This is a genomic window from Streptomyces sp. CB00316 (assembly GCF_001905595.1).
Taxonomy (GTDB): domain Bacteria; phylum Actinomycetota; class Actinomycetes; order Streptomycetales; family Streptomycetaceae; genus Streptomyces.
On record NZ_LIXI01000008.1, the window covers coordinates 54,789 to 170,131 of the forward strand.

General features: G+C 71.7%; 87 protein-coding genes and 4 pseudogenes (1 of these 91 only partly in view). 33 read left to right on the forward strand and 58 right to left on the reverse strand.

What is annotated here, in order from left to right; translation table 11 throughout:
• Window positions 1-131 precede the first annotated feature (131 nt).
• The 4 genes and pseudogenes from AMK21_RS33810 to AMK21_RS22475 form a co-directional block, all read right to left on the reverse strand.
• Window positions 132-286: pseudogene (locus AMK21_RS33810) on the reverse strand (lytic polysaccharide monooxygenase); the annotation flags it as partial.
• Window positions 287-573: 287 nt separating this feature from the next.
• Entirely contained in the window at window positions 574-1,278 is a 705-nt protein-coding gene (locus AMK21_RS22465) for a DUF4230 domain-containing protein (RefSeq protein WP_073881138.1), read from the reverse strand.
• Window positions 1,279-1,365: 87 nt separating this feature from the next.
• On the reverse strand, window positions 1,366-2,154 hold the full coding sequence (locus AMK21_RS22470; protein WP_073880724.1) for a DUF4389 domain-containing protein: 789 nt from the start codon (window positions 2,152-2,154) through the stop codon (window positions 1,366-1,368).
• Between the two features lie 182 nt (window positions 2,155-2,336).
• On the reverse strand, window positions 2,337-3,056 hold the full coding sequence (locus tag AMK21_RS22475) for a VanZ family protein (RefSeq protein ID WP_079181227.1): 720 nt from the start codon (window positions 3,054-3,056) through the stop codon (window positions 2,337-2,339).
• Window positions 3,057-3,202: 146 nt separating this feature from the next.
• On the opposite strand from AMK21_RS22475, the gene AMK21_RS22480 reads away from it, so the two are divergent.
• The 3 genes from AMK21_RS22480 to AMK21_RS22495 all read left to right on the forward strand — a co-directional run bounded on the left by AMK21_RS22480 (window position 3,203) and on the right by AMK21_RS22495 (window position 6,950).
• Complete coding sequence (locus AMK21_RS22480; RefSeq protein ID WP_073880728.1) at window positions 3,203-3,703, forward strand: tetratricopeptide repeat protein; 501 nt, start codon at window positions 3,203-3,205, stop codon at window positions 3,701-3,703.
• Window positions 3,704-3,900: 197 nt separating this feature from the next.
• Window positions 3,901-4,536 (forward strand): DUF1275 family protein, encoded by a 636-nt coding sequence (locus tag AMK21_RS22485; RefSeq protein ID WP_073881140.1) that lies wholly within the window; start codon window positions 3,901-3,903, stop codon window positions 4,534-4,536.
• A gap of 1,010 nt (window positions 4,537-5,546) precedes the next feature.
• Complete coding sequence (locus AMK21_RS22495; RefSeq protein WP_073880730.1) at window positions 5,547-6,950, forward strand: PP2C family protein-serine/threonine phosphatase; 1,404 nt, start codon at window positions 5,547-5,549, stop codon at window positions 6,948-6,950.
• 93 nt (window positions 6,951-7,043) lie between these two features.
• On the opposite strand, the gene AMK21_RS22500 is transcribed toward AMK21_RS22495, so the two are convergent.
• Window positions 7,044-8,540, reverse strand: a complete 1,497-nt coding sequence (locus AMK21_RS22500; RefSeq protein ID WP_073880732.1) for a hypothetical protein — start codon at window positions 8,538-8,540, stop codon at window positions 7,044-7,046.
• 231 nt (window positions 8,541-8,771) lie between these two features.
• Between AMK21_RS22500 and AMK21_RS22505 the strand changes: the two genes are divergently transcribed.
• Window positions 8,772-9,908: an aminoglycoside phosphotransferase family protein gene (locus tag AMK21_RS22505; protein WP_073880734.1), complete on the forward strand. Its 1,137-nt coding sequence runs from the start codon at window positions 8,772-8,774 to the stop codon at window positions 9,906-9,908.
• A gap of 212 nt (window positions 9,909-10,120) precedes the next feature.
• Here the strand turns inward: AMK21_RS22505 and AMK21_RS22510 are convergent, their stop codons facing one another.
• Window positions 10,121-10,366 (reverse strand): hypothetical protein, encoded by a 246-nt coding sequence (locus AMK21_RS22510; RefSeq protein WP_073880736.1) that lies wholly within the window; start codon window positions 10,364-10,366, stop codon window positions 10,121-10,123.
• 348 nt (window positions 10,367-10,714) lie between these two features.
• Between AMK21_RS22510 and AMK21_RS22515 the strand changes: the two genes are divergently transcribed.
• Window positions 10,715-11,425: a transglycosylase SLT domain-containing protein gene (locus tag AMK21_RS22515; RefSeq protein WP_073880738.1), complete on the forward strand. Its 711-nt coding sequence runs from the start codon at window positions 10,715-10,717 to the stop codon at window positions 11,423-11,425.
• A gap of 240 nt (window positions 11,426-11,665) precedes the next feature.
• Window positions 11,666-13,879 carry a terpene synthase family protein gene (locus tag AMK21_RS22520; protein WP_073880740.1) on the forward strand — a complete coding sequence of 738 codons (2,214 nt, stop codon included), beginning with the start codon at window positions 11,666-11,668 and terminating at the stop codon, window positions 13,877-13,879.
• A 151-nt stretch (window positions 13,880-14,030) separates the two neighbouring features.
• Here the strand turns inward: AMK21_RS22520 and AMK21_RS22525 are convergent, their stop codons facing one another.
• Window positions 14,031-14,531, reverse strand: a complete 501-nt coding sequence (locus tag AMK21_RS22525; RefSeq protein WP_073880742.1) for a hypothetical protein — start codon at window positions 14,529-14,531, stop codon at window positions 14,031-14,033.
• A gap of 276 nt (window positions 14,532-14,807) precedes the next feature.
• Between AMK21_RS22525 and AMK21_RS22530 the strand changes: the two genes are divergently transcribed.
• Complete coding sequence (locus tag AMK21_RS22530) at window positions 14,808-16,352, forward strand: hypothetical protein (protein ID WP_073880744.1); 1,545 nt, start codon at window positions 14,808-14,810, stop codon at window positions 16,350-16,352.
• Window positions 16,353-16,404: 52 nt separating this feature from the next.
• Here AMK21_RS22530 and AMK21_RS22535 read toward each other — a convergent pair whose 3' ends face one another.
• The 4 genes from AMK21_RS22535 to AMK21_RS22550 are packed head-to-tail and all read right to left on the reverse strand — an operon-like array spanning window position 16,405 to window position 20,412.
• A complete protein-coding gene (locus tag AMK21_RS22535) occupies window positions 16,405-17,571 on the reverse strand; it encodes a thiolase domain-containing protein (RefSeq protein WP_073880746.1) in 1,167 nt (388 codons plus the stop codon).
• Complete coding sequence (locus AMK21_RS22540; protein ID WP_073880748.1) at window positions 17,564-18,616, reverse strand: thiolase domain-containing protein; 1,053 nt, start codon at window positions 18,614-18,616, stop codon at window positions 17,564-17,566. Before AMK21_RS22540 ends, AMK21_RS22535 begins: the two co-directional genes overlap by 8 nt.
• Window positions 18,617-19,573 (reverse strand): Zn-ribbon domain-containing OB-fold protein, encoded by a 957-nt coding sequence (locus AMK21_RS22545; protein ID WP_073880750.1) that lies wholly within the window; start codon window positions 19,571-19,573, stop codon window positions 18,617-18,619.
• A gap of 23 nt (window positions 19,574-19,596) precedes the next feature.
• Window positions 19,597-20,412, reverse strand: a complete 816-nt coding sequence (locus tag AMK21_RS22550; protein WP_073881142.1) for a crotonase/enoyl-CoA hydratase family protein — start codon at window positions 20,410-20,412, stop codon at window positions 19,597-19,599.
• Window positions 20,413-20,578: 166 nt separating this feature from the next.
• Here AMK21_RS22550 and AMK21_RS22555 point away from each other — a divergent pair, with 166 nt between their 5' ends.
• Window positions 20,579-22,192 carry an acyl-CoA synthetase gene (locus AMK21_RS22555; protein ID WP_073880752.1) on the forward strand — a complete coding sequence of 538 codons (1,614 nt, stop codon included), beginning with the start codon at window positions 20,579-20,581 and terminating at the stop codon, window positions 22,190-22,192.
• A gap of 9 nt (window positions 22,193-22,201) precedes the next feature.
• Here AMK21_RS22555 and AMK21_RS22560 read toward each other — a convergent pair whose 3' ends face one another.
• Entirely contained in the window at window positions 22,202-23,722 is a 1,521-nt protein-coding gene (locus AMK21_RS22560) for an alpha/beta fold hydrolase (protein WP_073881144.1), read from the reverse strand.
• Between the two features lie 170 nt (window positions 23,723-23,892).
• Between AMK21_RS22560 and paaK the strand changes: the two genes are divergently transcribed.
• From paaK to AMK21_RS22580, 3 genes are all read left to right on the forward strand, one after another.
• Complete coding sequence (paaK, locus tag AMK21_RS22565) at window positions 23,893-25,188, forward strand: phenylacetate--CoA ligase PaaK (protein WP_073880754.1); 1,296 nt, start codon at window positions 23,893-23,895, stop codon at window positions 25,186-25,188.
• 257 nt (window positions 25,189-25,445) lie between these two features.
• A complete protein-coding gene (locus AMK21_RS22570; RefSeq protein ID WP_234422010.1) occupies window positions 25,446-25,766 on the forward strand; it encodes an STAS domain-containing protein in 321 nt (106 codons plus the stop codon).
• Between the two features lie 541 nt (window positions 25,767-26,307).
• Entirely contained in the window at window positions 26,308-28,170 is a 1,863-nt protein-coding gene (locus AMK21_RS22580; RefSeq protein WP_073880760.1) for a glycoside hydrolase family 18 chitinase, read from the forward strand.
• Window positions 28,171-28,459: 289 nt separating this feature from the next.
• Here AMK21_RS22580 and AMK21_RS22585 read toward each other — a convergent pair whose 3' ends face one another.
• Window positions 28,460-29,959, reverse strand: a complete 1,500-nt coding sequence (locus AMK21_RS22585) for an acyl-CoA synthetase (protein WP_073880762.1) — start codon at window positions 29,957-29,959, stop codon at window positions 28,460-28,462.
• Here AMK21_RS22585 and AMK21_RS37150 point away from each other — a divergent pair.
• A pseudogene (locus tag AMK21_RS37150) lies at window positions 29,935-30,201 on the forward strand (penicillin acylase family protein); the annotation flags it as partial. The gene AMK21_RS22585 and the pseudogene AMK21_RS37150 sit on opposite strands and share 25 nt — an antisense overlap.
• Window positions 30,202-30,393: 192 nt before the next feature.
• Here the strand turns inward: AMK21_RS37150 and AMK21_RS22595 are convergent.
• The 3 genes from AMK21_RS22595 to AMK21_RS22610 form a co-directional block, all read right to left on the reverse strand.
• Window positions 30,394-33,162 carry a ribosome-inactivating family protein gene (locus AMK21_RS22595; protein ID WP_079181228.1) on the reverse strand — a complete coding sequence of 923 codons (2,769 nt, stop codon included), beginning with the start codon at window positions 33,160-33,162 and terminating at the stop codon, window positions 30,394-30,396.
• 47 nt (window positions 33,163-33,209) lie between these two features.
• Complete coding sequence (locus AMK21_RS22605) at window positions 33,210-33,752, reverse strand: hypothetical protein (RefSeq protein WP_073880766.1); 543 nt, start codon at window positions 33,750-33,752, stop codon at window positions 33,210-33,212.
• 69 nt (window positions 33,753-33,821) lie between these two features.
• Entirely contained in the window at window positions 33,822-34,367 is a 546-nt protein-coding gene (locus AMK21_RS22610; protein WP_143194877.1) for a hypothetical protein, read from the reverse strand.
• Between the two features lie 356 nt (window positions 34,368-34,723).
• On the opposite strand from AMK21_RS22610, the gene AMK21_RS22615 reads away from it, so the two are divergent.
• Window positions 34,724-37,105: a helix-turn-helix domain-containing protein gene (locus tag AMK21_RS22615; protein ID WP_079181229.1), complete on the forward strand. Its 2,382-nt coding sequence runs from the start codon at window positions 34,724-34,726 to the stop codon at window positions 37,103-37,105.
• Here AMK21_RS22615 and AMK21_RS22620 read toward each other — a convergent pair.
• A complete protein-coding gene (locus AMK21_RS22620) occupies window positions 37,017-38,567 on the reverse strand; it encodes an acyl-CoA synthetase (protein ID WP_073880772.1) in 1,551 nt (516 codons plus the stop codon). The genes AMK21_RS22615 and AMK21_RS22620 overlap by 89 nt on opposite strands.
• A complete protein-coding gene (locus tag AMK21_RS22625; protein WP_073880774.1) occupies window positions 38,564-39,673 on the reverse strand; it encodes an NAD(P)H-dependent flavin oxidoreductase in 1,110 nt (369 codons plus the stop codon). Before AMK21_RS22625 ends, AMK21_RS22620 begins: the two co-directional genes overlap by 4 nt.
• A gap of 221 nt (window positions 39,674-39,894) precedes the next feature.
• Here AMK21_RS22625 and AMK21_RS22630 point away from each other — a divergent pair, with 221 nt between their 5' ends.
• The gene (locus AMK21_RS22630) at window positions 39,895-41,796 is read left to right on the forward strand and encodes a serine hydrolase domain-containing protein (RefSeq protein ID WP_199863263.1); all 1,902 of its coding nucleotides are present in this window, start codon (window positions 39,895-39,897) and stop codon (window positions 41,794-41,796) included.
• 219 nt (window positions 41,797-42,015) lie between these two features.
• Entirely contained in the window at window positions 42,016-43,173 is a 1,158-nt protein-coding gene (locus AMK21_RS22635) for an SGNH/GDSL hydrolase family protein (RefSeq protein WP_073880776.1), read from the forward strand.
• Window positions 43,174-43,176: 3 nt separating this feature from the next.
• On the opposite strand, the gene AMK21_RS22640 is transcribed toward AMK21_RS22635, so the two are convergent.
• Window positions 43,177-44,772 (reverse strand): phytoene desaturase family protein, encoded by a 1,596-nt coding sequence (locus AMK21_RS22640; RefSeq protein WP_073880778.1) that lies wholly within the window; start codon window positions 44,770-44,772, stop codon window positions 43,177-43,179.
• A gap of 100 nt (window positions 44,773-44,872) precedes the next feature.
• Entirely contained in the window at window positions 44,873-47,149 is a 2,277-nt protein-coding gene (locus AMK21_RS36680; protein WP_073880780.1) for a serine/threonine-protein kinase, read from the reverse strand.
• A gap of 238 nt (window positions 47,150-47,387) precedes the next feature.
• Here AMK21_RS36680 and AMK21_RS22650 point away from each other — a divergent pair, with 238 nt between their 5' ends.
• Entirely contained in the window at window positions 47,388-47,837 is a 450-nt protein-coding gene (locus AMK21_RS22650) for a hypothetical protein (protein WP_073880782.1), read from the forward strand.
• A 225-nt stretch (window positions 47,838-48,062) separates the two neighbouring features.
• Here AMK21_RS22650 and AMK21_RS36185 read toward each other — a convergent pair whose 3' ends face one another.
• From AMK21_RS36185 to AMK21_RS22685, 8 genes are all read right to left on the reverse strand, one after another.
• Window positions 48,063-48,251, reverse strand: a complete 189-nt coding sequence (locus tag AMK21_RS36185; RefSeq protein ID WP_234422011.1) for a hypothetical protein — start codon at window positions 48,249-48,251, stop codon at window positions 48,063-48,065.
• 289 nt (window positions 48,252-48,540) lie between these two features.
• Entirely contained in the window at window positions 48,541-50,934 is a 2,394-nt protein-coding gene (locus tag AMK21_RS22660) for an ATP-binding cassette domain-containing protein (protein WP_073880784.1), read from the reverse strand.
• Between the two features lie 138 nt (window positions 50,935-51,072).
• A complete protein-coding gene (locus AMK21_RS22665) occupies window positions 51,073-51,489 on the reverse strand; it encodes a VOC family protein (protein ID WP_073881150.1) in 417 nt (138 codons plus the stop codon).
• A gap of 10 nt (window positions 51,490-51,499) precedes the next feature.
• Window positions 51,500-51,919, reverse strand: a complete 420-nt coding sequence (locus tag AMK21_RS22670) for a helix-turn-helix transcriptional regulator (RefSeq protein ID WP_073880786.1) — start codon at window positions 51,917-51,919, stop codon at window positions 51,500-51,502.
• Window positions 51,920-51,976: 57 nt separating this feature from the next.
• Window positions 51,977-52,102: a hypothetical protein gene (locus tag AMK21_RS36685; RefSeq protein ID WP_267893929.1), complete on the reverse strand. Its 126-nt coding sequence runs from the start codon at window positions 52,100-52,102 to the stop codon at window positions 51,977-51,979.
• 51 nt (window positions 52,103-52,153) lie between these two features.
• Window positions 52,154-53,332: an acyl-CoA dehydrogenase family protein gene (locus AMK21_RS22675; protein WP_073880788.1), complete on the reverse strand. Its 1,179-nt coding sequence runs from the start codon at window positions 53,330-53,332 to the stop codon at window positions 52,154-52,156.
• A gap of 102 nt (window positions 53,333-53,434) precedes the next feature.
• On the reverse strand, window positions 53,435-54,589 hold the full coding sequence (locus AMK21_RS22680; protein WP_073880790.1) for a methyltransferase: 1,155 nt from the start codon (window positions 54,587-54,589) through the stop codon (window positions 53,435-53,437).
• Between the two features lie 127 nt (window positions 54,590-54,716).
• On the reverse strand, window positions 54,717-54,929 hold the full coding sequence (locus AMK21_RS22685; RefSeq protein ID WP_073880792.1) for a hypothetical protein: 213 nt from the start codon (window positions 54,927-54,929) through the stop codon (window positions 54,717-54,719).
• Between the two features lie 470 nt (window positions 54,930-55,399).
• On the opposite strand from AMK21_RS22685, the gene AMK21_RS22690 reads away from it, so the two are divergent.
• Window positions 55,400-56,221, forward strand: coding sequence for an endonuclease I family protein (locus tag AMK21_RS22690; RefSeq protein WP_073880794.1), 822 nt, complete (start codon window positions 55,400-55,402; stop codon window positions 56,219-56,221).
• A 13-nt stretch (window positions 56,222-56,234) separates the two neighbouring features.
• Here AMK21_RS22690 and glsA read toward each other — a convergent pair whose 3' ends face one another.
• Both glsA and AMK21_RS22700 read right to left on the reverse strand, forming a co-directional pair.
• The gene (gene glsA / locus AMK21_RS22695; RefSeq protein WP_073880796.1) at window positions 56,235-57,587 is read right to left on the reverse strand and encodes a glutaminase A; all 1,353 of its coding nucleotides are present in this window, start codon (window positions 57,585-57,587) and stop codon (window positions 56,235-56,237) included.
• Window positions 57,588-57,598: 11 nt separating this feature from the next.
• Window positions 57,599-58,189, reverse strand: coding sequence for a hypothetical protein (locus AMK21_RS22700; protein ID WP_073880798.1), 591 nt, complete (start codon window positions 58,187-58,189; stop codon window positions 57,599-57,601).
• A 135-nt stretch (window positions 58,190-58,324) separates the two neighbouring features.
• Between AMK21_RS22700 and AMK21_RS22705 the strand changes: the two genes are divergently transcribed.
• Window positions 58,325-59,440, forward strand: a complete 1,116-nt coding sequence (locus AMK21_RS22705) for a chemotaxis protein (protein ID WP_073880800.1) — start codon at window positions 58,325-58,327, stop codon at window positions 59,438-59,440.
• Window positions 59,441-59,684: 244 nt separating this feature from the next.
• Here AMK21_RS22705 and AMK21_RS22710 read toward each other — a convergent pair whose 3' ends face one another.
• The 8 genes from AMK21_RS22710 to AMK21_RS22745 form a co-directional block, all read right to left on the reverse strand.
• Window positions 59,685-62,063 carry a phosphoketolase gene (locus AMK21_RS22710; RefSeq protein ID WP_073880802.1) on the reverse strand — a complete coding sequence of 793 codons (2,379 nt, stop codon included), beginning with the start codon at window positions 62,061-62,063 and terminating at the stop codon, window positions 59,685-59,687.
• A gap of 47 nt (window positions 62,064-62,110) precedes the next feature.
• Entirely contained in the window at window positions 62,111-63,523 is a 1,413-nt protein-coding gene (locus AMK21_RS22715) for an NADP-dependent succinic semialdehyde dehydrogenase (RefSeq protein WP_073880803.1), read from the reverse strand.
• A gap of 152 nt (window positions 63,524-63,675) precedes the next feature.
• Entirely contained in the window at window positions 63,676-64,134 is a 459-nt protein-coding gene (locus AMK21_RS22720; RefSeq protein ID WP_073880805.1) for an ATP-binding protein, read from the reverse strand.
• A 179-nt stretch (window positions 64,135-64,313) separates the two neighbouring features.
• Window positions 64,314-66,410 (reverse strand): xanthine dehydrogenase family protein molybdopterin-binding subunit, encoded by a 2,097-nt coding sequence (locus tag AMK21_RS22725; protein ID WP_073880807.1) that lies wholly within the window; start codon window positions 66,408-66,410, stop codon window positions 64,314-64,316.
• 38 nt (window positions 66,411-66,448) lie between these two features.
• Complete coding sequence (locus tag AMK21_RS22730; RefSeq protein WP_073880809.1) at window positions 66,449-67,459, reverse strand: FAD binding domain-containing protein; 1,011 nt, start codon at window positions 67,457-67,459, stop codon at window positions 66,449-66,451.
• Complete coding sequence (locus AMK21_RS22735; RefSeq protein ID WP_073880812.1) at window positions 67,456-68,019, reverse strand: 2Fe-2S iron-sulfur cluster-binding protein; 564 nt, start codon at window positions 68,017-68,019, stop codon at window positions 67,456-67,458. Before AMK21_RS22735 ends, AMK21_RS22730 begins: the two co-directional genes overlap by 4 nt.
• An 86-nt stretch (window positions 68,020-68,105) precedes the next feature.
• Window positions 68,106-68,495, reverse strand: a complete 390-nt coding sequence (locus tag AMK21_RS22740) for a hypothetical protein (protein ID WP_073880814.1) — start codon at window positions 68,493-68,495, stop codon at window positions 68,106-68,108.
• 89 nt (window positions 68,496-68,584) lie between these two features.
• Window positions 68,585-69,550 carry an LLM class F420-dependent oxidoreductase gene (locus AMK21_RS22745; protein WP_073880816.1) on the reverse strand — a complete coding sequence of 322 codons (966 nt, stop codon included), beginning with the start codon at window positions 69,548-69,550 and terminating at the stop codon, window positions 68,585-68,587.
• Between the two features lie 88 nt (window positions 69,551-69,638).
• Between AMK21_RS22745 and AMK21_RS22750 the strand changes: the two genes are divergently transcribed.
• Window positions 69,639-69,995: a DUF6479 family protein gene (locus AMK21_RS22750; protein WP_073880818.1), complete on the forward strand. Its 357-nt coding sequence runs from the start codon at window positions 69,639-69,641 to the stop codon at window positions 69,993-69,995.
• A gap of 298 nt (window positions 69,996-70,293) precedes the next feature.
• On the forward strand, window positions 70,294-71,118 hold the full coding sequence (locus AMK21_RS22755) for a VOC family protein (protein WP_073880820.1): 825 nt from the start codon (window positions 70,294-70,296) through the stop codon (window positions 71,116-71,118).
• A 5-nt stretch (window positions 71,119-71,123) separates the two neighbouring features.
• Here AMK21_RS22755 and AMK21_RS22760 read toward each other — a convergent pair whose 3' ends face one another.
• Window positions 71,124-71,672, reverse strand: coding sequence for a DUF6328 family protein (locus tag AMK21_RS22760; RefSeq protein ID WP_073880822.1), 549 nt, complete (start codon window positions 71,670-71,672; stop codon window positions 71,124-71,126).
• 227 nt (window positions 71,673-71,899) lie between these two features.
• Between AMK21_RS22760 and AMK21_RS22765 the strand changes: the two genes are divergently transcribed.
• Window positions 71,900-72,280, forward strand: a complete 381-nt coding sequence (locus AMK21_RS22765; RefSeq protein ID WP_073880824.1) for a VOC family protein — start codon at window positions 71,900-71,902, stop codon at window positions 72,278-72,280.
• Window positions 72,281-72,290: 10 nt separating this feature from the next.
• Here AMK21_RS22765 and AMK21_RS22770 read toward each other — a convergent pair whose 3' ends face one another.
• Window positions 72,291-72,785 (reverse strand): GNAT family N-acetyltransferase, encoded by a 495-nt coding sequence (locus tag AMK21_RS22770; protein WP_073880826.1) that lies wholly within the window; start codon window positions 72,783-72,785, stop codon window positions 72,291-72,293.
• Window positions 72,786-72,986: 201 nt separating this feature from the next.
• On the opposite strand from AMK21_RS22770, the gene AMK21_RS22775 reads away from it, so the two are divergent.
• Together AMK21_RS22775 and AMK21_RS22780 are read left to right on the forward strand one after the other, a co-directional pair.
• Window positions 72,987-73,571 (forward strand): hypothetical protein, encoded by a 585-nt coding sequence (locus AMK21_RS22775; RefSeq protein ID WP_073880828.1) that lies wholly within the window; start codon window positions 72,987-72,989, stop codon window positions 73,569-73,571.
• Window positions 73,568-74,149, forward strand: a complete 582-nt coding sequence (locus AMK21_RS22780; RefSeq protein WP_073880830.1) for a hypothetical protein — start codon at window positions 73,568-73,570, stop codon at window positions 74,147-74,149. The genes AMK21_RS22775 and AMK21_RS22780 overlap by 4 nt, the downstream gene beginning before the upstream one ends.
• Before the next feature lie 88 nt (window positions 74,150-74,237).
• Here the strand turns inward: AMK21_RS22780 and AMK21_RS34895 are convergent, their stop codons facing one another.
• From AMK21_RS34895 to AMK21_RS22790, 3 genes are all read right to left on the reverse strand, one after another.
• Window positions 74,238-74,444, reverse strand: a complete 207-nt coding sequence (locus AMK21_RS34895) for a hypothetical protein (protein ID WP_143194878.1) — start codon at window positions 74,442-74,444, stop codon at window positions 74,238-74,240.
• 60 nt (window positions 74,445-74,504) lie between these two features.
• Entirely contained in the window at window positions 74,505-75,302 is a 798-nt protein-coding gene (locus AMK21_RS22785; protein ID WP_073880832.1) for a tyrosine-protein phosphatase, read from the reverse strand.
• Between the two features lie 69 nt (window positions 75,303-75,371).
• Window positions 75,372-75,893: a DUF6325 family protein gene (locus AMK21_RS22790; protein WP_073880834.1), complete on the reverse strand. Its 522-nt coding sequence runs from the start codon at window positions 75,891-75,893 to the stop codon at window positions 75,372-75,374.
• 292 nt (window positions 75,894-76,185) lie between these two features.
• Here AMK21_RS22790 and AMK21_RS22795 point away from each other — a divergent pair, with 292 nt between their 5' ends.
• From AMK21_RS22795 to meaB, 3 genes are read left to right on the forward strand one after another with little or no spacing between them, the layout of a single operon-like run.
• Complete coding sequence (locus AMK21_RS22795) at window positions 76,186-78,048, forward strand: methylmalonyl-CoA mutase family protein (RefSeq protein ID WP_073880836.1); 1,863 nt, start codon at window positions 76,186-76,188, stop codon at window positions 78,046-78,048.
• Window positions 78,048-80,273: a methylmalonyl-CoA mutase gene (gene scpA, locus AMK21_RS22800; protein ID WP_073880838.1), complete on the forward strand. Its 2,226-nt coding sequence runs from the start codon at window positions 78,048-78,050 to the stop codon at window positions 80,271-80,273. Before AMK21_RS22795 ends, scpA begins: the two co-directional genes overlap by 1 nt.
• An 11-nt stretch (window positions 80,274-80,284) precedes the next feature.
• Entirely contained in the window at window positions 80,285-81,280 is a 996-nt protein-coding gene (meaB, locus tag AMK21_RS22805) for a methylmalonyl Co-A mutase-associated GTPase MeaB (protein ID WP_073880840.1), read from the forward strand.
• A gap of 367 nt (window positions 81,281-81,647) precedes the next feature.
• Here meaB and pgm read toward each other — a convergent pair whose 3' ends face one another.
• Together pgm and AMK21_RS22815 are read right to left on the reverse strand one after the other, a co-directional pair.
• Window positions 81,648-83,291, reverse strand: a complete 1,644-nt coding sequence (gene pgm, locus AMK21_RS22810) for a phosphoglucomutase (alpha-D-glucose-1,6-bisphosphate-dependent) (RefSeq protein ID WP_073880842.1) — start codon at window positions 83,289-83,291, stop codon at window positions 81,648-81,650.
• Between the two features lie 209 nt (window positions 83,292-83,500).
• Window positions 83,501-83,866: pseudogene (locus tag AMK21_RS22815) on the reverse strand (chitinase); the annotation flags it as partial.
• A 94-nt stretch (window positions 83,867-83,960) separates the two neighbouring features.
• Here AMK21_RS22815 and AMK21_RS22820 point away from each other — a divergent pair.
• Window positions 83,961-84,531: pseudogene (locus AMK21_RS22820) on the forward strand (ECF transporter S component); the annotation flags it as partial.
• 188 nt (window positions 84,532-84,719) lie between these two features.
• Here AMK21_RS22820 and AMK21_RS22825 read toward each other — a convergent pair.
• Window positions 84,720-85,802, reverse strand: a complete 1,083-nt coding sequence (locus AMK21_RS22825) for a M23 family metallopeptidase (RefSeq protein ID WP_073880844.1) — start codon at window positions 85,800-85,802, stop codon at window positions 84,720-84,722.
• A 281-nt stretch (window positions 85,803-86,083) separates the two neighbouring features.
• Window positions 86,084-86,206: a hypothetical protein gene (locus tag AMK21_RS36690; protein ID WP_267893930.1), complete on the reverse strand. Its 123-nt coding sequence runs from the start codon at window positions 86,204-86,206 to the stop codon at window positions 86,084-86,086.
• Window positions 86,207-86,431: 225 nt separating this feature from the next.
• Here AMK21_RS36690 and AMK21_RS22835 point away from each other — a divergent pair, with 225 nt between their 5' ends.
• Together AMK21_RS22835 and AMK21_RS22840 are read left to right on the forward strand one after the other, a co-directional pair.
• Window positions 86,432-87,424: a DUF3048 domain-containing protein gene (locus AMK21_RS22835; protein ID WP_079181231.1), complete on the forward strand. Its 993-nt coding sequence runs from the start codon at window positions 86,432-86,434 to the stop codon at window positions 87,422-87,424.
• Window positions 87,425-87,450: 26 nt separating this feature from the next.
• Complete coding sequence (locus AMK21_RS22840) at window positions 87,451-87,618, forward strand: hypothetical protein (protein ID WP_199863270.1); 168 nt, start codon at window positions 87,451-87,453, stop codon at window positions 87,616-87,618.
• Between the two features lie 200 nt (window positions 87,619-87,818).
• Here the strand turns inward: AMK21_RS22840 and AMK21_RS22845 are convergent, their stop codons facing one another.
• The 6 genes from AMK21_RS22845 to AMK21_RS22870 all read right to left on the reverse strand — a co-directional run bounded on the left by AMK21_RS22845 (window position 87,819) and on the right by AMK21_RS22870 (window position 94,555).
• Window positions 87,819-88,808 carry a zinc-dependent alcohol dehydrogenase family protein gene (locus tag AMK21_RS22845; RefSeq protein WP_073880848.1) on the reverse strand — a complete coding sequence of 330 codons (990 nt, stop codon included), beginning with the start codon at window positions 88,806-88,808 and terminating at the stop codon, window positions 87,819-87,821.
• On the reverse strand, window positions 88,805-89,695 hold the full coding sequence (locus AMK21_RS22850) for a carbohydrate ABC transporter permease (RefSeq protein WP_073880850.1): 891 nt from the start codon (window positions 89,693-89,695) through the stop codon (window positions 88,805-88,807). Before AMK21_RS22850 ends, AMK21_RS22845 begins: the two co-directional genes overlap by 4 nt.
• A complete protein-coding gene (locus AMK21_RS22855; RefSeq protein ID WP_073880852.1) occupies window positions 89,692-90,657 on the reverse strand; it encodes a carbohydrate ABC transporter permease in 966 nt (321 codons plus the stop codon). Before AMK21_RS22855 ends, AMK21_RS22850 begins: the two co-directional genes overlap by 4 nt.
• The gene (locus tag AMK21_RS22860) at window positions 90,654-92,024 is read right to left on the reverse strand and encodes an ABC transporter substrate-binding protein (protein ID WP_073880854.1); all 1,371 of its coding nucleotides are present in this window, start codon (window positions 92,022-92,024) and stop codon (window positions 90,654-90,656) included. The genes AMK21_RS22855 and AMK21_RS22860 overlap by 4 nt, the downstream gene beginning before the upstream one ends.
• A 159-nt stretch (window positions 92,025-92,183) precedes the next feature.
• Entirely contained in the window at window positions 92,184-92,945 is a 762-nt protein-coding gene (locus AMK21_RS22865) for a DeoR/GlpR family DNA-binding transcription regulator (RefSeq protein ID WP_073881154.1), read from the reverse strand.
• 272 nt (window positions 92,946-93,217) lie between these two features.
• Entirely contained in the window at window positions 93,218-94,555 is a 1,338-nt protein-coding gene (locus tag AMK21_RS22870; protein ID WP_073880856.1) for a radical SAM protein, read from the reverse strand.
• Window positions 94,556-94,815: 260 nt separating this feature from the next.
• Here AMK21_RS22870 and AMK21_RS22875 point away from each other — a divergent pair, with 260 nt between their 5' ends.
• Window positions 94,816-95,508 (forward strand): response regulator, encoded by a 693-nt coding sequence (locus tag AMK21_RS22875; protein ID WP_073880858.1) that lies wholly within the window; start codon window positions 94,816-94,818, stop codon window positions 95,506-95,508.
• A gap of 89 nt (window positions 95,509-95,597) precedes the next feature.
• On the opposite strand, the gene AMK21_RS22880 is transcribed toward AMK21_RS22875, so the two are convergent.
• Window positions 95,598-97,355 carry a GAF domain-containing sensor histidine kinase gene (locus tag AMK21_RS22880; protein WP_073880860.1) on the reverse strand — a complete coding sequence of 586 codons (1,758 nt, stop codon included), beginning with the start codon at window positions 97,353-97,355 and terminating at the stop codon, window positions 95,598-95,600.
• Between the two features lie 238 nt (window positions 97,356-97,593).
• On the opposite strand from AMK21_RS22880, the gene AMK21_RS22885 reads away from it, so the two are divergent.
• Window positions 97,594-98,583 carry an Acg family FMN-binding oxidoreductase gene (locus tag AMK21_RS22885; RefSeq protein ID WP_073880862.1) on the forward strand — a complete coding sequence of 330 codons (990 nt, stop codon included), beginning with the start codon at window positions 97,594-97,596 and terminating at the stop codon, window positions 98,581-98,583.
• A 73-nt stretch (window positions 98,584-98,656) separates the two neighbouring features.
• On the opposite strand, the gene AMK21_RS22890 is transcribed toward AMK21_RS22885, so the two are convergent.
• Complete coding sequence (locus AMK21_RS22890; RefSeq protein ID WP_073880864.1) at window positions 98,657-99,565, reverse strand: universal stress protein; 909 nt, start codon at window positions 99,563-99,565, stop codon at window positions 98,657-98,659.
• A gap of 234 nt (window positions 99,566-99,799) precedes the next feature.
• Between AMK21_RS22890 and AMK21_RS22895 the strand changes: the two genes are divergently transcribed.
• A complete protein-coding gene (locus AMK21_RS22895) occupies window positions 99,800-100,672 on the forward strand; it encodes a universal stress protein (RefSeq protein ID WP_073880866.1) in 873 nt (290 codons plus the stop codon).
• Window positions 100,673-100,746: 74 nt separating this feature from the next.
• Here AMK21_RS22895 and AMK21_RS22900 read toward each other — a convergent pair whose 3' ends face one another.
• Entirely contained in the window at window positions 100,747-101,424 is a 678-nt protein-coding gene (locus AMK21_RS22900; protein WP_073880868.1) for a helix-turn-helix domain-containing protein, read from the reverse strand.
• Window positions 101,425-101,719: 295 nt separating this feature from the next.
• Between AMK21_RS22900 and AMK21_RS22905 the strand changes: the two genes are divergently transcribed.
• A complete protein-coding gene (locus AMK21_RS22905; RefSeq protein WP_073880870.1) occupies window positions 101,720-102,847 on the forward strand; it encodes an alpha/beta hydrolase-fold protein in 1,128 nt (375 codons plus the stop codon).
• A 37-nt stretch (window positions 102,848-102,884) separates the two neighbouring features.
• On the opposite strand, the gene AMK21_RS22910 is transcribed toward AMK21_RS22905, so the two are convergent.
• Together AMK21_RS22910 and AMK21_RS22915 are read right to left on the reverse strand one after the other, a co-directional pair.
• Entirely contained in the window at window positions 102,885-104,585 is a 1,701-nt protein-coding gene (locus tag AMK21_RS22910; protein WP_073880872.1) for an ABC transporter ATP-binding protein, read from the reverse strand.
• On the reverse strand, window positions 104,585-115,343 hold the 3' portion of the coding sequence (locus AMK21_RS22915; protein WP_073880874.1) for a non-ribosomal peptide synthetase. Its footprint extends 173 nt past the window's final position; only the last 10,759 of its 10,932 coding nucleotides appear in the window; its start codon lies beyond the right edge, outside the window — the gene reads right to left on this strand; the stop codon is at window positions 104,585-104,587. The genes AMK21_RS22910 and AMK21_RS22915 overlap by 1 nt, the downstream gene beginning before the upstream one ends.

Genomic DNA, 115,343 nt, shown 5'->3' on the forward strand with positions numbered 1-115,343 from the left:
ACCTGGAGCATCCGCGCCATGCCGCTTTCCGGCCAGGACGACCGTGCCGGTGCTTGAGGGAACAGCATCGCGCCCCGGCCGGGTGGAGCTGGGGCCCGGCCGGGGCGCGATGGGCGAAACGGTGCCTGCGGCTAGCCGACGTTGACGTCGACGCAGGCGTAGAAGGCGTTCGACGTGTCCGCGATGTTCCAGACCGCGAAGACCTTCTGCTGACCGGTCTTGTTGCCGAAGTCGACCTGATCTTCTCGCCGCCGACGAAGTACTGCCAGGTGCTGGTCGAGTGCCGGGGTCGCGTGCATGCTTCTCCTTCACGTGAGACCGCACCGCGCGGTGGCGGGCCGTGGGGGGCCGGCTTCGACGGCGAGGCCTCGCGAGTGTGCGGCCCCTACGAGGCGCGAAGGGCCGCACGTCCCCTGCCGGACAGGCCTGATGACCGGCGCCGGAAGGGCCTTGCACGTGGCCTGGACCATACTCACCGTCGCGTACGCGTCAAGGTAGCTGCGCGAGGGGCGGGAGGCACGGAGGCCGGGCGGGCCGCGACGGACGATCGCCTCGCCGGGCCGCGGCGCCCCATCAGCCCTGGTCGTCGCCGTAGCGGACGGTGACGCGCTCGAAGCCGAGGGAGCCGAGCAGTCCCTTCAGCATGTCCGCGGTGTTCTTCTCGGCGCGGGCGGTCAGCCCGCTCTCCTTCGCCGCCTCACCGATGTGCCGGACGGCCAGCTGGTTGACCGCCTGCTCGCTGCTCGGGTTGTCGGAGAAGAGGTCGCCGAGCCGGTCCAGGATTCCGCGCTGCTTGGAGACGGCGTAGGAGCGGTCCGGGTCCAGGGCCGGCTTGCCCAGCACCGCGTGCGGCAGCCGGATCTCGGCGGTGGTGCGGTCCTCGTTGATGACGACCCCGTCCTCGGTGGCCTTCCCGAGGTCGACGGAGGCGCCGACGGTCCCCGCGCCGACGAACAGGGTGCGGGTGCCGCGTACCGCGTCGGGCAGGAACTTGGCGTCCTTCTCCAGGTCGACGACGACCTGGAAGTTGCCCGAGGCCGCCTCGTACGCGCTCATGTCCTGGATCGACTTGAGGACCGCGGGGCCCGACCGGTCGTGGGTCTCCTCGCCGAAGAGGCTGTCGAGGCCCGGCAGCAGGCTGAGCTTGCCGGCGGCGAGGATCAGGGCCAGGACGGCGGCGCAGGCGCCGACGGCCTTCAGCAGGCCCCGCCCGGGTCGGGACGTGGGCTTCTTCCCGCTCTGCGGGGCGGTATCCGTGGTTGCGTCGCTGGACGTCATGGACTGCATGTGACCCCCAGGCGCGTTTTCAACCCATCTCCGCTGCCAAATAAGCCAGTTCGGGTAGACGGTTGCAGACGGCCGGCCTCAGGGGCGGCCGGTCAGCTCCGTGGTGTCGTCGGAGGTCGAGGTGGTGGTCACCGACGTGGTGACGTTGCCGGCGAGGCCGAGCACCAGGAAGAGCACCACGAGCCACTTCGCTGCGCTGCTCATGACCAGCGGCCGGGTGGCGGAGCGGGAGTGTCCCTGGGCCACGGCGAGGCCGTCGTCGCCGAAGAGGCCCTTGGGGTAGGCCGGGGTGAGCATCATGGCGTACGCGGAGAACCGCATCCGGTAGCGCAGGGTGGCCGCGGTCGCCTCGAACAGGGGACGCGGCATCCGGCCGAGGACCAGCGTGATGACCCACCACACGAAGGCCAGGGCCCACCAGCCGTAGACGGCGAGGTTCTGCACGATCGCCGCCGGGATCATCAGGAAGATCCGGAAGAGGACCGCGAGCCGGTTGAGGGCGGTGGGCCGTACGTCGATCTGGACCGGGTAGTCCGGCGGCGGGGTCAGCGCGAAGGGCGGGTAGCGGTCGATCAGGAGCATCTGGCTCGCCGACACGCGCAGGTCGTACCCGAGGAACTGGGCCAGGAACCGGAAGACGGGGTCGGGCAGCCGTCCCAGCACCAGGGCGGCGAACCAGCCCGCGATGACGGTGAAGAAGGCCGCGATGTGCAGGAAGAACAGCACGATGAAATGGGGGATCAGGAGCAGCAGCCGGAAGAAGACCGTCAGCCGGCGCTGGCGGCCGGGCTCGACGATGTCGAGGACGGGCCGGAACTCGTCGGCGTCGATCTCCTTGCGGCCCGGGCTCCACCGGCCGTCGGCCATGTCGCTCCTCCTCGGCAGGGAGTCCGTGCGGCAGTCGCGCGCAGGACATGCCCCCACGCTGCGGCCCCGCATGACGGCCTGCAAACGGCCGCGGCCCGAACGGGTGGCCGGTCCCTGCAGCGGTGAGCGCTGGCGTCCGGTCCGGTGGGCGCCTGCGGCACTGCTCCGGTGGCCCCTGGGGGTCAGCGCCTGCGGAGCCGGTCCAGCAGGGCTCGGCCGGAGCCGGGCTGGGCGCCGTCGCCGGTGGGGCGACCGCTCGCACCCCTGGCCTTCGTCAGGCGCGTACGGCCGGTCCCCGTACCCGCCTTGGCCGACTCCTTCGCCTTGGTCGTGCCCCGGGTATGCGTCCCGGTCTTCGTCTTCGCTCCGGCCTTCGTCAGGGTCTTCTCCTTGGTCCGGGAGGGCGTCGCCCTCTCCTCGGCCTTCGGCTCCGCCTCGGGTGTGACCGCCTGGGCCCGCGGAGCGTGTGCGTGCGCGTGGTAGCTGTGGCTGATCCGGCGGCCCAGCAGGAAGTAGCCGAGCAGGGCGCCCGACGTATTGAGGATGACGTCGTCGATGTCGAAGGCGCGGCCGGTGACCAGGGCGCCCTGGACCAGTTCCACGAGGATCATGGCGGCGGCGGTCAGCAGCGTCATGCTGAGCATCCGCAGGCGGCGTGGCACGAGGAACGGGAGCAGCAGCCCGAAGGGCACGCCGAGCAGCAGATTTCCGCCCGCCTGCTTGCACGCGGCGAGGAACGTGTAGTCCTCGGCGTACTGGCGCAGCGACCGGCCCGGCCGAAGATTCGATGTGACGATGTCCTCGGAGGCCGGCGAGGGGGTGAGTGTCACCTTGGCCAGGAGGACGGAGAACACCACCAGCCCCAGCAGCACCACGGTCAGGACGGTCACCCTCAGCAGCACGCGTGCCCATGTCCCCTGTCGCGTACGGGGTCTCGTCTCTGCAGTCATGGGGGACAGGTGCCCCCGCCGCGGCGGAAAACACCCGGGTGGGCGTCCGGGCCTAAAAATCGCTCGGCCGCCCGGTGTCGCCTGCGACGATGGATCTCATGAGCGCATGTGAGAAGAAGGACCTGCTGGCCGAGACCGACCGGCTGCGCGAGGAGGGCCGGGCCGGGGAGGCGCGCGAGCGGCTGCTCGCCCTGACCGCCGCGTTCCCCGACGACGCGGAGGTGGCCTACCGGACCGCGTGGGTCCACGACGTCCTGGGCCTGGAGACCGAGGCGGTGGCGTACTACGAGCGCAGCCTGGCGGGGACAGGGCTCGGCGCGGAGGACCGGCGGGGGGCGCTGCTGGGTCTGGGCAGTACCTACCGGGTGCTGGGGCGGTACGGGCAGGCCGTGGAGACACTGCGCCGGGGCGTCGAGGAGTTCCCGGACGACGGGGCGCTCAAAACGTTCCTGGCGATGGCCCTGTTCAACACGGAGGAGCACCACGAGGCGATGCAGCTGCTGTTGCGGGTGGTGGCGTCGACCAGTGAGGACCGGCACGTCCAGCAGTACCGGCCGGCCATCGAGCACTACGCCAAGGACCTCCACGAGACGATGTGACCCGGGTGCTCCGGCCCGCCCGGCCGGAGCACCCGGGGGCGGCACCGGACAGCGGGGCGGCGCATCCAGCGCGGCGCGCGGCATCGGAGCGTGTGCGTACCGAGAATGCTCGCGTGCGTTCCCCTTCCCCGCCACCGTCCCCCTCTTCCGCCGCGCCACGGGCGGGCGGCCCCTCCCGGCGCGGCGTGTGGGCGCTGCTGCTCCTGTCCGCGGCCTCCGGGGCGGCGGATGCGTTCGCCTTCCTCTGTGTGGGCCAGGTCTTCGCGGGGGTGATGACCGGGAATCTGGTCCTGCTGGGTGCCTCGGCGGCCGGAGCGGGCGAGGACGGCGTGGCCCTGCGAGTGGTCACCGCGTTGGCGGCGTACGCGTGCGGGGCGGCGGCCGGGGCGCTGACGGCCGGGCTCCCCCTGGGCCTGACGCTGCTGGCCGAGTCCGTCCTGCTCGGGGCGGCGGCCGTGCTGTGGGGGTTCGGTCTGGTCGCGTCGGACGGTGACCGGCTCGGGCTGCTGGCCCTCGTGTCGCTGGCGATGGGCGTCCAGGGGCGCGTCCGGGTGACGCCGACGAACTATTTCACCGGGACCCTCACCTCTCTCGCCGGCCGTGCGGCGGCGCGGCAGCTGGAGCCGGGGGACGCCTGGGTGCTGGGCCGGCTGGGGGCGGTGGTGGCCGGGGCGGCACTCGCGGCGCTGACGGAGCGGTGGTGGAGCCCCGGGGCGGCGCTGGGTGCGGTGGTCCTGGTGGCGGGGGCGGCGGTTCTCGAAACCGGGTGGCGCGGGGGCCGGAACACCGGGAAGCCCCGGCCGGATCGGGGGAATCCAGCCGGGGCGGCTTGAGTGCGGGCGCGAAGGGCGGTCGCCTCTCGGCGAGGGGCTCCATGGGGCTTCGGCTGTGCGAGCTTTCCCCATGGGCTGTTGGTGAGGCCCGGGGACACTGTCCCCCCACACCCACGTGTAGATGAACGATAAACTATCTCGGGCTGTTCCCGGGAACCCGCCCTCGTGGATGTGATCCACGGCACGGAATCTCCTGTTCCACCGTCGGCCGGAGCCGGCGCGGTCAGCTCCGGGACGCCTCGTACGGGCCGCCGCAGGGACAGCAGCCGGGCGAACGGCTCGGCGAGCTCCGCGGCGACGTCAGCCTCCCCCTCATCCCAGGCGACCCGGTCGGCCACCGCCCACGGGTGCGTACGGCGGTCGAGGAAAGCGGGGCGGGGCAGCTCGCGCAGGGCGGCGTGGAAGGCGCGGCCGGCGGCGACGACCCCATGCCACCGCCTGCTGGGGCCGGGGCGACCGTCGATGAACTCGCGGCCGTCCAACCCTCCACCACGACATTCCCTTCGGCCGACCGCAGCGGCCGCGGCACACGGAATCCGCCACCCCGGGGCAGCCCCTCGAAGACGGACGCGGCCCACTCCGACTCACCCTCGGTTCCCTCCGCGGGTTTGAGGACGGCCCCGCCCACCCGCACGCTGCGCCCCTGACCGCCGGGCAGCGGCTCGGGGATGCCGCGCACACCGAAGGCGTCGAGGGCGGACCGCCGGGGGAAGGATGACACTCGACTGCTCGGGCATGCGAGGCATCCTGCCGGGCGGCCCCGCCGCGCGCACGCGCAATCGCTTCCGGCCCGTTCACCGAGGGCGCCTATGCCCTGGGCACAGGCCAACACCCCTCAAACGTACGCCCGTTCGGAGGCTTGCCCCTCCCGTACAGCCTATGGCATATGCCAGAAGCAACCACACATCGAGTGTCGTCGAATCCCTTACGGGCCGCCGCAGCCTGTGCGACAGTCGAGAGCGGCCGCCCCCTCAAGACCCGGCCGCACCGCGCCTGTATCGGAGTACGAGATGCCGTCCCATCTGTTCGCGGACCGCCCCGCACCACAGCCCCCCGCGCACGATGCCGTCGACGCCCTGATCCACCGCGCGCGTCGACTGCGCGGAGACGTGGACGCCGTGGGGCGGAACACGGCGATGACCGACGAGGACGACCCCAGGGCGCGCTGGCAGCGCGCCCTGTGCGACCTGGCCGTCCAGCACCTCGACAACCTCGACCAGCATCTGGGGCAGCTCAAGGCGGGTCCGCCGGCCCAGCGCTCGACGGACCGGGGCGACCGCGTGACCGCGGACGGCGCGTCGGCGAACCGGGTGGGCAGCGCCGAATGGAACCTCCTCACCGACGAGGTCAGCTGGTCGGAGGAGTTGTACGAGATCTTCGGCCGGCCCCCCGGTTCACCTCCCCTCTCCCTGGACGACCTGCCGTCCGTCCTGCTCCCCGACGACCAGCCGAAGCTGACCTCCATGGTGACGGGCTGCCTCGTGGACGGGCAGCCGATGGACGGGGAGTTCCGCATCGTGCTCCCCGACGGCCAGGTGCGCACGCTGCACATGACGGGCGAACCGGTCCTCGACTCCGAGGGCTGCACCGCCTCCATGTGGGCCGTGCTCCGGGACGTCGGGGAGCTGCGCCGCAGCGAGGAGACCGTCAGCCGGAACCGGGACTCGGCCCGGCGCGACGAGCGCACGCGGCACCGGATGGCCACGGAGGTCCAGGAGACCGTCATGCCCCCATGGCGCGGTTCGCTCCCCCTCCCGGCCAAAGGGCCCCGCGCCCTGGACATCGCCGCCCACCACCTCCCTTCCGCCGCCGGCGGCGGCCTCATCGGCGGCGACTGGTACGACGCGATGGAGCTGCCGGACGGCCGGACCCTGCTGAGCGTCGGCGATCTGTCCGGGCACGGGATTCGGGCCACCTCGGCCATGGCCATGATGCTCGGCGCGCTGCGCGGCATGGCCATCGCCGGTATCGAGCCGGGCGCCCTGATGGGTCACCTCGACCACCTCCTCGAAACATCGATGCAGCCCGTGGGCAGCGCCCTGTGCTGCCGCTTCGACCCGGCGACCGGCCTCCTCTCCTTGGCGCAGGCCGGAAACCCCGCGCCCCTGCTCTTCCGCGACGGAACGGGGCGCCGACTACCGTCCCTCGAAGGGGCGTTGCTCGGTGCCGCGTCCCAGGTCGCCTACGAGCAGGACGAGGTGCGCCTGCTCCCCGGCGACGTGCTCGTGCTGCACACGGACGGCCTGACGCGGCGCGGCGACCGGGGTGCGGGCCCGGAGCGGCTGCTCGCCCTCGCCTCCCGCTTCGCACAGGCCCGTGACGCACAGGAGTGCGTGCGGGGCGTGGTCGAGGAGTTCGGCGGGACCGAGCGCCTGGACGACGCGTGTGTGCTGGTCGCCCGGATCGGGGCGTGAGAGAGCGCGGGACCGGTGTTCAGGACTGCCGGGGCGTCATGATGGTGGGTACGCGCGGCGGTTACGGCCTCCGCCGGCGGGCCCGTACGGACATCACGCCTGCGTACCCCTGGTCTTCTTGGCGACCGGGCTCTGCGGCAACGAGAGCTCGATCTGCTCGCGGAGGTCCTGGATCTTGGCGTACCCCGCGAACTGGCCGGTGAGCCGGTACATCTCGCGCAGCCGGTCCCAGGTGCGGTGCGAGGAGGTCTCCCCCATCGACACCAGGGCGAGCCTGGCGTAACGATCGGCCTGTTCGGGGTCGTTGGCGATGAAGCAGGCCGAGGCGAGCGAGATGTAGTCGAAGATCCTGGAGCGCTGCCGCCCGTTGACGCGCAACTCCAGGGCCTGTTTGGCGTGGCGCTGCGCGATGGACGCGGCCGCCGGGTCGTGCTCGGCCAGGGTGCGGAACGCCAGGGCCTGCATGCCGTGCAGGTCGGCCTCGTCGAACATTTGCATCCAGCTCGGCGCCGGTACGTCGCCCTTGTCCGAGACGAAGAGCTCCTCGGCCTCACCGAGGGTGCGCCGCATGGCCTGGCCCTTGCCCATCGCCGCCTGCGCCCAGGCCTCGATGGTGCGCAGCATCGCCTGCGTACGGGGCAGGGTCTCATCGCCCGAGCCGGATTTCGCCAGCTTCATCAGGTCGAGGGCGTCGTCGGGGCGGCCCAGGTGGACCATCTGGCGTGCGGCGCGGGAGAGCGCCTCACCGGCGCGTGGCCGGTCGCCGCCCTCCCTGGCCGCGTGGGCGGCGATGACGAAGTACTTCTGGGCGGTGGGTTCGAGGCCGACGTCGTGGGACATCCAGCCCGCGAGTACGGCGAGGTTGGCTGCGACGCCCCACAGGCGGCGCTGGAGATGGTCGGGGTGGCGGTAGGCGAGCATGCCGCCCACCTCGTTGAGCTGGCCCACGACGGCCTTGCGCTGGAGGCCGCCGCCGCGGGAGGCGTCCCAGGCGCGGAACACCTCGACCGAGTGCTCCAGGGCCTCGATCTCCTCGGAGCCCACGGGCGCGGCCTCGTACCGGTCGAAACCGGCGGGGTCGGCGTGCTGAGGGGCGTTGGCGCGTGGCGCGTCGGCCGTGGAAGCGGGGCTGCTGCGCAGCCATTCGTACATGGGGCCGGCGATGGTTGAGCCGGCGGCGAGCGCGGCGCCCGCGCCCACCATGCCGCGTCGGTTGAGCATGAGGTCCATTCCCGTGAATTCGGTGAGGACCGCTGCCGTCCGTTCGGGCGCCCACGGCAGTTGATCGGGGTCGTGTTCCTTCCCCGCGTCACGCCGTTTCCCCACACGCCCGCGCCGGCCGAACCCGAGGTCCTCGATGGTCACGACACGGCCGAGCCGCTCGGTGAACAGGGCTGCCAGCACTTCGGGCACGGGATCACGGGGGGATTCCCCCATGTCGATCCAGCGCCTGACCCGCGAGGTGTCGGTGGCCAGCTGCGGGTGGCCCATGGCCGCCGCCTGCCGGTTCACCATTCTCGCGAGTTCGCCCTTGGACCAGCCGGCCAGGCCGAACAGGTCAGAAAGGCGGGTGTTGGGTTCTCCGGTCACGTCAAGCCCCCAGGTTCTCGGCTGACTTGACACTAACCCCCTGTCAGATGCGCTGTGACTATTCGCCAGGGTTCGCCAGGGTCCGCCAGATGGTCTGCCACCCGTGACCCGGTGTCAGGTAGGAAAGCGCCACCCCGCCCGGCAGCCCTAGGTACTCCCCAGGGTGCCGAACGGCCGTCGGCCGGGTTGGCGCACGTGACTTGTCGGCGCACGAAGGGATCTGTCTCGCCCATGTACACAGCATCGTCCTCCGTGTCCGCCCCGCCCCGGCCGCTTCGCCCCATGGGGACGGGCGGCGGGCCGTATCTCGCCCCCCACGCCGGTGCGCCGGCGCAGGGTCTGGGCCGGACCCGGCGGGCGGCGGGACCGGGGGCAGGACCTCTCAGCGGAAGAATCGACCTCTCCGGGCCGCAGGGGGCGCAGGTGCGGATGGCCATCGCCTCCGTGCAACGCATCTGCCCCGAGTTCAACCCGGTCCAGGTGCTGCGGCGCAGCGGCCGTTCGGTCCTGATCGTGGGCACCACCGGGCGGGCCACCGCCGTGGCGAAGTGTTTACTGGACCACTCCCCCGCCTGGACGGAGCGGTTCCAGCACGAGATAGCGGCGTACCGCGCGTTCGTCCGGCACCGGCCCCCGGTTCGGGTGCCCCGGCTGATCGCGGCGGACCCGGAGAACTGCACACTGGTGATCGAGCGGATGCCCGGCCGGGTGGCGGCGCTGACCCGGCACCCGGCGGAGGCGCCGCCGCGGGCCGACATCCGTGCGGCACTCGGCGCGATCGCCCGGGTGAACGCCTGGCGGCCGCCACCCGGGCTGTTCGAGGCGCCGCTCGACTACGCCTCCCGGATCGCTCGCTACCACGAGCTCGGCCTGTTCACCGACCGCGACCTGGGCGACCTGCAGAAGCTGCTGCACGGTCTGGCCCAGGCGGGCGGCCGCCAGGGCATGGGCCAGTTCTGTCACGGCGACGCGCTGCTCTCCAACATCCTGCTGTCCCCGACCGGGCCGGTGCTGGTCGACTGGGAGCACGCGGGCTGGTATCTACCGGGCTACGACCTGGCGACCCTGTGGGCGGTGCTCGGTGACGCCCCGGTGGCGCGACGGCAGATCAGCCAGCTGGCACAGGCCAGGGGGCCGGCCGCCCGGGACGCGTTCCTGGTGAACCTGATGCTCGTCCTGACCCGGGAGATCCGTAACTACGAGACGGCCGTGCAGCGCACCATGCGCGAGGCGCCCGCGGCGGGCACGGTCCAGGACCGGCCGGGTGCGCTCTCCTCGGGCGAGGAGCAGCGGCTGCTGCTGCGCAGGCTGCACGACGACTGCGCGATGGCTCGGCGGGCGGTGCGGGCGGCGGTCGGGACGCGCTGATCGCGCGTGATCAGCGCCGCCGGCGCGGCCGCGTGGGTCTTCGGGGGCAGGCGGGTGCGCCGCCTGCCCCCGAAGACCCACGAAGAGACCACTGTGTAAAGGGAGCGCGCTGCGGGACCGGTGCCGACACACCGGTCCCGCAGCGCGCTGTTCCGCGTTCCGCCCCTCGCCGAGCAGACGGGCGCGCCGTTCCTTGCCGGGCGCGTCGAAGCTCAGGCCGTTCTCGTCGAGGGCGTCGAAGACGCTGATCCAGGCCCCCGGACCGGGCCGTCCGGGGCGAGCCCGTTCCAGGTGCTGGAGAGGTCGTCGAAGCGGTTGTGGGCGATCTCCACCTGCTCACCCTCGAAGCGGCACCCGTGCAGCCAGGCCGGGCGGGAGCCCCTCACCCCGAAGTCGAACAAGGCGTCATCGCGCCAGAGCCACGCGAAGGCCCGCCCGGCGGTCTCGGCACCCCCCACAGGGCGCGTCCCCGCGTGACGGGGCACTGACTCTGCGGCACCACGTGGCCCTCCCCGGGTGAGGCGCGCCACGAGACCCACGTCACCTACGAACCACGGTAGTGGGTGTTAGTCCTTCCCCGCGGCGCCGCGAGACACCCAAAGCAGGTATTCCCCGCATTCTCCTATCAAAGCTAGTAAATGGGGTCATTGCCTCCTGTCCAGGCGGCCGCTAACCATGGATCTCGGCAAGCACCGAGACCGAGCCTGCGACGAGCGCCCACCGGCGGTCGGCAGCCCGTCCCCCTCGGTCTCCGCTCACGCGGCCACAGGCCGCGGACCCCCGTCCCCAAAAGGAAGAGCTCACGCATGCCCGGCACCATCCGCATCACCCGCTCCCACAAGCTCGCCACCGCCGTGCTCGTCGCGGCCGGTTCCGTCACGGCCATCGTCGCGACCGGCGGGCAGAGCGACGCACAGCCCGCCGCGGCCAAGACCTCCATCGCCGCGGAGAAGGTCGCCGGTGTCCCCACGGCGAAGGAAGCCGCGGCCAAGAAGGCCGCCCAGGAGACCGCCGCGAAGAAGGCCGCCGCCGCGGCCACGGCGAAGAAGGCTGTGGCGGAGCGCAAGGCCGCCGCGGAGAAGGCTGTGACCGACCGGAAGGCCGCGGCGAAGAAGTCCGCCGAGAAGGCGCGCTCCGAGAAGCAGGCCGCCAACCGCTCCACCGAGCGCAAGGCCGTCGCCGCACCCAAGCAGTACAAGAACAACCTCGACGGCTGGATACGCGAGTCGCTCGACATCATGAAGAAGAAGAACATCCCCGGCTCCTACGAGGGGCTGCACCGCAACATCATGCGCGAGTCCAGCGGCAACCCGAACGCCGTCAACGACTGGGACATCAACGCGCAGAACGGCATTCCCTCCAAGGGCCTGCTCCAGGTGATCCAGCCGACCTTCGACGCCTACCACGTCAACGGCACCCCGAAGAAGCTCACCGACCCGGTCGCCAACATCACCGCCGCCGCCAACTACGCCGCGGACAAGTACGGCTCGATCGACAACGTCGACTCCGCGTACTGAGACCCGGCATACCGGGACTCGGCCGACGGAGACTCGGCCCACTGAGACTCGGGGCGGGACTCGGCGTACCGAGTCGAGTCCGCCGGCTGAGCGGACCGCCACCGAACGGACACAGATCAGACCGCGATTATCCGACTAATCGCCCTGGTGCGTGCCCCGGTTGGCCGAAGGGTAGAGCTGGCGCGGACACCACTGGTCCGCGCGCTCGCCGCGCGGAGGCTTCGGAAAGGCCTGACGCACATGGCACAGCCCTTCTCACTGCCAAACTTCTATGTTCCGTATCCGGCGCGGCTCAACCCTCATGTCGAGGCGGCACGGACGCACACGCGTCAGTGGGCGCGGGGCATGGGGATGCTGGAGGGATCCGGCATCTGGGAGGAGAAGGACCTGGAGGCGCACGACTACGCCCTGCTCTGCGCCTACACCCACCCCGACTGCTCGGCCGAGGCGCTGTCCCTGGTCACCGACTGGTACGTCTGGGTCTTCTTCTTCGACGACCACTTCCTGGAGCTGTTCAAGCGCACGCCCGACCGTGAGGGCGCCAAGCGGTATCTGGACCGGTTGCCCGCCTTCATGCCGATGGAGCGCGGGGCCGCGACCCCCGAGCCGGAGAACCCCGTCGAGGCGGGCCTCGCCGATCTGTGGGCGCGGACGGTCCCCGCGATGTCGGACGCCTGGCGGGCCCGGTTCGCGGAGGCGACGGAGAACCTGCTCAACGAGTCGATGTGGGAGCTCTCCAACATCAACGAGGGCCGCATCGCCAACCCCGTCGAGTACATCGAGATGCGCCGTAAGGTCGGCGGCGCCCCCTGGTCGGCCGGACTGGTGGAGTACGCGGCCGGCGCGGAGGTGCCCGCCCAGGTGGCCGACGCCCGCCCGCTGCGGGTGCTGCGCGACGCCTTCTCCGACGGGGTGCACCTGCGCAACGACCTCTTCTCGTACCAGCGCGAGGTCGAGGAGGAGGGTGAGAACAGCAACGGGGTCCTCGTCCTGGAGAAGTTCCTCGGCTGCTCCACACAGGAGGCCGCCGAGGCCGTCAACGATCTGCTGACCTCACGGCTTCAGCAGTTCGAGAACACCGTCCTCACCGAACTGGGCCCGCTCTGTGCGGAGAAGGGCCTCGACCCGACGCAGACCGCGTCCGTCCTCGCATACGTCAAGGGGCTCCAGGACTGGCAGTCCGGAGGCCACGAGTGGCACATGCGCTCCAGCCGGTACATGAACGGCGGCGGGGCCGGCGAGGCGGTGGCGGGCTTCGGCATGTCCGCCGCCTCGATCAAGTTCACGCTGCGTTCGGAGACGGCGCGGGCCCGCAGCCACAGCCACCTGCCGTACCAGCACGTGGGCCCCTCGCTGATCCCCGACCTGAAGCTGCCGTTCGGGACGACGCTGAGCCCGCACCTGGAGGGTGCCCGGGTACGGCTGGTCGACTGGGCACGCCGGATGGGCATCCTGGAGGCGCAGCCGGGGGTTTTGGGCTCGCACATCTGGGACGAGGAACGGATCATCGCGATCGACCTCCCCCTGTGCGCGGCGGGGCTGCATCCGGACGCGACGCCGGACGAGCTGGACCTCTCCTCGGGATGGCTGGCCTGGGGCACGTACGGCGACGACTGGTTCCCCGTGGTGCACGGGCGGGCCAGGGATCTGGCAGGGGCTCGGCTGGCCAATGAGCGGCTCTCGCTGTTCATGCCGCTGGACGGCGAGTCCTTCCCCGAGCCGGTGAACGCGCTGGAGCGGTCGCTGGGCGATCTGTGGCGCAGGACGGCCGCGCCGATGGACCTGGGCGCACGGCGCACCTTCCGGGGCGCGGTCGAGTCGATGACCGAGAGCTGGCTGTGGGAATTGGCCAACCAGGCGCAGAACCGTATCCCCGATCCGGTCGACTATGTTGAGATGCGGCGGGCCACCTTCGGCTCGAACCTGACGATGAGCCTGTGCCGGCTCGGCCACGGCAGGAAGGTGCCGGACGCGATCTACCGCAGCGGCCCGATGCAGTCGCTGGAGAACGCCGCGGCGGACTACGCGTGCCTGCTGAACGACCTGTTCTCGTACCAGAAGGAGATCGAGTACGAGGGTGAGGTGCACAACGGCGTCCTGGTCGTGCAGAACTTCTTCGGGGTCGACTATCCGACTGGCGTGGCGATCGTGCACGACCTGATGAAGTCGCGACTGCGGCAGTTCCTGCATGTGGCGGAGGTCGAACTTCCCGTGCTGTACGACGACTTCGGCCTGGACGCCGAGGCGCGGGAGGTGCTGGCGGGCTATGTGCTGGAGCTCAAGCACTGGATCGCGGGCATCCTGATCTGGCACCGGGGCTGCCGCCGGTACCGCGAGGAGGACCTGAGGCGCGGGCATGGTGCCCCCTGGCACCTCAGCGGTCCCACGGGGCTCGGCACCTCGGCGGCGCAGGTGACGCGGTTGATGGCCGAGCTCGCGGGCAGCAGGGCGTAGTCCCGCACCCGCGCCAGGGGGGTGCGGGCGTCACCGATCCAGGCCGGCCCCGGCCCGTCGCGCGGTTCTCGTGACGGGCCGGGGCCGGATGCGCTGGGGCCGGATGCGCGGCAGGCCGCCCGCATATGCGGGCGGCCTATGCAGTGACGTTTCAGCCCTGCTGGAACAGCTCTGCGGGAAGGGGCTTGAGGAGGGTGTACAGGTCGTCGGTGATGGGCCGGTCCCAGCTGGCGATGGTCACGAGCACCCCGTCGCTCCGGTCGAACTGGACGCAGGCGATGCGGCTCTCCGAGAGCTTCACCCGGCGGACGATCAGCAGGTTGTCGCCCTGCATCACGGGGACGTCCTCGCTGCTGACGACCTCGACCGGCTCGTCGTTCTCCAGGGCCAGCAGCAGCTGCGCGACCTCGAAGGGAACCTGGCCGTCCTCGGTCTCGCGGGCGGGCGAACCGGCCGGGAGATTACCGATGATCATGGCCGGGCCGCGGCCGCCGTACAGGTCGTAACGGAGGAAGACGCCCTGACAGCTGCCGTCGGGCGCGGGGAGCAGACCGGCGCCGAGGTTGCCGGGCCAGTCCCCCGGTTCCATGGCCAGGACATCGAAGTCCGGGCCCGCGGGTGTTGCGGCGCTACGGCGGCGGAGGAAGGACATGCCGCCATGTTACGTGGCCCGGCTCACGTTGCGGAGCGGGGCCCGGGACGGAGCGCCGCCCCGCGGCACCGGCCGCCTCCCGCCGGCGGGAGGCACGAGCGGTGCGCCCCCGCGCAGACTCTTCCGCGTGGAATCGGAGCAAGTCCGCCCGCGACGAGGCCTTGTGCCGCATACCGTTGGATCACCGCCGCGCCCCGTCCGTCGCGGCAGCGGCGGGTACGGGACGGCGGAACGCCGACAGGACAGGTACGGCGATACGCCGGGAGAGAGGACAGGATGACGGTGGAGGGCACAGTGAGCGGGCTGGAAGAGCGGGTGGTGGGGCGCGCGTGGATGGTGCGCCTGGACCCGGCCGACCGGAGAGGTGCGGCGGTACGCGTCTCGTGCGGCCGTCCGGCCTGCGCCCCCCAGGTTCTGCCCTCCGCCGCCGTCGGCCGCACGGCTGCCGTCGCGCACCTCGCGACACATCTGCGCGCCGCCCCGGGGCCCCGGCCCGAGGCGTCCTGCGCCTGCCGGGCCGCGGAGTGCCATACGCACGTCCGGGCCGACGGCCCCCGCGACCGCGCCCCGGCCCTGCGGTGCGGAGGCCCGGTCGTCCTCGCGGTCGTCAACGATCGGCAGGGCCGCTGGTGGCAGGCGCTGGAGTGCTGCGCACGCTGTGCGGCCGCCCACCCCTCGGCGAAGATCGTCGCCACCGCCCCTGCCGCCGGCCGGGCCCCCGCGGCGGGGGCACGTGGAGCCGCGGGCCCTCCGCCCGCCCCGGTCGGCCCGCACTTCTCCCACGCCTCCTCGTCCCCCGCCCCCGTGCCCCGGGCGGTGCCCGCCCCCCGCCCGAGGCCCCGGCGCAACCGCCGCACCGGGAAGATCGCGCAGCGCTTCGTGCCGTACGACCTGCACCCCGTCGCCCTGCGCGACGAGCTGATCGAGCTGGGCGATCTCTTCCGCGCCTACCAGCAGCGCCCCGAACCCGATCTGGAGCAGCTCGCCGACCTCCACGCCCGCAAGGCCAAGGCCTTCCACACGTGGGCGGAGGTCACCGGGGAGACCGAGCTGCGGCTGGACGCACGGCGCGCCGAGCAGGCGGCCGCTGCCGCCCTCCTCCAGCACCAGCAGCGCACCGGCCAGAGCCCGGTCGGCGAGGGAGAGGTCACCAATCGCCTGCTCCCCGGCCTCACGCAGTGGGACCACGCGCGGACGGTCCTCGCCCACGTCGCCGAGCACACCCCGCTGCCCGGCCCGGAGGCCCGGCTGATGGCGGTGATGCTGACCCTGCGCTCGGCGCTCACCGGCATCGGCAATCTGGTGGGGCAGGACGTCAAGGGGCTGCCCCTGACCGAGCCCGAGGAGCTGATCGGACGGCTCGTGGACTCCGGCTGGCTGTCCATCCCCGGCACCGCCGACGATCTGCTCGCCTCCCGCCCCGAGAGCCCCACCCCGATCACGATCCCGTCCCTGATGCCCGACGACGACGGACGGGGCCCGTTCGACTTCGGCCGGAAGACGCGTCCCAAGCTCAGCGGATGGGCCCAGAGGGTCGTCGGGGACAAGAAGCTGCGCAAGAAGAAGACCGGTGCCGCCACCCGGCTACTCGCCCTGGCCCTGGCCGTCCGGACCACGACAGACGGCCGGCTGGGGCCCGAGGGCGAGGGCATCGACCTGGCAATCCTCACCTCCTGGTGCGCCGTCGAGCCCGACGAACTGGAGCCGCTGGTGGAGCAGCTGACGGCGGCGGACTGGCTGGAGGAAGCCGCAGTCACCGGCGGCCGCCTCACGGGCCGGCTGGCCGAGCGGGTGCTGCAGGTCAGCTGCCCGCTGCCCTGAAGGTGCGTGCATACCCTCAAGGCGCGCGCACGGCGGCCCGGGGGCGTCGGCGTCACCCCGGCGGGGGCTGCGACCCGACGAGCCACATGGCGAAGAACTGCGCCCCACCCCCGTAGGCATGGCCGACCGCCCTGGTGGCCCCGTCGATCTGGTGCTCGCCCGCCCGTCCTCGTACCTGGAGGGCCGCCTCGGCGAAGCGGATCATGCCGGAGGCGCCGATGGGGTTGGTGGACAGCACACCGCCCGAGGGGTTGACCGGGAGGTCGCCGTCGAGTTCGGTGACGCCCGCCTCGGTGAGCTTCCAGCCCTCGCCCTCATCGGCGAAGCCGAGGTTCTCCAGCCACATCGGCTCGTACCAGGAGAACGGGACGTACATCTCGACGGCGTCGATCTCCCGCCGCGGGTCGGCGATCCGGGCCTGCCGGTAGACGTCGGCGGCGCAGTCCTTGCCGGCCTGCGGGGAGACGAAGTCCTTGCCGGCGAAGAGCGTCGGTTCGCTGCGCATGGCGCCGCCGTGCACCCAGGCGGGCGGGTGGGGGGCGCGGGCGGCGCCGTCCCGGTCGGTGAGGATCATCGCGCAGGCCCCGTCGGAGGAGGGGCACGTCTCGGAGTAGCGGATCGGGTCCCAGAGCATGGGCGACGCCTGGACCTTCTCCAGGGTGATGTCCGCGTCATGGATGTGCGCGTAGGGGTTCTTGAGCGCGTTGCGGCGGTCCTTGTACGCGACGAGGGAGCCGACCGTGTCGGGGGCTCCCGTACGGCGCATGTACGCGCGCACGTGCGGGGCGAAGAAGCCGCCGGCCCCGGCCAGCAGGGGCTGCTGGAAGGGGACGGGCAGGGAGAGGCCCCACATGGCGTTGGACTCGGACTGCTTCTCGAAGGCGAGGGTCAGGACGGTCCGGTGGACGCGGGCGGCGACGAGGTTCGCGGCGACGAGCGCGGTCGAACCGCCGACCGAGCCCGCCGTATGGACGCGGAGCATCGGCTTGCCGACGGCTCCGAGCGCGTCGGCGAGATACAGCTCCGGCATCATGACGCCCTCGAAGAAGTCGGGGGCCTTGCCGATGACGACGGCGTCGATGTCGCTCCAGGTCAGTTGGGCGTCCTCCAGAGCGCGGAGCGCCGCCTCGCGGACCAGTCCGGCGATGGAGACGTCGTGCCGGGCGGCGACGTGCTTGGTCTGGCCGATGCCGACGACGGCGACGGGCTCCTCAGGCATGAGCGCTCTCCCCTTCCAGGACGGCGACCAGGTTCTGCTGCAGGCAGGGCCCGGAGGTGGCGTGGGCGAGGGCCCGGTCGGACTCGCCGCGGTGGATGCGGGCGGCGGCCTCGCCGAGCCGGATGAGACCCGCCGCCATGATCGGGTTGGCGGCGAGCGCGCCTCCGGACGGGTTGATCCGGGTGCCGTCGCCGAGCCCGAGGGCCTTGCGCAGGACGACCTCCTGCGAAGTGAACGGGGCATGCAACTCAGCTGTGTCCACAGGGCGTTCGAAGGCTCCGGCGTGCTGGGCGGCGAGCCGGGTGGAGGGTGATTCGGTCAGGTCGCGGACGCCGAGGCTGTGGGCCTCGATGCGGTGGTCGATGCCGCGGATCCAGGCGGGCCGTGCGCACAGGGCGCGGGCGGTGTCCCCGGCGGCGAGGATGACGGCGGCGGCGCCGTCGCCGATGGGCGGGCAGTCGCCGGTGCGCAGCGGGTGCACGAGGTGGTCGCCCGCGGGGACGTCACCGGTGAGTTGGGCGTACGGGTTGGTGGTGGCGTCGGTGCGGCTGCGGGCCGCGATGGAGGCGAGGGCGGCCTCGTCGGTGTCGCCCGCGTCGATGAGGGCCTGGGCTTGGAGGGCGGCGAGGGCGACGGAGTCCGGCCAGAGCGGGGCGAGGTAGTACGGATCGAGCTGGCGGGTGAGGACGTCGCGGACCTCACCGGGTGAGGACTTGCCGTAGGAGTAGACGAGGGCGGTGTCCGCTCCACCAGTCATGATCTTCACCCAGGCCTCGTACAGCGCCCAGGCGCCGTCCATCTCGACGTGCGACTCGGAGATGGGCGGGTGGGCGCCGACGCCGTCGAGTGCCATGGTGAAGGAGAAGGCGCGCCCGGCGAGGTAGTCGGCGGAGCCGGAGCAGGTGAACCCGATCTCGTTGGCCTTGAGGCCGGTTGGCCCGAGGACCTCGTGGAGGACGGGCATCAGCAGGTCGACCTCGGAGAGTTCGTCGGTACGCCGCCGGTGCGCGGTCTGGGCGAAGGCGACGATCGCCACGTCTCGCATCTACACCAGCTCCTGGTACGTGTCGTAGTCGGCGTCGGGCTCGCCGGTGGGCCGGTAGTGGTCGGGATGGCGGGCACCCTCGACCCAGACGGGCTCGACGCGCAGGCCCATGCGGACCTCGTCGTACGGGATGCCGGCGATGCGGCCGTGGAGGGCGAGGTCGGCTCCGTCGAGGGCGATGTGGGCGTAGACGTACGGGACTTCGATGCCGAGATTCGCCGTATGAGCAGCCTTGATGTTGACGATGCAGAAGGTGGTGACGGTCCCACGCGGGCCGACCTCCACCTCCTCCGCGGTGGCGATGCCGCAGGTGGGGCAGGCTCCGCGCGGGGGTACGTAGACCTTGTGGCAGGCGGGGCAGCGTTCGCCGACGGTCCGATGGCCTTCGAGGGCCTTGAGGTAGGCGCTCTGGGCGCGGCCCGGGGTGTGGACGTAGTCGAGGCGGGCAGGGGCGGCGATGCCGGTGACGAGGTCGGTGAACCCCCCGTCGTGCGGCGCGGGTTCGGCTGGCCCTGCCTCACCCTCGTACGGCTCGAAGCAGGCGATGTCGGTGATGGCGCCCGTACGTGTCGCGGCCCAGCGGATCCGGACCCGCATCCCGGTGTGCACGGCGTCGGGTCCGGGGACGTCCAGGGCATGCAGGAGGGCGGTGGCGGCGCCGTCGAGGCGGACGAGGACCCAGGCGAACGGGGTCTCCAGCGGCTGGCTGCGGCGCGGGGACGGGTTCCAGGCCCAGGTGGTGACGGTGCCGGTGGCGGCGACCTCGACGAGTTCGCGGAGCTCGTTCGCGGTGACGGGGTCGTACTCGACAGGCGGCACGAGGACCGTGCCGTCGTCCGTCCGGACGCCGAGCACGGTGCGTTCGCGCAGTCCGGTGAGGAAGGCGCTCTGGACGGGGCCGAGGGAACGGGTGAAGGGGAATTCGACCACCAGCGGGGCGCTGAGGACGTCGGTCATGGCACTCTCCAAAGGCTCAGGGCTCAGGCGCGCCGGTAGACGGGCGGGCGCTTCTCGGCGAAGGCGCGGGCGCCCTCCTTGGCGTCCTCGGTGGCGAATACCGGTCGGCCGCGCCTGAGTTCGGCGGCCAGAGCCTCGCTCTCGGTCAGCTCGGCGCCCTCGTAGACCGAGGCCTTGACCGCCTCGACGGCGAGCGGTCCGCAGGCGTTGATCCGCTCGGCGACGGCGAGGGCCTCCTCCCGGGCGGTGCCGTCGGGGACGACCCTGCCGATGAGCCCGATGGCTGCGGCCTCGTCGGCGGTGTAGGGGCGGCCGGTCAGGAGCATTTCGAGGGCGTGGGTGCGGGGGATCTGGCGGGGCAGCCGGACGGTGGAGCCGCCGATCGGGAAGAGGCCGCGCCGGACCTCGAAGAGCCCGAAGGTGGCGCCCGCCCCGGCGATGCGGATGTCCGTTCCCTGGAGGATCTCGGTGCCGCCGGCGACACAGGGCCCTTCCACGGCGGCGATCACCGGTTTGCGCGGGCGGTGGTGACGCAGCATCGCCTTCCAGTGCAGGTCCGGGTCGGCGGTCATCCGCTCCCGGTACTCCTCGCCCTCCATCCCGCCGCCCGCGAGCGCCTTGAGGTCCATGCCGGAGCAGAACGCGCCGCCCGCCCCGGTCAGGACGACCGAGCGCACCTCGTCGTCCGCGTCGGCCGCGAGCCACCCGTCGTACAGGCCGACGAGCATCGGCAGCGACAGCGCGTTCCTGGCCTGTGGTCTGTTCAAGGTGAGCACCAGCGTGGCGCCCTGGCGCTCCGCGGTGAGGTGTTCCGTACCGAGGTGTTCCGTACCGCCCATGACGAACTCCCGTCTGCAGACCTGGAACAGGTTGCAGTAGGTGGGGTCGCAGTTCAATAGTTTTCTGACAGCTCGTCAGATTCCTTCGACTCCGCCCCTTCCCACTTGTGCCGCCCGGCGCTCTAATGACGGCCGAGTCGCCAGTCACCCGGGGTCAGGAGGAACGGTGGAGTACAACCTTGCCGACCTGTTCGAGTCGGTCGTCGACGTGGTCCCCGACCGCGAGGCGCTCCTGTACGTGGACCATCCCGGTACGGGCACGGAGCGGCGCCTCACCTACGCCGAACTGGACGCCGCCGCCAACCGGATCGCCCATCACCTCATCGGTGCGGGGCTCCGCCCGGGCGAACACCTCGGGCTGCACCTCTACAACGGCATCGAGTACCTCCAGACGGTCCTGGGCGCGCTGAAGGCACGACTGGTGCCGGTGAACGTCAACTACCGCTACGTGGAGGAGGAGCTGGTCTATCTCTACCGGGACGCGGACCTGGCGGCGCTGGTCTTCGACGGCGAGTTCGACGAACGGGTCGCGGCGGCGTCCGTACAGGCTCCGGCCCTGCGCCACCTGGTCCGGGTGGGGTCCGCAGCCGCACCCCCGGGCCTGGAGGCCGTCCCCTTCGCCGAGGCCGATGCGTCCGGCTCACCCGCGCGCGGCTTCGAACCACGCTCTGCGGACGACCAGTTCATCATCTACACCGGCGGCACGACCGGGATGCCGAAGGGGGTCATGTGGCGTCAGGAGGATCTGTTCTTCTCCGGCCTGGGCGGCGGCGCGCCGACCGGCGAACCGGTGAGGAGTCCGCACGAGCTGTCCGAGCGGGTGGCGGCGGGCGGTGACGGCATCACCTTCTTCCCCACTCCCCCACTGATGCACGGCACCTCGACACTCACCGCGTTCATCGGGTTCAACTTCGGTCAACGTGTGGTCGTGCACCGCAAGTTCGCCCCCGAAGAGGTGCTGAGAACGATCGAGAGGGAGAAGGTCACCAGCGTGTCGCTGGTGGGCGACGCGATGCTGCGTCCGCTGATCGACGCCCTCAACGGGCCGCTGCGAGGGACGGACTGTTCGTCGCTGTTCTCGGTCTCCAGCTCCGGGGCGATCATGTCGGATTCGGTGCGGGCGGAGTTCCAGGCACTCGTGCCGACCGTGATGCTGCTCAACAACTTCGGCTCCTCCGAGTCCGGCTTCAACGGCACCGCCACCGCCGACTCGGGCCCCGAGCGTGGCTTCCGGGTGCAGGTCAACGCCCGTACGGCCGTGCTCGATCCGGCGACGCACGAGCCGGTGGCACCGGGCGAGGTGGGCCGCATCGCCCAGCGTGGCCATGTGCCGCTCGGCTACTACAACGACCCGGTCAAGACCGCCGACACCTTCTTCCGTAAGGGCGATGAGCGGTGGGTGCTGCTGGGCGACATGGCGACCGTCGACGCGGAGGGCATCGTCACCGTGCTCGGCCGGGGCTCGCAGTGCATCAACACCGGTGGGGAGAAGGTCTACCCGGAGGAGGTGGAGCAGGCGCTCAAGTCCCACCCGGACGTGTACGACGCGCTCGTCGCGGGCGTCCCCGACGAGCGCTGGGGCAGCAGGGTCGCGGCCGTCCTGGAGCTCCGTGAGGGCGCACCGGCGTTGGACCTCGACGCCGTGCAGGCCCACTGCCGGACCCGGCTCGCCGGGTACAAGATCCCGCGTGCCCTGGTCCTCACCGACCGGATCCAGCGGTCGCCGAGCGGCAAGGCGGACTACCGGTGGGCGAAGGCGGTGGCGGCGGCTGAGGGCTGAGCCTGACGGTCACGCCAGGCCGAACGACCTGATCGCCGCGAGGAACTCCTCCGGCCGGGTGGTGTGGACGAGGTGGCCCGCCTCGATGGTGGCGAGCACGGCGCCGGGGATGGTCCTCGCTATATCGGCCAGCTGCTTCTGGTCGATGTGGCTCGTCGCGCCGCCGCCGATGATCAGGGTCGGGGCGGTGATCTCCGCCAGCCGTTCACGGCCCGTCGGGTCGGGGTCGTTCAGCTGGGCGTCGATGTCCGCGACCACGGACCAGTCGAAGTCCAGCTCGCCTTCTGGGCGTTCGACCGGCGGCCGGGGCGGGTCGAGCGGCAGGAGCGGCGGGGCGTCCTCGATGACCAGCCGTCCGATCAGCCCGGGCTCCCGCTGTGCGAGGAGGTAGGCGGCCACCCCGCCCATGGAGTGTCCGATCACGGTGGCACCGGCCAGGCCGCGGGCCTCCAGGAAGGCGTGCAGGTCGTCGCGGAAGAGCTCGAAGGAGTAGTGGCCGGGCCAGTCGCTGAGCCCGTGGCCCCGGAAGTCGGGGGCGTACACGCGGTGTCCGGCGGCGAGCTCCCCGGCGATCCGGGTCCAGGTGAGGGAGGAGCCGGCCCGGCCGTGGAGGAGGACGACCGGCGGGGCGGAGGGCTCGCCCCACACCCGGTACGCGAGCCGGACGCCGCCCGCCCGCACGGTGAGGACGTCCGGGTCGAGGAAGGCCGCCACGGTACGGGAGAAGGCGCCCGGGTCGTCGAGCCACGGGAAGTGCCCCGCGCCCCGCTGGACGGCGAACTCTCCGTACGGGAAGAGCGCGGCCAGCTCCGTCGCCCGGTCGGGGCTCGGGTGCCCGTCGTACTCCCCGGCGAGGACGAGCACCGGCACGGCCGGCTCGCCCAGGGCGGGGACGGTGGCGGCGGGGTCGTACGCGCCGTCGTCGTAGCGGCCGCGCGCTTCGGGGTTGGTCTGCCCGGCGGAGGCGGCGGCATGGGCCCGGGCCCTCTCGTCCCAGCGGCCGTAGGTGAGCGGCCGGACGGCGGGCCACAGCTCGGCGAAGGGCCCGCCGGCGAGCAGCGCCTCCTGGGCGGCCCGGGCCTCGGCGTACCAGGGTTCGCCGCTGCGCATTTCGGCGGCCTCGCGCAGGTCCTGGTCGGTCACCTCGATGCCGACGGCCCGGGTGGAGGGGGTGATCAGGGTCAGGGTGCGCAGCCGCTCCGGGTGCCGGGCGGCGTACAGCAGGGCCAGGTCCGCGCCGGCGGAGTGGGCCAGCAGGTCGATCCGGTCCAGGCCGAGGTGTTCGCGCAGCGCCTCCACGTCGTCGACGAGCCGGTCGCAGCGGTAGGTCGTGGGGTCCTCGGGTACGGCGGACTTGCCCGTCCCGCGCAGGTCCAGGAGGACCAGCTGCCGTACGGCGCAGAGCCCGCCGAGGTCGCCGAGGTACGCGCTCGCCCGCATCGGTCCGCCGGGCAGACAGATCAGCGGTTCGCCCTCCCCCACCAGGTGGTACGCGAGCGGGGTGGTGTCGTACGCGGCGAAGGTCGGCATGCCGTCCATCCAAACAGGAACGTGCGGACGAACGCACCGGGCTTCGCTGCGAGCCGATCGGGAACCGGTCCGTGCGCCCCTCTTGTCAGCGCGCCCGGTCTCCTGAATTACTGCTCCCAGGAAGATCGATCGAATGATCGGTCGTCCGGTTCGGGAGAGGGAGGGCCCTGATGACAGCCATGCTGGACGCGGCGGAACAGCTGAGCCGCGCCGAGCTGGAGGCCCTCCAGCTCGAACGGCTCCGCACGACCCTGCGCCACGCCTACGAGAACGTGCCCTTCTACCGGGCGGCGTTCGACGGGTCCGGGCTGCGGCCCGAGGACTGCCGTACGCTCGCCGACCTCTCCCGCTTCCCGTTCACCGCCAAGGCCGACCTGCGCGACAACTACCCGTTCGGGATGTTCGCCGTGCCGGAGGCGGACGTCCGGCGCATCCACGCCTCCAGCGGCACGACCGGGCGCCCGACCGTGGTGGGGTACACCGAACGGGACCTGGACACCTGGGCGGACGTGGTCGCCCGGTCGATCCGGGCGGCGGGCGGCAGGCCCGGCCACAAGGTCCATGTGGCTTACGGGTACGGGCTGTTCACCGGTGGCCTCGGCGCGCACTACGGGGCCGAGCGGCTCGGCTGCACGGTGATCCCGGCGTCCGGCGGGATGACGGCGCGCCAGGTGCAGCTCATCCAGGACTTCCGGCCCGAGATCATCATGATCACGCCGTCGTACATGCTGACGCTGCTGGACGAGTTCGAGCGGCAGGGCGTCGACCCGCGCACGACCTCTCTCAAGGTGGGCGTCTTCGGCGCGGAGCCGTGGACGGAGGCGATGCGCCGGGAGATCGAGGACCGGCTCGCCATCGACGCCGTCGACATATACGGCCTCTCCGAGGTGATGGGCCCCGGGGTGGCGCAGGAGTGCGTGGAGACGAAGGACGGGCTGCACATCTGGGAGGACCACTTCTATCCGGAGGTCGTGGATCCGTTCACCGGTGAGGTGCTGCCGGACGGCGAGGAGGGTGAGCTGGTCTTCACCTCGCTCACCAAGGAGGCGATGCCGGTGATCCGCTACCGCACCCGGGACCTGACGCGGCTGCTGCCGGGGACAGCCCGGAACTTCCGCCGGATGGAGAAGGTGACCGGGCGCAGCGACGACATGGTGATCCTGCGCGGGGTGAACCTGTTCCCGACGCAGATCGAGGAGATCGTGCTGCGTACGCCCGCCGTCGCCCCGCACTTCCAGCTCCGGCTGACCCGGAAGGGGCGCCTGGACGCGCTGACGGTACGGGCGGAGGCGCGGGCGGACGCGACGGCGGCGGACCGGGAGAAGGCGGCGCTCGCTATCGCGTCGGCGGTGAAGGACGGGGTCGGGGTGTCGGTGGAGGTCGAGATCGTCGACCCGGAGTCGCTGGAGCGCTCGGTGGGCAAGATCCGGCGGATCGTGGATCTGCGGGAGCCCGGCACGATGTGAACAGCGCGGTCACGGTGTGCGGGGCGACCTCCAGGTCCACGTCCCGCAGCACGAGCGACGTACCGCCCTCCAGGACCTGCGGCAGGGGGTGGTGCTGGAGGGCGGGTCACCGGATGAGGTGTTCGGTGCGCCTCGGGAGGAGCATACGCGGAAGTTGTTGCGGCGGATCGCGGAGGCGGGGCGGCTGCGAGGACCGCTGCGCCCAGTCGGCAGGACCGGTCCTCGGTGCGCTGCACGCCTGGCGATGAAGTCACCCGGTGACGATTCCAGACCTCGGGAGCTCCAGACCCGCGCCGCTGCCCGAACTCTCCCCGCGCGGAGAGTTCGACATGGACAACACCACCTCGCTCGGAGCGGAGATCGAGACGATGGCCGCCGTCCACGGCGGAGTGGTACTGGACGCCAGCAGAATCACGTTCGCCGACTCCTCCTTCGTGCGGATGATCCTCAGCACCCACCCGCGCACCGATCTGCGCATAGCGGCCCCCTCCAGGCGGGTGGCCCGGCTGTTCGACCTCGCAGGTGTCGACACCTACCTGCGGATCTATCCGACCCTGGAGACCGCCCGCGCCGTCTGACAGCCGCCCGACAGTCGTACTCCTGCGTGGAGCCTGGGCGGACCCCTCCGGCTGGGACGAGGTCAGCAAGAGCCTGCAAGCGCGGGGCTACCAGGTGGTCGCCACCACGAACCCGCTGCTCGCCGCCTCCCAGCGCCCGGTCACCCCGGTGTCGGGTGGTGAGCCCCTCCAAGGCAGCCGCATGGAAGACGATCCCGTCCTGGTACCTGGTCGCCACCGACGACCGCGCCATAGGGACCGAGAACCTGCGCTACATGGCCAGGAGGGCCGGGTCCACCACCGTCGAGGTCGATGCCCCGCACGCGGTGATGGAGACCAACCCCGGAGCCGCGCTCGAGGTCCGCGGCCCGGCGGTCCGGCTCCGACTCGAGATCCGCTCAACGATCTTTTGGTCCAGACCTCTTGACGATTGGTCTAGGCCTTCCTAGGGTCGCGGAGACACTGCGGGGGTGCCGAGGAGAGACACCACGTGCTCAAGGCCACGCAGGGTTGTCAGGCCAGGGACCACCCCTGTCCTCCGGACGTGACCCGAGGAGCCCCCTTGAGCACTGAACCACGATGGCGCCGCACCGGATCGACGCGGAGCATCATCCCGAACAAGCGGTCCAAGGTCCTCGCCGGCGCCACCGCACTGCTCCTCCCGCTGGCCGCCATGGTCGGCCTCGCCAGCCCCGCCGAGGCCGCGGCCTCGGCCACCGCCACCTACACCAAGGCCTCCGACTGGGGCTCCGGCTTCGAGGGCAGGTGGACGGTGAAGAACACCGGCACCACCACGCTCACCTCCTGGGCCGTCGAGTGGGACTTCCCCGCGAACACCAAGGTCACCTCCGCCTGGGACGCGACCGTCACCAACTCCGCGAACCACTGGACCGCGAAGAACCTCGGCTGGAACGGCACCCTGGCCCCCGGCGCCTCCGCCTCCTTCGGCTTCAACGGCTCCGGCTCCGGAGCGCCCACGGGCTGCAAGCTCAACGGCAACCCCTGTGACGGCGGCTCCACCAACCCCGGTGACAACGCCCCCTCCGCCCCGGGCAAGCCCGCCGCGAGCGACATCACCAACACCTCGGTGAAGCTGTCCTGGGCGGCCGCCACGGACGACAAGGGCGTCAAGAACTACGACGTCAAGCGCGACGGCGCCACCGTCGCCACGGTCACCGGCACCACCTACACCAACACCGGTCTGACCGCCGGCACCGACTACAGTTACAGCGTGGTCGCCCGCGACACCGCCGACCAGACCGGTCCGGCCTCCCCCGCCACCACGGTCCGCACCACCGGCGGCGGTGGCGGCGAGAACCCCGGCGGCGGGAAGATCAACTTGGGCTACTTCACCAACTGGGGCTCCTACACGGTGAAGAACCTCGTGACCTCCGGCTCCGCCGAGAAGATCACGCACATCAACTACGCCTTCGGCAACGTGCAGAACGGCAAGTGCACCATCGGCGACGCGTACGAGGACTACGAGAAGTCCTACACCGCCGCCAACTCCGTCGACGGCAAGGCCGATGTCTGGGACCAGCCGCTGCGCGGCCACTTCAACCAGCTCCGCAAGCTGAAGGCGCAGTACCCCCACATCAAGGTGCTGTGGTCCTTCGGCGGCTGGACCTGGTCCGGCGGTTTCGGCCAGGCCGTCCAGAACCCGAACGCGTTCGCCCAGTCCTGCTACGACCTGGTCGAGGACCCGCGCTGGGCCGATGTCTTCGACGGCATCGACCTGGACTGGGAGTACCCCAACGCCTGTGGTCTGACCTGCGACTCCAGCGGCCCGGCATCGATCAAGAACATGATGCAGGCCATGCGCGCCAAGTTCGGCCCGAACAACCTGCTCACCGCGGCCATCACCGCGGACGGCTCCAACGGCGGCAAGCTCGACGCAGCCGACTACGGCGGCGCCGCGCAGTACATCGACTGGTACGACGTGATGACGTACGACTACTTCGGCAGCTGGGCCGCGCAGGGTCCGACGGCCCCGCACTCCCCGCTGACCTCGTACCCCGGCATCCCCGCTCAGGGCTTCAACTCGGCGGACGCCATCGCCAAGCTGAAGGCCAAGGGCGTCCCGGCCTCCAAGCTGCTGCTCGGCATCGGCTTCTACGGCCGCGGCTGGACCGGCGTCACCCAGTCCGCCCCCGGCGGCACCGCCACCGGCCCGGCGGCCGGCGTCGAGCCGGGTAACCAGTACTACAAGGTCCTGAAGACCACCTGCCCGGCCACCGGCACGGTCGCGGGCACGGCGTACGCCCACTGCGGCAACGACTGGTGGAGCTACGACACCCCCGCGACGGTCGGCACCAAGATGGCCTGGGCCAAGAGCCAGGGCCTGGGCGGCGCGTTCTTCTGGGAGTTCAACGGCGACACCGCCAACGGCGAACTCGTGAGCGCGATCAGCAACGGTCTGAAGTAGACCCCGGCACGACACCGAGCCCGCCCTCCCCGACGACGGGGAGGGCGGGCTGCGTTTCGGCTGCCGGCCGGCTGATCAGGCGCGGGGTGACGAACCCTGCCACGAAGGCGACCGGGCCGCCGTGGAGCAGAGGAGGCCCTGCGTCGGAAATGACGTCTCCGATGGCGAGACCCGCGACGACGTCGATGTGGCAGAACAGGACCAGTGCCCCGCGCCGAGCCTCATCATCATCCGCCGTCCCCCCTTTTTGTTCGGTTCCCGGTTCGACACCCGCGGAGGGCGGGGTCCGTCACGCCAGCCGGTCCCGCAGTTGCCGCTTGAGGATCTTCCCGCTGGCGTTGCGCGGGAGCTCGTCCACGAAGACGACCCGCTTGGGCGCCTTGAAGTGGGCGAGCTTCTCGCGGGCGTGGTCGATCAGTTCGGTGTCGGTCGCCTCGCCACGCAGGACCACGACGGCGGTGACGGCCTCGATCCAGCGCTCGTCGGGCAGGCCGATGACCGCTGTCTCGGCGACGGCGGGGTGGGTGTAGAGGGCGTCCTCCACCTGGCGGGAGGCGACCAGGACGCCGCCGGAGTTGATGACGTCCTTCACCCGGTCGACGACGGTGAAGTAGCCCTCGGTGTCGCGGACCGCGAGGTCGCCGGAGCGGAACCAGCCGTCGCGGAAGGCCTCCGCCGTCTCCTGGGGCTTGTCCCAGTAGCCGGTGCAGAGCTGGGGTGAGCGGTAGACCACCTCACCCGGGGTGCCGTCCGGGACCTCGCGGCCCTCCTCGTCGACGACGCGGGCCTCCACGAAGAGGACGGGCCGGCCGCAGGACTCCATCCGGCCCTCGTGCTCGTCGGGGCCGAGGACGGTGGCGAGCGGGCCGATCTCGCTCTGGCCGAAGCAGTTGTAGAAGGCCAGGTGCGGCAGGCGGGCGCGCAGCCGTTCCAGGACGGGTACGGGCATGATCGACGCCCCGTAGTACGCCTTGCGGAGGGCGGAGAGGTCGCGGGTGGCGAAGTCCGGGTGGCTGGAGAGGCCGATCCAGACGGTGGGCGGGGCGAACAGGCTGTCGGCCAGGCCCGCTTCGACCAGGTCGAAGATCCGGCCGGCCTCGGGGGCCTCCAGGATGGTGTTCTCAGCACCGACCGCCAGATACGGCAGCAGGAACACGTGCATCTGGGCGGAGTGGTAGAGCGGCAGCGAGTGCACGGGCCGGTCGTCGGCCGCCAGACCGATGGCGGTGATCGCGCTGACGTACTCGTGGACCAGCGCCCTGTGCGTCATCATCGCCCCCTTGGGGAGGGCCGTGGTACCGGAGGTGTAGAGCAGTTGCACCAGGTCGCCGGAGCCGGGTGCGCGCTCCGGGGTGAAGGGCCGCTCGGTGTCCAGGGCGTCGAGGAGCGCGCCCGGATGGTCGCGCAGGGCGCGTACGGGACGGCCGACGGGGATGCGGTCCGCGAGGTCCGGGTCGGTGAGGACGAGGGCGGAGCCGGACTGGTCCAGGAGGTAGGCCAGGTCGTCGCCGGTGAGGTTCTGGTTGACGGGGACGTGGACGAGCCCGGCCCGGGCGCAGGCGAGGAAGGCGATCAGGTAGACATCGGAGTTGTGGGCGTACGAGGCCACCCGGTCGCCGGGGTGCAGCGCGTGTTCGGCGGTCAGGACGGCGGCCGCGGTGGAGACCGCCGCGTCGAGCGAACGGTAGGTCCAGGCCCGGTCGCCGTACCGCACGGCGGTCCGTCCAGGGGTGCGGCGGGCGCTGCGGGTGAGGACGCCGTCGACTGTGCTGCTGCGTACACCGGTCATGGCGTGATCCTGCGCGGGCGGGCCCGGCAGGTCAAGGGGCCGGTGGGGAGTGTCGCGGCGGCTGGATACCGTACACGCAGTACGGTCTTCCGCACATCGTGGTGAAGGACTCCGTGAACCTGGGCTTCGGCACCGGCTGGGCGCGGGCCGCCGACCAGGTGTGCACGCTCGCCGACGGGTTCGTCACGGTACGCGGCGAGCGGGGGCCGGGCTGCGCCGGTTTCTGGAGCGTCCAGGTCGCCGTCCCATCGTTCATAGTCCTGTCTACGACGAGACCACGCACCAAGCGAGCCGGGCAGCGATGCGGATCCTCGTCGGGTTCCGCGCTTTCGGAGAAACGTGGAACCCGACTCTGGTGACGGCCGCCGTCCGCCTCGGCTGTCTGGTCGCGCCCGGCAAGGAACTGCCGGGGCCGCCCTGTGACCGTCGCCCGGCTATGCGGCGTTCCTGAGGAACACCGATGCACCCGGCGCGCTGTGGAAGATGTTCACTCCCACGTTGCCGTGTGAGAATTCGTCGTTCTCGTGTCCGTTCCAGTCCGAGAGCGGAGCACCGTTCTGTGTGAGGTGTTGGAAGCGGCTGGGGTCGTCGGCGGCGGAGCCGAACTGGTAGACCGGCTGTGCGCCGCCTCCGGACCTGCTGTACGGCAGGTAGTCGACGTAGGGGCCACCGGGGACGAGCTGCTTGGCGAGGACGTTGTTGTGGAAGACGTTCTGCGGTCCGGAGGACCCGGCCCACTTCACCGCCTTCGCCCCGGCCGCCCACCAGATCGGATACCAGGTGCCGGCCTCCACCTCGCCGCCTTCGCCGCCGCAGCGGGCGGTGCAGTTCCCGGAGTAGTGCTCGTACGGCACGCGCACGGTGTTGTTCTCGAACAGGTTGCGGCGCTCCCAGCCGCCGTGGAGATTCAGGTCCGAGTCGAAGTCGTTCGCGTACACGACGTTGCCGGAGGCGGACCACTGCAGGGTGAAGTGCCGCAGATTGCGTGTGGTGTTGTACGCGTACAGGGAGTCCCAGACGCGGCTGCCGCGGAAGTAGCCGTTGCCACCCTTGCCCTTGTTCCAGGCGCCGTCGAGGTGGTTCCCCTCGAACTGCAGGTTCTTGGCGACCTCGGTGACGATGGGATGCGAGCCCGTCATCTCCGCGCGCACGCCGCGGGCCCATGAGTCCGCCGCCCACTTGAAGACGAGACCGTGCATCGCGGACTCGGGTGCCAGGTTCCCGTAGTTGTGTTTCGCCTGCTCCGGGCTCAGCTTCGGCATCTCCTGGGTGAAGGAGAAGTTCTCGAAGCCGACGCCGACCACCATCTTCAGCGGGGTCACCTTGCTGGCGTAGGCGGTGCCGTCGATCGGCGCGGAGCCGTCGGATGTGGAGTCGACGGGGAGGTCGAACTCCAGCGGCCTGTCGACGGTCATGGTGCGGTTCTCGGCGTCCACCGTGCTGATACGGAAGACCTGCTGACGCATGTGCAGATTGTTGATCCGCGTCTCGTCCAGGGCTTCCTGCTGCTCGTAGAACTTGCGGCTGTTCGCGGCGCCCACCCAGAGGTGCCCGCCTTTCCGGAACCGCGACATGTTCGCCTTGGCGTCCAAGTGGATCAGTCGGCCGCCTTCCTTGGCGGAGTAGGCCGGTTCATCGGTGGAACCGCGCAGCTTCGCTCCCGAGGCCCAGTGCTGGTTGACCGAGCCTTCGTAGAGGTCCTTGCGGTTGGAGGGAGCGGCGGCCCATTCGTCGGCGTAGCGGGGGGCGACCTCCCGGGTCTGGACCCGGAACAGTCCCCGGCCGGGCCAGATCCAGCCCCCCTTGGCGGTGTCGGCACCGGCCTCGTGGACCATCGAGTCAGGGTCCCACCGGCTGCCGTCCTTGGTCAGCGTGTCGTAGCGCGTGTCGGCGTCCGGGCGGAACACGATGTGGGTGGTCCTGCCGTTCACCGGGTCGCTGCCCTGTCCGCGGATCACGAGGTAGTCGGCGTCCACGGAGATCTGGCGTGTGATGTCGAGACGTCCGGCGGGCAGGGTGATCAGGGACAGCTGGTCGAAGTTGGCCCCGCCACTGCAACGGCTGCCAATGTCGTCGATCGCGCGCTGCAGGCCATCGGAGTCGTCCGTGCCGTCGTCCGGCTTCACGGCGTATGTCTCGGACAGCTTCTCCGGTGTGATCCGGCAGGCCGCGTCCGCGGTGTACTGCTGGTGATCGGGCAGCGCGCTGCCGCCGCGGTAGCCGACCTGGGTCCAGTCCGGCAGGCCGCTGGAAGCACCGAGACGGTCCTTGGAAGTGAGGGCTGAAACGCAGGTCGCGGCCCCGCTCCCCGAACACATTCGGGATGGCGGGTTCCCCTTGGGGATATGGAGAATGTTGATGTTTGCTCTCAGCGCGCTGAGGTACAGGGTGAGTGCCCTGCGCCCGACTTCCATGGTGTAGTGGAACCCGGTCCTGATGACCTCGGACATGTCGGCCCAGTTGGTGATGTACGGCTCGTATTCAACCGCTGGCCAGCCCTCCCCCGCGGCCAGTGCTGTATGAACCGCGTCCCTGACGTTGTTGAACCGTGCCCCCTCCATCAAGGTCATGACCAGCCTCGCGAGGTGGGGGCCCGCGCTATCCATGCTTGAGCGTTCCGTCCTGGTGTAGCCAAGCTGTTCGACGGCATTACGGAGATCTTCGCCGGAGATATCCTGGTTCCAAACGTTTGCCCCGCCCATACCGCGTTCGCCGTACCGGCTCAAGTAGGGCAGATTCACCCTTTGAACTTGGCTGTCGACCGGCCCGAAGAATCCTTGGGGCACCTCCCCCAGGTCAGGTTCATTGAAGCGGAAGAATCGGTGAGTGCCGAGAGTGATCTGGTAGAACCCCATCACGTACATGCTGTCAAGACGTATGACCAGGCTGACGGATGGCATGTTCGTGCTTCTGCGCAGGCTATCGAGACTGACGAGAGCATAGCCGTTGCGGGTTATCGGGTTCGGGCGGGCCAGATCGTACGGAAGGGCCCGCGCCGGGGCGGATGCTGAGGTCGTCCGATGCCCTCTCCGGTTTCCACCCTGCCCCGAATGCTCCGCTCCCCGGGCCTCTTCAAGGATGGTCTGGACGACGCGCAAGTAGTTGGCCGCCACGTCGTCTTCCTCATCCTGAGCCGCGGCGGGTCTACTGAGGACCGTAACGGTGGATACGAGAGCGAGGACGAGTGCTAGGAAGCAGCACATGACGGCATCAGGGAAGCGCTGATCACGCGCTCCGGCAGGGGGGTGATTCACCACGGCACCACGTAATCAATCGTCGCGACAGGAGTTCCATTCGATTCGCTTGCGTCGTTGGCCCAGTAGGCGACGGTGTACGTCTTACCCGGTTCCAGCCCGTCGTCACCCGCCGGTATGGCCGCGGCCCCATAAGCCATACAGCGATCGTGTTCGTTCGGGCAGACCCAGTCCCAGTCCTTTCGGTGGGCCTTTTCGAGCCGTCCGTGTTCGTAAATTCCGATCCAGTCGCCCTGCTTGGCCGGGTTCCGGCCGACCGGAGCGAGGTAGGTCACCACGAGACCGGTGTCCTTGGCATTGGTGATGCCTTTCTCCCTGATGTGGGCGGTGGTCCAGGTGGCGTCCAGGATGCTGAACTCGCTGGTGCTGCCGGAAGACGCGGCAAGGCTGGTCCGCTGAAGCTTCTGCGTGTTGGCGCTCTTCGTCATGTGCAGCAGAAAGGACTGCGTACCCGTAACGAGCAGAGCGGAGCAGAGGGCAGCGGCTGCGACGGGGAGGATTCTGCGCCGCCCGCCGTCTCGGCGCTTCGTGAAGCGCATGGTAAGAACTCCTTTCCGGGGAATCGGGTTCGGTTGGCCATGAGTGATTCGAGTGATCTGACGGGCGGGTTACCAGGGCACGTGATAGTCGATGGTCACGGCGGGTTGCCCGCTCGACTCGTCCGATTTGTTGGTCCAGTAGGCCACGGTGTACGTCTTGCCCGATTCCAGGCCGTCATTTCCTGCGGGAACAATGGCGGAGCCGAACGACTTGCAGCGGTGGTGCTCGTTCGGGCAGACCCAGTCCCAGTCCTTTCGGTGAGCCTTGTCGAGCTGTCCACGTTCATAGATTCCGACCCAGTCACCCTGCTCACCGGGGTTCCGGCCGGGCGGTCCGACATACGAGACCACCAGACCCGTGTCGAAGTCCTGGAGGTGCAGGCCCTTCTGGATGATGTGTGCGGTGGTCCAGACGGGCTCGTAGAGCACGAACTCCCCCTCCCGCACCCCCATGCCGGCCGGACTGACGCTCTTCACTTCCTGTGGTGAATCCCGCTCACCCACGCGGGAGACCAGGCTTTGCGCCCCCAGAGCCACCGCCGCAGAACAGACGACCGCCATCACCACGGGAACCAACCCGCTCCGGCGTCTTCCTTCGCGCTCAGAGAAGCGCATGGCGCAACCCTCCACCCATGACGTCCCTGCCTTCTTCTGTGATCTGTATGGAACGAAAGGACCTGAAGGGCACCGGAAGCACGGAAAGAGTTCCGAGGTGTGAAGCCACCTGCTCGCGGCGGGCACCACGTCCCGCTGTCGCCGGGATGGGCCGACACGGTGTGCCGGCCCATGACGGGACGGGAGGCGTGTCCGTCTTCCTGGTCCAGAGGCCGACGGTCCTTTGTTTCGAGTTGATCAATACAGTGAGGTCAACACCAGGCGAAAGCCCCGGCAGAAGTACGGTCCGGGATACTTCTGCCGGTAGTGCCGTGCTCAGAACGCATACTCGGCACACGTACAGGAGAGGCCGGTTCATGAGCAGCACAACGCCCCCAAAGCGTGAGTTCGGTGAACTCGTACGCGGTCTGCGTATGCGCGCGGGGCTCAGCCAGGAGCAACTCGCCCACACCTCGGGTGTGAGCGTACGAGCGCTGGCGGACATGGAACGGGGCCGCACCGGGGGGCCGCAGCGCCGCACCGTCGAGGCTTTGGCCCGCGGGCTGGCTCTGAGCACGGAGGAAGCGCGAACGCTGGAGGCGGCCGCACTCCCCGGACGGGCCCGGACAGTTCAGGCCGTTGTCCCAGCGAGCCCAGGACCCCTGCCTCTGCCGCGGGACACCCGTGACTTCACCGCCCGGGGCCAGGCGCTGGCCACCGTCCTCGCCGTTGCCGAGAGCTCGGACACCGCTCACCCGCCCGTCATCGTCGTGACGGGTCAGCCCGGCCTCGGCAAGACAGCGTTCGGTATACATACCGCTCACGCCCTCGCCCCGCGGTTCACCGACGGACAGCTCTTCCTCAATCTGCGCGGCATGGACACGGAACCGGCCGATCCACGGGACGTACTGGCCACGCTCCTGCGTGCCCTGGGCGTTCCCGGACATGCCGTCCCCCACAGCCTGTCGGAACGCTCCGGCATGCTGCGCTCGATTGCCGCGACCCGCCGTCTGCTGCTGGTATTGGACAACGCCGCCGACGATGACCAGGTACGCCCCCTGCTGCCGAGCACCGGCTCCTCGCTGACCATCATCACCAGCCGGAGCGGCCTCACCGGCCTCGAGGCCGCGCACAGGGTCGACCTCCCCTTGCTGCGTCGTGAGGAGTCCGTAGAACTGCTGACCCGGATCATCGGCTCCGAGCGCGTCGACCGGGAGGCCCAGACGGCACGCGATCTGGCTGACCTGTGCGGGCATCTTCCCCTGGCGATCCGCATCGCCGGGCAGCGGCTCGCCGGCCGACCGCAGGAGCTCCTGGACAAACTCGCAACGCAACTCGCCCGTGAAGAGCGCCGCCTGGACCTGCTCAAGGCCGGTGACCTTCAGGTGAGAGCGGCCTTCGCCCTGTCCTACCAGCAGCTCGGCTCCGTTTCCCGTACCCTTCTGCGCCGCTCCGCACTGGCCGCGGGCCAGGGCTTCAGCCCCGAGACCGCCGCCGTTCTGGCCGAAACGACCTTACGCGAGGCGGAGCTGGGGCTTGAGGAGTTGTCCGACCAAGGGCTCCTGCAGGCGGAGGCCACGGTCGAGCGGTACCGGTTCCACGACCTCCTCAGGCTGTTCGCCGCCGAGTTGGCGGCCGCCGAGGACGATGGTGCGGCGGAAGAAGCCGCCCGGGACCGGGCCGCGCGCTGGATGCTGGCCCGGGCGACGGCCGCCGGACTCCACTTCGAAGCCCAGCAGCACCGGACCCCGGACAACGACCCCGACCCGGCCACCGCCCCCGTCGGCCGGGCGCAGGCCCGCTCCTGGCTGGAGGCAGAGCGGTGTCAGTGGCTCGCGGCGCTCAGACACGCCCACAGCGCCGGATGGCACCGGGCGGTTGTCGACACGGCCGAGGCGATGCACTGGTTCTCCGATCTGACCCAGCACTGGGAGCTATGGGTGGAGGTCTTCCGCCGCGCCGCCGACGCGGCCCGCGCCCTGGGCTCCATACGGGAAGAGGCCACCCACCTCAACTACCTCGCCTGGGCCTACAACATGTGTCTCTACGACCACCACGCCGCGCTGGAGGCCGCCCGCGCCGCGTACCGCGCCGCCCGTGAAAGCGATGACAGACTTCAGATGGGCTGGGCGTTGGGGTACGCGGCCGGTGCGCTGCGCCGTCTCGGCCGGACGGAAGAGGCCGTGGCCGGATTCCGGGACTCGGCCGCCTGCCACCAGCAGGCCAGCACCCTCCAGGGCAGGCTCGCCGAACTGTCCACCCTCAACGCCCTCGGTGAGATCCTGCGTCACCAGGGGTGCGCCGACCAGGCCCTGGAAATCCATCGTCGCAGTGACGAGATCTGCCACGCGGGCATTCCCGGGCTGTCACCCGACCTGCTGGCCCTCTACCAGGCAGTGACTCTGCAGCACCTCGGAATCGACCACGCGGCTCTCGGCCAGTGGCAGCAGGCCGAGGGACCGCTGCGCGAGGCCCTCGCCACCTTCGAGAGCGCGGACATGCCAGCCTGGAGCGGGCCCGTCCACCTCGAACTGGGCACGGTCCTCCGACACATGGGCAAATTCGCCGAGGCCCGCGTGGCCGTGCTCACCTCCCTGCATACGCTCACCGAGCACAAGAGCCCCCGCCAGGCCGACGCCGTAGCCGAACTGCAGTTGCTCGACGCCTTGGTCACAGGGGACGTCGGTGCCCCTCCCAGTACGGTTCTCTCAACCGGCGCTTGTACAGCTTGCCGTTGGGATCGCGAGGCATCGCGGTGACGAAGTCGACGGAACGGGGGCGTTTGTAGCCGGCGAGGCGTTCCCCGCAGTGGGCGAGGATCTCGGCGGCGAGCGCGTCGCCGGGCTCGTACCCCTCGGCCGGTTCGACAACGGCCTTGACCTCCTCGCCCCGATCGGCGTGCGGGATGCCGAAGGCGGCGGCGTCCGCGACGGCGGGGTGGGTGAGGAGGGCTGACTCGATCTCGGCGGGGTAGATGTTCACGCCACCCGCGATGATCATGTCGATCTTCCGGTCGCGGAGGAAGAGATAGCCGTCCGCGTCCAGCACGCCGAGGTCGCCGACGGTGAAGAAGTCGCCGATGCGGTACTTGCGGGTCTTGGCCTCGTCCTTGTGGTAGCTGAAGCCGCCGGTGCTCATCTTCATGTAGACCGTGCCCAGTTGACCAGCCGGCAGCTGGTTCCCTTCGTCGTCGAAAACGGCGAGTTCGCTGATCGGCCAGGCCTTGCCGACGGTGCCGGGCTTCTTGAGCCAGTCCTCGGCGGTGGCGAAGGCCCCGCCGCCCTCACTGGCCGCGTAGTACTCCTCGACGCAGCTCCCCCACCAGTCGATCATGGCGCGTTTCACATGGTCGGGGCAGGGTGCGGCCCCGTGGATGGCGTGGCGCATGGAGGAGACGTCGTAGCGGGCCTTCACCTCGTCGGGCAGCGCGAGCAGCCGGTGGAACTGGGTCGGGACCATGTGCGTGTGAGTGCAGCGGTGGGTGTCGATCAGCCGCAGCATCTCCTCGGGCGCCCAGCCGTCCATCAGCACCAGCGGGTGGCCGATGTGCAGAGCCGCGCTCGCGAACTGGAGGACGGCCGTGTGGTAGAGCGGCGAGCAGACGATATGGACGTTGTCGTCGAAGGGCCGGATGCCGAAGATGCCGAGGAAACCGCCGAGGTACGTCTCCTCCGGGGGCTTGCCGGGCAGGGGGCGGCGGATACCGCGCGGGCGGCCGGTGGTGCCGGAGGTGTAGTTCATGACCCAGCCGAGGGTGCGGCCCTCGGGCGGGGCGGCGGGGTGGCCGTCCAGCAGGTCGGCGTAAGGACGGCAGCCGGGGGCGGTGCCGACGGCGTAGCGGTGGCTCTCCGGGAGCCCGGCCTCGTCGGCGGCTGCCGTGGCGGCGGTCGCGAAGCGTTCGTGGGTGATGAGGACACGGGCCCCGGAGTCGGCGACGATCCAGGCGATCTCGGGGCCGACGAGGTGGTGGTTGACCGGGACGAGGTAGAAGCCGGCCTGCGCGGCGGCGAGGTGGGCGGTGAGCAGCTCGGTGCCGTTGGGCAGGACGACGGCGAACGCGTCCCCTTCGCGCATCCCCGCCGCGCGCAGTCCGTGGACCATGCGGTTGGCGTCTGCGTGCAGCCTACCCGCGCTCCACTCCTCACCGCCGGGCGCGACGAGTACGGTCCGGTCGGGGTCGGCGGCGGCCTGGGCCCAGAAGCCGTTGGGCGGCTGGTTCACGTGGCGCTCCTTCCGGCGATGCGGTTGATGCGGGTGACGGCCCGTTCGAAGCCGCGCGTCAGGTCGTCGACGACCGCCTGGACGCTGCGTTCGCTGGTCATGCGGCCGACGATCTGCCCGACGGGGGTGCCGAGCAGCTCCCCGACCTCGTACTTCTGGATCCGGGAGACGGCTTCCGCGACCAGCAGGCCCTGAAGCGGCATGGGCAGGGTGCCCGGTCCGGCCGGGTCGTCCCAGGCGTCGGTCCATACGGTACGGAGCTGGCGCGCGGGTTTTCCGGTGAGGGCGCGGGAGCGGACGGTGTCGCCGGAGCCTGCGGCGAGGAGCTTGCGGGTGAGCGCCGCCGAATGGAGGTCGGCCTCCTCGGTGGTGAGCCAGAGGGAGCCGAGCCAGACGCCCTGGGCGCCGAGGGCGAGCCCGGCGGCGGCTTGTTCGCCGCTGCCGATGCCTCCGGCGGCGAGCACGGGCAGCGGGGCGACGGCCTCCACGACTTCGGGGACGAGCACCATCGAGCCGATCTCGCCGGTGTGGCCGCCCGCCTCGTACCCCTGGGCGACGACGACGTCGATGCCCGCGGCCGCGTGCCGGCGGGCGTGTTCGGCGCTGCCGGCGAGGGCGGCGACGAGGACCCCGTGGGCGTGGGCGCGCTCGACGACGTCGGGGGGCGGGGAGCCGAGGGCGTTGGCGAGGAGCTTGATCGGATGGTCGAAGGCCACGTCGAGCTGGCCCCGGGCGACCTCCTCCATCCAGCCGGTGATACGCCAGCCGGACGCCTCCCCCTCGGCGAGTTCGGGCACGCCGTAGCGGGTGAGCAGCTCCTGGACGAACCCCCGGTGCGCCTCCGGGATCATCGCCTCGACGTCGGCCTCGGTCACCCCTTCGACCTTCTTGGCCGGCATGACGACATCGAGGCCGTAAGGCTTTCCGTCGGCGAGCTCCTCCAGCCGGTCGAGGTCCCGGGCCAGCTCCTGCGGGTCGGTGTAGCGGACCGCGCCGAGCACCCCGAATCCCCCGGCTCTGCTGATGGCCGCCGCGACGGCGGGGAACGGCGTGAAGCCGAAGATGGCGTGCTCGATGCCCAGTTCTCTGCTCAGCTCCGTCTCCATGGGCGGCAGGATGCCGCAGCCGGACGGACGAGGGAAGGGATTTTCTGATGCCATGTCAGATTCTTTGCGGGCCCGGAGGCGTACGGGGCGGCGGGGGCGGCAGTAATCTCTGCGGCGGCAGGAACTTTCACTGCTCGGCGAGATTTCGGAAGTAACTTTCGCACCGGGGCGCTCGCGCGGGATCGCGCCGGGCCGGCTCCGGGCACGGGAAGGGGTTGCGGATGACCGGGTACGCGGCGGAGAACGGGGACACGGCGGCAGGCGGGCTCCCGGACGGCGGCGCCACGGGCAGCGGCATCGGCCGCCGGCGCCTGGGCGGCGGGATACTGGCGTTGGGCGGCGCACTCGCCCTGGCGCCGCTCCCCCTGGCCGGGGCGGCCGAACGGGGCGCGCCGGGCAGGGGCCCGGTGACGGCGGACGCGGGAGCGAGCATGGGATCAGGGGCGCGGCGGCCCGAGCACCGACCCACGCTGCGTCGCGGCAGCGCGGCCCGCGCGGGGCTGCTCCAGGGACCGCTGGACCAGCTGGTGCGCGAGGCGGAGGCGTACCTCGCCGACTCCCCCAAGCACCCCTGGTACGCCGGCGCGGTGCTGCTCGCCGGGCGGGGCGGCACGGTGGCGCTGCACCGGCCGATCGGCAAGGCGGTGCGCTACGCGGCGTACGACGAGACGACGGACACCGGGGTGGAGTTCCCGGCGGAGCAGCAGATCGCGATGGCCGAGGACACCGTCTTCGACCTGGCCTCCATCTCGAAGCTGTTCACGTCGGTCCTGGCGGTGCAGCAGATCGAGCGCGGCGCGCTGGAGCTGGAGGCCACCGTGGCCTCGTACCTCCCGGACTTCGCGGGCGGCGGCAAGCAGGACATCACGGTCCGTCAGCTGCTCACGCACACCTCGGGTTTCCGGGCCTGGATCCCGCTCCACCAGGAGCCGACCCGGGAGGGGAAGCTCCGGATGCTCTGGGACGAGGTCCCGGCGTCCGCCCCCGGCAGCGCCTATCTCTACTCCGACCTCAACCTGATCTCGCTGCAACTGATCCTGGAGCAGATCACCGGTCACTCTCTGGATGCCCTGCTCCGTGACGAGATCACCGCTCCGCTCGGGATGCACCGGACGCGCTACAACCCGCCCGCCTCCTGGAAGCCGAAGATCGCGGCCACCGAGGACGCCCGGCTGCCGTGGTCCGGCCTCGAACGCGGCCTGGTCTGGGGCGAGGTGCACGATGAGAACGCCTACAGCTTCGACGGAGTGGCCGGTCACGCCGGCGTGTTCTCCTGCGCCTGGGACCTGGCCGTCCTCGCCCGCACCCTCCTCAACGGCGGCGTCTACGGCCGCTCCCGCATCCTGTCCGAGGACTCCGTCGACCTCCTCTTCACCGACTTCAACACCGCGTTCCCGGGCGACGAGCACGGCCTCGGCTTCGAGCTCTACCAGCACTGGTACATGGGCGCGATGTCCACTCCGCGCACGGCGGGCCACACCGGGTTCACCGGGACCAGCCTGGTGCTCGACCCGTCGACCGACACGTTCCTGATCGTGCTGGGCAACTCGGTGCATCCCGTACGGAGCTGGCGCTCGGGCAGCGCACCCCGGGTGGCGACCGCCAACCAGCTGGCCCGGGCCGTCCCGGTCCGGCCGGAGCGGGGGCGGACGGCCTGGTTCTCCGGGATGGCGAGCGCGTCGACCGCCACGCTGACCATGCCCGTACTGCGCCTGGCTTCCGCACGCTCCCGGCTGGAGTGCGCCCTGTGGTGGGACACCGAACCCGGCTCCGACCGGCTGGCTCTGGAGGTGTCGGCGGGCCAGGAGTGGCAGCCGGTGCCGTTCACCACCGTGGGCTCGCATCCCGGCCAGCACCGCCCGGACCCGCGTCCGCATCCGCAGGGCTGGGTGTCCGGGTGGTCGGGGCGGGTGTGGCACCGGCTGGAGGCGGACCTGTCGCCCTGGCGCGGCAAGGGCGTGCAACTGCGGTGGCGGTACACCACCGACCAGCTGTACGTGGGGCGCGGCGCGTACGTGGACTCCCTGCGGGTGAGGGACGGCGGCGTCACGGTCTTCGACTCCGACCGGCCCCGGGACGCGGGGCGGATCGCGGCGACGGGCTGGGTGCTGTCGGCCGACTGAGCGGCGGGGCGGGCGGCGGTGCGCGTGGTGGGCTGTCGCGCGCCGGGCGCTGCCGTCACAATGGCGGCGCGGCCGGAGCGGAACGATGTCACCACCGGTTCATCTGGGGGCCGTTGGATGGCACGGGCCATACGCAAGCCGCTCCCCGTGGCCGATTCCAGGAGGCACACCCATGAGCAGTGTCCGGCGCACCGCCCCCTCCGCCCGGGTGCTCTCCCGGTGACCGGCGGCCAGCTCTCCGTACCGGCGAGGCGGGGACTGCTGTACGCGGCGGCAGCCGGAATCACGACGGCCCTCACCGCCCCGGACGCCCGGGCGGCCACGCCCGGCCGCGCCCCCTCGGCCACCTCCTGGACCGCCTCCTGGGCCACCGCGCAGACCGCGCCCACGGCGGCCGACCCGCTCGCGGCCACCGGTCTCACCGACGGGCTCTGCACCGCGCGGCTGCGGCTCTCGGCAGGCGGGCAGGTCCGACTGCGGTACGCACACGCCTTCGGGACCGCGCCGGTGCTGGTGGGCCCGGTGACCGCCGACGGCCGGCCGGTCACCTTCGGCGGGCGGCCGCAGGAGTGGCTGGCGGCGGGCGCCTCCCTCACCAGCGATCCGGTGGCGGGGCTCCGGGTGGAGCACGGGTCCCTGCTGACGGTCCGGACGCGGCTCCCGGGACCCACCGGCCCGCTCTCCTTCCACCGCAACACCCACGCCTGGCACACCGTCGACGGCATCCGCACCCGGTCCGTCCTCCTCCTGACCGGGGTCGAGACGACCGGGGCGCGCGGCCCGGTCCTCGCCGTGCTGGGCGACTCCATCGCGGAGGGCTCCGGCACACCCGACGACGCGGACCTCCGCTGGCCCGACCAGCTGGCCCGCAGGCTGCCCGGCTCCGCCGTCGCCAACCTCGGCATCAGCGGCAACCGGCTGCTGCTCGACAGCGACCGCTACGGGGTCGGTGGTCAGGCCCGCTTCGACCGGGACGTGCTGTCGCTACCCGGGCTGCGGACGGTCCTGGTGCACCTGGGCGTCAACGACCTCCACCATGTGCCCGCCGAGCGCGACCCGTCGCGGATGGTGGCCGCGTACCGCCAACTGGCCCTGCGCGCCCGGTCCGCCGGCCTGCGGGTGGTGGGCGCCACCATCGCCCCGTTCGAAGGGTGGACGCGCTGGACTCCGGAGCAGGACGTGGTACGCCAGCAGGTCAACGAGGCCGTGCGCACCGGGCCGATCTTCGACACCGTCGCCGACTTCGACGCCGTGCTCCGCGACCCGGACCACCCCTCCCGGCTGCTGCCGGCGTACGACAGCGGCGACGGCCTGCACCCCGGGCCGGCGGGGCACACCGCCATCGCCGCCGCCGTCGAGGGCCGCGACCTGCGGTAGGGGCTAACCCAGGGCCGCCATCGCCGCGTTGTGGCCGGGCACCCCGCTGACCCCGCCGCCGCGCACCGCGCCCGCCCCGCAGAGCAGGACATTGGCGTGAGCGGTCTCCACGCCCCACCGCCCGGTCGTCTCGCTCTCGTACGGGAAGGAGAGGTCGCGGTGGAAGATGTGGCCGCCGGGCAGGCGCAGATCCCGTTCGAGGTCGAGGGGCGTCTTGGCCTCGATGCAGGGTTCGCCTCTCTCGTCGAGGGCCAGGCAGTCGGTGATCGGCTCCTCCAGGTGGGCGTCCAGTTCGGCGAGGGTGGCCTTCAGCAGGGCGGCGCGGGCGGTGTCGTTGTCGGCGGCGAAGAGCCGGGCCGGGGCGTGGAGGCCGAAGAGGGTGAGGGTCTGGTAGCCGCGCGCGGCGAGGTCGGGGCCGAGGATCGAGGGGTCGGTCAGCGAGTGGCAGTAGATCTCGGACGGCGGTGCGGCGGGCAGCCGTCCGGCCGCCGCGTCCCGGTAGGCGTCGGCCAACTGCCCGTACCCCTCGGCGATGTGGAACGTACCCGCGAAGGCCTGTCGGGGGTCCACGGACCGGTCGCGGAGCTCGGGGAGCCGGGTGAGCAGCATGTTCACCTTGAGCTGGGCGCCCTCGGCGGGCTCCGGCGGGGTCTTTCCGAGGAGGGCGGCGAGCGCCTGCGGGGAGGCGTTGACCAGCACCCGGCGGGCGGCGATGACCTGTTCGCCGTCCGGTGTGCGGACGGTGACCTCGGCGTGGGTGCCGTCGGTCTCGATCCGGGTCGCCTCGTGCCGTACGCGGATCTCGGCGCCCGCCGCACGGGCGGCCCCGGCGAGGGCGTCGGTGAGGGCGCCCATGCCGCCGACGGGGACGTCCCAGTCGCCGGTCCCGCCGCCGATCACGTGGTAGAGGAAACACCGGTTCTGGAGCAGTGAGGGATCGTGGGCGTCGGCGAAGGTGCCGATCAGAGCGTCGGTCAGCACCACGCCGCGTACCAGGTCGTCGGTGAAGTTCCGCTCGACGGCCACCCCGATGGGCTCCTCGAACAGGGTCCGCCATGCCTCGGCGTCGTCGATCCGGGCCTTCAGCGCGTCGCGGGCGGGCAGCGGCTCGGTGAGGGTCGGGAAGACCCGTTCGGCCACGCGCCGCGTCATGGCGTAGAAGCGCTGCCACGCCTCGTACTCCCGCTCTCCCCCGGTCAGCGCGGCGAACGACTCCCGCGTACGGTCGCCGCCGACGAGGAGTCCGGTGGGCCGCCCGTCGCGCAGCGCCGGAGTGTACGAGGAGACGGTCCGCTTGCGTACGGCGAAGTCGAGGCCGAGATCGCGGACGATCTTCCGCGGCAGCAGCGAGACCAGGTAGGAGTAGCGCGAGAGGCGGGCGTCGACGCCGGCGAAGGGGCGGGTCGAGACGGCCGCTCCCCCGGTGGTGTCCAGGCGTTCCAGGACGAGGACGGACTGTCCGGCGCGGGCGAGGTAGGCGGCTGCGACCAGACCGTTGTGGCCGCCGCCCACGATCACGGCGTCGTAGCGGCCCCGGACGGGCGCGTGCGGCTGGAGGTGGGCGGACGGGTGGGGTGCGGACGGCTCAGGTGCGGGCATGCACCTTCGTAACACGCGGAGCCGCGTCCCGGCCAGAGGGACCGCACGGCCGGGCCCCGGCCGGGGGTCCCGGGCCCGTCGCCGCAGGCCGGGGCCGTGGTCAGTGCGGCGGTAGCGCGTTCTGGGCCCGGTGCGCGGCGAGGGTGCGGAACAGCTCGGCGGACTCCTCCTTCCGCCCGAGCCGGTCCAGGCAGTGCGCCTCGTCGTGGCGGGCGGCCAGGCTCTCCGGGTGGTCCGGGCCCAGGCCCCGGCCGCGCGCCTCCGCGACCTGTCGGTACGCGATGAGGGCCTCGGCCCACCGGCCGAGCCAGCCCAGGGCTACCGCGACCTCACGGCGGCTGAGCACGGTGTCCGGGTGGTCGGGGCCGAGGGTGCTCTCCCGGATCGCGCACACCTCACGCGCCTCGGTGACCGCCTCCTCCCAGTGGCCCATCCGGCCCAGGTTGACGCCCAGACCGTGACGGGCGCGCAGGGTCTCGGCGTCGGACGGGCCGCCCACCCGCGTACGGTCGGCGACCAGGGTCCGGAAGAGCTCCAGGGCCTCCGCGCTGCGGCCGAGCCGGCCGAGGCTGATGCCCGCCTCGTAGCGGGCGGCGAGGGTGCCGGGGTGGTCGGGGCCGAGGGTGGCGGCTCGGGCCCGGGCGACCTCCTGGTAGGTCTCCAGGGCCTCCGCCCAGCGCCCCAGCCGGCCGAGGGTGTACGCGACTTCGTACCGGGTGGCGAGCGTGTCGGGGTGGGTCGCGCCGAGCAGCCGGGCCCGGTCGTCGGCCACCTGGCGGGCCAGCCGCCACGACTCCTCGGGCCGGCCGACGCGGCTGAGGTTGAGCGCGAGGTGGTGGCGGCAGCGCAGGGTCTCCGGGTGGTCGGGGCCCATGGACCGTTCCCGGGCGGCGAGGACCGCCGCGTACACCTGATGGCTTTCGAAGTAGCGGCCGAGCTGCCCGAGGACGTGGGCGGTCTCCTGCCGGGCGGCGAGGGTCTGCGGGTGGTCGGGGCCCAGGGTGCGTTCGCGGCCGGCGGCGACCTGGCCGAACTCGCGCAGCGCGTCGGCGGCCCGGCCGGTGCGGCTGAGGGTGAGGCCGATCTCGTGACGGCTGGCGAGAGTGTCCGGGTGGTCCGGGCCGAGGACCCTCTCGCGCTGGGCGGCGACCGCCCGGTGCACGTCGCCCGCCTCCTCCCAGCGACCCAGGCGTCCCAGGTCGATGCCCGAGCTGTGGCGGCCGGCGAGCGCGGCGAGCAGCTCGGGCGTGGGGGCGGGGCGGGCGGGCGGGACACCGGTGGAGCTGTCGGTGCCGGGGGGCGTGGCGGTGGCGGCACGCGCGACGGTCCACCGGCCGGTCAGTCCCGCGGCGGGGTCGGGGAGGCGGGCCACCTGGTTCAGGGAGCCGGCCGCTGGGTGCCCGGCGGTCATGTTCCGCGTCCAGTCGGGCAGTTCGGGGGCCGGGCGGCGGACGGCGGGTTCCGGCGTCCGGTACGTGCCGGAGAGGGCCGCCGGCAACAGGGAAGGCCCCAGTGCCTCGTGCTCGCCGCTGCGGCCGAGCGTGATGCGGCGGCGCAGGTCGCTCGCGTCGGCGGGCCGCTCGTCGGGGGCCTTGGCCAGCAGGTCGAGGACGACGCGGTCGAAGAAGCCGGGAAGTTCGGCGCGGTGGGTGCGCAGCGGCTCGGGCTGGGTGTCGCGGTGCCCCACGAGTACGGCCCAGGCGTCGTCCAGGTCGAACGGCGGTACGCCGGTGGCGATCTCGTACAGCACGCAGCCCAGCGAGTAGAGGTCGCTGCGGTGGTCGACCTCCTTCCCGCCGATCTGCTCGGGCGACATGTAGTGGGGGGTGCCCATGGCGATGCCGGTGGTGGTGAGGCGGGAGGTGACGTTGATGTCGTGGCCGAGTCGCGCTATGCCGAAGTCGCAGATCTTCACCGTGCCGTCGGTCAGCCGCATGATGTTGGCGGGCTTCAGGTCACGGTGGACGATGCCCTGCCGGTGGGTGTAGCCGAGCGCGTCGGCGACCTGTTCGGCGATGTCGACGACATGGTCGACGGGGAGCGGGCGCTGCTGGTTCTCCTCCAGGAGCTGGCTCAGGTTGTGTCCGTCCAGCAGCTCCATGACGAGGTAGAGGACCCCTTCGTGTTCGCCGAAGTCGTGGACGACGGTGACGCCGCGGTGCTGGAGGGAGGCGGCGACCCGGGCCTCGCGGCGGAAGCGTTCGCGCAGGATGCGAGTGAACGCCTGGTCGTGCTGGGGGCCCATGGGCTTGAGGCATTTGACGGCGACCAGACGGCCCAGCGACTCGTCGCGCGCCCGCCACACCTCGCCCATGCCACCGCGCCCGATCAGATCGAGCAGCCGGTACCGGCTCTGGATCAGCCTGGTGTCCGCCATCTGCCGCTTCCCGCCCCCGTCGTTCCCCGCTGCTACCGCTACGCCCTCCCCGGCACGTCCAGTATGGCGGCCTCACGGCGGAGTCGGTACGCGGCTCGGCGGCGCCGCGGTACGACGCGTGGGCGTACAGGCGGCGCCACGGCACGTAACAAGATCAGGAACAATGGTGCGACGCGGGGCCCTTTCGTGGCAGAGGGCTGTCGCGGCACGGTGGAGTGATCGACGAGCGGGGGAGATCATGCCCAGATGGGGGCTGCTGGTGGAGCAGAACCTCGGCCTCGGCGGCCAGCGCCGGGTCTGGTCGGCCGGTGTCATGGACCATGTGGACGGCACACGCGAGGAGGCGCTGGAGGCCCTGCGGAAGCGGGCCGAGGTGTACCAGCCGGTGCATCCGGCCAGTCCGAAGCGCCGGAGGCTCTACCGCGAGCTTGACGGGTTCGTGCTGGTCCTGGACGGGGCCTGGCAGAGCTTCCACTGCCGGTTCACAGTGGTGGAGGAGCTCTGCGACAGCGCCGCGCCGGAGCCCGATCCCGAACCGCAGGCCGCCCCCGAACCGGAGCCGGTGCAGCCGCCTCCGCCCGCGCGGCGCCGCCCCGTGCAGCCGCCGCCGGAGCCGGAGCCGCCGCGGGCGTGGGACGCGGATGTTCCCGAGGTCCCCTCGTGGCTCAACCGGGACCGGCCGTCCTGAGCGGTGTTCGTGAGGCTGCCGGTCAGGACACGGTGACGATTTGAGCGGGGAGCGCTTGGGCTTGTCGCGCCCCAGGCTCGCGCCCGCCGTCCGGAGGTCGGTGCGGGTGCAGTCGGGGTGGGCGCCCGTGCTGAGCAGACTCCTGCCGCGCTCGGCGGCGATGCCGCCCAGCTGCCGGGTCAGCATGAGGTCGGCCAGCTTGGACCGGGCGTAGCTGAGGTTGGGTCAGTAGCGGCGGCGCTCCCACTGAAGGTCGTCGAGGCGGATCCGGCCGCAGTTGGCGGTTCCGCTGCTCATGGTGGCGACCCGGGGCTCGGGGGCGGCCAGGAGCAGCGGCAGCAGGCGGACGGTGAGGGCGAACGTCCCGAGGAAGTTGCTGCCGCACCGGAGCTCGAAGCCGTCGGCGGTGGTCATCCGGGTGGGGCGGGGCCACCCCTCCGCCGTTGTCGAGCAGTAGGTCGAGCGGGATGCCGTCGGCGGCGATGCCGGCCGCCTGTGAGGCCGACCCGGAACTGGCGGCGATGCGGCTGGACTTCACCGCCCTCGCTGCGCGAGATGCCGCGGGTGTTGTTGGCGGGGGTGCCGGTGGGGGGGGTGAGCCGGTCCACCGGACGGTAGTGCTACGAGGCGGGCCGGGGGAAAGCCTCTCCCCCGGCCCTGCACTACGCATGACGTACGGCGTACGGCGTACGAGACGCTCCCGTCAGCCCCCCACGTACGCAGCGAGGTGCTCGCCCGTGAGGGTGGAGCGGTCGGCGACCAGGTCGGCCGGGGTGCCCTCGAAGACGATCCGGCCGCCGTCGTGCCCGGCGCCGGGGCCGAGGTCGATGATCCAGTCGGCGTGCGCCATGACCGCCTGGTGGTGCTCGATGACGATCACCGACTTGCCCGACTCCACCAGCCGGTCCAGCAGCCCGAGCAGCTGCTCCACATCGGCCAGGTGCAGACCGGTGGTCGGCTCGTCGAGGACGTACACACCGCCCTTCTCACCCATGTGGGTGGCCAGCTTCAGCCGTTGACGCTCGCCACCGGAGAGCGTGGTGAGCGGCTGCCCGAGGCTGAGGTAGCCGAGCCCGACGTCCGAGAGACGGGTGAGGATCTTGTGCGCGGCGGGCGTTCGGGCGTCCCCCTCGGCGAAGAAGGACTCCGCCTCGTCCACCGACATCGCGAGCACCTCGCTGATGTCGCGGCCACCGAGGTGATGGTCGAGCACCGAGGCCTCGAACCGCTTGCCCTCGCACTCCTCGCAGACGGTGGCGATGCCCGCCATCATCGCCAGGTCGGTGTAGATGACACCGGCACCCTTGCAGGTGGGGCAGGCGCCCTCGGAGTTGGCGCTGAACAGGGCGGGCTTCACGCCGTTGGCCTTGGCGAAGGCCTTGCGGATCGGGTCGAGGAGCCCGGTGTACGTAGCCGGGTTGCTGCGGCGCGAACCGCGGATCGCGGTCTGGTCGACGGAGACCACGTCCTCACCCTCCGGGATCGACCCATGGATGAGGGAACTCTTGCCGGAGCCGGCGACCCCGGTGACCACGCAGAGCACCCCGAGCGGGATGTCGACATCGACGTCCCTCAGGTTGTGCGCGGACGCGCCACGGATCTCCAGCGTGCCGGAGGGTGTGCGGACCTTCTCCTTGAGGACGGCCCGGTCGTCCAGGTGGCGGCCGGTGAGGGTCCCGCCGGCCCGCAGTCCTTCCACCGTGCCCTCGAAACAGACGGTGCCGCCCGCGCTGCCTGCCCCGGGGCCGAGGTCGACGACATGGTCGGCGATGGCGATCGCCTCCGGCTTGTGCTCCACGACGAGCACGGTGTTGCCCTTGTCCCGCAGCCGCAGCAGCAGGTCGTTCATCCGCTGGATGTCGTGCGGGTGCAGGCCGATGGTGGGCTCGTCGAAGACGTACGTGACATCGGTCAGCGAGGAGCCGAGGTGGCGGATCATCTTGACGCGCTGCGCCTCACCGCCCGACAGCGTGCCCGAGGGCCGGTCGAGCGAGAGGTAGCCGAGGCCGATCTCCACGAACGATTCGAGGGTCCCCAGCAGCGCGCTGAGCAGCGGCGCCACCGACGGCTCGTCCAGCTCGCGCACCCAGTCGGCCAGGTCGCTGATCTGCATCGCGCAGGCGTCGGCGATGGAGATCCTCCTGATCTTCGAGGACCTGGCGCTCTCGCTGAGCCGGGAGCCCTCGCACTCCGGACAGGTGGTGAAGGTGACCGCGCGTTCCACGAAGGCGCGGATGTGCGGCTGCATCGCCTCCTTGTCCTTGGAGAGGAAGGACTTCTGGATCTTGGGGATCAGCCCTTCGAAGGTGAGGTTGACGCCCTCGACCTTCACCTTGGTCGGCTCCCGGTAGAGGAAGTCCTGCATCTCCTTCTTGGTGTACTTGCGGATCGGCTTGTCCGGGTCGAGGAAGCCCGACTCGGCGTAGGTCCGCACCGTCCACCAGCTGTCCGACTTCCAGCCGGGGATGGTGAACGCGCCCTCGGCGATCGACTTGGTGTCGTCGTACAGCTGGGTGAGGTCAATGTCGGTGACCGTGCCCCGGCCCTCACAGCGGGTGCACATGCCGCCGGTACGGGAGTAGGTCTGCTTCTCCGTCTTCGTGGCGGCGCCCCGCTCGACCGTGACCGCGCCGCGGGCCGTGATCGAGGCGACGTTGAAGGAGAACGCGTTGGGCGAGCCGATGTGGGGCTTGCCGAGCCGGCTGAAGAGGATGCGCAGCATCGCGTTGGCGTCGGTGGCGGTGCCGACCGTGGAGCGGGGGTCGGCGCCCAGCCGCTGCTGGTCGACGATGATCGCCGTCGTCAGACCTTCCAGTACGTCGACCTCGGGCCGCGCCTGCGTCGGCATGAAGCCCTGGACGAAGGCGCTGTAGGTCTCGTTGATCAGCCGCTGCGACTCCGCCGCGATCGTGTTGAACACCAGAGAACTCTTGCCTGAGCCGGAGACCCCGGTGAACACCGTCAGCCGGCGCTTCGGGATCTCGATGTCGACATCCTTGAGGTTGTTCTCGCGCGCCCCGTGCACACGGATCACTTCGTGGCTGTCGGCGACCGGCTGCGCGGGCGACCGCGATCCGGTTCTCTCGGCCTTGCTCATCGTCTCTCCATCTGTTGCGCGGGGCCGCCGCTCACGCACACCTGCGGCGCCCGGCTCGGTCTCGCTCACTTCGAACAGCGCGTTCCATTCTCGCCGTCCCGGTCCCGCCCGGCAGCGGAACCGGTCCATCGGCGGGCTTCAGCCCTTACGCGGCTGGTTGAAGCGCAGCATGTTGCCGGCCGGGTCGCGGAAGGCGCAGTCGCGGACGCCGTACGGCTGGTCGATCGGCTCCTGGAGCACCTCGCCGCCCGCGGCGCGGATACGTTCGAAGGTGGCGTCGACATCGTCGGTGGAGAAGATCACGCCGCGCAGCAGGCCCTTGGCCAACAGCTCGGCCATGGCCTGCCGGTCGGCGGCCGGGGCGTTCGGGTCGGCGAGCGGCGGTTCGAGGACGATCTCCACGTCCGGCTGCGCCGGGGAGCCGACCGTCACCCAGCGCATCCCCTCGAACCCGACGTCGTTGCGTACCTCCAGGCCGAGAACGTCTCGGTAGAAGGTGAGCGCCTTGTCGTGGTCGTCGACGGCGATGAAGGTCTGTGCGAGCTTGATTTCCATGTGCTTCACGCTACGGACGGGGCGGCGCTTTCGCTTCTCCATTCCTGACCGGTCGCGTGTGGATCTTGGCGACACAGGCCGGGACGGCGGCACCCTCCTCGTGGGGGCGCGCCCGGTAGGCACTTGGGCTCTCGCCGACCAGTTCGGTGAAGCGGGAGCTGAACGACCCGAGCGACGTACACCCGACGGCGAAGCAGACCTCCGTCACCGACAGGTCCCCTCGGCGCAGCAGCGCCTTGGCCCGCTCGATCCGGCGGGTCATGAGATAGCTGTACGGACTCTCGCCGTACGCGGCACGGAAGCTGCGGGAGAAGTGGCCCGGCGACATGAGCGCGCCGCGCGCCAGCGCCGGCACGTCGAGCGGCTCAGCGTAGTCACGGTCCATCCGGTCACGGGCCCGGCGCAGCCGGACGAGGTCCTCCAACGTCACGGGGTCATCGTCCCATGGGGGCACGTCCGGCGAGGGACGCGGGCAGGCCACCTGCCCTCAGCGGACGCCCCTGAGGTGGATGCGACGGGTGCTGTCGTCCAGCCGGTGCACCGCGATCTTCAGGGTGTTCGGGTCCCCGTCGCAGACGCTGCGGATGCACCCTTCCAGGACGTCGGGCAGCATGGGGACCGGGCCAGGTGGACCTCAGTTCTGGCGACTGATCACCTCGCACGCTCACCGCCGCACGCGCGGCATCCCCAGCCCGATCCAGGAGATGATCTCGCGCTGGATCTCGTTGTTGCCGCCGCCGAAGGTGAAGATGACCGCCGACCGGTAGCCGCGTTCCAGTTCGCCGTGGAGTACCGCGCCGGCGGAGCCCTCCTTCAGGGGGCCCGACGAGCCGACGATCTCCATCAGCCAGGCGTAGGCGTCGCGGCGGGCCTCGGAGCCGTAGACCTTGACCGCTGAGGCGTCCTGGGGGGAGAGGGTCGCGTCCTGGAGGGCGGAGACCATCTGCCAGTTGAGCAGTTTCATGGCGTCCAGGCGGGTATGGGTGCGGGCGAGGCGGGTACGGACCCAGGGGAGGTCGATGACGCGGCGGCCATCGGTGAGTTCGGTGTCGGCGGCCCAGCGCTGGACGTTGCGCAGGGCGCGGACCGCCATGGTGCCGTGGGCGGCGAGGGTGACGCGTTCGTGGTTGAGCTGGTTGGTGATGAGCCGCCAGCCCTTGTTCTCCTCGCCGACGCGGTGGGTGAGGGGGACGCGTACGTTCTCGTAGTGGCTGGCCGTGGTGTCGTGCGAGGCGAGCGTGCTGATCAGGGTGCAGGAGTAGCCGGGGTCGCTCGTGGGGACCAGGAGCATGGTGATGCCCTTGTGCGGCGGGGCCTCGGGGTCGGTGCGTACGGCGAGCCAGACCCAGTCGGCAGTGTCGCCGTTGGTGGTCCAGATCTTCTGGCCGTTCACGATGTACGCGTCCCCGTCGCGGACCGCGCGGGTCTTGAGGGCGGCGAGGTCGGTGCCGGCGTCCGGTTCGCTGTAGCCGATCGCGAAGTCGATCTCCCCGGCGAGGATCTTCGGCAGGAAGTACGTCTTCTGCTCGCCGGTGCCGAACTGCATGATCGTGGGCCCGACCGTGTTCAGTGCCATCAGTGGCAGCGGCACGCCCGCCTGGGCCGCCTCGTCGAAGAAGATGAACTGTTCCATGGGCGTGAGCCCTCGGCCGCCGTACTCCTTCGGCCAGCCCACGCCCAGCCAGCCGTCGGTGCCGAGCCGGCGGACCGTCTCGCGGTAGAAGCGCTTCTGGGCGGCGGGTTCCGCGTAGCGGGCGTAGGCGTTGTCGGGGACCAGGGCCGCGAAGTACGTTCGGAGTTCGGTGCGCAACTGCTCTTGCTCAGGCGTGTATTCGAGGTGCACGGCCCCTCCGGAGTCTCGCGTCTGCGTCGCCCGTGTGCGGCGGCGCACACAGTAGAACGTGTTGCAAGAATCTGGAAGGGCCGGGAACCCTGATCTCCGCCGTCAGCGCTTCACCGCGCGCAGGACCACGAACTTCGGGTCGCCCGCCACCGTGGTGCAGTTGCCGAAGATCCGGCGCAGGTGGGTGTGGTACGAGAGGTGCCGGTTGCCCACCACCCAGAGTTCGCCGCCCTGCCGCAGCGCGGTGCGCGCGCTGACGAACATCGTGCGGGCGGTGGCGTCGGTCGTCGCCATGTGGGAGTGGAACGGCGGGTTGTTGAGCACCAGGTCGAGGCTGCCGGGGGTGAGGTCCGTGAGTCCGTCGCCCACCAGGAAGTCCGCCTTCGCACCCTCCGGCGCACCCAGGCGGAACGTCTCTTCGGCGGAGGCGACGGCCCCGTACGACTCGTCGACGAACGTGACGTGCGCATCGGGGTTGGCGAGCGCCGCCGAGAGACCGAGGACACCGTTGCCGCAGCCCAGGTCGGCGACCTCGACGGATCCGCCGCGGGTGGGCAGGTGCTTCAGGAAGAAGCGGGTGCCGACGTCCAGGCGCTCGGCGCAGAAGATCCCGGCGTGGTTGACGGCGGTACGGCCGGCGACCGGGCCCACGTCACCGGGCAGCTCGTAGCGGTAGGGCCACGGGCTCGGCGTGCGCGTGAGCTCGAGGTCCGGGGTGCTGAAGATGAGCCGCGCCTTGCGCACCGCGAGGGAGGTGCGGGTCGGACCGACGATCCGCTCGAACAGCTTGAGGGTCGAGGTGTGGATCTCCTTGACCATGCCGGTGCCGATGACCACCGTGCCCGCGTGCAGGGCCGGGGCGATCCGGTGCAGCTGGTCCTCCAGGAACGCGAGGGACTTCGGCACCCGGACCAGCAGCACGTCGATCCGGTCAGGCGGGGTGTCGCGCGAGGAGAGCAGCGTCACGGCGGCCGGGTCCAGGCCGTTGCGGTCCAGGTTGGCCTGGGTGGCGCGCCGGGCCAGGTAGGAGTCGCTGATCTGGAAGGGCCGGTGGGCGGCCAGCGCGGTGGCCAGGGCACCCCACCGGTCCCCCACGACGGCGACCGCGCCCGTGAGGTCGACGGGGCCCGTCTCGGGATCCGTCAGCTGGCGGAGCAGGTATTCGTCGGCGGCGTCCCATGCCCGGAAGGGATCGCTCGGGTGCTCGGGGAAGCGGGCAAGCTCGAAAGTGCCCTGTGAGGTCGTCAAACGGTTCATATGTCACTCAGGCTAACCGAGGAACCGGGGGCGCCCCACACGCTCCCCGGCCCCTCGGTCGCATCGCCCCGGCTCCCGGCCCGCCGAGCGTCTGCCGCCGGGTCGCCGGGCGGGGCCGCGGGGTCCGTCAGGGCAGCTGCCTGTCGAGGGCGGAGCGCCCCTCGTCGGCCAGTTTGCGCCGAGCCCACTCCAGGGTCTCGGGGGTCAGGTCCCGCCCGGAGGCGAGCACCACGTCCTCCGCGCTCGGCCTGTCGCTCGCGCCCGTGTGCAGGAGCCGGTCGGGGGTCACGCCCGACGCCTCCGGCACGGCCGCGGATACGGATTCGGGGTCTTCGCTCATGCCGCCTCCTCCTCGTCCTTGCGGCAATTCTCGCGCCGCACGGGCCGGTCCGCATCCGAGGGCCCGGGAACCGGTGGGCCACCCGGGAGAGTGGACCGGTCATTGGGCCGTACGAGGAGTGGGCAGAACCGGAATGTCGGTTCCCACCTCTTGAGGCGGTGCCCATGCTCCACGGCGTCGACGTCAGCACCTATCAGCCCTCCTACGACACGGACGGTCTCGATTCACTCGGTCCGCGCCCTGCGTGACTGGGCCGCCGGGCAGCCACCTGCCGGGCCCCTGGAGCGTTCCCGCCCCAGGGGCCCGATCAAGGTCAATCTTGACCTGCACATGATAGATGCAGAGCGTTCACACGCGGGCCACGGCGCGTGTGGAAGGCTCCCGCCTACCACACACCGCACGGCCACCCCGACGAGCGCCCTCACCCAGGGCAGGCGTCGTGGTGCCCGCGTTTCGAGAGGACACCCCACATGTCCCGTCGTCATCAGTTCTACGCGCGTCCGCTGCTGGCCACCGCGGCCGCCGTCGCCGTCCTCGCGGGCACCGCGGCGGCCGCACCCGCCGCCGACACCCCGCCGGACCGTCCCGCCACCCTCGCCGCGGCGCTCGACGACACGTACTACGAGGACGCCCTCGGCAAGACCGGCACCCAGCTCAAGGCCGCCCTGCACACGATCATCAGCGACCAGACCAAGCTCTCCTACAGCCAGGTGTGGGACGCGCTCAAGACCAGCGACGAGGACCCCGCCAACTCCTCCAACGTGATCCTCCTGTACACCGGGCGCTCCCAGTCCAAGAACGACAACGGCGGCAACGCCGACCAGTGGAACCGCGAGCACGTCTGGGCCAAGTCGCACGGCGACTTCGGTACGGCCACGGGCCCGGGCACCGACATCCACCATCTGCGCCCCGAGGACGTCTCGGTCAACTCCGCCCGCGGCAACAAGGACTTCGACGACGGCGGCAGCCAGCTGGGCGAGGCGCCCGGCAACTACACCGACGGCGACTCCTTCGAGCCGCGCGACGCGGTCAAGGGCGACGTCGCCCGCATGATTTTCTACATGGCGGTGCGGTACGAGGGCAACGACTCCTTCGCCGACCTCGAACCCAACGACCAGGTGAACAACGGCTCCGCCCCGAAGATGGGCAAGCTGTCCGTGCTGAAGCGGTGGAGCCAGGAGGACCCGCCGGACACCTTCGAGAAGCGCCGTAACGACGTGATATTCGAGCAGTTCCAGCACAACCGGAACCCGTTCATCGACCACCCCGAGTGGGTCGGGGCCATCTGGTAGTCCCGGGCCCCTGTCAGCCCTCCCCGGCCAGGACCTTCGCGCAGCCCTCCACCGCGGCCTCGCGGGTGGCGTAGCGCGGCAGGTCCTGGCCGGTGCCCTCCCGTACGACGTCCGGCGGGCCGAGCAGGTCGCGCGGGTCGACGACCGCCGCGCGCCGGCCGTCGGTGGAGAGCCGGGCGAGACCGGTGTGCAGCATCGACAGGGCGACCGAGTCGATGGCGGTCACGTCGTGCAGGTCCAGGACGACCGAGCCGCCACGGTAGGGCCCCGACTCGTCCAGCGCGTACAGCACGCGTTCGGCTGCCGTGAAGTCGATGGCCCCCTGTGCGACGACCACGCCTACCTTCTCGTGCAGGGCTCTCTCATGGTCGGCCGAAGGGGCTGAGGGCAGGTCGTCGGCGGTGGTGACGAGGCTGACCGTCGAACCGGGCAGCGCGGGGTTGAGCATCAGGTGGAGTCCGTAACGCTGCGAGAGCGCGCCGAGTGCGGCGTGGCCGCGTACCGACGTACCGGTGGTGTCCAGCGGCGGGCTGTAGGTGGCGACGCCGAAGCGGGCGGGGCCGACCGCGATGAGGCCGCCGGAGACCCCGCTCTTGGCGGGCAGCCCGATCCGCAGGAGCCACTCCCCCGAGCCGTCGTACATGCCGCAGGTGGCCATGACGGCGAGCACGCGCGCGGCGACCTCCGCGGAGACGACCTGGTCGCGGGTGACCGGGTTGACCCCGCCGTACGCGAGCGTCGCGGCCATCGTCGCGAGGTCGACGGCGGTGACGCGTACCGCGCACTGGCGGAAGTAGCGGTCCACCGCCAGGACCGGGTCGACGGGCAGGGTGCCGGTGGAGCGGATCAGGTACGCGAGCGCCCGGTTGCGGTCACCGGTCATGGACTCCGAGGCGAACACCTCCTCGTCCACGTCCAGTTCGCACCCGGCGAAGCGGCCGAGGAAGTGCAGGATGCGTTCGAAGGCGGGTTCGTCGGGGGTGTCGGGGATCAGGGCGGTGGTGACGATGGCTCCGGCGTTGACCATCGCGTTGGCGGGCCGGCCGGTGCCCGGTTCGAGGCTGATGGCGTTGAACGCGTCGCCGCTCGGCTCGGCGCCCACCCACCGGCTCACCTCGTCGAGGCCGAGGAGGGAGAGCGCGAGGGCGTAGACGAACGGTTTGGAGACCGACTGGAGGGTGAAGGGGACCTCGGCCTCGCCCGCGCTGTAGCGGTGCCCGTCCATGCTGACCAGGGCCAGCCCGAAGGCGTCCGGGTCGGCGAGGCCCAGCTGCGGGATGTAGTCGGCCGGACGGCCGCCGGGCAGGTCGCCGAATTCGGCGCGCATCCTCCCGAGCGAGTCGGTCACCGCGTCGGCGGCACTCATCCGCTTCGCCCTCAGCCGCGCTCGACCTGGGCGACCCGGGGGTAGGTCTTCACCCCGGCGGCCTTGCGGCTGTTGGCCCAGGCGTCGACCGTACGGCCCGGCGGGGCGTCCTCCGCCCCGGCGACCACCGCGTCGAGGACCTTGTCCTCCGCCTCGACGAACTCCACCTTCACCGCGTGGAAGGCGGGAGCGCCCGTGGTGTCGGTGACCCGGACGCGGGCGCTGCGGACCTCCTCCGACGCGGTGACGGAAAGCCCGCTCACCGAGATGTCGGCGACCGCGTCGCCCCGGCACTCGACGCCTTCGAGCCGCTTGACGGCCTCCTGCCGGACGCGTTCGGTCTCGGTGGAGACGGAGGCGGCGAAGCTCTGCTGGGTGCGCGGGCTCTGCTCCTGGGACGGCGACCCCGTCGGCCGGGAGGACGAGGCCGGCGATCTCTCGTGCTCGGAACGGTCCGGCGTGAGCGTCCGCACGCTGCTGGGGGTGCCCTCGCTCGTGGTGTCGGAGTCGCAGGCCGCGGTGGTGGCGGCCAGGAGGGCGGAGGCCACGGCGGGGACCAGGACGCGGGCCGTGCGCGGGAAGCGATGCGCTTTCACGGACATTCCGTCCAATCGAGAGGGAAGAAGAGCACGAGAAGAATGATCACCAACTCGCCCATATTAGAATCAAACGGTATGAATTGACTCGTCGAAGCATCCGCTTCATACGGGAGCGGGTTCGAGCCCTGGGAGGGAACGATGGACACGGACGCCCTGACCGCCGGCCTGTTGCGGGAGCTGCGGGCGACCCGGCCCTATCCGGCCCTGTCCCTGACCATGCCGACCCACCGCACGGCCCCGGACAACCACCAGGACCCGGTGCGGCTGCGCAACCTGGTGGCGGAGGCGGGCCGCCGCCTGGACTCCGATCCGCAGGTGAGCCGGGAGACGGCCGCCGCCATCAGGGCCGAGCTGGAGCGGGCGGTCGACGAGGTGGACCCGCGCCGGGCCCTGGACTCGCTGGTCGTCCTGGCCACGGCGGACGAGCACCAGATCTGGCAGCTGCCACGCACCGCACCCGAACGGGTGGTGCTCAGCGACACCTACCTCACCCGCAACCTCGTCGCCGCGAAGGCCCAGGCGCGTCCGTACTGGGTGCTCACCGTCGCCGCCGACCACGCCACCCTGTGGAACGGCACGGACGGCGGCGTCGAGGTGCGGAGGACGGACGGATTCCCGCTGACCGCGCCGAAGGAGCCGCCCAACCCGCAGCGCGAGGAGCGGATCGGGGACACCCCGAGCACGTTCACCTACGAGGACACGCGGAACTTCTTCCGTACCGTCGACCAGAAACTGCGCGCCGTACTGGCCACCGACCCGCGTCCGCTGTACGTGATGGGGCTGCCGCCCGCCCTCTCCCTGCTGGACGAGACCGGCGAGAGCTCGAAGGCGGCCGTCGGACGCGTCGCCAGGGGCGCGCCCGCCGACCTTCCGCCCGCGGAGGTCCTCAAGGAGCTGCGGCCCGCCCTGGAGGAAGGGGCCCGGCAGACCACGGCCGACGTCGGCAGGCGCCTCGACAACGCCCGCAGCGGGCACGCGTTCGCCGGCGGGCTCGACGAGGTGTGGGCCGCCGTCCGGGAGGGCCGGGTGGGGCTGATCGCGGTGGAGGAGCACTTCCAGACCACCGTCCGCGTGACCGACGGACACCTGGAACCGGTCGCCGAGGGGACCACGCAGTCGGACGACCCGGAGGTCCGCGAGGACATCGTGGACGAGTTGATCGAGGCGGCGCTGGACGGCGGGGCCGACGTGGTGTTCGTCGAGGACGACTCGCTCGCCGAGCACGGGCGGATCGCGGCGGCGCTGCGGTTCTGACGAGGGCCGGCCCGAGCCACGCGTACGTACTACGGCCAGGCGGTCGAGAACATCCGGCGGCTTCACCCTGGACGCCTGCGTCAGCTGGCTCCTCGGCAGCGGCCCCGGCAACGAGATGCACCGGATCTGGCTGGAGCTGGGCGCGTTGCAGGCGAACCCTCGATCACGGCGCAGCGCAGCTTCATGTGGGGCTCTCCGGCGGGACGGGGTCAGGCGGACGACGTCCATGATCGCCCCAACTGCCTCAGCCGCCCCAGCTCCACTTCACCACCTCGGGCAGGTCGACGCCGTGCTCGCGGATCCAGGCGTGGTGGCGGGTGCGGACATCGGCCATCTTCTGGCGTACGGCGACGGCGCGGACGCCGAGCCCCGGCACCCGGTCGATGACGTCCATGACCAGCCGGTAGCGGTCCAGGTCGTTGCGGACCACCATGTCGAACGGCGTGGTCGTGGTGCCCTCCTCCTTGTAGCCGCGCACATGCAGGTCGGCGTGGCCGGCCCGGCGGTAGGCGAGCCGGTGGATCAGCCACGGATAGCCGTGGTAGGCGAAGATCACCGGCTTGTCGCGGGTGAACAGGGCGTCGTACTCGGCGTCCGTCATCCCGTGCGGGTGCTCCTCGTGCGGCTGCATGCGGGCGATGTCGACCACGTTGACCACCCGCACGGCCAGCTCCGGCAGATGGCGGCGGAGCAGGTCGGCGGCGGCCAGCACCTCCTGGGTGGGGACGTCCCCGGCGCAGCCGAGCACCACGTCCGGCTCGCGGCTGCCGTCCTCGGTCCCGGCCCACTCCCACACCCCGGCCCCGCGGGCGCAGTGGGCGCGGGCCTCCTCCATCGTGAGCCAGTCGAACGTCGGCTGCTTGCCCGCCACGATCACGTTGACGTAGTCCCGGCTGCGCAGCGCGTGGTCGGCCACGGAGAGCAGGGTGTTGGCGTCCGGCGGCAGATAGACGCGTACGACCTCGGGGCTCTTGTTCAGGATGTGGTCGACGAACCCGGGGTCCTGGTGCGAGAAGCCGTTGTGGTCCTGGCGCCAGACATGCGAGGTGAGCAGGTAGTTGAAGGAGGCGATGGGGCGCCGCCAGGGCAGTCGGCGCGAGGTGCGCAGCCACTTGATGTGCTGGTTGACCATCGAGTCGACGATGTGGGCGAACGCCTCGTAGCTGGAGAAGAGGCCGTGGCGTCCGGTGAGGAGATACCCCTCCAGCCAGCCCTGGCAGAGGTGTTCGGAGAGCACCTCCATCACCCGGCCGTCGCGGGCGAGGTGTTCGTCGGTGGGCAGGGTCTGCGCCTGCCAGGCCTTGCCGGTCGCCCGGTAGAGGTCCTGGAGCCGGTTGGAGGCGGTCTCGTCGGGGCCGACCACCCGGAAGTCCCGGCGCTCGGCCGTGGCGGCCATGATGTCCGCCAGGAGTCCGCCGAGCACCCGGGTCGGCGAGTGGGAGGTGGAGCCCGGCTTGTCGACGCGTACGGCGTGGTCCTCCAGGGCGGGGACCGGCAGGTCGCGCAGGAGCAGGCCGCCGTTGGCGTACGGGGTCGAGCCGAGCCGCGCCGTCCCCTCGGGGACACAGGCGAGAACCTGCTCGGTGGGGCGGCCGTCGGCGTCGAACAGCTCCTCGGGGCGGTAGGAGCGCAGCCAGGCCTCCAGCTGCCGCAGGTGCTCGGGGTTGTCCCGGACCCCGGAGAGGGGGACCTGGTGGGAGCGCCAGGTGTTCTCGACGGGCAGGCCGTCGACCTCCTTGGGGCCGGTCCAGCCCTTGGGGGTGCGCAGCACGATCATGGGCCAGCGGGGACGCTCGGTGGCCCCTTCCTCGCGGGCCGCGCGCTGGTGGGCGGCGATCCGCTCCACGGCGGTGTCCATGACGGCGGCCATGGCCCGGTGGACGGTGGCCGGGTCGTCGCCGGTGACGTACAGCGGGTCGTGGCCGTAGCCGCGCAGGAGCTGGTCGAGTTCGTCCTCGGGCAGCCGCGCCAGGACGGTGGGGTTGGCGATCTTGTAGCCGTTGAGGTGGAGGACCGGCAGGACGGCCCCGTCGTGCACCGGGTCGAGGAACTTGTTCGCGTGCCAGGACGCGGCGAGCGGTCCGGTCTCCGCCTCGCCGTCGCCGATCACGCAGGTGACCAGCAGGTTCGGGTGGTCGAAGGCGGCCCCGTAGGCGTGGGTGAGGGCGTAGCCCAGTTCGCCGCCCTCGTGGATGGAGCCGGGCGTCTCCGGCGCGACATGGCTCGGCACTCCGCCGGGGAAGGAGAACTGCTTGAAGAGCACGCCCATGCCCTCGGTGTTGCGGGGCACGTCTGGATAGGTCTCGGTGTAGCTGCCCTCCAGCCAGGCGTTGGCGAGGACGGCCGGGCCACCGTGGCCGGGGCCCCAGACACAGAGCGCCTCGATGCCCCGGTCCTTGACGACGCGGTTGAGGTGGGTGTGGACGAGGTTGAGCCCCGGCGAGGTGCCCCAGTGGCCGAGCAGCCGCGGCTTGATGTCCTCGGGGCTGAGGGGCCGGGTGAGGAGGGGGTTGGCCATCAGATAGATCTGCCCGACGGCGAGGTAGTTGGCGGCGCGCCAGTGCGCGTCGAGTGCGGCGAGTTCCTCGTCGGAGAGTGCGGGCGGGGTGTGGGTGTCGCTCACGGAGCGGGTCTCCTCGTGGGATGACGGCGGAAAAGGGAGGGGCTGCGTCAGGACTCCTCGGGGCCGTACCAGAGCGTGGTGGCGTTGCAGAACTCGCGGATGCCGTGCCCGGCCAGTTCGCGCCCGAAACCGGAGCGCTTGATCCCGCCGAAGGGCAGGGCCGGGTGCGAGGCGGTCATCCCGTTGAAGAAGACCCCGCCCGCCTCCAGGTCGCGGGCACACCGCTCCTGCTCCCCCGGGTCGCGGGTCCAGACGTTGGAACTGAGCCCGAACGGAGTGTCGTTGGCGAGGTGGACCGCCTCGTCGAGGTCGGCGACCCGGTAGAGGGTGGCGACCGGGCCGAAGGTCTCCTCGCGGTGGATGCGCATGGCGGGGGTGATCCCGGCGAGCACGGTCGGGTCGTAGAACCAGCCGTTCTCCAGGCCGCCGCCGAGCTTGTCGGGCCGGCCGCCGCCGCACAGGACGGTGGCGCCGCGTTCGACGGCGTCGTCGACGAGCTCCTCCAGATCCGTGCGGCCCTGCTCGCTGGAGAGCGGTCCGATGTCGGTGGTCTCCTCCAGCGGGTCGCCGACGGTGAGGGCCCGCATCCCGGCGGTGAAGTGCTCGGCGAACGTTTCGTACACATCGGCGTGGACGATGAACCGCTTGGCCGCGATGCAGGACTGGCCGTTGTTCTGGACGCGCGCCGTGACCGCCGTGGCCGCGGCCTTCTCGACATCGGCCGAGGGGAGCACCACGTACGGGTCGCTGCCGCCGAGCTCCAGCACGGTCTTCTTGACCTCGTCACCGGCGGTGGAGGCGACGGCGCGGCCCGCCGGTTCGCTGCCGGTGAGCGTGGCCGCCGCGACCCGGGGGTCGCGCAGGACCGCGTCGACGGCGCCCGAGCCGATCAGCAGCGTACGGAAGCAGCCCGCCGGGAATCCGGCCCGGTGGAAGAGGTCCTCCAGGTAGAGCGCGGTCTGCGGGACGTTCGACGCGTGCTTCAGCAAACCGACGTTGCCCGCCATCAGCGCGGGGGCGGCGAAGCGGACCACCTGCCAGAGGGGGAAGTTCCACGGCATGACGGCGAGGACGACACCGAGCGGGCGGTAGCGGACCAAGGCCCGGGAGGCACCCGAGTCCGTCACGTCGGCGGGGTCCGGGTGCTCGTCGGCGAGCAGGCGCTCGGCGTTGGCCGCGTACCAGCGCATCGCCTTGGCGCACTTGGCGGCCTCGGCACGGGCCGCGGTGACCGGCTTGCCCATTTCGAGGGTCATCGTGCGGGCGATGGTGTCACGGTCCTCGTCCAGCAGGTCGGCGGCCCGGTTCAGCCAGGCGGCGCGCTGCTCGAAGGGGGTGGTGCGGTACTGCTGGAAGGTGGTGTGGGCGGCGGTGATCCTGCGCTCGGTCTCCTCCTCACCGAGGGCGTCGTAGGACCTGATCAGTTCGCCGTTCGCGGGGTTGACCGTCGCGATGGGCATGGCAGTGGCCTCCTTGCATCGGTACTTCGACGGTGCCGCGCCGTGCGGTCGGGCGCAACGCGGCCCCTTCCGCACGTACCCGGCCGACGCGGATCATGCGTGCCGGGTGGGGCACGTTCCGCGTCGGCCGGGGTACGCGAGCTGTCGGGGACCTATACGAGTGCCGCGAGCGGGGCTCGGCGCGACTCGAGTACGCCGGGCAGCGGAGGGTACGGCAGCAGTCGCGCGGTCTGCGGCGCCTGGGCGTAGCGGGTGAACCAGACCACTTTGCCGTCCGTGGTCCGGCAGGTGCCCCAGCTGTCGCTGAGGGCCATCACCCGGCTCAGTCCGCCGCCGGACGGCAGCAGTCGTGGCATCCGGGCACTGTTGTCGGCGACGGACACGGTGACGTGCCGGCCGGTCCAGCGGAGTTCGAGGACGCACGTGTTGGCGTCGCCGACATGCCGATGGACGTTGGTCAGGAGTTCGTCCATGGCCCGGCACACCGGCCGGACGTGGAGTTCGAGACTCCAGTGACGAAGGTGCGCGGCGACGATGCGCCGCACCTGGGAAACGCGCTCTGCCGACACCTGCAGTTCGACCGAATAGTGCCGGTCGAGTGGAACGGTCATCGTCGAGGCTCCTCACCGCGAGGCCCACATGCTTCACCCCGTCGTACCAACGACCCCCGAACACGAAGCGTGAGCACCAATCACTTCTGGGTCACTCAACAGGGTGACTCGGGTGCGCCGTCCCCGCAACAGATGAGCTATTGGCCCTGGTGAGGGCCGTCCGGCCGCCGCAGGAGGCGTCACAGGAGGTAGGGCAGCAGCCGGTCGGGGGTGAGCGGCAGTTCCCGCAGCCGGGCCCCGGTGGCGTGGCGGACCGCGTTCCCGATGGCGGCCGCGGTGCCGACGATACCGATCTCGCCGATCCCCTTGGAACCCATGGGGTTGAGGTGGCGGTCGTCCTCGTCGATCCAGTGCGCCTGGATGTCGAGGGTGTCGGCGTGGACGGGCACGTGGTAGGCGGCCAGGTCCTTGGCCGTGAAGTCGCCGAAGACCGGGTCGATGGCGGATCCCTCGGTCAGCGCCATGCCGATACCCATGACCATGCCGCCGGTGAACTGGGAGCGTGCGGTGCGGGCGTTGAGGATCTTCCCGGCGGCATACACGCCGAGGAGCCGGCGGACCCGGACCTCGCCGGTGACGGAGTCGACGGCCGTCTCGGCGAAGTGGGCGCCGAAGGCGTGCCGGGCGTACGGGGATTCGGCGGCGGCCTCCTCCTCGGTGTCGCCGGTGGCGGTGAACCCCTCGGCGGGCAGCGGGCCACGGTGGCCGGCCAGGCGGTCGGCCAGGGCGGTCGCCGCCTTGTGCACGGCCCAACCCCAGGAGGCTGTGCCGGAGGAGCCGCCGGCGAGAGGGGCGGTGGGCAGGTCGGTGGAGCCGATCCGCACGTAGACGCTCTCCACGTCGGTGGCGAGGGCCGACGCGGCGATCTGGGCGAGGACGGTCCGGGCGCCGGTGCCGATGTCGGTGGCGTTGACCTCGATCCGGAAGGTGCCGTCGGCCGCCGCGTGGGCGCGTGCGGAGGACCGGGAGACGAGGACGGGGTACGTCGCCGAGGCCACGCCCGTACCGAGCAGCCAGCGGCCCTCCTGGCGGACGGCGGGACGGGGGTCGCGGCCGTGCCAGCCGAAGCGCTGGGCGCCTTCGCGCAGGCAGGTGGCCAGGCCCCGGCTGCTGAAGGGGCGGTCGCTGTCCGGTTCGGTGGCCGGGTCGTTGCGCAGCCGCAGATCGACCGGGTCCATGCCGAGGGCGGAGGCGAGTTCGTCCATGGCCGACTCCAGCGCGTACATCCCCGAGGCCTCGCCCGGCGCGCGCATCCAGGAGGGGCTGGGGACGTCGAGGGCGGTCACCCGGTGGGTGGTCGTGCTGTCCGGGGATCCGTACATCGTGCGGGCGGGTACGGCGGCCTGCTCGACGAACTCCTTGATGGTGGAGGTGTGGGTGACGATCTCCTGGGAGACGGCCTGGAGGACACCGTCGAGGTCGGCGCCGAGGCGCACCCGCTGGATGGTGGGGGCCCGGTGGCCGACGACCTCCGCGAGCTGGGCGCGGGGGAACACCATCTTCACCGGGTGGCCGGTGTGCCGGGCGGCCATGGCGGCCAGGATCGCCTGGGGGCGGGTGGTGCCCTTGGAGCCGAATCCGCCGCCGACGTGCTCGGAGACGACGGTGATGTGCGCGGGGTCCAGGTCGAAGACCCGGGCGAGGCTCTTGCGTACGCCGTTGGAGCCCTGGCTGGAGTCGTGGACGGTGAGGTGCCCGTCCTCCCACCACGCGGTGGCCGCGTGGGGCTCCATGGGGTGGTTGTGGAGCGAGATGAGGCGGTAGGTGGCGTCGACCTGGACGGGGGCGGCGGCGAAGGACCGCTCGAAGTCCCCGCGCTTGCGGACGGCGGGGAAGCCGCCGTTGGCCTCCTCGGGTGTGTAGAGGCCCGGGTGGTCCTCGGTGAGGGTCACGTCGTGCTCGTCGCTCTCGTACTCGACGAGCAGCCGCCCCGCGCCCGTCCGGGCGGCCTCGGGGGAATCGGCGACGACGAGGGCGATCGGCCAGCCGTGGTGCGGGACCCGGTCGCTCTGGAGGACGGCGAGGATCGGGTCATCGGGTTCGGCGAGGGCCGGCGCGTTGTCGTGGGTGAGGACGGTGTGGACGCCGGGGACGGCGAGCGCGTCGACCGCACGTACGGCGGTGACCCGGCCGGCGGCGACGGTGGCCGCAACCGGCCAGGCGTACAGGGTGCCGGGCGGAGTGTGCTCGGCCGCGTACCGGGCGGTGCCGGTGACCTTGTCCCGGGCCTCCCTGCGGACGACGGGCGCACCGGTGAGCTGCGGGGCGTGGGTCATGGCGGCGGGGCCTCCGGTCGGTGGGCGGGGGGGTGGGGTCAGGTGGCCGGGCCGGCCTCGGGGCGTCGCGGGTCGCTGAGTTCGCCGAGGACGTCCTGGGCGACGCGGCGGACGAGGTCCACCTTGAAAGCGTTGTCGCGCAGGGGCTGCGCCTCGGCCAGTTCGGCGATCAGGGCGTGCTGGAAGGCGGCGGGGGTGGCGGGGGCGCCGAGCAGTTCGGCCTCGGCCCTGCGGGCGCGCCACGGCCGGTGGGCGACACCGCCGAACGCGAGCGTGGCCCGCTCCACACGGCCGGCCTCCACCTGGAGGGTGGCGGCGACGGAGACCAGGGCGAAGGCGTACGACGCCCGGTCGCGGGCCTTGCGGTAGCGGGAGACCGTACCGGGGGCGGGCGGCGGGAGCACCACCTCGGTGATCAGCTCGCCGGGCCTGATCACGGTGTCCTGGTCGGGGTTCTCCCCCGGCAGCCGGTGGAACTCGGTGACGGGGACGGCCCGTTCGCCCTCCGGCCCCAGCAGCAGCACGGTGGCGTCGAGCGCGGCGAGGGCCACGGCCATGTCGGAGGGGTTGGTGGCCACGCACTCCTGCGAGTGCCCGAGGATCGCGAGGTCGCGGTGGGAGCCTTCGCGGGCGGGGCAGCCGGAGCCGGGGCGCCGCTTGTTGCAGGGCTTGGAGACGTCCTGGAAGTAGGAGCAGCGGGTGCGCTGGAGGAGGTTGCCGCCGGTGGTGGCGGTGTTGCGGAGCTGACCCGAGGCCCCGGCCAGCAGCGCCTGGGTGAGCACCGGGTAGTCGCGGCGTACGTCGGGGTGGGCGGCGAGGTCGCTGTTGCGGACGGTGGCGCCGATCCGCAGGCCGCCGTCCGGGGCCGGGGCCACCCGGCCCAGCGGCAGTTTGGTGACGTCGATGAGGAGGCCGGGTTCCTCGACGCCGAGTTTCATGAGGTCGACGAGGTTGGTGCCACCGCCCAGGAACCGGGCTCCGGCTCCCTCCGCGCAGAGCCGTACGGCCTCGGCGGTGGTGGTGGGTCGCTGATAGCCGAACGGCTTCACGGTGTCACGTCCTCGATGGCTTCGACGATCCGGGGGTAGGCCCCGCACCGGCACAGGTTGCCGCTCATCCGCTCGCGGATCTCCTCCGCGTCGAGAGGGGCGGGGTCCGCGGTCAGGGCGTCCGGCGGGGTGGCGTGCGACGGGTGGCCGTCGGCGGCCTCTTTGAGCATGCCGACGGCCGAACAGATCTGCCCGGGGGTGCAGTAGCCGCACTGCAGGGCGTCGCGTTCGACGAACGCCTGCTGCAGAGGGTGGAGGGTGTCGCCGTCGGCGAGACCCTCCACCGTGGTGATCGCCGCGCCGTCCTGGGCGACGGCGAGCAGCAGACAGCTGTTGGCGCGGCGCCCCTCCACGAGGACCGTGCAGGCGCCGCACTGGCCGTGGTCGCAGCCCTTCTTGGCACCGGTCAGGCCGAGCTGTTCCCGCAACAGGTCCAGGACCGTGGTGCGGTGGTCGAGCGTCACCTCGGTCTCCTCTCCGTTGACGTGGAGGGTCACGGTGGACCGTTCGACGGTGACCGGTTCCGGTGCGGTGACCGTTTCCAGGGCGAGGGAATCCATGCTCGAACACCTTTCACATCGGGCTGCTGTCGGCCCTGCTCACAGGCTCTTCGGCGTACGCGGCCCCGCGGGGGCCACCGAGCGTGTCAGCGGTTGTCCAGGCGCAGCCTCACCTCCTGCTCCTGGTCCCCCGCCGCCGTACCGACGACGCGCACGGCGAACGCGCCGGTGAGGTGCTCCCGGAGCCGGTCGACGGCCCAGTAGCCGCCCTGGGCGTCCACCGTGACCGGGGCGGTCAACGTCACGGGTTCGGCGGCGGCCTTCGGCTCGGACACGTCGACGGTGGTGACCCAGACGGTCGGGCGGGGGCCGCTCGTCGCCTCGGGTGCGTCGCCCGCGTCCCGGTCGGAGTCGAAGGCGCTGCCGAGCACGCCGAACACGCTCCGCGCGTCCGCGAGGTCGCACCGGCTCAGCGACACCAGCACCTCCTGACCGGCCGTCGAGTCGTCGCCGCTTCGTTCGGGGGTGCTGTTCACGGGGTTCCTTCCATCGGGTGCCGGCCCTCGGGTCCACTCCAGGCTCACCCCGCACCGGGCCGACGGCGACACGGGAGGGCCGAAGAGGGCTACAGGTCGCGCAGAGCGGGCAGGAGGGACTTCTCCGCCCACGAGATGAAGGACTGCTGGTGTTCCCCGCCCACCTGGACCAGTGCGATCTCGGTGAATCCCGCGTCGCTGTAGGCGCGCACCGCGTCGACGAACGTGTCGACGTCCTGTCCGCACGGGATGGCCGACGCGATGTCCTCCTTGCGGACGAGTTCGGTCGCCTGGGCGAAACTCGCCGGTCCGGGGAGTTCGGAGTTGACCTTCCAGCCGCCGACCGACCAGCGGAACTGTTCGTGGGCGCGGGCGACGGCGGCGTCCCGGTCGGGGTCGTAGCAGACGGGCAGCTGGCCCACCCGGGGCTTGCCTTCGCCTCCGTGCCGGTCGAAGTCGTCGAGCAACCCGCTCTTGGGCTCGGTCGCGATCACCAGGTCGGCGCCACGGCCGGCGAGCGCGCAGGAGACCGGGCCGGAGACCGCGACACCGATCGGCACCCGGGTCTCGGGCAGGTCCCAGAGCCGCGCGTTCTCCACGTCGAAGTGGGTGCCGTGGTGGCTGACGTCACCGCCGTCGAAGAGGGCACCGATGATCTCCACGGCCTCTTCGAGCATCTCCAGCCGCACATGGGCGGCGGGCCATCCCCCGCCGACGACGTGTTCGTTGAGGTTCTCGCCGGAGCCGAGGCCCAGCCGGAAGCGCCCCCCGGCGAGGATCTGCAGCGTCGCGGCCTTCTGGGCGACGACGGCCGGGTGGTAGCGGGTGGTCGGACAGGTCACGTACGTCATCAGGCCGATCCGCTCGGTGGCCTGCGCCGCCGCGCCGAGGACCGCCCACGCGTAGGGGGCATGACCCTGTTCCCGGAGCCAGGGGAAGTAGTGGTCGGAGGTGACGGAGAAGTCGAATCCCGCCTTTTCCGCGGCCACCACGTCCCGCACGAGCTCTCGGGGTCCGGTCTGTTCGGTCATCATCGTGTAGCCGATTCGCACCATGCGAAACGCTTTTCCCCTGAGGTACTCATAAAACATGAATTGATGTGAACAGCCGACTGACGCCCTCCTCCCGGGGTATGCGGCAACCATGGACGTATCGAACGGAGCCACGCAGTCACTGGCCGCCCCACTCGCCGACGGGACGGGCGCGCTGGCGGCCGTCCTCTTCCCCATCGCCGCGCTCGCCGTGGTGGGTCTGCTGATCGGCGGTTTCCTGCTCGGCAAGCGGAAGAAGGACGCCGAACTACCGCCGCCGCTCCCCCACGAGCAGCCCACGAAGCCGGAGAGGCGCACGCACATCGAAGCGCACGACCCGCACGCCTCCGACCGCTTCCCCGCCGACGGCAGCGCCCTCAATCCGCACCAGCTCGACGATCACGGCAACACGCCGCTCCCGCCCCACCAGGACGACCCGCGCACCGATACGGATCCTCCGCGCAGCTGACCCCTCCCCCGCGGAGGCGGGTCCGCCGGCCCCCTCGTCACCGGAGGCGGTGATGAGCCGGTCGGTCGCCGATCGACGAACCCGCGTCACGGTCCTGGTCGCGCTCGCGGCCAACCTCGTGATCGCGCGCAGCCAAGACCGTGGGCGGGCTGATCTCAGGCTCACCCGCCGTGCTGTTCGACAACTTGGTCGGACTCCGAGCGCGGCCCGCGTTGCGCCGCCGCACGGGGCGGCCGATGGTGGGTGCTGGACCGCAGCGGCCGCCCCGCGCCGCACACCCGTGAGAAGGCAGTGGACCATGACCGGAAGCGATCCCCGTACGGCCCCCTCGGCAGCGCCCCTGACGGGCCCCGCCGCGCCGTGCTGGGTCACCCTGATGACCCGGGACCTGCAGGCCGCCCAGCGGTTCTACACCGGGGTCCTGGGCTGGTCGTTCCGCCCGGGGCAGCTCGGCGCGGAGTTCTCCGTGGCCCGGCGCGGCGACATCCCGGTGGCGGGCATCTACGCCGTGTCGACCGCGTACCAGGTCGCGGTGGCGTGGACGCCGTACTTCGCGGTCGCGGACGCCGATGTGGCCGCCGCCCGGGTCCGGGAGCGCAGCGGCACGGTGGCGGTGGGGCCGCTGACGCTCGGCAAGGGCCGGGGCGTCCTGGCCTCCGACCGGGACGGTGCCGCGTTCGGCCTCTGGGAGCGCACCGAGCCCTCCTCCTCCCCGCCGGCCCCCGACGGCCACGCGCACGCGTGGCTGCGGCTGCGGACCCGCAACGCCTTCGACGCGGCGATCTTCTACGGCGAGGTACTCGACTGGGCGAGCGGACGTGCCGGATGCTGCGACGTCGCGTACGAGGGTGACGAGGTCATCGTGCGGTGCGAGGGGCGGCCGCTGGCCCGGATCGGCTCCGGGGCGGTGGAGGCCGCCGTCGATCCTCTGGTGCGCCCGCACTGGCAGGTGCAGTTCCCGGTGGACGACGTCCCCGTGACGGTCGCGGCGGCCGAACGGCAGGGCGGCTCCCTGGTCGAGGAGCGGTCCGTCCTCGGCGGCAAGGAGGCCACCCTGCGGGACCCTGACGGCGCGCTGTTCACGGTGACCGATCTGCGCGGCCCGGTGGGCCCGGAGAACTGACCCGCTCAGTGCTTCGCGCCGGCGTCCTTCGTGCCGGCCGACGGGCCTTGGGCAGGCTCCTCGTCCGTGCGCGGTCCGGAGCGGCCGCGGGCCAGCGCCCAGACCGGGAAGACGAACCAGCAGGCGAGGAACCACAGCGCTATTCCGCCGACCAGCCAGAGGGCGAAGGTGTTGTGGAGGGCGACCCGCATGATCAGCAGCAGGGTCGAGCACATCGTCAGGAACAGCAGCACCAGTCCGACCACGGTCATGCGTGAGGCCCAGATGACCGTCTCCGGCTTCAGCCGGCGGCCGGTGAGCAGCCGGTGGTAGGTGACGGGACCGATGAGCGCGGCGACGGTCGCCGAGCCGAGCACCACGGTGACGACGTAGATGTCGCGGTCCACCTCCGAAAGCTCGGCGAACCTCGGCTGGAACACCACGGCGAGGAGAAAGCCGAAGAGGATCTGCACCCCGGTCTGGGCGACGCGCAGTTCCTGGAGCAGTTCGGACCACTGCCGGTCCGCCCGCTCCTCCTCGGTCTCCTCGCGACCTCTGCCATTGGTCGTTGACACGGGCACTCTCCTCGACTTCGACGCGACCGGGGCACTGACACACCCATTCGATTCGGGATGACAGGTGCCCCGGCCTCACGGGCACAATCCCACCGGTGATGCCCGCACTTCCCGCTCGACCGCCTCACACCGTTCGTCTAGGATCGCGCTCACGGCATCGCGCGTCGGTCACCGTCCGGGTGAGGCGTGGAGGTAGCCCGTGAGATGCCCGCTGGAGGCATTCCACCGTGTCAGTCGAGTTGAACCACACCATCATTCATTCCCGCGACAACCGCGAGTCCGCCGAATTCCTGGCGGATCTGCTGAACCTTGAAGTCGGACCGGAATGGGGCCCGTTCATCCCCGTCGTCCTGGCGAACGACGTCACCCTGGATTTCGCGACAATCCCCGAGGCGTCGATCGTGCCGCAGCACTACGCCTTCCTCATCTCGGAGCCGGAGTTCGACGCGGCGTTCGGCAGGATCCAGGAGCTGGGGATCGCGTACTACGCCGATCCTCACCTGAAGCTCCCGGGCGAGATCAACCACAACGACGGCGGCCGGGGTGCCTACTTCCCCGATCCGAGCGGTCATGGCATGGAGCTCATCACCCGCCCCTACGGCGGCTGAGCGCGGGCCCTCAGCGCCCCACGGGGAGCAGGAATGCGGGGCGGTCCCACATCACCGCGGGCGGGTTCGCCCGGGCGGTGCCGACGGGTTCGGCGCCCACACCCCGGTAGAAGCCCTCGGCGGGCGGGTGCGCCACGATCCGTACACCGGTCAGGCCCGCCCGCTTCGCCTCCTCGCGCAGATGGCCGATGAGCAGCCGCCCGATGCCGAGCCCCTGCGCCTCGTCGGCGACGAACATGAGGTCGAGCTCGGGTGGCTGGAGGATCAGCGCGTAGAAGCCGAGGACCCGGTCGTCGGCGCGGTCGGCGGCGACGAAGACCCGGTGCGCCTCGATGTAGTCCGGTCCCACGCGGTATCCGGCGACCATCGGGGCGTACGGGCCCTCGTAGGCGCGTGACGTCCGGACCAGCCGGGTGAGCCGGCGGGCGTCACGCGGCGTCGCCCGGCGGATCACCGGGTCCGGGCGGTGCGGACCGCGCCCGGAGCGCGTAACTCCTGATCTCATGCGTCGAGTATTACGTACGCCGACACGTGCACCGTACACCGAGCACTCCGGCAGGCATCGAACGCATGAACGGCCGTTCGGGGGTACACGGACTCCTGCACGCCGCCCGGTGGCTTTTCCGCCGGGCCCGGACCGAAAGGGGTTGACCACTGTGCGACAACGAAGCTGCGTACCGGCCGATGAGCGGTGGGGGCGGTAGCCATGACAACAGTGATCATCATCATCGCCGTGGCCCTCGTGGTGGCCGCCGCCGTCTACTTCTTCCTGGTCCGCGGCGGTTCCGCCGGTGGCGGTCGAGGACTGCGCAGCCGCTTCGGCCCCGAGTACGACCGGGTGCTCGCCCGGCACGGCGGCGACACCAAGGCGGCCGAGCAGGAGCTCGGTGAGCGGGTGAAGCTCCACGGCGACCTGGAGAAGCGGCCGCTGACCGAGGCGGCCCGCGCGGATTACACCGCCCGCTGGGCCCGCACCCAGGAGCAGTTCGTCGAGTCGCCGCAGCAGGCGTTGAACGAGGCCGACGCGCTGCTGGGCGATCTCTCCCGCGACCGGGGCTTCCCGGCCGGTGAGAGCTTCGAGGACCGCACCGCCGCGCTCTCCGTCCACCACGCCCACCATGTCGACGGCTACCGCAGGGTGCACACCGCGCGGAAGGACGGCACCGGCACCGAGGAGATGCGCGAGGCCTTCGTCGACGCCCGCGGCCTCTTCGACGCCCTCCTCGCGGACGGCCCGGCGACACGTGACCACGGCAACCGACAGCTCACGAAGGGACGGGGCACATCATGACGCAGACTCCGAACGAGACCGGCAGCACCGGCAACACGTCCGACAGGCCCACATCGTCGACCGGGGCCGAGCGCGTCCCGCCGGTGACGCCTCCCGGCGACGCGCTCGGCACACCCGTGCCGCCGACGGCCGCCAAACCCTCCGGATCCCCGCCGACGGCCGCCCGCACGGACGGCACGTCCGTCCCGGCCGCCGGTCAGACCCACGCCGACAAGACGCTCGCCGACTCCGCCCGTACGGACCGGGGCCGGGAGACCGGACGGACGACGGCCTCCTCCCACGGCAGGGACACGGCGAAGGAGAACGGCCGCCCACTGTTCGCCGCCGACCAGCGGGAGAGGTTCGACGCCCGCATCCACCAGGCGGTGGCCGGCTTCGTGGAGAACCCGCGTCAGGCGGTGCAGGAGGCCGACGCGGCCTTCGACGAGGTCGTCGCCGAGCTCACGCAGGCCCTGGCCGAGCGGTCCCGGCTGCTGCGCACCGACCGCGACGGCGAGCGGTCCGAGGCGGGGACGGAGGATCTGCGCATCGCCCTCCAGCAGTACCGCGACCTGACGGAACGCCTCGTCCGCCTCTGAACGGCGACCGCACGGCGCCACGACGCGAGGGCCGGTCCCACCGACGCATGCCGGTGGGACCGGCCCTCGCGTCGTGCGGACCGCGCTCTCACGGCGCCCCCTCTCCGTGGCTCTCCTCCTGATGGGCGGAGGGCTGATGGGTGGAGGGCCCGGGAGTGGGCTCCGGGTCCGGCCCCGCGACCCTGCCGACACCGAAGGCGACGGCGAAGACGGCGGCGACCGCGGCGACGAAGGCCGCGATTCTCAGTCCGGTGTTCATGGCTGTCCCCCAGCGGACGACGACGGTTTCCGACACCCCATCAACATACCCCCTAGGGGTATGGCTGTCACATCGCGCTCCCGTCCGCACCGGAGCTCAGCCGCTGATCACCAGCCCCTCGCGCAGCCGCTCCAGCGCGGGTCCGGGGATGCGCAGGCCGGTGCGTACGTAGCCGTCGAGACCGCCCCACCGCTCGTCCATCGCGTCGAGCGCCATGTCCAGATAGCGGGGGCGCACCTCGACGACCGCCGCCGCGACGGCGGGGTCGCCGCCGGCGTCCAGGAACTTCTGGACGTACGGAGCGAACGCGGCCCGTACGGCGGGGTTCACCGCGAGGAAGTCCTGCCGCACGGTCTCCCGGGATGCCCCCAGGATCATCAGCAGGACGGCCGCCGCCCAGCCGGTGCGGTCCTTGCCGGCCGTGCAGTGGAAGATCACCGGCCGCGCGCCCGGGTCCGCGGCGGTCTCCAGGAAGGCCCGGTAGGCGGCCGCCGCGCCGGGCGAGAGCACCATCTTGCGGTAGGTCTCGGCGAACAGCTCCTCGGCCCGGCCGCCGCCCAGCGCGCGTTCCGCCTCGTCCGGATCGGCGAGCAGCGCCTTGAGCCTGGCCGGTGCCACTCCCGGGTGGTCGCCGAGGACGTCGGCGACGAAGAGCCGGGCCCGATCCGGGAGCCGGTCAGGGGACCACTGCCGTTCGTCGGCGGTGCGCAGGTCGACGACCGTACGGATGCCGAGCGCGGCCACCGCCCGGTCGCGGTCCGGTTCCAGGTCGCTCAGCTGCCCCGAGCGGAACAGGACACCTTGCCGCACCCGGCGGTCACGGCCCAGGACGATGCCCCCCAGGTCGCGCAGATTGACAACGGTGGCGGCCGGAACGGTCCGGGCGGTCTGCACGATGAACTGCCTCTTTCCCTGATGAGAACGCCTAGGACTCCATCGGCCCAACGACCCACCGGCCGGAACTCAGTCCGCCAGCAGATTCGCCTTCTGCTCCGCGAACTCGGCGTCCGTGAGCACGTCCCGTCGCCACAGCTCGGCGAGCCGCTCCAGCCGGGTGATGATGTCGTCCCCCTCACCCGCCTCGTCCGCGTCCGACCCGGTCACGCCGAAGCGCTCGTGGGTCGCGAACGCGCCGCCCGCCTCCCGGAAGGCGCGGGCGAGCTGCGAGGTCCACAGGTCCTCCCGGACGACGAGGGCGACCGTCTCGCCCTCCGGCACGCTCCGCTCCAGCACCTCCACGTTCCCGGCGCTCAGCGCCACGGCCGCCCCGCCCTCCGCCCCGTCGGCCGGCACCGTCCCCTCCGGGTCGAGCTCCGCCAGCTCCACCGGGGCCAACGCACCACCTTCGGCGCGACGGACGAAGGCCAGATCTCCGGCGCGCACGGCACCGGACGCCACGGCATCGGCGAGGACGGGCACGACGGCCCCGGTGAAGCCGCTGCCGGGGAAGGCGATGACGAGGTGTTCCACAGGTCCGACGGCCACGGTCGCGTCCTCTCCGCATCCCGGCGGCCGCTCGGGCTCCGGGGTGGATACGGGCATGCAAGGGATTACCTAAGAAACCGGAAAACTTCGCACATAATATGCATCAACTGTCTAATTCACCCCGTTGTCGAGCAAGGCCGTGTTGCGCCCGGCCCGTTCCGGCTTCCCCACTGCTCGGACACGTCGTGCCGGTAACGCGACGGTAAGTAAAGGATCAAGTGCGGACCGGAGAGGGCAAGGTCACAGCACGTGCCCCTGCTGCTCGTTCCCCGCGCTGGCCTAGCATCTGAGCATGACGGTCCAGCCTGCTGACGGGCTCTCTCCGGCCGCCGCGTTCCCCGACCCCTCCCATGACCAGTGGCAGAGCCTCGTCGAAGGCGTTCTGCGCAAGTCGGGCAAGGAAGTCTCGGGCTCGGCCGCCGAGGAAGCGCTGTCCACCACACTGGAGGACGGGCTCACCACCCGGCCCCTCTACACCGCGCACGACACCTCGCCGGACACCGGTTTTCCCGGCTTCGCGCCCTTCACCCGGGGCAGCAGGGCCGAGGGGAACGCGGCGGGCGGCTGGGACGTGCGCCAACGCCATGCCCTGAGCGACCCCGCCCGGCTCAACGAGGCGGTGCTCGGCGATCTGGAGAACGGGGTCACCTCGCTCTGGCTCACCGTGGGCGGCCCTGCCGGCGTACCCGCGGAGTCGCTGGCCCGCTCGCTGGACGGCGTCTACCTCGACCTGGCGCCCATCGTCCTCGACGCCCCGGCCGACCTGGACGCCGCCGCCACCGGGCTGCTGCAGCTGTACGAGGAACGGGGCGTCGCCAAGAGCGAGGCCCGCGGCACCCTGGGCGCCGACCCGCTCGGCCACGAGGCCCGGACCGGCATCGAGGCGGACCTCGCCGCCGCCGTCCGCTGGGCGCGGGTCTGCGGCGCGGAGTACCCGGGGCTGCGGGCGATCGCCGTGGACGCGCTCCCGTACCACGAGGCCGGCGGTTCGGCCGGTGAGGAGCTGGGGCTCTCCCTGGCGACCGGCGTCGCCTATCTGCGGGCGCTGACCGCTGCCGGGCTCGGTGTCGAGGAAGCCTGCGCGCAACTGGAGTTCCGTTACGCGGCCACCGCAGACCAGTTCCTGACGATCGCGAAGCTGCGGGCCGCGCGCCGGCTGTGGGCGCGGGTCGCCGAGGCGTCGGGGGCTCCCGGGGCGGGCGCCCAGCGCCAGCACGCCGTGACGTCACCGGTGATGATGACGCGCCGCGACCCGTGGGTGAACATGCTGCGCACCACTCTCGCCACGCTGGGCGCGGGGGTCGGCGGCGCCGACTCCGTCACCGTCCTGCCGTTCGACCACGCGCTGGGGCTGCCCGACGCGTTCGCCCGGCGCATCGCCCGCAACACCTCCACGATCCTGATGGAGGAGTCGCATCTGGCCCGGGTCATCGACCCGGCGGGCGGCTCCTGGTACGTGGAGCGGCTCACCGACGAACTCGCGGCGGCCGCCTGGGCGTTCTTCCAGGAGGCCGAGCGGGCGGGCGGACTGCCCGCGGCCCTGCGCTCGGGGATGGTCGCGGAGCGGCTCGCCGCCACCTGGGCGGCGCGCAGCGCGAAGCTGGCCCGCCGCAAGGAGCCCATCACCGGGGTCAGCGAGTTCCCGATGCCCGCCGAGCGCCCGGTGGAGCGCGAACCGGCGCCCGACGCCTACGCGGAGGCTCCGGGCGGGCTGCCCCGGGTCCGGCGCGACGAGGCGTTCGAGGCGCTGCGCGCCCGGTCGGACGCGCACCTCGCGGCGACGGGCGAGCGGCCCAGGGTGTTCATCGCCGCGCTGGGTCCGGCCGCCGCGCACACCGCGCGGGTCTCGTTCGCCGTCAACCTCTTCGCGGCGGGCGGGATCGAGGCGGTGCACCAGCCGGTGTCGGTGGACGCGGCCACGGCCGCCGAGGCGCTCACCGCCTCCGGTGCGAGCGTCGCCTGTCTCTGTTCCTCGGACGCCCTGTACGCCGAGCAGGCGGCCGGGGCGGCCGGGGCGCTGAAGTCGGCGGGCGCGGCCCAGGTGTTCCTCGCGGGGCGCCCCGGCGAGTACCCCGATGTCGACTCCTACGTCTTCGCGGGCTGCGACACGGTCGCCGTTCTCACCTCCGTACTCGACCGCATGGGAGTGGCGTGATGCAGACACCGCCCACGGAACAGAAATCCTCCGTTCCCGACTTCTCCGAGGTCCCGCTGGAGTCCCCCGCTCCCCCGGCCGGTTCCGCCGAGGAGTGGCAGGCGGCCGTGGTCAAGGCGGCCGACGGCTCCGAGGCCCCGCTCTGGGAGACACCCGAGGGCATCACGGTCAAGCCGCTCTACACCGGGGAGGACCTGGAAGGCCTGGACGCACTGCACAGCTACCCGGGCATCGCCCCGTACCTGCGCGGCCCGTACCCGACGATGTACGTCAACCAGCCCTGGACGATCCGTCAGTACGCCGGGTTCTCCACGGCCGAGGAGTCCAACGCCTTCTACCGCCGCAACCTCGCGGCCGGGCAGAAGGGTCTTTCGGTCGCCTTCGACCTGCCGACGCACCGGGGGTACGACAGCGACCACCCCCGGGTGACCGGTGACGTCGGCATGGCCGGGGTGGCGATCGACTCGATCTACGACATGCGCCAGCTGTTCGACGGCATTCCGCTGGACCGGATGTCGGTGTCGATGACGATGAACGGCGCGGTCCTTCCCGTACTGGCGCTGTACATCGTGGCCGCCGAGGAGCAGGGCGTACCGCCCGAGAAGCTGGCCGGGACCATTCAGAACGACATTCTGAAGGAGTTCATGGTCCGCAACACCTACATCTATCCGCCGACGCCGTCGATGCGGATCATCTCCGACATCTTCGCGTTCACCTCGCAGAAGATGCCGCGCTACAACTCCATCTCGATCTCCGGGTACCACATCCAGGAGGCCGGGGCGACGGCCGATCTGGAGCTGGCGTACACGCTGGCCGACGGCGTGGAGTATCTGCGTGCCGGGCAGGAAGCCGGCCTGGACGTCGACGCGTTCGCGCCCCGGCTGTCGTTCTTCTGGGCGATCGGCATGAACTTCTTCATGGAGGTCGCCAAACTGCGGGCGGCCCGGCTGCTCTGGGCGCGCCTGGTCGGGCAGTTCGACCCGAAGAACGCCAAGTCCCTTTCACTGCGCACCCATTCGCAGACCTCGGGCTGGTCGCTGACCGCGCAGGACGTGTTCAACAACGTGACGCGTACGTGTGTGGAGGCGATGGCCGCGACGCAGGGGCACACCCAGTCGCTGCACACCAACGCGCTGGACGAGGCGCTGGCGCTGCCGACGGACTTCTCTGCGCGGATCGCCCGTAACACCCAGCTCCTGCTCCAGCAGGAGTCCGGGACCTGCCGGGTCATCGACCCGTGGGGCGGCAGCGCGTACGTGGAGAAGCTGACCCGCGATCTGGCGGACCGGGCCTGGCAGCACATCGAGGAGGTCGAGGCGGCCGGCGGGATGGCGAAGGCCATCGACGCGGGCATCCCCAAGCTCCGGGTGGAGGAGGCGGCCGCCCGTACGCAGGCGCGGATCGACTCCGGTCGGCAGCCGGTGATCGGGGTGAACAAGTACCGGGTGGAGACCGACGAGAAGATCGACGTGCTCAAGGTCGACAACTCCTCGGTGCGCACCCAGCAGATCGAGAAGCTGCGTCGGCTGCGCGAGGAGCGCGACGAGGTGGCCTGCCAGGAGGCGCTGCGGGCACTGACGGCGGCCGCCGAGCGCAGCCCGGGCCCGGGCCTGGAGGGCAATCTGCTGGCGCTCGCCGTCGACGCGGCGCGGGCGATGGCCACGGTCGGGGAGATCTCGGACGCGTTGGAGAAGGTGTACGGGCGGCACGCCGGGCAGATCCGTACGATCTCCGGTGTGTACCGCAAAGAGGCAGGGGATTCCCCTTCGGTGGACCGCACCCGCGCGCTGGTCGACGCGTTCGAGGAGGCGGAGGGGCGCCGTCCGCGCATCCTGGTCGCCAAGATGGGCCAGGACGGCCACGACCGGGGCCAGAAGGTGATCGCCACGGCCTTCGCCGACCTGGGCTTCGACGTGGACGTCGGCCCGCTGTTCCAGACGCCGGGCGAGGTGGCGCGGCAGGCAGTGGAGGCCGACGTGCACATCGTGGGCGTCTCCTCGTTGGCGGCCGGGCACCTCACCCTGGTGCCGGCGCTGCGCGAGGAGCTGGCCGCCGAGGGCCGGGAGGACATCATGATCGTGGTGGGCGGGGTGATCCCGCCGCAGGACATCGCGGCCCTGCACGAGGCGGGCGCGGCATCGGTCTTCCCGCCGGGGACGGTGATCCCGGACGCGGCCCACGATCTGGTGACGCGGCTCGGCGCCGCGCTCGGCCACGAGCTGTGAGCCGCTGACGGATGGCCGCCAAGATCGACATCGACGGATATGTGCAGGGAGTGCTCGACGGCAAGCGGGCGTTCGTGGCGCGCGCCATCACGCTCGTCGAGTCGACGCGGGCCGAACACCGTTTGCTGGCGCAGGAGTTGCTGAGCCGGTTGCTGCCGTACGCCGGGAACGCCCGGCGGATCGGGATCAGCGGGGTGCCGGGGGTGGGCAAGTCCACCTTCATCGACGCGCTCGGCACGATGCTGACCGGGCTCGGCCATCGGGTGGCGGTGCTGGCCGTCGACCCGTCCTCCAGCCGTACGGGCGGTTCCATCCTGGGCGACAAGACCCGGATGGAGCGGCTCGCGGTGGACCCGGCCGCCTTCGTGCGCCCCTCCCCCACGGCAGGCACGCTGGGCGGGGTGGCGAAGGCGACGCGGGAGTCCATCGTGGTGATGGAGGCGGCCGGGTACGACGTGGTGCTCGTGGAGACGGTGGGGGTCGGGCAGTCGGAGACGGCCGTCGCCAACATGGTCGACACGTTCCTGCTGCTGACCCTGGCCCGGACCGGCGACCAGTTGCAGGGCATCAAGAAGGGTGTCCTGGAGCTGGCGGACGCCATCGCGGTGAACAAGGCCGACGGCCCCCATGAGCGCGACGCCCGGTCGGCGGCGCGTGAACTGGCCGGCGCGCTGCGGCTGATGCACCCGGTGGACGCGGCCTGGACCCCTCCGGTGCTCACGTGCAGCGCCCGGGAGTCGACGGGCCTGGACACGCTGTGGGAGCGGCTGGAGCAGCACCGTACGGTCCTGGAGTCCACCGGCCGGCTGGCGGCCAAGCGCCGCGATCAGCAGGTGGACTGGACCTGGACGATGGTCCGGGACGAGCTGCTGGACAGTCTTCGCAACCACCCTGCCGTGCGGAAGCTGGCTCCGGAGCTCGAACAGCGGGTCCGCGAGGGGACGTTGACGGCGACGCTGGCCGCCGAGGAGATCCTGCGCGTGTTCCGGGGCGACGAGCCCGCCTGAGCCTCACCTGAACAGACCGATGGGCCCCTGGACGCAGGGGCCCATCGGCGTTTCAGGGGGGTGCCGTCCGGTGGAGGCTCAGGCGGCGACCGGGGGGCGCGCTCACGGACGGTACGAGGACGGGGGGCCGTCGGAGGTCGCGGTGAGGGTCTCGGCCTCGATGCACAACTCCCTTACCAGGTCGGCGTCGACGTTTCCTGGGCGAGGGCCATGGCGAGCCGACACCCCCTCTTGTTGGAGGCATCGGGCAAGGTGATGCCCCATGCCCCAACGGCTGCGGGAAGCGAACCTTGTCGCGCTGTGTGGCCCGCCTCCGTCAGCCCCGCTGGGGCAAGGTGTTCTCCGGCGACGCGGACGTCTGGGGGCATCAGGCACTGCCCAGCGCCTCCGATACCAGGGCCCGCGCCTCCTCCTGGACCTGCCCGAGGTGCTCGGGCCCCTGGAAGCTCTCCGCGTACACCTTGTAGACGTCCTCCGTGCCCGAGGGGCGGGCGGCGAACCAGGCGCTGTCGGTGCAGACCTTGAGGCCGCCGATCGCCGCCCCGTTGCCCGGCGCCTCGGTGAGGACGGCGGTGATGGGCTCCCCGGCCAGGGTGTCGGCCTTGACCTGCTGCGGGGAGAGCCGGGCCAGCACCGCCTTCTCCTCGCGGGTGGCGGGCGCGTCCACGCGAGCGTAGGCAGGGTCGCCGAAGCGGGCGGTGAGCTGCGCGTACCGCTGGGAGGGCGTGGATCCGGTGACGGCGGTGATCTCGGAGGCGAGCAGGGCCAGCAGGATGCCGTCCTTGTCCGTGGTCCAGACGCGGCCGTCGCGTCGCAGGAACGAGGCCCCGGCCGACTCCTCGCCGCCGAAGCCGAGGCTGCCGTCGTACAGCCCGTCGACGAACCACTTGAAGCCGACCGGCACCTCCACCAGCGTGCGGCCGAGGTCATGGGCGACCCGGTCGATCATCGAGGAGGAGACCAGCGTCTTGCCGATGCCCGTTCCGGCGGGCCAGCCCTCGCGGTGGGTGTAGAGGTAGTCGATGGCGGTGGCCAGGTAGTGGTTGGGGTTCATCAGGCCGCCGTCGGGGGTGACGATGCCGTGCCGGTCGGCGTCGGCGTCGTTCCCGGTGGCGACGGCGTACGCGTCGCGCTGTTCGATGAGCGAGGCCATGGCGTGCGGGGAGGAGCAGTCCATGCGGATCTTGCCGTCCCAGTCCAGCGTCATGAACCGCCAGGTCGGGTCGGCGAGCGGGTTGACCACGGTGAGGTCGATCCGGTGGCGCTCCGCGATGCGCCCCCAGTACGCGACGGAGGCGCCACCGAGCGGGTCGGCGCCGATCCGGATGCCCGCGTCCCGTACGGCGTCGAGGTCGAGGACGGAGGGCAGGTCGTCGACGTACGCGGTCAGGAAGTCGTGGCGGCTTGTGGTGTCGGCGGCCAGCGCGCGGGCGTACGGGATCCGGCGGACCTCCCCGAGTCCGGCCTCGATCAGGGCGTTGGCCCGGTCCTGGATCCAGGAGGTGGCGTCGGAGGCGGCCGGTCCGCCGTTGGGCGGGTTGTACTTGAAGCCGCCGTCGGCGGGCGGGTTGTGCGACGGGGTGATCACGATGCCGTCGGCCGGATGCTCGGTGCGCCCGTGGTTGTACGTGAGGATGGCGTGCGAGACCGCGGGGGTCGGGGTGTAGCCGTCGTCGCTGTCGATGAGGGCGGTGACACCGTTGGCGGCGAGGACCTCCAGGGCGGTGACCCGGGCGGGTTCGGAGAGGGCGTGGGTGTCGGCGCCGAGGAAGAGCGGCCCATCGGTGCCCTGGCGGGCCCGGTAGTCGCAGATCGCCTGGGTGGTGGCGGCGATGTGGTCGTCGTTGAACGCGGCCGCGAGCGCGGAGCCGCGGTGGCCCGAGGTGCCGAAGGCCACCCGCTGGGCGGGCTCGGCCGGATCGGGGTGGAGGGCGTAATAGGCCGTCACCAGCCGTGCCACGTCGACCAGGTCCGCTGACTGCGCCGGCTGCCCGGCCCGTTCGTGCACCATCGGATCTCCTCTTGCCTCTTCGTCATCTCCGGCCCGGGGGGAACGGGCCGCCGTCCCGGGGCGGACGATCACCCCGATCCGTACCCGATTCTGTCCCCTTGCCCTCATCGGTGCGTGACGGGTTCACGCCTTCCTCGCGTGGCCGCCCGGCCGGGGCAGCAACGCGCCCCCGGGCCGGCGCGGGACCAGGGACGCGATGGGACCGGGGGTCAGCGGCCCCGCAGACGCTTCACGTTGTCGCCGAAGGTCCAGCCTTTGGAGCCGTCCCAGTTCAGAGACCATGTCATCAGCCCCTTCAGGGAGCCGTTGTAGTGGTTCCAGGCCTGGGAGACGAGCGAGGGTGACATATGGCCGCCGCCGGCGCCGGGCTGGGCGGGCAGGCCCGGGACCTGCTTGTCGTAGGGGACCTTGATGGTGGTGCCCTGGATGACCAGTCCCTTGTTCAGGCAGTCCGTCTGGGCGGTGAAGCCCGCGACCGTACCGGCAAAGTACGAGTCTCCGGAGCAGCCGTGCTTCTTGATGATGGGCAGGTACGCCCCCCAGATCGAGCCGTAGACCACGCTGCCGCCGGTGACGGCCAGGCCGAGGCCCAGCAGTCGTGATGTACGGCCCATGATCCGTAGTCCTTCCTGCCCGGGTCAGCCGCCGGCGGTGCGAAAGGTTCACCCCGTGCTCTCCGGCGCCACCGCGGCGCTGTGGCCGCCCGATGCGGGCACGGCGGCATCGAGGCGGTGCTCTTCGTGCTGCTCCCGGCCGGTCGCGTCCGCGGTCCGGGCTGCGGCTTCACGCTGAGCTGGACCTCGCTGTTCGCGTCCGCGCTCATCACCGGTGGGGCCGGGCCGTGGAGGCCGTACCAGATGCTCGGTTGCGCGTTCGTCGGCATGCTCGCGGATCTGCCGCCCAGCGCCACGGGCCGCCGCGGGGTGATGATGCCGGCGGTCTACGCGTCGCCCTTCGGCTCTCCCTTCGGCTGCCTGCTGAACCTGTCCTTCTGGCCGTCCTCGGTGGATCCGAACAGCTCCATCGCTTACCTGCCGGTACTTCCCTTCACCGAGCAGTGACAGCGGGACCTCGCGACGACGTGGCGACGTCGCTGAGCTGGGACACCGGATGGGTGAACTTGCGCTGCATCACCCTGGCCGCTCCCGCCGCCCCCACCTCGTTCCGCAGGGCGGCCCGCGAGGCGCGTTCCCGCGCTCCGGTCCGGTTCGCGGGCCCGAAGGCGGAAGTGCCGCGGTAGGGCGGGCGCCATGGGGGAAAGGATCGAACCTCGCCGTACGTCCCCAGGCCTGAGCCCGTGAAACCACCCCAGGGACACAGGGAGCACCCGGATGCCGCCCGCCGCCGATCCGCACTGGGAAGTCGCCACCCGACGACACCCAGAATCACAGCCCGGGCCGCTGAGCGCCTCAGCGGCCCGGGCTGTGGTCAGCTCGTACGGTTGTAGATCGCCGTCCCGGGACAGGCCGTGACACCGAGCCGTGTGCCGCAGCCGGAATACTGGCCCGAACCGTTCCACCAGGCCCAGCCGCCGATGGTACGGCCGTTCAACCAGGTGTACTGGCCGTTGTAGTTGGCGTCGTACGTGCGCAGGCTCCAGTGCACATGGGCGCCGGTCGCGGCACCACCGGCGCAGGTGTCGGTGCCAATGGTGCCGAGCAGTGCGCTCCGGGCGATCGACGTCCCATTGTAGTAGGTGGTGTTCCGCATGTGGTAGTAGTCCGTGGAGAAGCCGCCCGGGTGGATGACCCGGGTCCAGCCGCCCCCGGCGCCACACATCGAGGTCGCCGTGCCCTCACGCGACGAACGGACCAGTCCGCTCGCGTTGCCGCCGGCGAAGTCGAGGGCGCTCCAGTAGCCGGAGCCGCCGTCATGGGCGTGCGGGCCGCCGGTGAGGGTCATGTAGTAGTCGGGCATCCAGGGCAGCAGAAGGCCGTTGGTGTTGGCCAGGGCTCCGAGCTCCGCCACCTCGGCCTGCGGCTCGGTCCTGCGCTCCGCGTACGCCGTCATGTTCCGCCGTTCCGCCTTGCTGACCAGCGGGGACCGGGCCACGTACGCGGCGAACTCGCGGTCGCCCTCCAGGCCCGCGATCCATCGCCCGTTCTGCCGGTGCGCGAGGTACAGCCAGCCCTCCGGCTCGCCGTGACGCGCACGGGAGGCTTCGACATAGGCGACGCCCCGAGCCCAGCCGTCCGTGACGGTCCGCACGTCGACAACCACCTCGCGGCCTTCGTCGGCAAGCTTGGACACGGCCGCATCAGGGGTGAGTACCGCGGCGTCGTGGGACCGCGCGAGGATGTCTGCGGAGACGGCGTCGATCAGTTCCTTGCTGTCGGCTCCGAGACGGCCCTCGACGGCGGGCGGCATCTTCACGACGACACCGGCGGAGGATGCGCGGGATGCAGCGACCGAGGGGCCGTCAGGGGCAGCCATCGCCGAAGGCGCGACGGCGAGCAGCCCGGTGACGGCGAGTGCGGCGACGGTGGTTCTTATGGGCAGTCCGGAGAACACGGGCGGTCTTCCTTTCGCGTGGGAGGAGCCGGCCAGACCGGGGGGGTAGGCACAAGACCCTGCGGTGATGGCCGGGGTGGCGCCGGAGCTCTTGGCGGAGGGTCGGTGTACCAGCCCTCCGTGAATACTGGCGTGCACCTGTCAAAGGTTGGCGGTTCCGGTCAACGCGCGTCAACCAGCGAGAACCAGCCATCCAGGCGGTTCGTTCAAGACATTCGCATGTGCCGCCGATCGGGACCGGAGTGGTCGACCGAGGCCTGAGCGCCGGGCCAAGGGCTGACTCAGCCCGCGCCCGGTTCCGGCCGAGGGGCCACCGCACCCCCGCCGTTGAAGGTCAGCCCCGAGATGTCGTGCCCCTGGATGACCTGGCTGTAGTAGGTGCCCCCCTCAGTGCTGCTGTTCACCGTGACGGTGGGAGCGGCGGCTTGGTGCGGGGCCAGTACGTCAAGCAGTTCCCTCAGCTCCCGCGCGGCCTCCGGGTTGTCGCGCAGGGCCCGGCGGAGCCTGAACCGTGCGGGGGCGCGGGAGCAACCGTGAACCGGCTCGACGCGTGATGATGGAAGTGGGACCCGCCACGGCCACACTCCGCCGGGACGGCCTGCCAAGGCCCCGAAAGGACGGTCGTCGCCATGCCCGCACTCCTCCGAAGGCCCGCGCCCCACCGGACGTCCGCACCTCACCGGCCCAAGGTCTCGGCCGCCGCGCTGCTCACCGCGCTCCTCCTGGTCCTCCTCGCGGCCGGGTGCACGGGCGGGGACGGCTCGGGGCCCGAGAGCCGGAGCAGTAGCCCGTCCGGCACGGGAGCGGACACGAAAGTGCTCGCCGTGAAGATCGACAATGTGGCGCCGGCCCGACCGCAGACCGGTCTGGAGCGGGCGGACATCATCTACGTCGAGCAGGTGGAGGCCGGGCTCAGCCGTCTCCTCGCGGTCTACTCCTCCGACGTGCCGCCGGTCATCGGCCCGGTCCGCAGCGCCCGGGAGACCGATCTGGAGCTGCTGCGCCAGTTCGACCGGCCGGTGCTCGCCTTCTCGGGAGCCCAGAGCAGGCTCCTGCCGGCCATCGACCGGGCGCCGCTCGACGCCGCACCGCCGTCGGCCGCGCCCAGGGCGTACTTCCGGGGTGCGGAGCGGCCGGCCCCGCACAATCTGTACCTGCGGCCGGAGCGGATTCCGTACACCGCTTCCGGGACCGGGGCCATCGAGGCGCTGGGGCTGAGGTTCGGCCCGGCGCCGCCCGGTGGGAGCGCCGAGGACAGCCGTACGGTCCGCTTCCCGTCCGCGCGGACCACGTTCACCTGGTCCGCCGAGCGCGAGCAGTGGCTGGTCGCCATGGACGGCTCCCCCGCCCGTACGAGCGAGGGGGAACCACTGGGGGCCGCCACGGTGATCGTGCAGGACGTGAACGTACGCCCCTCGGCCTTCGGTGACCGGTCCGGGAACAACACCCCGTTCACCGAGACCGTGGGCTCGGGCACCGCGCACGTCCTGCGCGACGGAAAGACGTACGAGGCACGGTGGACGCGGACCGCCGCGGCCGCGGACACCCGGTTCAGCACGCCGGACGGCGAGCGGATCGACCTGGCCGATGGGCCGCTCTGGATCGTGTACGCGGCACGGTGAGCCGCTGCCCGAAGGAGCGGACCGCGATGGAGGTCGCCGATGCCGACGGGGTGAAGCCGGCCTGCTTCCTCATCGACGCCGGTCCGGTCAACTCGCCGCTACTGCTCGAACGAGCAGTACCGGCATGTGATCAACAACATCGGCTCCCCGACCTCGGCAACGTCGCCGGACACTTGATTCGACCTGCGGCGTGAGTCCCTGGCGGGGCTGGCAGTACACCGGTGCGATCGACGGAGTCGCCGGCCCTGCCACCCAGGCCGCGTTCAAAAGGTACGCCAACGGTCTGTCCGCGCACTGCTGACGAGGACGGCCGCGCCGTAGCGGGGAGCGGACCGGCCTTCGCCGACCGTCGGGTGGCGAGGCCCCACGGGCTCGCCACCCGACCGCGCATCGGCTACGGCTGCACCACGATCTTGCGCCCCACCCCGGCCTTGAACTGGTCGATGGCCTGCGGGTACTGCTCCAGCGGCAGCCGGTCGCTGATGAAGACGGCCGGGTCCAGCACCCCGCTCGCGAAGAGCGCGGCGGCCCGCTCGTAGCTGTGCAGGACCGCCATCGAGCCGATGATGGTGATCTCCTGGTTGTAGATCCGGTACGGCTCGATGACCGCGGTGGTGGCGTAGTCGGCCACCCCGAACTGGAGGAAGGTGCCCCCCTTGGCGACCCGGCCGAGGCCGTCCTGGATAGCCCCCGCGTTGCCGGTGGCGTCGATGACCACGTCCCAGCCGCCGGGCCGGTCGAGCTCCTCGGCCCGGGCGGCCGCTCCCGTGCAGCCGAGGAGCTTCGCGGTGTCCAGGCGCTGGGGGTTGACGTCCAGCACCTCCACCGACGCGGCGCCCGTGCGTTTGGCCAGCTCCAGCATCATCAGGCCCATCGTCCCGGAGCCGTAGATCAGCACCTCGGCGCCCAGGTTGCCGTTCAGGACGTCGTACCCGCGGACCGCGCAGGAGAGCGGTTCGATCAGGGCCGCGTCCCGTACGTCGACGTGTTCGGGGAGTTTCACGCAGTTGGCGACCGGGGCGACGGCGAACTCGGCCGCCCCGCCAGGGGCGGTGACGCCGATCGCGGCCCAGTTGTCGCAGAGGTTGCCGCGGCCGGAGCGGCAGTAGCGGCACTCGTGGCAGTGCAGCGAGGGGTCGACGGCCACCTTGTCGCCGACGGCCAGTTCGGTGACGTCGGCGCCGACGGCGACGATCTCGCCGGCGAACTCGTGGCCGGGGACGATCGGCAGAGTGGGGGCGAACTCCCCCTGGAGGATGTGCAGATCGGTGCCGCAGAGCCCGCAGGACGCCACCTTGACGACCACGTCACGCCGGCCGGGCGTGGGGTCGTCGACCGTGGTGACGGACACCTTGCCGGGGGCCTCGACAATGGCTGCCCTCATTTGACTGCTCCCAGGGAAAGGCCCTGGACGAGTTTGTCCTGGGCGGCGTAGCCGGCGATGAGCACCGGCAGGGACACGACCACGGACGCCGCGCACAGCTGGGCGAGGAAGAGCCCCTGGCTGGTGACGAAGGTAGTCAGGTGGACGGGCGCCGTCCCGGCGACCACGCCGGTCAGCACCCGGGCGAACAACAGCTCGTTCCAGCTGAAGATGAAGCAGATCAGGGCCGTGGCGGCGATGCCGGGGGCGGCCACGGGGGCGACGACCCGGCACAGCACGGTGGGCAGCTTCGCCCCGTCGACCTGGGCCGCCTCGATGATGGAGACGGGGACGTCGGCGAGGAAGGACTGCATCATCCACACCGCGATCGGCAGGTTCATCGAGGTGTAGAGCAGGACGAGCAGCCAGATGTTGTCCAGGAGGCCGGTGTTCTTCGCGAACAGGTAGACCGGCAGCAGACCGGCGACCACCGGCAGCATCTTGGTGGAGAGGAAGAAGAACATCACGTCGGTCCACTTGCTCACCCGCCGGATGGAGAGCGCGTACGCGGCGGGCAGTGCCAGCAGGAGCACCAGGAGGGTGGAGAACAGCGACGCGGTGAGGGAGTTGACCAGCGGCGGCCAGGGGGTCGGCCCGCCGTCGCCACCGAAGAACGTCCGGTAGCCGTCGAGCGTCAGCGAGGCCGCCAGGGAGGGCGGGTTGGTCGCCGCGTCGGCCTCCGAGTGGAAGGAGGTCAGCACCATCCACAGGGCGGGCAGGCAGAAGACGACGCCCACGGCCCATGCGGTCAGGCCCAGCGCGGTGGAGCGCCTTCGGGCCCGGCCGGCCGGGCGGAGCTTCGTGGCGGTGGCGGGAGTGCGGGTCGGTGGTGCGGTCGAGGCGCTCATGCGCGGCTCGCCTCCTCACGGAAGAGGGAGGAGACCACCCGGAGCGCGAAGGTCGCGATGATCACGGTGCCGATCACCACGACCACGCCCACGGCGGACGCCAGTCCGTACTCGTGGGCCCGGTAGAAGGTCTCGTAGACGGTGTACGGGAGGTTGGCGGTGCCGAGGCCGCCCGCGGTGATGGTGAACACGGCGTCGAAGTTCTGCACGATGTACACCGAGCCCAGCAGGACGCCGAGTTCGAGGTAGCGGCGCAGGTGGGGCAGGGTCAGGAAGCGGAACATCTGCCAGGGCCCCGCGCCGTCGAGCCGGGCGGCCTCCATCATCTCGGCGGGGCGGCTCTGCAGCCCCGCCAGCAGGATCAGCATCATGAAGGGGGTCCACTGCCAGACGAGGGCCGCGGCGACGGCCATCAGCGGCATCTCGGAGGTCCACTCCGGCTGGGCGATCGACTCGATGCCGAACAGGTTTCCGAACCAGGTCAGCGCCCCGTTGAAGAGCCCGTACTCGGGGTTGTAGAGCGCGTGCTTCCACAGCAGCGCCGCCGAGACCGGCACGATCAGGAACGGGGTGATGAGCAGGGTGCGGACGAAGCCCCGGCCGAAGAAGGTGCGGTCCAGGAGCAGGGCGAAGGCGAGGCCCAGCACCACGCTGGCGATCACCACGGTGGCGGTGAGCAGGACGGTGGTGAGGACCGATTCGCGCAGGGCGGGGTCGGTGAAGACGGAGCCGTAGTTGGCGAATCCGGTGAAGTGGCGCTGGTCGGGCTTGAGGGAGTTCCAGTCGAAGAAGGAGATCACCAGTGTTGCTACAAAAGGCAGTTGGGTGACGACGATCAGGAAGACGAGGGCGGGCAGGAGGGGTGCGCGGGTCGCCCAGGCGCGGGCTCTGCCGCCTGCCGGGCGCCGGCCGGGCGGGGCCGGCCGGGGTGGGGTCGGCCGTACGGCGGTGATCGTGGTCATCGGTACTCCTCCGCTACCTTCTCGGCCAGCTTCTGGGAGGTGGCGAGTGCGGCGTCCACCGACTGGCGGCCTGCGATGGCGGCGCTGATCTCCTGCGCGACCTTGGTGCCCAGGTCGGTGAACTCCGGTACGCCGACGAACTGGATGCCCGCCGTGGGGCGCGGCTGGGTGCCAGGGTTGTTGGGGTCGGCCTCGGAGATGGCCTGCTGGGTGACGTCGGCGAACGCCCCTGCTTCCTTGCGGTAGTCGGGGTGGGCGTAGGTCGAAGCGCGCTTCCCGGCAGGGACGTTGGACCAGCCGCTGGTGGCGCCGACGAGTTCCTCGTACTCCTTGCCGGAGGCCCAGGAGATGAACTTCCAGGCGTCGTCGGCCTTCTTGGAGGCGTTCTGCATGCCCCAGGCCCAGGTGTAGAGCCAGCCGGAGCTCTCGGTCTGCTCGACGGGGGCCGGTACGTAGCCGATCTTTCCCTTCACCGGGGAGCCCTTGGCCTCCAGCGAACCGGCGCCGGCGGTGGCGTCATACCACATGGCGGTCTTGCCCTGGGTCATGTTGTTGAGGCACTCGGCGTACCCGGACTGCGGGGCGCCGAGCTCTCCGTGCTTGCGCACCAGGTCGACGTAGAACTCGGTCGCCTTCTTGAACTCCGGTGACGTCAGTTGCGGTTGCCAGTCCTCGGTGAACCAGGTGCCGCCCATGGTGTTGACGACGGTGGTGAGGGGGGCGATGACCTCGCCCCAGCCGGGCAGGCCGCGCAGGCAGATGCCCTTCATCCCGCGCTGCGATCCGTCGGTCTTGGCGGCGAGTTCGGCGACCTCCTTCCAGGTCGGCTTGGCGGGCATGACGAGCCCTTCCTCCTCGAAGACGTCCTTGCGGTACATCAGGAAGGAGGACTCGCCGTAGAAGGGCTGGGCGTAGAGCTTGCCGTCCTTGTGGGTCAGCGACTCGCGCAGCGGGGGGAGGATGTCCTGTTGGTCGAAGCCCGGGTCGGCGTCGACGTAGGCGTCCAGCGGGCGCAGCCAGCCGTTCTCGGCGAAGAACGGCAGCTCGAAGTTGGAGATGGTGGCGATGTCGTACTGGCCGGCCTGGTTGGAGTAGTCCTGGCTGATCTTGTCGCGGACGTCGTTCTCGGGCAGCACCGTGAAATGGACGGTGATGCCGGTCTCCTTGGTGAAGTGCTCCTTGGTCAGCTTCTGGAGCTCGACCATCTGCGGGTTGTTCACCATCAGGACGTTGAGGGCGTCGCCTCCCCCGAAGGAGGTCCCGCCGGCCCCGGCACAACCGGTGGCGAGGAGGGCGAGTGCCGCGGCGGTGGCTGCCGTGCGCGGCAGGCGGCGGGGTCCGTGTCGTCGGCGGGGGTGAGGGCGCATGGGGACTCCTGATCAGTCGTAGCGGCTCGGTGATCGGGTCGGGCGGATCGGGCGAGGGGGGTGAGGGCGCTGGTCGTGCGGGCAGGGCGGGACCGCGCCCCGACGGGGGCGGGGCGCGGTGGTACGGGGGTGGCGCGGCCGGTACGGACCGTGGGCGGGTCAGGCGCGGATGACCTGGGGCCCCATGAGGGAGTAGCGCTGGGCCTCGGCCGAGGAGAGCCCCGCGTCGGTGACGATCGCCTCGAAGTCGCCGACACCGGCGAACCGGCAGAAGCTCACCGCGCCGAACTTGGAATGGATCCCGGCGAAGACACGGCGGCGGGAGCTGCGCATGGCCTGGGCCTTGACCTCGCTGACGGCCGGGTCGGGGGTGGTGAGGCCGTACTCGCGGGAGATGCCGTTGGCACCGACGTACGCCAGGTCGATGACGAAGCCGGCGAGCATCTTGGAGGCCCAGTGGTCGACGGTGGCCATCGTGGAGCCGCGTACCCGGCCGCCCAGCAGCAGGACGGAGATCTTCTCGGCGTCCGCGAGGACGGTGGCGACGGCCAGGGACGCCGTGACCACGGTCAGCGGCCGGTCCCGGGGGAACGCCTCGGCGACGAGCTGGGGGGTGAAGCCCTCGTCGACGAAGACGGTCTCGGCGTCCCCGAGCAGATCGGCGGCGGCGGCGGCGATCCGCGACTTCTGCGGCACGTTACGGGTGGTGCGGACCGCGAGCGTGGTCTCGTAGCCCGCCGACTCCACCGGGTAGGCGCCGCCGTGGGTCCGGCGGAGGAGACCGTGCTCCTCCAGTACGTGCAGATCGCGGCGGACGGTCTCCTTGGCCACCTTGAACAGCACCGCCAGGGCGTTCACCTCGACCGATCCGTCCCGTCGGGCGGTGTCGAGAATTCCTCTGCGGCGTTCATCGGTGTCCACGACACACATCCCTGGCTCTTGCGGTGGCGCTGTTCAGGCGGCGACCCGGTCCGTTCGGGCCCATGTGACGTTTTTACAAGCACGGTCACCCGATCGACCAGGCTCTTCGCCGGATTCCCTCTGCCCGTTCCTGCCCGTTTCCCCCGGTGGACCGCCGCTGGTCACACCCGTACCGCCGGGCTTTCCGGGCGCTCCCGGGGTCCGCTCGGCCGGGTATCGTGCCCGATCCGTGCCCGATCACGCGGAAACGGTGCCCGTTCTCCCGGAAAGCGTCAGGAGACGGGCTCCTCCTCCATGCCTTCGAGGCTGTCCATGAAGGAGCTCACCGAGAACACCGCGCGGCCGGGTCCCGCGGGGCCGTAGCCGGGCGGGGAGTTGAGCCCGAACTCCTCCAGCGTCGCCCGGTACGCCTGCAGGAGGCGGATGTGGTACTCCAGCGGCGCGCCCAGCGGGTTGGCCTTGCCGAGCGGGGTGGTGGGCTCGGGACACCAGGTGGTGAAGCGCGGAACGACGCCGTTCGACATGAAGAACCGCAGGCCCTCGGTGGTCGAGTCGATGGCCTCACTCACCTTCGTGAAGCCGAACGGCTCGGCCATCTCGATGCCCGCGACGAAGTTGGGGATGACGTTGCGCGGCCCGAACACCTCGGCGGACTCCAGGATCCGGCGGTGCCACTCGTCGCGGCCGACGTAACGCTCCTTGCCGGGGCAGTGCAGCTGGAAGAGCCGGCGGTCCCAGACCTCGAAGTTGGGGTGGTAGATCCGGATGCCGTAGTCGTGGAAGCGCTGCACGTCCTCGCGCGGCAGCGCCTGGGCCACCACCTTGCCGGTCCAGCGGCCGGGGAAGCGCTCCTCGATGGCCTTGGCGTAGTGCCCGTAGAAGTCGGCCTCGTCGCGGCCGGCGACCTGGGAGGTGATCGAGCCGCCGGTGAGGGTGTAGGCGCGTGAGACGCCCGCGGTGTCGTACCGGTCGATGATCTCCAGGGCCTCCAGCACCTCCTCGACCGGCTTGACCCCGGTGTACGGGCGACCGGCCGCCTTGTGCTGGCGCCAGTTGTGGTTGATGTCGCAGAACTGGCACTCCTCCTTGGCGCCGAAGTACTGGCACACCCGGAAGACCGTCAGATAGATGAGGTAGCCCCACTGGATGGTCGGGGCGACCTCCATCACCGACTTGCCGTTGGACAGCTGGTGGCGGTAGTACTCCGGCATCGGCGGCAGCCCGACGTCCGCGATCCGCGCCCCGTCGAGGTAGAGGCCGAGCGTGCCGTCCTCGCCGCCCCGCACGACGTACGGCGAGTCGGGGTTGACCCGCACCGACACGACCGTGCGGCGCAGCCCGTAGGGGCCACCGGTGAGCACGACCTCCTCCGGCGGCCGGTTGAGCGCGGCGGCGCCGAGCTCGGGCAGCGTGCGGTGGTCGAAGGAGAAGATGAAGTACGACTTCGGCTTCACATCACCGGTGGCGCCGCCGGTGGAGCCGCTGAGCGCGGACTCGTCGAAGGCCATGCCGCCGCGCAGCAGGTCCTCCTTGATGACGGCTTCCCGGGGTACCTCGGGAAAACGCCCCATCAGGTCCTCGACCAGTGCCGTACGACTGCTGCTCGGCATGTACGCGAACCTCCGTGGTCACCCCACCGCAACGGCGCGCGCACGGGTGGGCAGGTCTTGTCCAGTCAGGCTGGCAAGCCTACGCCAACGCCTTCCGCCACCCGCATTGACCAGCGGAGAACGCGTCCAGGGGGCCCTTCGGCGCCGCCCCTGGGACAATGCGGGTAGGACGAGGGGTCCGGGGCCCGACCTCGACGAGGCCCTGAAGGAAAGCCCTGGACGAAAGCCGCGAGAGCCGACCGACCACCGGGGGGCCGCACATGTCCGGCACACCGAACGCCGCAGCCGGAGCCCCGATCCGGGTCTTCCTGCTGGACGACCACGAAGTGGTACGCCGGGGGCTGCACGACCTGCTGGGGGCCGAGCCGGGTCTGGAGGTCGTCGGGGAGGCGTCGACGGCCGCCCAGGCGCTGGCCCGTGGCCCCGCGCTCCGGCCCGATGTCGCGGTCCTCGACGTCCGGTTGCCCGACGGGGACGGCATCACGGTCTGCCGGGAGCTGCGCTCGCGGATGCCGGGGCTGGCCTGTCTGATGCTGACGTCCTTCGACGACGAGGACGCACTGCTGGACGCGATCATGGCCGGGGCGGCCGGGTACGTACTCAAGCAGATCAACGGGTCGGACCTGGTGTCGGCCGTACGGACCGTGGCGACGGGCCAGTCGATGCTGGACCCGGCGACCACGGCCCGGCTCATGCGCACCCTGCGCGCCCCCGAGCCTTCCGGTCCCGTGGAGGACGAGCGGCTCTCGGTCCTGTCCGAGCGGGAGCGGTCCGTGCTCGACCTCATCGGCGAGGGGCTGACCAACCGGCAGATCGCCGGGCGTCTCTACCTCTCCGAGAAGACCGTGAAGAACCACATCTCCCGGCTGCTCGGGAAGCTCGGGGTGGAGCGGCGGGTCCAGGCGGCCGTCATCGCGACGGAGGTACGGGAGCACGGGCAGCAGGAGGGGTGAGAGGGCCGCCGGGCCGGGGCGGCGGGAGGATCGTCCGGCCCGGGCGGCGGGAGGGGTCGCGGTCACCTGGGCGGCGGGAGGGGTCGCGGTCACCCGGGCGTCCGGTACACCCCTCCCCCGCGTCCCGTGGGCAGCGGGACCCGCCATTCCAGTACGGTGCCGCCTCGCGGGGCCGGGCCCCGCCCGACGGACAGGGTGCCGCCCAGCCGCTCGGCCCGTTCGGTCAGGTTCCCCAGGCCGCTGCCGCGCGCACCCTCCGGGAGTCCGGTGCCGTCGTCGGTCGCGGTCACCGTCAGCACACCGTCCCCGGCGGCGACGGACACCTCCGCCCCCTTCGCCCCCGCGTGCCGGGCGATGTTGCTGAGGGCCTCCACGATCACCGCGATCACCTGGTCCGCCGTGTCCTGGGGCACGTCCGTATCGATCAGGCCCTCCATCCGCAGAGCGGGAGCGAAACCGAGTGTGGGTGCGGCGGTGTCCACCGCCTGGACGACCCGGGTCCTGAGCTTGGGGGCGTCCCCGGTCGGCCCGTGCTCGCGTAGCCCGAAGATGGTGGACCGGATGATCTTGATGGTGGTGTCGAGGTCGTCGATCGCACGGCCGAGCCGCTCGGCCGCTCCCGCGTGCTCGACGAAGGGGCGGGCGCTCTGCAGGGTCATCCCGGTGGCGAACAGCCGCTGGATCGCGAGGTCGTGCAGATCCCGGGCGATCCGGTCACGGTCCTCCAGGAGGCTCACCTGCTCGGCGGCGCGGCGGCGCTCGGCCAGTTCGAGCGCCAGCGCGGCCTGCCCCGCGAAGCCCGGCAGCGAGGCGATCTCCGGGCCGGCGAACGGCGGGCCGCCCCGGAGCCGGGCGAGGATCAGCACCCCGCTCAGTTTCTCCTTGGTCCCCACGACGACAGCCACCGCGGGACCGAATCCCTCCCAGCACGACGGCCGTACGGTGATCCGGGGGTCGCTCCGCACATCGGGAACGGTGATGAGCGCGTCGGCGGCGAGCGTGGCCCCGGCGAGGGTGCCACGGGTGGTCGGCAGCACCAGGCCGCGGTGGGCCCCGGCCCTCTCCCCGTGGGCGAGCGAACCGCTCAGTTCGCCGTCCGCCTCCACGAGGTGGAAGACGCCCAGGTCGGCACCGGCGATGTCCACGGCCCGGGCCAGCATTCCCTCCAGGACCTCCGGCTCCGCCGAGCCGGAGAGCAGCGCGCTGGTGAAGTCGGAGCCCGCGGCGAGCCACCGCTCCCGCAGCCGCCCCTCCTCGTAGAGGCGGGCGTTCTCGATGGCGATGCCCGCCGCGACCGCCAGGGTGGAGACGACGGCCTCGTCCTCCGCGTCGAAGTCGGCTCCGCCGCGCTTCTCGGTGAGATAGAGGTTGCCGAACACCTCCTCGCGGACCCTGATGGGCACGCCGAGGAACGAGTGCATCGGCGGATGGTGGGGCGGGAAGCCGTACGAGGTCGGGTGGGCCGCGAGCTCGGCCGGCCGCAGGGGCTCCGGGTGCCGGATCAGCTCGCCGAGGAGGCCGTGGCCGGAGGGGAGGCCTCCGATCTGTTCCCGTACCTCGTCCCTGATGCCGATGGGGAGGAACTCGGCGAGCTTCTGGTCGTCGCCGATCACACCCAGCGCCCCGTACTCGGCGTCGACCAGCACGACCGCCGCCTCGATGATCCCCCGGAGCACCTGGGGCAGAGCGAGCTCCCGGCCCACGGGCATGACGGCCTCCGGCAGGCCGTGGAGCCGGTCGCGGGTTCCCCGGGCCTCGTCGATACGGCCCTGGAGCTCATCGAGCACCTCGTCGAATCTCAGGCGCGGGAGCCTGGCCCGTTGGGTCTCGCGGCCATCCCCGCCCATGGATACCTCCGACGGCGTCGAGGTAGCGGACTGCTCACGTCCGCGTCCTCCCAACGTAGCCGCCGCACCGCGCCGCCTCATGTCGAGCCGCGCGTGCTGGTCGTGATCGTCCTGCTCGTCGTGATCGGGAGAGGCGGAAAGGGGCCCCGTTCGGACCGTGGGCAGGGCCGTTCGGCCCCTGCTGCGCCGGGCGTGCCCGGCGGGAAGCTGGAGCCGAGGGAGCACCGGAGAGGAAGCCATGCCCACCACCGACCATCTCGTCGAGACCGTGACCTCGCTGGTCGAGGACGCCGTCACCGCACCGTCCATGCACAACGCCCAGCCCTGGAGGTTCGTCCATCGCGCGGGCACCCGGGTCCTCGCCCTGTACGGAGACCCGTCGCGCTCGCTGCCGGCCGGTGACCCGGACGGGCGTGGGCTGCACCTGGGATGCGGGGCCGCACTGTTCAATCTGCGGGTGTCCGCCGCCCATCAGGGGTGGGACGCCGCCGCCGAACTGCTTCCCGACCCCCGCGATCCCTGGCACCTGGCCGATGTCGTGCTCCAGGAGCCCGACCCGGCGGAACCGGGACCGGCGGACCTGTACCCCGCCGTACGGCAGCGGCACACCAGCCGTTTCCCCTTCTCCGACGAGCGGATCCCGGGGGAGATACTCGACGGGGTCCGCGGTGCCGCCCTCCTGGAGGGGTGCCGGCTGATCGTGCCGGGGTCCTGGCACTCGGACGCCGTCCTGGACCTGGTGCGCGACGCCGCTCTCTTCGAGTCGGCCGACGCCGCGCTGCGCGAGGAGATCGCCTCCTGGACCCATACTGGCAAGACCGGGGAGGGGCCCGCCACCGAGGGCATACCGTCGTACGCCCTCGGCCCCCGGCAGTACGGGGTGAGCGCCCCCGCCCGGGACTTCGACGCACCGCGCGACCTGCCCGGCCGGGCCGTCGCCGCCTTCGAGGCGCAGCCGCAGATCGCGCTTCTGGGCACGATGGACGACACCCCGGCCGACTGGCTGCGGGCGGGGCAGGCCATGGAGCGGGTACTCCTGCAGGCCACCCTCGACGGGCTGTCGACCTCGCTGATGTCGCAGCCCCTCGAATGGCCCGAGCTCCGCGCGCTGACCCGCGAGCCCGGCTCGCTGACCGGCTTCGTCCACATGGTGTTCCGGTTCGGCTACGGCCCGCGGGGAGTGGCCACGCCGCGACGGCCGGTCGGTGAGGTCCTGAGCGTGGAGTGAGAGGGCGCGTGGCGCACCGGTGTGGGGCCTCTCCGCGGAGAGGCCCCACACCGGTGCGCCGCTTCGTTGCCGTTCAGCCGCTGTCGTCGTCCGTGGTCGCATAACCGGGCGGAACGATCTGGACAGGGCAGTGGCCGTGGTGCAGCAGCGCGTGGGCCACTCGGCCCAGCGCGGAACCGCCCCCGATCACCCGGTGCCTGGCGCCCATGACCAGCAGGTCGGTGATGGCCGTGGCCTCGACGAGAATGCCGGGAACACTGGTCCCGGTCTCGACGTCGTGGGTGACGGTCAGGCCGGGATAGCTCTTGCGTATCCGGTCGGCCACGGCGGCCGTCTCGTGCACCTTCTCCTCGGTGACCTCCCCGATGCTGTCGAGCATGGTGGTGAACCGGCCGACGTAGGCCAGCGCATTGCTGACGCTCAGCAGCCGCAGCGAGGCGTTGCGGACGTGCGCCTCGGCCGCGGCGATCAGAAGCCAGTCGAGGTCGGACGTGCCGTGCACGGCCGCCGTGACCACCCCGGTCGCCGCCCGGTCGGGCTCGCCCCGTACGACGATCACCGGCACCTCGGTGCGCGCTGCCACGCCCAGTCCGACGGAGCCGAGCGTCAGTGAGGCGAACCCGCCGAGCCCCCTGCTGCCCACCACGATCGTGCCCCGGTCGCCGGCCGCCGCGTGCAGTGCGGCCACAGCGTCGCCGCGGCTGAGCTCCTTCGTCACGATCAGGTCCGGGTACTTCTCCTGTACGGCGTCGGCGGTCTCGGCCGGCACGTCGCTCGCCGCGTCCCACAGGGCCTGGAGGGTCTCGGCCGAGGTGAGGACGGAACGCCCGTCGATGTCGGCGGCGTGGACGATGGTGAGCGGCTGCCCTCGGAGATCCGCCTCAGCGGCGGCCCAGAGGGCGGCGGCCCGTGCCAACGGAGACGCGTCGACTCCGACGACAACGGCGCCGAGTTCCGCGGGGTCGGGAAGGTCGCTGGTCATGGCTCCTCCTCGGAGGTGGCCCGGGGCTCGGGGTGGCCGGTGGGCTCAGGGGGCCTGAGGGCTCGGGGTGGCCCGGGGCCACCCCTCCACGGTCGCACCGGAGCGCCGCCGCCGCGCATGGGCCCTTCGGCCCCGATCCGGCCCTCTCGGCCCCTCGCCCGGCGGGTGCCGCCGCGAGGAGGCTGGACGCAGGGTTCCGCACCCGGAGCCCCGCGTACCGAGGAGGCCCTGGCCATGACCCCTCATGTCACCGTCGGAATGGACGAGTCCCCCGAGAGCCTGGCGGCCGCGCTGTGGGCCGCGGAGGAGGCCTCCCTGCTCGACGTCCCGCTGCACCTCATGCACGTGGAGGAGTGGCCGGTCACCGCGGAGGTGCCGGTGCTCTCCGCCGAATCACTGGTCGAGCGGTACGAGACTTTGCTGCGCGCCACCGCCGAACGGGTCAGGAGCGAGCGGCCCGGCCTCGATGTGACCACCCAGATGGCCCGCGGCCGTGCTCCCGCCGAGCTGACCGCCGCCGCGAACGAGGCCGAGGTGACCGTGCTGGGGTCGCGCGGGCTCGGCGGTGTAGTCGGCTTCCTGATCGGCTCGGTGTCGCTCGCCGTCGTCGGCCGGGCGCGACGGCCGGTGGTGCTCGTACGGTCGGGTTCGCCCTCGTCGGGCACGGGCTCCGGAGACACCGGCTCAGGCATCGTCCTGGGCGTCGACATCGAACAACCGTGCGACCCACTGCTCGCCTTCGCCTTCGGTGAGGCCGCGCGCAGGGACGAGGAGCTGCGGATCGTCCACAGCTGGTCCCCGTCCCCGGCGTACGGGTACACGGCCATCCTGGACCCGGGTGTCGGCAGCGGTCTCGGCCGGAAGGCCGCCGAGGGGCTGGCCGGGATGGTGCGGCCCTGGCGGTCCAAGTTCCCGGCCGTCCGGGTGACGGAGCAGGCGGTGGTCGGGCCCGCGGCGGCCGCGCTCGTGGAGGCGTCCCGGAGCGCCGGTCTGCTGGTGGTGGGGCGGCGCAGCCGTCGCTCCCCGGTGGGCCCGCACCTCGGCCATGTCGCGCACGCCGCGATCCACCACAGCCCGGCCCCGGTCGCCGTCGTCCCCTTCGAGTGACCCGCAGCAGGCGCCCGTCAGGCCTCCCGCCCCCGCAGTTCCCCCCTCGCCGTTCTGCCTGGGTGTCACCGGGTTCAGCCGGCGTCCCCCGGGGCGTCGTCCACGACGATCCTGCGCCCGGTGATCCGGCGGGGCACGAGGACCATGACGTGCTCACGCCCCTCTCCCGCCCAGGGGGTCGAGTACGCCGTCTCCCTGAGCCGGCGCGCCTCGTCCTCGTCCTCCACGACGCGGACGGTGCCCACGAGCAGCACGCTCCAGCCCTTGCTGAAGGCGTCGTCGATGTGGTCGGCCTCGAACGCGATCTCCGTCCCGGCCGCTCCGGCGAGCGGAGAACTGTCCCCCGTGCTGAACATGACCTCGCCGTCGAGCACCTGGTAGTTCACCGGCAGGACGACCGGCCCGTCGCCGTCGTTCAGCGCCACCCGCCCCACACCGTGGTCGCCGAGCAGGGCCCGGCATTCGGTCTCGTCGAGTTCGGCCATCCGGGCCCCCCGGGCCCCCCGGCCGAGCCCGCCCGGCAGGTCCACGGTCCCGCCGGTCAGCTCCTGGACCGTCGTCTCCAGGGCGTCGGCGAGCCGGAGCAGGAAGCCGATGCCGGGGGTCGCGGACTGCTCCTCCACGTACTGGATGTAGCCGGGTGCGGCACCCGCCCTCAGGGCCACGTCCTGCCGGGACAGATCGAGCTGGAGGCGACGGGCCGCGACGCGCCGGCCGATGTCACCTCTCGCCGTATGCGGTGGTCGGTCCATCGTGAGGCCCTTCTACTCGTCGGGGCGGGGCTCCGCACGCCCACGCTAGCGAGAGCCCGTGCGGCTCGCAGCGCGGAGCCGGGGCGTACGCCTCCTCGGGTCGGCGGGAGTTCGCGGTGCGGAGCATCGCCGGAGTGGCGCATCTGTGGAGGGGAGCGCCCCTGGACGGGGGCACCTCTGGAGCGGAGAGGATCTCCGGGTTAGGCTCGCCCAGAGCGAACCCCCTCCCTTCTCCCCAGGAGACGTTCATGCGCCCGCTCATCCGGCTCCCGGCCCACGGTCTCCCCGGTCGGCCATGACCGCCCCCGGACCCGGCCCCGCGGCCGAAGCAGCTGAGGCGGCCGACGCGGAGAGCCCCTTCGCGGCGTTCGGGCTTCCCGGCAAGCCCGGCACCGACACGTTCTGGGCCGCGGCGCGGACGCCCCGGTCGGTCCCCGCCGACGACGGCTGGCTGACGCTGTTCCTGTGGCGGGGGTCTCCCGCCGACCTCGACTTCGAGAGCTGGTCGGGGCCCCTCCCCCTGCGGCGGTGGGCCGCCACGGACTGCTGGTACGCCGAGGTCCCCATGCCCGCGCGGCTGCGGGTGACCTACCGGTTCCTCGTGGACGGCGAGGCCCGCGCCGACCACCTCAACCCGGCCCGGGCGGGCGGTGACCGCTCCATAGCCGCGACCCCGGACGCCCCGCCCCAGCCGCACTGGCCCGCCCTCGGCCCCGACGACATCCTGCCCCTCCCCGACACCCGGCTGCGCTGGAGCAGCGCGCGGCTCGGCGGGCGGCGGACGGTACGCGTCCACCCGGTCGCGGGCGGCGGGCCGGTGGTGCTGCTGCTCGACGGGGACGACTGGCTGCACCTCCACCCGGCGATGACCGCGTTCGCCTCTGCCGTGGCCGCCGGTGAGCTGGAACCCGTCACGCTGGTCTTCCTTCCGGCCAAGGACCGGGAGGCCGAGTTCGCCTGCCGCCCCGAGCTGTGGGAGGCGGTCCGGGACGAGCTGCTGCCCTTGGTGGCCGGATCCGGTGTACGGGGCGACCTGGAACGGCTGGTGGTCGCCGGGCAGAGCCTGGGCGGGCTGAGCGCGCTGTACGCGGCGCTGGAGTTCCCGGATCTCGTCTCCCGTATCGCCTGCCAGTCGGGGTCGTTCTGGTGGGCGCCCGGCGCCGAGGGGTCGGCGGACCCGCTGGGAGGTCCCGTCGGCGGGACCATCGCCGAACGACTGCGCCGGGGGCCCGACCTGTCCTCGCTGCGCTGCGCGTTCGACGTAGGGGAGCACGAGACACGGATGCTGCCCCACTGCGAGCTGGCCGAGTCGCTCACCGAGCGGGCCGGGGCGACCGTGCGGGTCTCGCGGTCCGCCTCGGACCACGACCGGGCGGGCTGGCGGCAGGCCCTCCTCCGGGATGTCGCCTGGGCGCTGGGCTGAGCGGCCGGCGGGGGCGACGACCGCCCCCGCCGGCCGCTCACCGGGCCACGGCCAGGCAGTACTCCTCGTCGCCCGCGAGCAGGTTGCGGTGGGTGTCCTCGGCGGTGATGACGCCCTCGTCCAGGACGAGCACCCGGTCCGCCGCGTCCAGGAGCGCCGGGCTGCTGGTGATCACGAGCGTGGTGCGGCCCCGCCGCAGCTTCGCGATGTTGCGGGCGATGAGCTGCTCGGTGACCGCGTCGACGGCGGTCGTCGGGTTGTGCAGGACCAGTACGTCGCTGTCGGCGGCCAGCGCACGGGCCAGGGAGAGCCGCTGGCGCTGCCCGCCGGAGAGGTTCGCCCCCCGGTCGCGGACCGCGTAGTCGAGCCCGTCGCGGTGGAGGGCGACGACATCGGTCAGCATGGACGCCTCGACGGCCTCGGGGAGCGTACGGCTGCCTCCGGACGGGTCGATGTTCGTCCGGAGGGTGCCGCCGAAGATCTCCGCGTCGTACGGGTTGACCAGCATGTGCTCGCGGACGGCCTCGACCGACAGGTCCGCGAGCTCCTGCCCGCCGAGCCGGACCACTCCCTCGTACGCGGGTGGCGCGGCGTTCACGGCGAGCACCGCGACGAGGTCGGCCGCCGCCCGCGGCTGGTAGGGGGCGATCGCCACGAACTCCCCTGCGGCCACGGTGAACTTCAGCCCTCGCAGGGTGCCGTGGCGGACGCCGTCGACCTCCAGGTCACCGCCCGGGGCCGGTCGTTCAGGACCCGGAACCGTCACCGGCGGAGCGGAGAGCACCAGCGCCATGCGCTCGGCGGAGGCGCGTGCGATCATCACGTACTTGGGCATCTCCGAGAACATCTTCAGCGGTTCCATGATGAACTGCGCGAGGCCCACGGCCATGACCAGTTCACCGATGGAGATCCGACCGCCGAACGCCAGCCAGCCCGCCGTCAACGAGACGGCGGCGGCGAGGACCGCGTTGAGGGCCAGCGCGGTGCCCGCGTACGCGCCGTTCACCCGGGCGACGGTGATCGCCTGCCGCTTGGCGTCGGTGCTGACGCTGCGGTAGGAGCCGAACGCCGCGTGGTTGCCGCCGAAGCCGTGGAGCGGGCGCAGGCCGATGATGAGGTCGGCGACCTTGGCCCCGGCCCGCGCCACCTTGGCCTGCTGCTCCTGGGTGCTGGAGCCGATCCGCCTGGACATCACCGCGAGGACCGACAGGATGCCGACGGTCCCCACGATCACCAGCAGGCCGAGCCTTAGGTCGGCCAGGCTCAGCGCGACCGCGGCGACGACCACCGCGACCAGGGAGCTGACCAGCAGCGGCACCACCTCGATGATGTCCGCGGTCTGGTCGGCGTCCTCGGTGGCGATGGTGAGGATCTCGCCGGACTTCAGGCCGTCCACGTCCCTGGCCACCGGCTGGAGCCCGCAGGCGGCCACCTGGACCCGCCAGCGGTGCGCCTCGGTCGTGTTGGCCTTCTGGAGCACCCGCATGCCGAACCGCCACGACAGCGAGACCGTCGCGATGATCACGGCGAGCGAGCCGATCGACACCCCGAGCGCGCCGAGGCTGCGGTCCTGCATCGTGTGTTCCACGATCAGCCCGAGCGCGATGGGGAACGCGGTCTCCGCCGCCTGGTACAGGCCCATGAGGACGGTGCCAGCGATCATGGCGCCGATGTTCCGGTGCAGAGCGGTCCGCAGAATGGCGGCCCCCGGGCGGGGCCGCTGCGTGTCAGTTCTCATCAGGCGTGTCGGTTCTCATCAAGGTGGCGGGCGATCGCTTCCGGGGTTCGCAGGGTGAACAGATCACGGATCGTGATCACTGGACCGTACTCGCGGCGGAGCAGCCCGATCAGCCGCACCGCCAGCATGGAGTGCCCTCCGAGGGACACGAAGTCGCTCACCGCGCTCACCTCGTCGTCGTCAAGGTCCAGTGCCTCGGCGAAGAACTCGCAGACCACGGTCTCGGTCTCGGTGTCCGGTCCGCGCTCCCCCGCCGTGGTCAGCGCACCGAGCGGCCGTGCCTCGGGCAGCGCCTTGGTGTCAGCCTTCCCGTTCACGGTCAGCGGGATGCTGTCAACCTGGGCGAAGTGGGTCGGGCGCAGGAAGTCCGGCAGTCCCGCGCTGACTTCACCGGCCACTTCCGCCAACTCGGCTCCCTCCAGGACCAGATAGGCGGCCAGTCGGTAGGCCCCGTCGACCTGCGGGTCGGGCTGGGCGACCGCGGCGACGAACCGCACCGCCGGGTGGGCGGCGAACACGGCTTCCACCTCGCCCAGTTCGACCCGGTGGCCGCGGATCTTGACCTGCTGGTCGGTACGGCCCAGGAAGACGATGTTGCCGTCCGGCCGACGGACCACCAGGTCCCCCGTTCGGTACATCCGCTCGCCGGGTGCGCCGAACGGGCAGGCGACGAAGCGGTGCGCGGTCTGGGCGCTCTGGCCCAGGTAGCCGCGGGCGATACCGACGCCCGCCACGTACAGCTCGCCGGGGGCCCCGTCGGGCAGCGGCCGCAGCCAGGGGTCGAGGACGTACACCTCGGTGTTGTCGATCGCCACGCCCACCACCGGGTCCTGGCACTCGAAGGTGCCGATGCCGAGGGTGTTGATGGTGTACTCGGTGGGCCCGTACAGGTTGTAGCCGACCGTCCCCTCGGTCTCGGCGAGCCGCTGCCAGAGCGTCGGCGTGACGGCCTCACCGCCCAACAGCACGAGCGGCGGCCGCTGTCGCGGGTTGTCCAGCAGTCCTTCGGCGATGAGCTGCTGAGCGTAGGTCGGGGTCACATTGATGACGTCGATCGCGTGCTCCCCGCAGTATTCGACGAGCCGAGGTGCGTCGCGGCGCAACTCCTCGTCACAGATGTGGACTTCATGGCCGTCGGCCAGCCAGAGCAGTTCCTCCCACGACATGTCGAACGCGAACGACACGGTGTGCGCGATGCGGAAGGTGCGGTGGCCGTGCTCGGCGAGGACCGGCTCGAAGATCCGGCGCTGATGGTTGATCAGCATGTTGGTGAGCCCGGCGTACTCGGTCACCACGCCCTTGGGCCTGCCGGTCGATCCGGAGGTGTAGATCGTGTACGCGGGGTGCCTCAGCCGGTCCGGATCGCCGGGGGCGAAGGTCACGTACGGCTCGGCGGCCGGCAGCGGTCGGTCCAGCTCGATCAACTCGCCGGTCAGCCGGGGTGACACGCTGCTCACGGTGAGGATCACCTCGGGCCGCGCGTCCTCGACGATGGCCGCGATCCGCTCGTCCGGGTGGTCCAGCTCCAGCGGAACGTACGCGGCACCGACCCGCAGTACGGCGAACAGCGCCGCGATCCAGTCGGGCGAGCGCGGGATCGCCAGGGCCACGGTCGTCTCCGGGCCGATACCGCGCCGGGCGAGCACGCCCGCCACGGCCCGGCTGCGGTCGCGGAGTTGGGCGAAGGTCATGGTCGCGCCGTCGGCGACGAGTGCGAGTCGCTCAGGATGGCGGTCGGCCGCGAGGTCGAAGCGGTCGACGACGGTGTCCGTACCGATGTCCGTACGCTCGGCGGGCTCGGGGTCCGGTCCCAGTCCCCGCAGAGCACCCATCCGCCCCGTGGTCGAGTGCGCCACGTCCTCCAGCACCCGCAGGTAGTCGTCCAGCAGCCGGCGGGCGGACTCGGGGTCGCCGTGGCGGTGTTCCAGCTTGACGGTGAGCCGGTCGCCGGGCGTGACGACCCAGGTGTACGGGTAGTGCGTGGAGTCGTCCGCCCGGACGGAGGTTATGCCGTGGCGGGCGTTCATCGCGGCGAAGGCGTCCAGGTCCAGGAAGTTCTGGAGCACGAAGAGGTTGTCGAACAGGGTGTCGTGCCCGCTGGCCCGCTGGATCTCGCCGAGCCCGAGGTGTTCGTGGTCCATCGCCGCCACCCGGGCCGCCTGCACGCCGGACAGGTACGCGCCGACCGTCTCTTCGGGCCGGGCCCGGGTCCACATCGGCACGGTGTTCAGCAGTACGCCGACGACGTCGCCGTGACCCTCACCCTCCCGGCCCGAGACGGTGACGCCGAACACGGCGTCGCCGCGCCCGGTACGGGCCCCGAGCAGGAGACCGAAGGCGCCGGTCAGCACCGAGTTCAGCGTGACGCCGTGGACGCGGCCGGCCTCCCGCAGCAGATCCGTCAGCTCGGCCGAAAGCGTGTGCACGAGCGGCTGCGGCAGCCCCTCGCCGAGGGCCGGTGCCGGTCCGGCGAGCAGCGTCGGCCCGGACAGACCGGCCAGGTGGTCCGCCCAGAAGCGTTCGGATACGGCGGGGTCCTTGGCGGCGAGCGCCCGGGCGTATTCCTCGAAGCCCGGCACGGCCGGGGCCGCGTCCCACGGCTCGCCGGCGACGACGGCCTCGTACGCGTCGAACAGGTCGCGCAGCACGATCTCGCGGGACCACCCGTCCCAGAGCAGCAGGTGGTAGCTGAGCAGCAGCCCGTCACGGCCGTCGGGCATCCGCACGACGGTCATCCGGATGAGCGGCGGCTCCCCCGGGTCGAAGCCGAGATCGCGGTCGCGGGTGCACAGGTCGTCCACCTCGGCGTCCGTGGTCAGCTCCACCGTGCGGACGTCGATCCGGCGGCCCGCATTGAGGAGCTGGACCGGGTTGCCGTAGCCGTCGGTGGTGAAGCCCGCGCCGACGACCGGGTGGCGGCCGATGACGCACGCCATCGCCTCGGCCAGGGCGTCGGGGTCGAGGCGCCGATCGAAGGTGAAGTAGCTCTGCGCGACATAGTGTCCGGCCGCGCCCGCCATCTGGGCCTGGAAGAAGAGGCCGCGCTGCAGGGGGGTGACCGGTGCCGTGCGCTCGGCGGTGGCGGAGGCGTTCCCGATCTGCGCCAGGGCGGTGAGCCAGTGGTCGGTGAGCGCGTCGGGTATGCCCGCCGCGAGAGTGAAGGCGGCGTGCAGGCTGCCGGTGGCGTCGTCGGTCCAGGCGTTGACCTCGACGGCGTACGGGCTGTTCTGCTCGCCGCCGGTGATGTGGAGGGCCTGCGACTCGCCGCCCCGGCCGAGGTAGTTGAAGAGGACCTGGGGGCGGGCGGTGAGGAGGGGGGCCGCCTGCGGGTTGAGGTATCGGAGCCGCCCGTACGCGACGTGCCCCTCCTCGTCCGGCTGGCGGTCGGCGATCTCGCGGGCCGCCGCCACCGGGTCGGTGTGCGGGGTGAGCCGTACGGGGGCGATGGAGGTGAACCAGCCGACGGTACGGGTGTAGTCGTGGTGCTCCTGCGCCGGGACCCGGCCGTGACGCTCCAGGTCGATCGCCAGGTCGGTGGGTGTGGGCTGGATCTGGGTCAGCGCGGTGCGCAGGGCGCCGCAGAGCAGCTCGGTGAGGCCGGTGCCGAGGGCGGCGGGGGCGGTGCGCGTCACGAGGTCGCTGACGTCCGGTGCGAGGACGACAGTGGTCTCGCGCAGGTCGGTGGGTGTCCGCACCAAGGGCGGGGCCTGGAGCGTGGTGATCCAGTGTCCGAGGCCGTCGGCCGACTCGGCAGACCGTACGGCGAGGGCTGCGGCGTACTCGGCGTAGGGCGTGGTCGGCGGCGGGAGGGCGGATCCGCTCAGGGCGGTGGTCAGGTCGTCCAGGAGGATCAGCCAGGACACCGCGTCGACGGCGAGGTGGTGCACGGTGACGACCAGGGTGCGGCTGGCCGCCAGCCAGGAGAACGCGATGACGTCTCCGGCCTCGGGGGCGAGCCGCCCGGCCGCCTCGTTCGCCACGGCCGTCGCGTCGGCGGTGTCCGGGGTGGCGACCGTGGCGTCGCGGGCGGGTTCCATGCGCAGGGTCCATACGCCGTGCTCGACGTGCAGCCGCAGCCGGAGGGCCGGGTGGGCCGCCATGACGGCGTTCGCGGCCCGCCGGACGTCGGCGAGGCCGGTGCCCTCGGCCACCACCACCGCCCTGGCCTGGGCGAACCGGGTCAGCGAGCCGCCCAGCTCCCGTTGCCGCAGGATGATCGGCGTGAGCGGCAGCGGGCCGTCCTCGCGCCGGGTGGGCGGTGCAGGCGCGGCCTGGGGGGTGCGCGTGGCCAGGTGGCCGGCGAGGGCGCGCGGGGTCTTGAGGAGGAAGACGTCCCGGGGCGCGATCGGCAGGCCGAGTGCGCGGGCCCGGTTGATCAGGGTGATGGCGACGATGCTGTCGCCCCCGGCGCCGAAGAAGTCGGTGTCCGCGTCCACGGCGGCGCCGGGCAGCGTCTCGGCGAAGATGCCGGTGAGGGCGGCGAGGGAGTCGGACCCGCTCGTGGCCTGCTGCTGGTGCTGCGGCCCGGCCTGCTGGTGTTGCGCGCCCTCCTCCTGGGCGGCGCGCTCGGTGAGGGCCTTGCGGTCCAGCTTGCCGTTGACCGTCAGCGGCAGCGCGTCGATCGGCAGCACCCGGCCCGGCACCATGTGGACGGGCAGCTTGGCGGAGAGCAGGGCGATCAGGTCGGCGGGCGCCTCGCCCACGATGTGCGCGAGGAGGTGGTCGCCGCTGTCCGCCACAGTCACGGCGACATCGACGACGCCGTCCAACTCCCTTATCGCTCCCTCGACTTCGCGGGGCTCGACCCGGAACCCCTTCAGCTGCACCTGGTCGTCGGCGCGGCCCGCGAACTCCAGCTCCCCGTCGAGCGTCCGGCGGGCGAGGTCCCCCGTGTGGTAGATCCGGGAGCCGTCGCCGGCGAACGGGTTCGCCACGAAGCGGCTCGCGGTGAGCCCGGGGCGCCCCAGGTAGCCGAGGGACACCTGATCACCCGCGACGTAGATGGCGCCTACCCGGCCCGGCGGTACCGGCCGGAGCCGGTCGTCGAGCAGATAGGCGGCCAGACCGGGGAGCGGGCCACCTATCGGGCTGATATCGGTGGAGCGGGCGAAGTCCTCATCCCTCAGCACCCGGTGGGTGACATGGACGGTGGTCTCGGTGATGCCGTACATGTTGACCAGCTCGGGCGCACCGGTGCCGTGCCGCTCGACCCAGCCGCGCAGCCGCCCGAGGTCCAGCGCCTCGCCGCCGAAGATGACGCGGCGCAGCGCCGGGACCGGTTCGCCGGCGTGCAGGTCGGCCTCGATGAACCGGTGGAAGGCGGAGGGGGTCTGGTTGAGCACGGTCACCCCGCGCTCGCGGACCAGCCGGTGGAAGTCGACGGGCGAGCGGGTCAACGCGTAGTCCGGGAGCAGTAGTTCACCGCCGTGTGCGAGGGCGCCCCACAGCTCCCAGACGGCGAAGTCGAAGGAGAAGGAGTGGAACTGGACCCAGACGTCGTGCGGCCCGAAGCCCATGTCCGGCCGGGTGCCGGCGAGCAGGGTCACCACCGCTGAGTGCGGGACGACGACTCCCTTGGGCCGGCCGGTCGAGCCGGAGGTGTAGATGACGTATGCCGGGTCCTGCGGGCTCACCACGGGTGCGGCCGTGTCGGCGGCAGGCGGGTTCTCCTCCCCCTGGACGAGCACCCGGGCCTTGACGCCCGCCCTCTCCAGCAGCCGGGTGAAGCGGTCGCGCTGGTCCTGGTCCACGAGGACCACCTGCGGGGCGGCGTCGGCGAGGATGTACTCCAGCCGTTCGTCCGGGTAGGCGAGGTCCAGCGGTACGTACGCGCCTCCGGCGGTGACGACGGCGACCAGGGCGACGATCTGCTCCAGGGAGCGCGGGACGGCGACGGCGACCCGCTGCCCGGGGCGTACTCCGGCCGCGCGCAGGACGGCGGCCGACGCGTCCTTGGCCGTGGCCAGTTCGCCGTAGGTCAGGGACCGGTCGGAGCCGTCCAGGGCGCACTGGGTCACGGCGGTCGCTGCCGGGTCGCGGTGCGCGGCGGCGTCGAACAGCCCTCCCAGGGTCGTCGGCACGACCCGCTCCGGGACGCGGTCCGCTGCGCGGGCCAGCTCGTCGACCAGGGCGTCCGGGCGGCTCAGCAGCTCGGCGAGGGTCCGGGTGAACCTGTGCAGGATCGCCTCGGCGCTCTCGCGGCGCAGCAGTTCCCCGTCGTGGATCAGGTTGAAGCGGGGGCGGCCGTCGCGAGCGCGCTCGACGACCAGCGTCAACGGGTAGTGCGGGGCACCCTCGTTGGCGATGGCGGTGATGGTGAGGGTGTCGTCCGGGCCGCGCAGGACGTCCACGTCGGTGGCGACGTCGAAGACCACCAGGGTGTCGAAGAGCGAGCCCGCGCCGGCCTGCCGGCCGATCCTGGCCAACGACACGTGCTGGTGTGCCAGCACCGTGCTCTGGTGCTCCTTCACCGCCGTGAGCAGGTCGTACGCGGTGTCGGTTGCGGCCCAACGGGCTCGTACGGGAATGGTGTTGATGAACAGGCCCACCATGTCACGGATGCCGGGGACCTCGGCGTCGCGTCCGGAGACGGTGGAGCCGAAGACGACGTCCCGGCCGTGCAGGATGCCTCCCAGTGTCACCGCCCACGCGCTGTGCACGGCCACGCTCACGGATACGCCCGCCGACCGTGCGGCGACGTCGATGTCGTCGGCGGGCTCGGCCGCGACGTCGGCGAACCGCCCGGAGGGGGTGTGCCCTTCGGCGACCAGGGAGGGGCCGGGCAGCTCCGCGAGCTCGTCGCGCCACACCCGGTCGCTCGCGTCCTGGTCCTGTCCGGCCAGCCATCCGACGTAGTCGCGGTAGCCGCCGAGCGGGTACACGGAGCCCGGTGCGTGGTACTCGGCCAGCAGGGAGCGGAGCATCGGCGGGACGGACCAGCCGTCGGCGATGATGTGGTGCACGGTCTGCACCAGGACGGTGCGGCCGGCTCCGGCGCGGATGAGGGTGTAGCGCATCAGGGGGCCGGTGGCGAGGTCGAACCCCGCGCGGCGGTCCTGTTCGGCGAGGTCGCGGATGTCGTCGTCGGTGATGCCGGGGTGGTCCAGTGTGGTGAAGGGCGCGCGGGTGCCGCTCTCGACGACGGAGACGACCCGGCCGTCGGCGAGGGCCGTGAAGCGGGCGGCCAGATTGGGGTAGAGCGTGAGCAGCCGGGTGGCGGCCGCCGCGAGCCGGGCGGCGTCCACCTCGCCCTCCAGCGTGAGCAGTTGCTGCTCCACATAGCTGCCCGTGGCGTCGTCGTCGAAGACCGAGTGGAAGTAGAGGCCCTCCTGCAACGGCGTCAGCGGCAGGATGTCACGCAGCTCCGGGCCGTCCAGGTCGTCGACGTCGGCCTGGGTGAGCGGCACCAGCGGGAAGTCGCTGGGGGTGTGGCCGCCCTCCTCCAGCGCGGCGAGGGCCGACAGGGCCGAGCCGAAGTACGCGCCGAGGGTGGCGATGTCCTCGTCGGTGAACACGCCCTCGGGCCAGGAAAGGGTGGTGACCAGCTCGTACGCCCCGTCGGTGCCCGGCTCGGCGATCGCGTTGAACTCCAGGGCACGCGGCAGGCGCATCCTGGGGTCGCGCCTCTCGCCCAACTGCCCCGTGGTGCCCGCGAGCTGCCAGTGTCCGGCGGCGCCGGCGTCGAAGCGGCCCAGGTAGTTGAAGAGCACCTGGGGTGCGGGTGCGGTGAGTTCGGTGTCGGTGAGGTAGCGCAGGGCGCCGTAGGAGAGGCCGTTGCCCGGTACCCGGGCGAGGTCCTCCTTGACCGCCTTGAGGGCGGCGGCGAGGTAGGCGGGGCCGGTGAGGTCGGAGGCTGCGCCGGGGTCCACGGTCACCGGGAACAGGGTGGTGAACCAGCCGACCGTACGCGACAGTTCGGGTTCGAACCCGGCCGCGTCCGCCACGAATCGCCCCTCGCGGCCGTGCCCTTCCAGCTCGATGTGGGCGAAGGTCTGGTCCTGCCCCCGGTCGCGGCGCCACCGGGCGAGGGCGACGGCCAGGGCGGTGAGCAGGACGTCGTTGACGCCCGCGTGGAACTTGGCGGGGATCTCCCCGAGCAGTGCGGCCGTCTCCTCGGGGCCGACGGAGAAGGTCCGGGTCCGCTCCCGGGCCACGGTGTCGGCCTCGGTGAGCGCACGCCTGCCGATCGGTGCGTCCTCTCCGGGCAGGGCGCGCTGGAAGTACGCACGGTCCGCGTCGAAGGGCGCGCGCCCGAGGAGCTGGGTCCAGCGCCTGAACGACGTACCGACGGGCGGGAGTTCGACGGGTGCGCCGGCGGCGTGTTGCCGCCAGGCCGTGGCCAGGTCGTCCATGAGGACCCGCCAGGACACGCCGTCGATCACCACATGGTGGGCGACCAGGACGAGTTGGTGTGCCGCGCGGCGCCAGACGGCACGCAGCATCACCCCGTCGTCCGGGTCGAGCCCTTCGGTGGCGCGTTCGACGCACTCCTCCAGCGGCCCGTCGCTCTCCTGCCACCCCACGACGGCCTGCCCGGCCCGCGGGATGTCGAAGCTCCAGCGCTCGCCGCGCACCAGCCGGGCGCGGAGCATGTCGTGGCGGTCGAGCAGGGCGGCGAGGACGGTGTCGAGCGCATCGGGGGTCAGCTCCGGCGGGGTGTTCAGGACGACCGACTGGACGAAGCCGTCGATGGTGTCGGTGGTCTCCCCGAGCCACTGCACGATGGGCGATCCGACGACGGAGCCGGTCGGGGTGTCGGCACGGTCGACGGTGGAGACGTCGTCGCGGCTCGCCACCGCCGCCAGTGCCCCGACGGTGCTGTTGGTGAAGATCTGGCGTGCCGTCACATGGAGGCCGACGTCCCGCAGCGCGCTGAGCAGGGAGATCGCCAGGATGCTGTCGCCACCGAGCTGGAAGAAGTCCTGGTCGACGCCGACGTCGTCCACCCGCAGCACGGCCGCGACCGTCGCGCAGACCAGGCGCTCGTTCTCGGTGGCGGGTGCCACGAGGCCGCCGGTGGGCCGGGAGGGTTCCGGCAGGGCTGCGCGGTCGATCTTGCCGTTCGCGGTGAGCGGGAACTCCGTCAGGACGACGAGGTGGGCCGGGACCATGTACTCGACCATGTGGGCGGTGGCCCAGGCCGTGACCTCGTCGGCCGTGAGCTCCTCACCGCGGGTGGAGGGGATGACATAGCCCACGAGGTAGCTGCCGCCCGCGCTGTTCTTCCGGGCGACGACGCAGGTGTGCCGTACGCGGGGGTGCTCGGCGAGAGAGGCCTCGACGTCCTCGATCTCCAGCCGCATCCCCCGGATCTTGATCTGGTTGTCGGCGCGGCCGAGGAAGTCCAGCGACCCGTCCGGGTCGTACCGGGCCAGGTCACCGGTCCGGTACAGCCGGGAGCCGTCGGAGGCGAAGGGGTTGGCGACGAACCGGGAGGCGGTGAGGCCGGGTGCCCCGACGTATCCGCGTCCCAGGAGGAGTCCGCCCACGTACAGCTCGCCGCCGACGCCGAACGGGACCGGGCGAAGTTCGTCGTCCAGCACGTAGAGCTGGGTGTTGGGGTTGGCCCTGCCGATCGAGGTCGACAGGCGCTCGGCCTCGCCCCGGTAGATGACGTGGGAGACGCCGATGGTCGTCTCGGCGGGGCCGTAGCCGTGGTACATGGGGATGTCGAGCCGGGTACGGAACCGCTCGTACAGCTCCGGGGTCAGCACCTCGCCGCCGCACCAGACATGGCGCAGGCTGTCGAGGCGGCCGGAGCCGGCCTCGATCTCCAGGAGTACGTCCAGCATGGAGGAGACCAGGTAGGTGAAGGTGACGCGCTGCTCGGCGATCACGCTGAGCAGGTGGTGCGGGTCGCGTTCGCCGCCGGGCCGCAGGACCACCAGCCGGCCGCCGGAGACCAGCGGCAGGAAGATCTCGTTGATGGAGATGTCGAACGAGAGCGGCGCCTTGAACAGCGACGCGTCGTCGTGGCCGAACCGCAGGATCTCCTCCCGCTGCCACAGCAGGCGCTCGCTGATCGCCTCGTGGCGGATCATGGCGCCCTTGGGCCGGCCGGTCGAACCGGAGGTGAAGATGACGTACGCCAGGGAGGTGGCGTGGACGGCCACCTCGGGCGCCTCGGCCGGACAGGAACCGAACCCCCAGTCGCCGAGGTCGACGGCGACGGCGTCCGGCTCGGCGGCGTCGGACCCGCCCGAGCTGTCGAGCTGGAGCACGACCCGCGCGTCCTCGATGACGACGGCCCGGCGGGCGACGGGCCACTGCGGATCGAGCGGGACGAACGCGCACCCGGCCTGGAGTACGGCGAGGAGGCCGATGACCATGTCGGCGGAGCGGCCGAGCGAGATCCCGATGACCTGTTCGGCCCCGAGGCCGCGTTCGATCAGGTGGTGGGCCAGCTGGGCCGACCGCTCGGCCGCCTCACGGTACGTCAGGGTCCGGTGCTCGTCGACGATCGCGACGGCGTCCGGCCTGGCGCGGGCCTGCTCGCGGAACAGCTCCATGACGGTCGGGCGGACGCGGTCGGCCCGGTTGTCGTTCCACCGGGCCAGGGTCTCGATCCGTGCAGCGATGCTGGAGGGGCCGATGGTGCCGACGGGCCGGTCCGGGAAGCCGGCCAGGTCGTCCAGGGCGAGCTGTGCTTCGTCCGGCCGGACGCCGTCGGGGAGCGTGATGGTCAGGCCGTCCGCTCCGACCTCCCACCCCGGGCTTCCACCACCGCCGTTGTCGACCCAGCCGAGGACATCGGCGAAC

Bases quoted from the DNA above. Each gene is read 5' to 3' on its own strand.
- AMK21_RS22465 (WP_073881138.1), bottom strand. From the start codon at position 1,278: ATGACGTCCAGCGACGCAACCACGGATACCGCCCCGCAGAGCGGGAAG.
- AMK21_RS22470 (WP_073880724.1), bottom strand. From the start codon at position 2,154: ATGGCCGACGGCCGGTGGAGCCCGGGCCGCAAGGAGATCGACGCCGAC.
- AMK21_RS22480 (WP_073880728.1), top strand. From the start codon at position 3,203: ATGAGCGCATGTGAGAAGAAGGACCTGCTGGCCGAGACCGACCGGCTG.
- AMK21_RS22495 (WP_073880730.1), top strand. From the start codon at position 5,547: ATGCCGTCCCATCTGTTCGCGGACCGCCCCGCACCACAGCCCCCCGCG.
- AMK21_RS22505 (WP_073880734.1), top strand. From the start codon at position 8,772: ATGTACACAGCATCGTCCTCCGTGTCCGCCCCGCCCCGGCCGCTTCGC.
- AMK21_RS22515 (WP_073880738.1), top strand. From the start codon at position 10,715: ATGCCCGGCACCATCCGCATCACCCGCTCCCACAAGCTCGCCACCGCC.
- AMK21_RS22520 (WP_073880740.1), top strand. From the start codon at position 11,666: ATGGCACAGCCCTTCTCACTGCCAAACTTCTATGTTCCGTATCCGGCG.
- AMK21_RS22525 (WP_073880742.1), bottom strand. From the start codon at position 14,531: ATGTCCTTCCTCCGCCGCCGTAGCGCCGCAACACCCGCGGGCCCGGAC.
- AMK21_RS22530 (WP_073880744.1), top strand. From the start codon at position 14,808: ATGACGGTGGAGGGCACAGTGAGCGGGCTGGAAGAGCGGGTGGTGGGG.
- AMK21_RS22535 (WP_073880746.1), bottom strand. From the start codon at position 17,571: ATGCCTGAGGAGCCCGTCGCCGTCGTCGGCATCGGCCAGACCAAGCAC.
- AMK21_RS22540 (WP_073880748.1), bottom strand. From the start codon at position 18,616: ATGCGAGACGTGGCGATCGTCGCCTTCGCCCAGACCGCGCACCGGCGG.
- AMK21_RS22545 (WP_073880750.1), bottom strand. From the start codon at position 19,573: ATGACCGACGTCCTCAGCGCCCCGCTGGTGGTCGAATTCCCCTTCACC.
- AMK21_RS22550 (WP_073881142.1), bottom strand. From the start codon at position 20,412: ATGGGCGGTACGGAACACCTCGGTACGGAACACCTCACCGCGGAGCGC.
- AMK21_RS22560 (WP_073881144.1), bottom strand. From the start codon at position 23,722: ATGCCGACCTTCGCCGCGTACGACACCACCCCGCTCGCGTACCACCTG.
- paaK (WP_073880754.1), top strand. From the start codon at position 23,893: ATGACAGCCATGCTGGACGCGGCGGAACAGCTGAGCCGCGCCGAGCTG.
- AMK21_RS22585 (WP_073880762.1), bottom strand. From the start codon at position 29,959: ATGACCGGTGTACGCAGCAGCACAGTCGACGGCGTCCTCACCCGCAGC.
- AMK21_RS22595 (WP_079181228.1), bottom strand. From the start codon at position 33,162: ATGTGCTGCTTCCTAGCACTCGTCCTCGCTCTCGTATCCACCGTTACG.
- AMK21_RS22605 (WP_073880766.1), bottom strand. From the start codon at position 33,752: ATGCGCTTCACGAAGCGCCGAGACGGCGGGCGGCGCAGAATCCTCCCC.
- AMK21_RS22610 (WP_143194877.1), bottom strand. From the start codon at position 34,367: ATGCGCTTCTCTGAGCGCGAAGGAAGACGCCGGAGCGGGTTGGTTCCC.
- AMK21_RS22615 (WP_079181229.1), top strand. From the start codon at position 34,724: ATGAGCAGCACAACGCCCCCAAAGCGTGAGTTCGGTGAACTCGTACGC.
- AMK21_RS22625 (WP_073880774.1), bottom strand. From the start codon at position 39,673: ATGGAGACGGAGCTGAGCAGAGAACTGGGCATCGAGCACGCCATCTTC.
- AMK21_RS22630 (WP_199863263.1), top strand. From the start codon at position 39,895: ATGACCGGGTACGCGGCGGAGAACGGGGACACGGCGGCAGGCGGGCTC.
- AMK21_RS22640 (WP_073880778.1), bottom strand. From the start codon at position 44,772: ATGCCCGCACCTGAGCCGTCCGCACCCCACCCGTCCGCCCACCTCCAG.
- AMK21_RS36680 (WP_073880780.1), bottom strand. From the start codon at position 47,149: ATGGCGGACACCAGGCTGATCCAGAGCCGGTACCGGCTGCTCGATCTG.
- AMK21_RS22650 (WP_073880782.1), top strand. From the start codon at position 47,388: ATGCCCAGATGGGGGCTGCTGGTGGAGCAGAACCTCGGCCTCGGCGGC.
- AMK21_RS36185 (WP_234422011.1), bottom strand. From the start codon at position 48,251: ATGACCACCGCCGACGGCTTCGAGCTCCGGTGCGGCAGCAACTTCCTC.
- AMK21_RS22660 (WP_073880784.1), bottom strand. From the start codon at position 50,934: ATGAGCAAGGCCGAGAGAACCGGATCGCGGTCGCCCGCGCAGCCGGTC.
- AMK21_RS22665 (WP_073881150.1), bottom strand. From the start codon at position 51,489: ATGGAAATCAAGCTCGCACAGACCTTCATCGCCGTCGACGACCACGAC.
- AMK21_RS36685 (WP_267893929.1), bottom strand. From the start codon at position 52,102: ATGCTGCCCGACGTCCTGGAAGGGTGCATCCGCAGCGTCTGCGACGGG.
- AMK21_RS22680 (WP_073880790.1), bottom strand. From the start codon at position 54,589: ATGAACCGTTTGACGACCTCACAGGGCACTTTCGAGCTTGCCCGCTTC.
- AMK21_RS22685 (WP_073880792.1), bottom strand. From the start codon at position 54,929: ATGAGCGAAGACCCCGAATCCGTATCCGCGGCCGTGCCGGAGGCGTCG.
- AMK21_RS22690 (WP_073880794.1), top strand. From the start codon at position 55,400: ATGTCCCGTCGTCATCAGTTCTACGCGCGTCCGCTGCTGGCCACCGCG.
- glsA (WP_073880796.1), bottom strand. From the start codon at position 57,587: ATGAGTGCCGCCGACGCGGTGACCGACTCGCTCGGGAGGATGCGCGCC.
- AMK21_RS22700 (WP_073880798.1), bottom strand. From the start codon at position 58,189: ATGTCCGTGAAAGCGCATCGCTTCCCGCGCACGGCCCGCGTCCTGGTC.
- AMK21_RS22705 (WP_073880800.1), top strand. From the start codon at position 58,325: ATGGACACGGACGCCCTGACCGCCGGCCTGTTGCGGGAGCTGCGGGCG.
- AMK21_RS22715 (WP_073880803.1), bottom strand. From the start codon at position 63,523: ATGCCCATCGCGACGGTCAACCCCGCGAACGGCGAACTGATCAGGTCC.
- AMK21_RS22720 (WP_073880805.1), bottom strand. From the start codon at position 64,134: ATGACCGTTCCACTCGACCGGCACTATTCGGTCGAACTGCAGGTGTCG.
- AMK21_RS22725 (WP_073880807.1), bottom strand. From the start codon at position 66,410: ATGACCCACGCCCCGCAGCTCACCGGTGCGCCCGTCGTCCGCAGGGAG.
- AMK21_RS22735 (WP_073880812.1), bottom strand. From the start codon at position 68,019: ATGGATTCCCTCGCCCTGGAAACGGTCACCGCACCGGAACCGGTCACC.
- AMK21_RS22745 (WP_073880816.1), bottom strand. From the start codon at position 69,550: ATGGTGCGAATCGGCTACACGATGATGACCGAACAGACCGGACCCCGA.
- AMK21_RS22750 (WP_073880818.1), top strand. From the start codon at position 69,639: ATGGACGTATCGAACGGAGCCACGCAGTCACTGGCCGCCCCACTCGCC.
- AMK21_RS22755 (WP_073880820.1), top strand. From the start codon at position 70,294: ATGACCGGAAGCGATCCCCGTACGGCCCCCTCGGCAGCGCCCCTGACG.
- AMK21_RS22770 (WP_073880826.1), bottom strand. From the start codon at position 72,785: ATGAGATCAGGAGTTACGCGCTCCGGGCGCGGTCCGCACCGCCCGGAC.
- AMK21_RS22775 (WP_073880828.1), top strand. From the start codon at position 72,987: ATGACAACAGTGATCATCATCATCGCCGTGGCCCTCGTGGTGGCCGCC.
- AMK21_RS22780 (WP_073880830.1), top strand. From the start codon at position 73,568: ATGACGCAGACTCCGAACGAGACCGGCAGCACCGGCAACACGTCCGAC.
- AMK21_RS22795 (WP_073880836.1), top strand. From the start codon at position 76,186: ATGACGGTCCAGCCTGCTGACGGGCTCTCTCCGGCCGCCGCGTTCCCC.
- scpA (WP_073880838.1), top strand. From the start codon at position 78,048: ATGCAGACACCGCCCACGGAACAGAAATCCTCCGTTCCCGACTTCTCC.
- meaB (WP_073880840.1), top strand. From the start codon at position 80,285: ATGGCCGCCAAGATCGACATCGACGGATATGTGCAGGGAGTGCTCGAC.
- pgm (WP_073880842.1), bottom strand. From the start codon at position 83,291: ATGGTGCACGAACGGGCCGGGCAGCCGGCGCAGTCAGCGGACCTGGTC.
- AMK21_RS22835 (WP_079181231.1), top strand. From the start codon at position 86,432: ATGCCCGCACTCCTCCGAAGGCCCGCGCCCCACCGGACGTCCGCACCT.
- AMK21_RS22840 (WP_199863270.1), top strand. From the start codon at position 87,451: ATGGAGGTCGCCGATGCCGACGGGGTGAAGCCGGCCTGCTTCCTCATC.
- AMK21_RS22845 (WP_073880848.1), bottom strand. From the start codon at position 88,808: ATGAGGGCAGCCATTGTCGAGGCCCCCGGCAAGGTGTCCGTCACCACG.
- AMK21_RS22850 (WP_073880850.1), bottom strand. From the start codon at position 89,695: ATGAGCGCCTCGACCGCACCACCGACCCGCACTCCCGCCACCGCCACG.
- AMK21_RS22855 (WP_073880852.1), bottom strand. From the start codon at position 90,657: ATGACCACGATCACCGCCGTACGGCCGACCCCACCCCGGCCGGCCCCG.
- AMK21_RS22860 (WP_073880854.1), bottom strand. From the start codon at position 92,024: ATGCGCCCTCACCCCCGCCGACGACACGGACCCCGCCGCCTGCCGCGC.
- AMK21_RS22870 (WP_073880856.1), bottom strand. From the start codon at position 94,555: ATGCCGAGCAGCAGTCGTACGGCACTGGTCGAGGACCTGATGGGGCGT.
- AMK21_RS22875 (WP_073880858.1), top strand. From the start codon at position 94,816: ATGTCCGGCACACCGAACGCCGCAGCCGGAGCCCCGATCCGGGTCTTC.
- AMK21_RS22880 (WP_073880860.1), bottom strand. From the start codon at position 97,355: ATGGGCGGGGATGGCCGCGAGACCCAACGGGCCAGGCTCCCGCGCCTG.
- AMK21_RS22885 (WP_073880862.1), top strand. From the start codon at position 97,594: ATGCCCACCACCGACCATCTCGTCGAGACCGTGACCTCGCTGGTCGAG.
- AMK21_RS22890 (WP_073880864.1), bottom strand. From the start codon at position 99,565: ATGACCAGCGACCTTCCCGACCCCGCGGAACTCGGCGCCGTTGTCGTC.
- AMK21_RS22895 (WP_073880866.1), top strand. From the start codon at position 99,800: ATGACCCCTCATGTCACCGTCGGAATGGACGAGTCCCCCGAGAGCCTG.
- AMK21_RS22900 (WP_073880868.1), bottom strand. From the start codon at position 101,424: ATGGACCGACCACCGCATACGGCGAGAGGTGACATCGGCCGGCGCGTC.
- AMK21_RS22905 (WP_073880870.1), top strand. From the start codon at position 101,720: ATGACCGCCCCCGGACCCGGCCCCGCGGCCGAAGCAGCTGAGGCGGCC.
- AMK21_RS22910 (WP_073880872.1), bottom strand. From the start codon at position 104,585: ATGAGAACTGACACGCAGCGGCCCCGCCCGGGGGCCGCCATTCTGCGG.